Below are 110,865 nucleotides of genomic sequence, written 5' to 3' on the forward strand. Positions count from 1 at the left end.
CCATGGCAAGACGACCCTGACCGCAGCGATCACGACGATTCTGTCGTCGAAGTTCGGCGGCGAGGCGAAGGCCTACGACCAGATCGACGCGGCGCCGGAAGAGAAGGCGCGCGGCATCACGATCAACACCGCGCACGTCGAATACGAAACCGCGACCCGTCACTACGCGCACGTCGACTGCCCGGGTCACGCCGACTACGTCAAGAACATGATCACCGGTGCGGCGCAGATGGACGGCGCGATCCTGGTTGTGTCGGCCGCCGACGGCCCGATGCCGCAGACTCGCGAGCACATCCTGCTGGCGCGTCAGGTCGGTGTTCCGTACATCATCGTCTTCATGAACAAGTGCGACATGGTCGACGACGCCGAGCTGCTCGAGCTCGTCGAGATGGAAGTGCGCGAACTGCTGTCGAAGTACGACTTCCCGGGCGACGACATTCCCATCGTCAAGGGTTCGGCGCTGAAGGCGATCGAAGGCGACAAGGGCGAGCTCGGCGAAGGCGCCATCATGAAGCTGGCCGAAGCGCTCGACAGCTACATCCCGACGCCGGAGCGCGCGATCGACAAGCCCTTCCTGCTGCCGATCGAAGACGTGTTCTCGATCTCCGGCCGCGGTACCGTGGTCACCGGTCGTGTCGAGCGTGGTATCGTCAAGGTCGGTGAGGAAGTCGAAATCGTCGGCATCAAGCCCACGGTCAAGACCATCTGCACCGGCGTCGAAATGTTCCGCAAGCTGCTTGACCAGGGTCAGGCGGGTGACAACGTCGGCGTGCTGCTGCGCGGCACCAAGCGTGAAGATGTGGAGCGGGGTCAGGTCCTGTGCAAGCCGGGCTCGATCAAGCCGCATACCCACTTCACCGGCGAAGTGTACGTGCTGTCGAAGGAAGAGGGTGGTCGTCATACTCCGTTCTTCAACAACTACCGTCCGCAGTTCTACTTCCGTACGACCGACGTGACCGGTTCGATCGCGCTGCCGGAAGGCACCGAGATGGTCATGCCGGGTGACAACGTGTCGATCACGGTCAAGCTGCTGGCCCCGATCGCCATGGAAGAAGGTCTGCGTTTCGCGATCCGCGAAGGTGGCCGTACCGTCGGCGCCGGCGTCGTCGCCAAGATCATCGAGTAATTGCTTCGTTAAATCCCCCCGGGGTAATTGCCCCGGGGTTTTTGCTCTTTTAAGGACTGCAACATGCAAAACCAGAAGATTCGTATCCGGCTGAAGGCCTTCGACTACCGCCTGATCGATCAGTCGGCCCTCGAGATCGTAGACACCGCCAAGCGTACCGGCGCCGTCGTTCGCGGTCCCGTTCCGCTGCCGACCCGGATCGAGCGCTTCGACCTTCTGCGTTCGCCGCACGTCAACAAGACTTCGCGCGACCAGTTTGAGATCCGCACCCATCAGCGTCTGATGGATATCATCGATCCGACTGACAAGACGGTCGATGCGCTGATGAAGCTGGATCTTCCTGCCGGGGTCGACGTCGAGATCAAGCTGCAGTAAGTCGTCCGCGCTTGCGGAGTTTGAAAAAAGGCCGGTATAATCCGGCCTTTGCGTCTTTTGGCGCAATTCATGTGATAGGGCCCGGTCAATCGTAACCGGGGATCAGGAGAAAAAAATGAGTCTAGGCCTTGTAGGACGCAAGGTTGGCATGACTCGCATTTTTGCCGAGGACGGTCGTAGCGTCCCGGTGACGGTGCTTGACGTTGCCAATAATCGCGTTACCCAAGTCAAGACGCCTGAAAGCGACGGCTATGCCGCGGTTCAGGTGGCTTTCGGCAAGCGCCGTGCGAGTCGCGTCAATAAGGCGCTCGCCGGGCATCTCGCCAAGGCCGGCGTTGAAGCCGGTCATACCCTCCGCGAATTCACCGTCGAGCCGGCACAGCTGGCTGGCCTGAAGGCTGGCGACGTGATCAGCGTGGAGCTCTTTGCCGTCGGTCAGAAGGTCGATGTGACCGGGACCTCGATCGGTAAGGGTTTCTCGGGCGTCATCAAGCGTCACAATTTCTCGTCGAACCGTGCGTCGCACGGTAACTCGGTGTCGCATAACGCGCCGGGTTCGATTGGTATGGCGCAGGATCCGGGTCGCGTTTTCCCGGGTAAGCGCATGGCAGGCCAATACGGTAATGTGACCCGCACGACGCAGAGTCTCGAAGTGGTTCGCGTTGATGTCGAGCGTCAGTTGCTCCTGGTTAAGGGGGCTGTGCCTGGTTCGAAGGGCGGCGACGTTATCGTCCGTCCCGCCGTCAAGGCCCGAGGCTGAGCGAGGACGTGATGGAACTTAAAGTATTGAACGATCAGGGCGTGCAAGCGGCGACGCTGCAGGCTTCTGATGCGCTCTTCGGGCGCGACTACAACGAGGCGCTGATTCACCAGGTCGTCGTTGCCTACATGGCAAACGCTCGTTCGGGTAATCGTGCGCAGAAGGGGCGTGCCGACGTTACGAAGTCGACTCGCAAGCCGTGGCGCCAGAAAGGTACGGGTCGTGCTCGTGCCGGTATGGCGTCGAGCCCACTGTGGCGCGGCGGCGGCCGGATCTTCCCGAATTCGCCGGAAGAAAACTTCACGCAGAAGCTGAATCGCAAGATGTATCGTGCGGGCGTCGCCTCGATCCTGTCGCAGCTTGCGCGCGAAGATCGGCTCGCTGTGGTCGAGAATTTCAGCGTGGAAGCGCCGAAGACCAAGCTTCTGTCGCAGAAGCTGAAGGGCATGGGGTTGGACTCCGTGCTGGTGATCACGGATCAGTTCGACGAGAACCTGTTCCTGTCGTCGCGTAACCTGCACAAGGTGCTGGTGCTCGAAGTCAGCGAGACGGACCCGGTGGCTCTTGTGCACTACGATCGCGTGATCGTGACCAAGGGTGCGCTGGCCAAGATGGAGGAGGCCTGGCAATGAGCGGATTTAGCCAAGAGCGTCTGATGCAGGTGCTGCTCGCGCCCCAGATCTCCGAAAAGGCGACCTATATCGCCGACAAGAACGAGCAGGTAGTGTTCAAGGTGGCGTCGTGCGCAACGAAGCCTGAGGTCAAGGCTGCCGTCGAGCTGCTCTTCAAGGTCGAGGTCAAGTCGGTGCAGATCGCGAACGTCAAGGGCAAACTTAAGCGCTTCGGCAAGACGACCGGTCGTCGCAAGGGCTGGAAGAAGGCGTTCGTCTGCCTGAAGCCGGGCCAGGAAATCAACTTCGCGGCCGGGGAGTAATAGTCATGGCACTGGTAAAACTGAAGCCTACGTCTGCCGGCCGTCGTGCGATGGTCAAGGTGGTGAATGCGGATCTCTACAAGGGTCGTCCGCTCGCCTCCCTCGTCGAAAAGCAGTCGAAGAATGCCGGCCGTAACAACAACGGTCACATCACCGTCCGTCACAAAGGCGGCGGTCACAAGCAGCACTATCGCCTGGTTGATTTTCGTCGCAACAAGGACGGGATCGTCGCGCGCGTCGAGCGCATCGAGTACGACCCGAACCGCTCGGCGAACATCGCGCTCATCTGCTACGCGGATGGCGAGCGTGCGTACATCATCGCCCCCAAGGGTCTGGAAGTCGGTGCGCAGGTCATGAGCGGCGCCGAAGCTCCGATCAAGCCGGGCAATGTCCTGCCGATCCGCAACATTCCGGTCGGTTCGACGATCCATTGCGTCGAGATGATGCCTGGCAAGGGCGCGCAGATCGCGCGCGCAGCCGGCACGTCGGTGCAGCTCCTGGCGCGTGAAGGTGCCTATGCCCAGGTTCGTCTGCGCTCCGGCGAAGTGCGCCGCGTGCATGTCGAATGCCGCGCCGCGATTGGCGTCGTGGGCAATGAAGAGCATGGTCTGCGCAAGATCGGCAAGGCCGGTGCTAACCGCTGGCGTGGTATCCGCCCGACCGTTCGCGGTGTGGCGATGAACCCGGTCGATCACCCGCATGGTGGCGGCGAAGGCCGTACCGGCGAAGGTGGTGTGCCGCGCAGCCCGTGGGGTCAGCCGGCCAAGGGTTATCGTACGCGCAGCAACAAGCGCACCGATACCATGATCGTGCAGCGTCGTCACAAGCGTTAAGGGGTAACAGATGGCACGTTCAATCAAAAAAGGCCCGTTTGTCGACGCGCACCTCCTGAAGAAGGTCGACGCCGTCCGGGTGAGCAACGACAAGCGTCCGATCAAGACGTGGTCGCGCCGTTCCACCGTGCTGCCCGACTTCGTCGGCCTCACGATCGCGGTGCATAACGGCCGCCAGCACGTTCCGGTGTTCGTCTCCGAGAACATGGTCGGCCACAAGCTGGGCGAGTTCGCGCTGACCCGTACGTTCAAGGGTCATGCTGCGAGCAAGAAGGCGAAGAGGTAAGGAGTCACCATGGAAACCAAAGCAATCCTCCGCGGAGTTCGCCTGTCGGCCCAGAAGGGTCGGCTGGTTGCGGACCAGGTGCGGGGCAAGCCGGTTGATCAGGCCCTGAACATTCTCGCCTTCTCGCCGAAGAAGGGCGCCCAGATCATCCGCAAGGTCGTCGAGTCGGCGATCGCAAACGCCGAACACAACGATGGCGCAGACATCGACACCCTCAAGGTGAAGACGATCTACGTCGAGGAAGGTACGTCGCTGAAGCGGTTTACGGCGCGCGCTAAGGGGCGCGGTAACCGCATCCTGAAGCCGACCTGCCATGTCTACGTGACCGTCGGGGAGTAAGGGGTAAATATGGGTCAGAAAATTCATCCGACCGGATTCCGTCTGGCGGTCACCCGTGACTGGAGCTCGCGCTGGTTTGCTTCGAGCCGCGACTACTCCAAGATGCTGCACGAAGACATCAAGGTTCGCGACTTCCTGAAGAAGAAACTCGCGCATGCCTCCGTTGGCCGCATCGTCATCGAGCGTCCCGCCAAGAACGCGCGCATCACGCTGTTCAGCGCGCGTCCCGGTGTCGTGATTGGTAAGAAGGGCGAAGACATCGAGCTGCTGAAGCGCGAACTCCAGAAGATCATGGGCGTGCCTGTGCACGTCAATATCGAAGAAGTGCGCAAGCCGGAAATCGATGCGAAGCTGATCGCGGATTCGATCGCCCAGCAGCTCGAGAAGCGCATCATGTTCCGCCGCGCCATGAAGAGGGCGATGCAGAACGCGATGCGTCTGGGTGCTCAGGGCATCAAGATCATGAGCGCGGGCCGTTTGAACGGGGCCGAAATCGCGCGTACCGAGTGGTACCGTGAAGGGCGTGTTCCGCTGCACACGCTGCGTGCCGACATCGATTACGGTGTTTCCGAGGCGAGCACGACCTACGGCATCATCGGTATCAAGGTGTGGGTGTACAAGGGCGAGATGCTCGGCCGCAATGAGCGTCCGGTCGTCGTCGAGAACGAGAATGAGGCTCGCCGTGGCCGTCGCGGTGCGCCGCGCGGTGCCGAAGGTGGCGAGGGTCGTCCTGGTCGCCGTCCCGCTCGCCGGGGTGGCGCCGAGGGCCAGGCCAAGCAGCCGCAAGAAAGCAGGGGTGAATGATGCTGCAGCCGACGAGAAGGAAATATCGTAAGGAGCAGAAGGGCCGCAACACCGGCGTTGCGACGCGCGGTGCCAAGGTGAGCTTCGGCGAATACGGTCTCAAGGCCATCGGTCGCGGTCGGCTCACCGCCCGCCAGATCGAAGCGGCGCGTCGTGCGATGACTCGCCACATCAAGCGTGGCGGTCGCATCTGGATCCGCGTGTTCCCGGACAAGCCGATCTCGAAGAAGCCTGCCGAAGTTCGTATGGGTAACGGTAAAGGCAACCCGGAGTACTGGGTCGCGGAAATCCAGCCTGGCAAGGTTCTTTACGAGATGGATGGTGTCGATGAAGCTCTGGCGCGCGAGGCGTTCCGCCTCGCCGCGGCGAAGCTGCCGGTCGAGACCGTGTTTGTTCACCGTCTGTTGGGGTAATCATGAAAGCGAGTGAACTCCGCGCGAAGAGCGCCGGTGAAGTGAATCAGGAATTGCTCGAGCTGCTGAAGGCGCAGTTCTCGCTGCGCATGCAGCTTGCGACGCAGCAGCTCAGCAACACGAGCCAACTCGGGAAGGTGCGCCGCGACATCGCGCGCGTGCGTACCGTTCTGCGTGAAAAGGCAGGGCAGAAATGAGCGAACAAATCGAAAAGGTGCGTCGCGCCCTGGTCGGCCGTGTCGTAAGCGACAAAATGCAGAACACGGTCACCGTGCTGGTCGAGCGTCGCGTCAAGCATGAGCTGTACGGAAAGGTGATCACGCGCTCGGCGAAGTATCATGCGCACGTCGAGGGTGGCGTCGCTGCCGCCGGTGATTTGGTTGAAATCGAGGAATGCCGTCCGATTTCCAAGACCAAGTCCTGGCGCGTCGCGAAGGTGCTTGAGAAGGCGCGCGTAATCTAAGCAGAGTACGGGCTACTGCTGTGGGCAGCTTGGCAGGCGACTGCCAGGCTGTTATAATTTTATTTCTTTGCTTTTCGCTCTTCGGGGCTCCTTACCCGTACGGGTTCCAAGACTGACCGCTGTAGCGGGGCAAGTTGGAGATAAATTCATGATTCAAATGCAGTCCATTCTGGACGTCGCCGACAATACCGGCGCGCGTTCGGTGATGTGCATCAAGGTTCTTGGTGGTTCCAAGCGTCGCTATGCCGGCATTGGCGACATCATCAAGGTGACCGTGAAGGATGCCGCGCCGAGGGGTCGCGTCAAGAAAGGCGATATCTACAGTGCCGTTGTTGTGCGTACTGCGAAGGGCGTGCGTCGTCCGGACGGTTCGCTGGTGAAGTTTGATGGCAATGCGGCCGTCCTGCTGAATAACAAGCTCGAGCCGATCGGCACGCGTATCTTCGGGCCGGTGACGCGCGAACTGCGTACCGAGCGGTTCATGAAGATCGTCTCGCTGGCGCCTGAAGTGCTCTAAGGAATTATCGAGATGAACAAGATCCGCAAAGGTGATGAGGTTGTTGTCCTGACGGGCAAGGATCGCGGTCGTCGCGGTGTCGTGCTGCGTCGGGTGGGCGAGGAGCATCTGGTGGTCGAGGGTGTGAATCGCGCGAAGAAGCACGTGCGTCCGAATCCGCTCAAAGGGGAAGTGGGTGGCATCGTCGAGAAAGAGATGCCGCTGCACGTTTCGAATGTTGCGCTGTTCAATCCCGCCACCCAGAAGGGTGATCGCGTGGGTATTCGTGTGCTTGAGGATGGTCGCAAAGTGCGCGTCTTCAAGTCGAATGGCGAACTGGTGAACGCGTAAGGAGTGGTGATGGCGCGCTTGCAGCAGTACTACAAGGAAACGATTGCTCCCGATCTGCTGAAGCAGTTCGGGTACAAGTCCGTGATGGAAGTGCCTCGCATTACGAAGATCACGCTGAATATGGGTGTCGGCGAGGCGGTTGGCGACAAGAAGATTCTTGATCATGCCGTCGGCGACATGCAGAAGATTGCGGGTCAGAAGCCGGTGGTGACCAAGGCACGCAAGTCGATCGCGGGTTTCAAGATCCGTGATGGTTATCCGATCGGCTGCATGGTGACCTTGCGTGGCGAGAAGATGTTCGAATTCCTCGATCGTCTGGTGACGATCGCCATGCCGCGTATCCGCGACTTTCGTGGTATCGCCGGCAAGGGTTTTGACGGTCGCGGCAACTACAACCTGGGCGTCAAGGAGCAGATCATTTTCCCCGAGATCGAGTACGACAAGATCGATGCTCTGCGGGGTATGAACATCAGCATCACGACGACGGCCAAGTCCGATCAGGAAGCTCGCGCTCTGCTCGCGGCGTTCAAGTTCCCGTTCAAGAATTGAGGGTGTTATGGCAAAACTGGCTCTGATCAATCGAGAAGAGAAGCGTCGCAAGCTGGTGGCGAAGTTCGCCGCGAAGCGGGCCGCGCTGATCGCTCAGATCAACGATTTCAAGTTGCCTGAAGAAGAGCGCATGGCTGCTCGTCTGAAGCTGCAGCAGCTTCCGCGCAACGCAAGCCCCGTTCGCGAGCGCAATCGCTGCGCCCTGACGGGTCGTCCGCGCGGCGTGTTCCGCAAGTTCGGGCTGTGCCGCAACAAGCTGCGCGATCTCGCGTTCCGTGGCGAAGTGCCGGGCATGACCAAGGCGAGTTGGTAAGGAGATTATCGAATGAGTATGTCCGATCCGATCGCCGATATGCTGACCCGCATCCGTAACGGTCAGCAGGCTCAGAAGCAGAGCGTGTCGATGCCCAGCTCCAAGCTGAAGGTTGCGATCGCCAAGGTCCTGCAGGATGAAGGTTACATCGACGGCTATGCAGTCCGCGATGCCGAAGGTAAAGCCCAGCTCGATGTGGTGCTGAAGTACTACGCTGGCCGTCCGGTCATCGAGCGCATCGAGCGTGTCAGCCGTCCCGGTCTGCGTGTCTACAAGGGCAGTGACGATCTGCCGCGTGTCATGAACGGTCTCGGTGTTGCGATCGTGTCGACGCCGCGTGGCGTCATGACCGACCGTGCGGCACGTGCCGGACGCGTGGGCGGCGAAGTCATCTGTTACGTCGCTTAAGGGGGTCTCATGTCTCGTGTAGCTAAGAATCCCGTGGCAATCCCCCAGGGCGTCGATGTGACTGTCGCGGCTGGTGAGGTTTCCGTGAAGGGTCCGCTGGGTACCGTCAAACAGTACATTGGCAACGCCGTGTCCGTGCAGCGCGAGGGTGATGCGCTGGTGTTTGGTGCCGTTGCCGGTGCTGCGAACGGCCGTGCGATGTCGGGTACCGTGCGCGCGCTCGTGAATAACATGGTCACCGGCGTTACGAAGGGTTTTGAGCGCAAGTTGAACCTCGTCGGCGTCGGTTATCGTGCGCAGGCGCAGGGCGACAAGCTCAATCTGACGCTCGGTTTTTCGCATCCTGTCGTGCATCAGATGCCGGCGGGCGTGAAGGTGGAAACGCCGACACAGACGGAAATCGTGATCAAGGGCATCGACAAGCAGCAAGTCGGTCAGGTCGCGGCCGAAGTGCGTGCATACCGCGCTCCCGAGCCTTACAAGGGCAAGGGCGTCCGCTACGCGGACGAGGTGGTCGTGCTCAAGGAAACCAAGAAGAAGTAAGGGCGGTTCGATATGAACAAGAAAGTGGTTCGTCTGCGTCGTGCTCGTAAAACCCGAGCCAAAATCGCGGAACTGAAGGCGGTTCGTCTGACTGTGTTCCGTTCCAATTCCCATATCTACGCCCAGATCATCGATGGTTCCGGCGCGCGCGTGCTTGCTGCGGCCTCCACGGTCGAGGCGGACGTGCGTTCGCAGCTGTCGCACGGCGGCAACAAGGCCGCAGCCGTGATCGTCGGCAAGCTGATCGCCGAGCGGGCGAAGGCCGCGGGTATCGAGTCCGTCGCGTTCGATCGCGCCGGCTTCCAGTATCACGGTCGCGTCCAGGCGCTGGCCGAGGCCGCCCGCGAAGGCGGTCTCAAGTTCTAAGCGAGGAATCGTATGGCTAAGCAACAAAGCAAGCGTCCGCAGGCTTCCGAGGAGCGTGACGACGGCCTGCGCGAAAAGATGGTCGCCATCAACCGTGTGACGAAGGTCGTGAAGGGCGGTCGTATCCTCGGTTTCGCGGCGCTGACGGTGGTTGGCGATGGCGATGGCGGCATCGGCATGGGCAAGGGCAAGTCGCGCGAAGTGCCGGTGGCCGTGCAGAAGGCCATGGACGAAGCGCGTCGCAAGATGGTCAAGGTCTCGCTCAAGAACGGTACGCTGCAGCATTCCGTGGTCGGCAAGCACGGTGCCTCCGAGGTGCTCATGCAGCCTGCTCCCAGCGGTACCGGCATCATTGCGGGTGGCCCCATGCGCGCGGTGTTCGAGGTGATGGGCGTTACGGACGTGGCCTGCAAGTGCATCGGTTCGTCGAATCCGTACAACGTCGTGCGTGCAACGCTGAACGGTCTCCTGGCGATCAATACGCCGGCGGAGATCGCCGCCAAGCGTGGCAAGAGCGTCGAAGAAATTCTGGGGTAAGCCATGGCCGAGAAAACGATCAAGGTTACGCTGGTCAAGAGCGTGATCGGTACCAAGCAGTCGCACCGTGCGACGGTGCGCGGGCTCGGCTTGCGTCGCCTGAACCATACCGTCGAGCTTCAGGACACGCCTGAAGTGCGCGGCATGGTTAACAAGGTGTCCTACCTGGTGAAGTGTGAGGGTTGAGATGCGTCTTAATACGATTAAACCTGCGACGGGTTCGAAGTTCGCCGGCAAGCGCGTCGGACGCGGCATCGGCTGCGGGCTGGGCAAGACTTGCGGTCGCGGTCACAAGGGTCAGAAGTCGCGCGCGGGCGGGTTCCACAAGGTCGGCTTCGAAGGCGGACAGATGCCGCTGCAGCGCCGCCTGCCGAAGCGCGGCTTCGTCTCGCTGACGGCTTCGCGCAACGCCGAAGTCCGCCTGTCCGAGCTGGACAAGCTGCCGGTGGATGAGGTCGATCTGCTTGTGTTGAAGCAGGCCGGCATCGTTGCTGCGGATACGCTTTCGGCGAAGGTCGTGCTGTCCGGTAGCATCGGTCGCAAGGTGACCCTGCGCGGCGTCGGCGCCACGAAGGGCGCGCTCGCCGCAATCGAGGCGGCCGGCGGTTCGGTCGTCATCGAGTAAGCAGGGATCCAGCTGTGGCCACTCCTGCTGCCACCTTGGGAACGCCCGGTCGGTTCGGCGACCTGAAGCGCCGACTGATGTTCCTGGTCGGTGCCCTGATCGTCTATCGGATCGGTGCGCACATCCCGGTGCCCGGAATCGACCCCAGTCGGCTGGCTGAGCTGTTCCAGTCGCAGTCCGGGGGGATTCTCGGTGTCTTCAATCTGTTCTCGGGCGGTGCGCTGTCGCGCTTCACCATCTTTGCGTTGGGGATCATGCCGTACATCTCGGCATCGATCATCATGCAACTGATGACCGTGGCGGTGCCGTCGCTCGAAGCCCTGAAGAAGGAGGGCGAGGCCGGTCGGCGCAAGATTACGCAATATACGCGCGCCGGTACGCTGGTTCTAGCGCTGGCTCAGTCCCTCGGCATCGCGATTGCACTCGAGGGGCAAGGGGGGCTGGTGCTGGATCCGGGTGTCACGTTCCGATTCGTGACGGTGGCGACGCTGGTGACGGGCACGATGTTCCTGATGTGGCTCGGCGAGCAGATCACCGAACGCGGCCTCGGCAATGGCATCTCGCTCATCATCTTCGCCGGTATTGCCGCGGGGTTGCCGAGTTCGATTGCGGGGCTGTTCGAGCTCGTGCGCACGGGGGCGATGCATCCCTTCACGGCGTTGCTGATCTGCGTGCTGGTTGCGCTTGTCACTGCGTTCGTGGTGTTCGTCGAGCGCGGCCAGCGCAAGATTCTGGTGAATTACGCAAAACGCCAGGTCGGCAACAAGATCTACGGTGGTCAGAGTTCGCATCTGCCGCTGAAGCTGAACATGGCGGGGGTGATTCCGCCGATCTTCGCATCGAGCATAATCCTGTTCCCGGCGACTCTGGGTCAGTGGTTCGGTTCGTCGGAGAGCATGATCTGGTTGCGGGATCTTTCGGCGAAGCTCGCGCCGGGGCAGCCTGTCTATGTGATGCTTTATGCAGTGGCGATCGTCTTCTTCTGCTTCTTCTACACTGCGCTCGTGTTCAATGCACGCGAAACCGCGGATAACCTGAAGAAGAGCGGGGCATTCGTGCCGGGTATTCGGCCGGGCGACCAGACGGCGCGTTACATCGACAAGATCCTGACGCGTCTGACGTTGGTGGGTGCCGTGTATATCACGCTGGTGTGTCTGCTGCCGGAGTTCCTGATCCTGAAGTGGAACGTTCCGTTCTACTTCGGCGGTACGTCGCTGCTGATCATCGTGGTGGTGACGATGGACTTCATGGCGCAGGTTCAGGCTTACGTGATGTCGCATCAGTATGAGAGCCTGCTGAAGAAGGCGAACTTCAAGGGGACGGGGCTTCCAATCCGGTAAGTTATGGCGAAGGAAGACGTCATCGAGATGCAGGGTGAGGTTACCGAGAACCTTCCCAATGCAACGTTCCGCGTCCGGCTCGAAAACGGACATATGGTCCTCGGGTACATTTCCGGGAAGATGCGCATGCACTACATCCGCATTCTTCCCGGCGACAAGGTCACCGTGCAGCTGACGCCCTATGACCTGACCAAGGCCCGAATCGTATTCCGGACCAAGTAATCAAGAAACAGGAGCAAGGAAATGAGAGTTCAGGCTTCGGTTAAGCGGCTCTGCCGCAACTGCAAGATCGTTCGCCGCAAGGGTGTCGTCCGCGTCATCTGCGCGGATCCGCGGCACAAGCAGCGCCAGGGTTGATATTCGGGCGCTCAGGGATTAACATTTAATGTTTAGCTTTTTGGGGTAATCGAATGGCCCGTATTGCTGGGGTAAACATTCCCAATCACAAGCATGCCGAGATTGCGCTGACCGCCATCTATGGAATTGGCCGTTCGCGTGCTCAGAAAATCTGTGATGCCGCCAACGTCGCGCGTTCCGTCAAGGTGAAGGATCTCACCGAGTCGGACATGGAGCGTCTGCGTGATGAGGTTGGCAGGTTTGTCGTCGAGGGCGATCTTCGCCGTGAAGTGACGATGAATATCAAGCGCCTGATGGATTTGGGCTGCTATCGTGGTGTCCGTCATCGTCGCGGCCTTCCGCTGCGCGGTCAGAGGACCCGGACAAACGCCCGCACCCGCAAGGGACCGCGCAAGGCGATCGCCGGCAAGAAGTGATAAGGACTGATAATGGCTAAAACTGCTGCGAAGGTTCGCAAGAAGGTTAAAAAGAACGTTGCCGAAGGTATCGCGCACGTTCACGCGAGCTTCAATAACACGATCATCACGATTACCGATCGTCAGGGCAATGCCCTGTCGTGGGCAACGTCGGGCGGCGCGGGCTTCAAGGGTTCGCGCAAGAGCACGCCGTTTGCCGCCCAGGTTGCCGCCGAAGCTGCCGGCAAGGCCGCGCAGGAATGTGGCGTCAAGAACCTGGAAGTGCGCATCAAGGGGCCCGGTCCGGGCCGCGAATCCGCTGTTCGCGCCCTGAACGCGCTGGGTATGAAGATCTCCAGCATTACCGACATCACGCCGATTCCGCATAACGGCTGCCGTCCGCCGAAAAAGCGTCGTATCTGACAAGGAGTTGAAACGTGGCTCGTAATCTGGATCCCAAGTGCCGTCAGTGCCGTCGCGAAGGCGAGAAGCTGTTCCTGAAGGCCGAGAAGTGCTTCACCGACAAGTGCGCGATCGAGCGCCGCTCGTATGCTCCTGGCCAGCATGGCCAGCGTTCCGGACAGCGTCTGTCCGGCTATGGCGTTCAGCTGCGTGAAAAGCAGAAGATCCGCCGTCTGTATGGCGTCCTCGAGGCGCAGTTCCGCAAGGTGTACGCCGAGGCGGACCGCCGTCGCGGCCAGACCGGCGAGAACCTGCTGCAGCTGCTGGAAGGTCGCCTCGATTCCGTGGTCTATCGCATGGGTTTTGGCGGCTCGCGTGCCGAGGCTCGTCAGCTGGTCCGTCACAACGGCATTCTCGTGAATGGCAAGCGCGTCAACATCCCGTCGTACGTCGTGCGTCCGGGTGAGACGGTCGAGCTCACCGAGGGTGCGCGCGGCCAGCTCCGCGTCAAGGCCGCGCTCGAAGCCGCTGCCGCGCGTGGTTTCCCGGAGTGGCTGGAAGTCGACGCCAAGGCCGGCAAGGGCGTGTTCAAGGCATACCCGCAGCGTTCGGAGCTGCCGCCGACGATCAACGAAGGTCTCGTCGTCGAACTGTACTCCCGCTAACGGGCTCGCCTGAAGACTCAAAGATCCGAGGAACTGCTGATGCAAAGCAATTCACTGCTGAAACCCCGCATCATCGACGTCCAGTCCGTGTCGCCTGTGCAGGCGCGCGTGACGATGGAGCCGTTCGAGCGTGGTTTCGGTCATACCCTGGGGAATGCGCTGCGGCGCATCCTCCTTTCCTCGCTGCCGGGCTATGCGCCGACGGAAGTCTCGATTGAGGGCGTGCTGCACGAGTACTCGACTCTGGACGGCGTGCGCGAGGACATCGTCGACCTGCTGCTGAATCTGAAGGGCGTCGTGCTGAAGCTGCATAACCGCGGTGAGGCAACGCTGCGTTTGTCGAAGTCGGGCGACGGTGTTGTTACCGCGCGCGACATCGAGGGCGGTCACGACGTCGAGATCATCAACCCCGATCATGTGATCGCGCATCTGGCACCGGGCGGCAAGCTCGAGATGCAGATCAAGGTCGAGGAAGGCCGCGGTTACGTGCCGGGTAACGTGCGTCCGGCTGTCGGCGAGAGCAAGAGCATTGGTCACATCGTGCTGGACGCTTCGTTCAGCCCGGTGCGCCGGGTGAGCTACCTGGTCGAGAGCGCTCGTGTCGAGCAGCGTACCGACCTCGATCGCCTGGTGATCGATATCGAGACCAATGGCGCGGTCGACCCGGAAGAGGCTATTCGTTACGCCGCGCGCGTGCTGATGGATCAGCTGTCGGTGTTTGCGGATCTGGAAGGTACGGCGCCGGTCGCGGAAGTGACCGCGGCGCAGGTGATCGATCCGGTGCTGCTGCGCCCGGTCGATGACCTCGAGCTGACCGTGCGGTCGGCCAACTGCCTGAAGGCCGAGAACATCTACTACATCGGCGATCTGATCCAGCGTACGGAAACCGAGCTGCTGAAGACCCCGAACCTCGGCCGCAAGTCGCTGAACGAAATCAAGGAAGTGTTGGCCTCGCGTGGGCTTACGCTCGGCATGAAACTGGAAAACTGGCCGCCGGCCGGGCTCGAGAAGCTCGGTTGAGTCGGCGCAGTTGAGTGAGGAATAGAAATGCGTCACCGCAACGGTCTTCGCAAGCTTAACCGTACCAGCGCGCATCGTCAGGCGATGTTCCGCAATATGGCCAATTCGCTGCTGCGTCACGAAGTCATCAAGACGACCCTGCCCAAGGCCAAGGAACTGCGCCGTGTGGTCGAGCCGCTGATCACCCTGGGCAAGAAGCCCAGCCTGTCGAATCGTCGCCTGGCGTTCAACCGCCTGCGCGACCGTGACATGGTCGTGAAGCTGTTCGACGAGCTGGGTCCGCGCTTCGCTGCCCGTAACGGCGGCTACCTGCGCATCCTGAAGTTCGGTTTCCGCGACGGCGACAACGCGCCGATGGCTCTCGTCGAACTGCTGGATCGTCCGGCCGAGGGTGAAGTGGCTGCTGAAGTGCAGGAAGCAGCGGCTGCGTAAGAAATCGCTTCGCGACCGCTGTGTCATCGAAAATGGGCCGTTCTGCGGCCCATTTTTTTTGTGCAGGCCGCGGCGAGTTCGAGGTTAGCCTGAGATGGAGGTGCTGCATTGAGTACGGTGCTGGTAACGGGTGGCGCGGGGTACATCGGGTCGCATACCTGCGTGGCGCTGATGGAAGCAGGGCACGACGTGGTCGTGGTCGACAATCTGTGCAACAGCAAATCGGCCGCGCTAGAGCGGGTCGAGCGAATTGCGGGCAGGAAGCTGCGCGGGTTCTATCGTGCCGACGTCCGCGATGCGTCGGCGTTGAAGCGTCTGTTCGGCGAGCATCGGGTCGATGCGGTGGTCCACTTCGCGGCCCTGAAGGCCGTGGGGGAGTCGGTGGCGAAACCGCTGCCGTACTACCAGAACAATGTGGGCGGGTTGTTCGCGCTCGTTGAGGCGATGGAGGCGGCTAATGTCCGTCGGCTCGTGTTCAGTTCCTCTGCGACGGTGTATGGGGATCCGGCGACGGTGCCGATTCGCGAGGATTTTCCCACCGGGGCGACGAACCCGTATGGGCGCACGAAGCTGATGTGCGAGGAGGTGTTGCGTGATCTCGTTGCGGCCGATGCGCGCTGGCATGTCGCCTTGCTGCGCTACTTCAATCCGGTCGGGGCGCATGCCAGCGGACTGATTGGCGAGGATCCGAACGGAATCCCGAACAATCTCATGCCGTACGTGAGTCAAGTGGCGGTCGGGAAGCTGAAGGAACTGCAGGTGTTCGGCGGGGATTATCCGACTGCGGACGGAACGGGGGTCCGGGACTATATCCATGTGGTTGATCTCGCCGCCGGGCATGTTGCCGCGGTCGAGCGCATGGACGGCCACCCGGGTGTCAGCTGCCTGAATCTCGGAACCGGACGCGGGTACAGCGTGCTCGAAGTCGCGCGAGCGTTCGAGGTGGCGTCGGCGCGCGAGGTGCCTTACCGTATCGTGGCGCGCCGGCCGGGTGATGTCGCGGCCTGCTGGGCGGACGCGAGTCTGGCTTGCAAGGTGCTCGGGTGGACGCCGCGGTTCGATCTGGACGCGATGTGCCGCGATGCGTGGCGGTGGCAGTCGCAGAATCCGGACGGCTATCCGGACTGACGGTTTCGGGGGCCTTTTCCGCGCGAGTGGCGCCCGCTGCTTACCAGGACTTGCGCAGCCGGTTGCGGTACTGGACGTCGTGGGGAAGCACCTTCTGCATCGGTTCGAGGTGCGCCGCGACGATGTCGCTGGCTTTCGCAAGGGTTTCCGGCGTGAGTTGCGGCAGTTCGCTGGTGCGCGCCGTGAGGCGCACGACCTGATCGATCGCGCGTTTGCGCTGCTGTTCCTCGGCCGCCTGATACACGCCTAGTCCGGCGTCGAGCAGGGTCTTGAGGATCTTTACGCGACGTTCGATGCGGTCGAGGAAGACGGCCTGTACGTCGTTCGGAACTGCGGGCATGAGCTTCTCCTTGATTTTGCGGGGGTCATTGCGGCGACCGCCGTATTGTCCGGAATACCCGTGGTGGGTTTGCTTCAAATTGTAAGCGCGATCGCCGGTGATTTCCGCCTCAAGTGTTCGCGGTGGGTTCGAGCATGCGCTTCAGGTAGCGGCCAGTGTGGCTGTCGGGGTGGGCGGCGATCGCTTCGGGCGGACCGCTGCACAGGATCCGGCCGCCGCGGTCGCCACCCTCGGGGCCGAGATCGACGAGCCAGTCGGCGGTCTTGATGACGTCGAGGTTGTGCTCGATGACGACGATGGTGTTGCCGTGGTCGCGCAGGCGGTGGAGCACGCCGAGGAGCAGTTCGATGTCGCGGAAGTGCAGGCCGGTGGTCGGTTCGTCGAGGATGTAGAGGGTGCGGCCGGTGTCGCGCTTGGAGAGCTCGAGGGCGAGCTTCACGCGCTGCGCTTCGCCGCCGGAGAGGGTCGTCGCACTCTGGCCCAGGCGGATGTAGCCGAGTCCGACGTCCATCAGCGTTTCAAGCTTGCGCGCGACGCCGGGTACGGCGCCGAAGAATCCGAGCGCGTTCTCGACGGTCATGTCGAGGACTTCGTAGATGCTCTTGCCCTTGTAGCGGATCTCGAGGGTTTCGCGGTTGTAGCGCTTGCCGTGGCACACGTCGCAGGGGACGTACATGTCGGGCAGGAAGTGCATTTCAACCTTGATCATGCCGTCGCCCTGGCACGCCTCGCAGCGCCCGCCCTTGACGTTGAAGGAGAAGCGGCCGGGGCCGTAGCCGCGGGCGCGCGCATCGGGGACGCCGGCGAAGAGTTCGCGTACCGGGGTGAGCAGCCCGGTGTAGGTCGCCGGGTTGGAGCGCGGAGTGCGGCCGATGGGGCTCTGGTCGACGTTGATGACCTTGTCGAAATCGTCGAGACCGTGCACTGCCGAGAAGGGGGCGGGTTCAGTCGTCGAGCCGTAGAGATGCCGGGCGGCCAGCGCGTACAGGGTGTCGTTGATGAGGGTCGATTTGCCGGAGCCAGAGACGCCGGTGATGCAGGTGAACAGGCCGACCGGGATGGCGAGTTCGACGTTCTTGAGGTTGTTGCCGGTGCAGCCTTCGAGGCGCAGCTGGCGCTCGGGGTCCGGAACTGCGCGGCGTGCCGGCACGGGGATGGTGTAGCGGCCGGCGAGGTAGGCGCCGGTGAGCGATGCCTCGCTGGCGACGATGTCGGCCGGGGTGCCGCGGGCGACGATTTCACCGCCGTGCACGCCCGCGCCGGGGCCCATGTCCACGACGTAGTCGGCGCAGCGGATCGCGTCCTCGTCGTGTTCGACGACGATCACGGTGTTGCCCAGGTCACGCAGCTGGCGCAGCGTGCCGAGGAGGCGGTCGTTGTCGCGCTGGTGCAGGCCGATCGAGGGTTCGTCGAGGACGTACATGACGCCGGTGAGGCCGGAGCCGATCTGGCTGGCGAGGCGGATGCGCTGTGCCTCGCCGCCCGAAAGGGTGTCGGCGGAGCGGTCGAGCGAGAGGTAGTCGAGGCCGACGTTGATCAGGAAGCTCAGGCGGTCGGAGATTTCCTTGACGATCTTGGCGGCGACGAGGCCGCGGTGGCCGGGGAGGGCGAGGCCGTCGAAGAAGGCTTTGCATTCGCCCAGCGGCATGCGGCTGACTTCGTGCAGCGAGCGGTCGCCGATGAGGACGTTGCGCGCCTCGGTGCGCAGGCGGGTGCCGTGGCAGCTCGGGCAGGCCTGGGTCGCGCGCAGCTTGGTAAGTTCCTCGCGCACGGCGGTGGAGTCGGTCTCGCGGTAGCGGCGCTCGAGGTTGGGGACGATGCCTTCGAAGGGGTGCTCCTTCGCGACCATGCGTCCGTTGTCGGAGAGGTAGCGGAAGGCGATCTTGTGGCGGCCGGAGCCGTGCAGGACGACCTGCCTGACTTCGTCGGGCAATTCGCCGAAGGGGGTATCGATGTCGAAGCCGTAGTGGTCGGCGAGGCTTGCGAGCATCTGGAAGTAGAACTGGTTGCGGCGGTCCCAGCCGCGGATCGCGCCAGCGGCGAGCGAGAGTTCGGGGTGGGCGACGACGCGTGCCGGATCGAAGAATTCGACCTGGCCGAGGCCGTCGCACTTGGGGCAGGCGCCGGCCGGATTGTTGAACGAGAACAGGCGGGGCTCGAGTTCGGCGAGCGCATAGCTGCAGACGGGACAGGCGAAGCGGGCGGAGAAGAGGTGCTCGGTGCCGGTGTCCATCTCGAGCGCGACGGCGCGGCCGTCGGCGTGGGTGAGCGCGGTCTCGAAGGATTCGGCGATACGCCCGCGTTGGTCGGCGCGCACCTTGAGGCGGTCGATGACGACTTCGACGGTGTGGCGGCGGCCCTTTTCGAGTGCGGGCATGGCGTCGAGCTCGGCGATCCGGCCATCGACGCGCACGCGCACGAAGCCCTGCGCGCGCAGGTCGGCGAACAGATCGCTCTGTTCGCCCTTGCGGTGGGCGACGACGGGCGCGAGGATCATCAGGCGCGTGTCTTCCGGCAGCGCGAGGACGTGGTCCACCATCTGCGAGACGGTCTGCGCCTCGAGCGGATGCTCGGGGTGGTCGGGGCAATGCGGCGTGCCGGCGCGCGCGTAGAGCAGGCGCAGGTAGTCGTGGATTTCGGTGATCGTGCCGACCGTCGAACGTGGGTTGTGGCTGGTGGCTTTCTGCTCGATCGAAATCGCGGGCGACAGGCCCTCGATGAGGTCGACGTCGGGCTTTTCCATCAGCTGCAGGAACTGGCGTGCGTAGGCCGACAGCGATTCGACGTAGCGGCGCTGCCCCTCGGCGTAGAGCGTGTCGAAGGCGAGCGAGGACTTGCCCGAGCCGGACAGGCCGGTGATCACGGTGAGCCGGTTGCGCGGTAGCTCGAGGGTGATGTTCTTGAGATTGTGGGTGCGGGCGCCGCGAATGCGGATTTCGTCCATGGGGCGGGCTGACGAAGGGTAACGTGCCACTATACGAGAGAACGCCGACACAAGCCAAACCGGCGGGCGGCGGGTGCTAGAATCGCCGTTTTGTTCCAGCCCCGAGACCGATGGCCCGACCCGAGCATGATCCGATGACCCCCGCAGAACGCCGGGCTGGCGCGAGCCTTGCCGCGATCTTCGCGCTGCGCATGCTTGGCCTGTTCCTGATCCTGCCGGTGTTCGCCGTGCACGCGCACAAGCTCCCGGGGGGGGACAACCTGACCCTGGTGGGGCTGGCGATCGGTGCCTACGGGCTGACCCAGGCCTTCCTGCAGATGGCCTACGGCGCGGCGTCGGATCGCTTCGGGCGCAAGCCGGTGATCGTATTCGGATTGGTGGTGTTCGTGATCGGAAGCGCCGTTGCGGCGCTGGCCAGCGATATGGGGACGGTGATCGTGGGGCGTGCGCTGCAGGGCGCGGGGGCGATCTCGGCGGCGGTGACGGCGCTCGCGGCGGACCTGACGCGCGACCAGCATCGCACCAAGGTGATGGCGATGATCGGTTCGAGCATCGGACTGGTGTTCGCACTGTCGATGGTGGCGGCACCGGTTCTGTATAATGTCATCGGCATGAGCGGGATCTTCTGGCTGACGGCGGTGCTCGCGGCTGCGGCGATCGGAGTGGTGCTGTACGTCGTGCCGGCTGCGCCGCCGGTGCCGCGTGCGCCGACCGGGCTGTTCGGCGAGGTGTTCCGCGACGGTCAGTTGATGCGGTTGAACGTCGGCGTGTTCGTGCTGCACCTGATCCAGACGGCGATGTGGGTGATGGTGCCGGCTGCGCTGGTGAGCGGGGCGAACCTGCCGCTGCCCGAGCACTGGAAGGTCTATCTGCCGGCCGTCCTGCTGTCGTTCGCGGTGATGGTGCCGGCGGTGATCGCGGCAGAGCGGCAAAATCGCATGAAGCTGGTGTTCGGCGCTGCGGTCGCGCTGCTGGTGGTCGTGCAGGCCGGGCTCTTCGCTTTCGGCCAGAGCGTCGTGACGCTGGGGCTGTGGCTGACGCTGTTCTTTGTCGCCTTCAACGTGCTCGAGGCGATCCTGCCGTCGTGGATCTCGAAGGTGGCGCCGGCGCACGCGAAAGGCACGGCGCTCGGGCTGTACAACACGCTGCAGTCGGCCGGGCTGTTCCTCGGCGGCATGCTGGGGGGCTGGCTGGCCGAACACTTCGGCAGCGGCGCCGTGAACCTCGTGTGCGGCGTGCTCGCCGTGATCTGGCTGCTGCTGGCAGTCTCTATGAATCCGCCCGCCCGCCGCGTGACGCCGGCGTCGGCGGCGCACTAACCTGAAACATCCGAGGAGAACCTCATGGCTTCGTTGAACAAAGTCATCCTGATCGGCAATCTGGGCCGCGATCCGGAAACCCGCTATGCGCCGAGCGGCGACGCGATCTGCAACATCACCGTGGCGACCACCGAGACGTGGAAGGACAAGGCGACCGGCGAGCGCAAGGAAGCGACCGAGTGGCACCGCGTGGTGTTCTTCGGCCGTCTGGCCGAGATCGCTGCGCAGTACCTGCGCAAGGGCAGCCAGATCTACGTCGAAGGGCGCCTGCAGACGCGCAAGTGGCAGGACAAGGACGGCCAGGACCGCTACACGACCGAGATCCGCGGCGACGAGATGAAGATGCTGGGGTCGCGTCAGGGCGGCGGCGGTGGCGATGCGCCGATGGGCGGCGGCTACGACGCTCCGGCTGCGGCGCCTGCACGCCAGGCCCCGCAGCAGGCGCCGGCGCAGAAGGCGCCGAGCCAGTCGGGTGGCGGCGGCGGCTTCGGGGACTTCGACGACGACATCCCGTTCTGACGAAGAAATCTTTCCTGTTGTAAACAACGAATGCGAAGCCCCGGTGGCTTCGCATTTTCGTTTGTGCCGTACGCAACGGCACGTGGGGTTCCGTGCTCCGTCCGGTTGCGCGCCCTTATTCTGGTGCCTTCCATGTCGCCCGTGCTGACATGGACGGTTTCCGCCTCTTCCCGTTTGTCCCGTTTTTTCCGGTTCGCATCGTCCGGACGCCCTGAGCGGTGACCGGCGCGTCCGTTCGACTTCCGGACGGTCATCCATTTTCTGGTCGTACGCCCGGCGCAGCGTTTCCTGTTGCGGTGCACGAGGCGCGTGGCGCTTCTCCGCCATTCCCGGGCTCATCGGTCTGGTGCGTTGCAGCGGCCGAAATCTGGCACGTCCGCTGCAACAGGTCCTGCGGGGGCCGGCAGCATCGGCGACTCGACAATCCAGGAGATGATGGAGACAAACATGGAAGTCCAACAGGCAGCATCACAAGTACAGGTGATGGGCATCGACGCCGGCGGCACGATGACCGATACCTTCTTCGTGCGCGCCGACGGTCGTTTCGTCGTCGGCAAGGCTCAGAGCAACCCCGGGGACGAATCGCTGGCGATCTTCAACTCGTCGCAGGACGCGCTGGCCCATTGGGGCCGCGAGGTCGACGACGTGTATCCCGAACTCGTCACTTGCGTGTATTCCGGTACGGCGATGCTGAACCGCATCCTGATGCGCAAGGGCCTGGACGTGGGTCTGATCTGCAACCGCGGCTTCGAGCAGATCCATTCGATGGGGCGCGCGCTGCAGAGCTACCTCGGCTACGCGCTGGAGGACCGCATCCACCTCAACACCCACCGCTACGACGAGCCGCTGGTACCGGTGTCGCGTACCCGCGGGGTGACCGAGCGTACCGACGTGCAGGGCAAGGTCGTGATCCCGCTGCGCGAGGACGAGGTGCGTCAGGCGACGCGCGAACTGGTCGAAGCCGGCTCGCAGGCGATCGTGATCTGCCTGCTGCAGTCGCACAAGAACGAGGTGAGCGAGCAGCGGGCGCGCGACGTCGTCAAGGATGAGCTGAAGAAGCTCAAGGTGGATGTTCCGGTGTTCGCGTCGGTGGACTACTACCCGTCGCGCAAGGAAAGCCATCGCATGAACACGACGATCCTTGAGGCCTACGGCGCCGAGCCGTCGCGCCAGACGCTGAAGAAGGTCAGCGACCGCTTCAAGAAGCACGGCGCGAAGTTCGACCTGCGGGTGATGGCGACGCACGGCGGCACGATCTCGTGGAAGGCGAAGGAACTCGCACGCACCATCGTCTCCGGCCCGATCGGCGGCGTGATCGGGTCGAAACTGCTGGGCGAGTACCTCGGTGACGAGAACATCGCGTGCTCGGACATCGGCGGGACTTCGTTCGACGTGGCGCTGATCACCAAGGGCAGCTTCGCGATCAAGTCCGACCCGGACATGGCGCGCCTGGTGCTGTCGCTGCCGCTGGTGGCGATGGACTCGGTGGGCGCGGGCGCGGGCAGCTTCGTGCGTCTCGACCCGTACAGCAAGTCGATCAAGCTCGGGCCCGACAGCGCCGGCTACCGCGTCGGCACCTGCTGGCCGGAGAGCGGGCTGGACACGGTGTCGGTGTCCGACTGCCACGTCGTACTGGGTTACCTGAACCCGGACAACTTCCTCGGCGGCGCGATCAAGCTCGACGTGCAACGCGCACGCGACCACATCAAGGCGCAGATCGCCGATCCGCTGGGGTTGTCGGTCGAGGACGCGGCGGCCGGCGTGATCGAGCTGCTCGACCTGACGCTGTCCGAGTACCTGCGCGCCAACATCAGCGCCAAGGGCTACAACCCGGCGGAGTTCACGTGCTTCTCGTACGGCGGCGCCGGTCCGGTGCATACCTACGGCTACACCGAAGGCGTCGGCTTCAAGGACGTGGTCGTGCCCGCGTGGGCGGCCGGATTCTCGGCCTTCGGCTGCGCCTGCGCCGACTTCGAGTACCGCTACGACAAGTCGGTGGACCTCGGTGTCGCCCAGTTCGCGGCCGACGCGGACAAGGCGGCGGCCTGCGCGAGCCTGCAGGAAGCGTGGGAAGAGCTGGCGGTGAAGGTCATCGACGAGTTCGTCATCAACGGCTACAAGCCGGAAGACGTGCTGCTGATCCTGGGCTACAAGATGCAGTACATGGGGCAGCTCAACGACCTCGAGATCGTGTCGCCGGTGTCCACCGCGGCCACCGCCGCCGACTGGGACCAGATCATCGATGCCTTCGAGAACACCTACGGCCGCGTCTATGCCAACTCGGCGCGTTCGCCGGAACTGGGCTTCTCGATCACCGGCGCGATCCTGCGCGGCATGGTGGTGACGCAGAAGCCGGTGCTGCCGGAAGACCCCGACTGCGGCCCGACGCCGCCGAAGGAAGCCTATCTCGGCACCCGTCCGTTCTATCGCCACAAGAGGTGGGTCGAGGCCGCGCTGTGGAAGATGGAATCGCTCAAGGCCGGTAACCACATCGTCGGCCCCGCGATCATCGAATCGGACGCCACGACCTTCGTCGTGCCCGACGGCTTCGAGACCACGGTCGACAAGCATCGCCTGTTCCATCTCAAAGAAGTGAAGTGAGGAGAACCGCCATGAACATGATGACAAACAAGGAACTCGGCTTCGCCGACCTGCTGAAGAACGGCCAGACCCTCAAGCAGTTCCGCGACGGCATCATCGAGCGCACCAAGGCCAGCGGCTACTACAACGGTCAGGAAAAGCTCGAATTCCGCGACAGCGACCCGATCGGCTACGAAAAGCTGTTCTCCAAGCTGCGCGGCGGCTTGGTGCATGCGCGCGAAACGGCCAAGAAGATCGCCGCGAGCCCGATCGTCGAGCAGGAAGGCGAACTGTGCTTCACGCTGTACAACGCCGCAGGCGACTGCGTGCTGACCTCGACCGGCATCATCATCCACGTCGGCACGATGGGCGCGGCGATCAAGTACATGATCGAGAACAACTGGGAAGGCAACCCCGGCATCAATCCCGGTGACATGTTCACGACCAACGACTGCGCGATCGGCAACGTGCACCCGTGCGACATCGCGACGATCGTGCCGATCTTCTGGGAAGGGCGGCTGATCGGCTGGGTCGGTGGTGTCACGCACGTGATCGACACCGGCGCGGTGACGCCGGGCTCGATGTCCACCGGCCAGACGCAGCGCTTCGGCGACGGCTACATGATCACCTGCCGCAAGACCGGGGTGAACGATGAGCCGCTGCGCGACTGGCTGCACGAGTCGCAGCGCTCGGTGCGCACGCCGAAGTACTGGATCCTCGACGAGAAGACCCGCATCGCCGGTTGCCACATGATCCGCGAGCTGGTCGAGGAGGTGATCCGCGCCGACGGCATCGAGGCGTACGAGAAGTTCGCCTTCGAGGTCATCGAGGAGGGCCGCCGCGGCCTGATGAGCCGCATCAAGGCGATGACGCTGCCGGGCAAGTACCGCAAGGTGTCCTTCGTCGACGTGCCGTTCAAGCACGAGGACGTGCAGGTCTCCAACGCCTTCGCCAAGCTCGACTCGATCATGCACTCGCCGTGCGAGATGACGATCAAGCCGGACGGCAAGTGGCGGCTGGACTTCGAGGGCGCGAGCCGCTGGGGCTGGCATACCTTCAACGCCCACCAGGTGGCCTTCACCTCGGGCATCTGGGTGATGATGTGCCAGACCCTGGTGCCGACGCAGCGCATCAACGACGGCGCGTACTACGCGACCGAGTTCCGCCTGCCCAAGGGGACGTGGTGCAACCCGGACGACCGCCGCACCGGTCACGCCTACGCCTGGCACTTCCTCGTCTCCGGCTGGGCGGCGCTGTGGCGCGGCCTCTCGCAGTCCTACTTCAGCCGCGGCTATCTGGAAGAGGTGAACGCCGGCAACGCCAACACCTCCAACTGGCTGCAGGGCGGCGGCATCAACCAGGACGGCGAGATCCACGCGGTGAACAGCTTCGAAGCTTCGAGCTGCGGTACCGGTGCGTGCGCGGTCAAGGACGGCCTGAACCACGCCGCGGCCATCTGGAACCCGGAAGGCGACATGGGCGACATCGAGATCTGGGAGATGGCCGAGCCGCTCCTGTATCTGGGCCGCAACGTGAAGGCCAACTCCGGCGGCTACGGCAAGTATCGCGGGGGTTGCGGCTTCGAGACGCTGCGCATGGTGTGGAACGCCCAGGACTGGACGATGTTCTTCATGGGCAATGGCTTCATGAACAGCGACTGGGGAATGATGGGCGGCTACCCGTCGGCGACCGGCTATCGCTTCGAGGCGCACAAGACGGGGCTGGAGCAGCGCATCGCGATCGGCGACTCGCTGCCCCTGGGCGGTGACCTCGACCCCGCGCGTCCCGACTATGAGCGCCATATCGACGCGACTGCGGTGGTCAAGCGCGACAAGCAGTGCATGACCACCGAGGACTGCTACGACAACCACGACCTGTACCTGAACTACCTGCGCGGCGGCCCCGGCTTCGGGGATCCGATCGATCGCGAGCCGAAGGCGATCGAGAACGACCTGAACCAGAAGTTCCTGCTGCCCGAATACGCGCAGAAGGTCTATGGCGCGGTGTTCACGCAGGACGCGAAGGGCGTGTTCGCGGTGGATGTCGCGAAGACCGCCGCCCGCCGTGCCGAGATGCGCAAGGAGCGGCTCGCCCGCGCCCTGCCGACGCGCGAGTGGATGAAGGAGGAGCGCGAACGCATCGTCAACAAGCATGCGGCGGTGCAGGTGCAGCACATGTTCGCGACCAGCTTCGCGCTGTCGGAGAAGTTCACGAAGGAGTTCAAGGCCTTCTGGAACCTGCCGGCCGACTGGCAGCTGCTGGAGTCCGAGCTCGGCGTGCCGTCCTACGGCTCCAAGCACCGCATGGACCTGTCGCTCCTGCCCGACGTCACCACCGTCGTCCAGGTCGAAGAGTAATCACCGAATCGAGGAGTTGGAAAATGTCTGCCTACACCAATGAACAGGTCGCCCACCTCGTCGAAGGCTCGCTCGACTGGGAAACCACCTTCCGCATGCTGTCGATGCCCAAGGACAACAGCCGCTTCGAGCAATACCTGAAGGCGCTGCAGGCCAAGGTCACGTTCCCGGACAAGATCGTGCTGCCGCTGGGACCGCATCTGTACATCGTGCAGTCCGCAAAGACCAAGCAGTGGGTCACGATGTGCGACTGCGGCCACGAGTTCGGCGACTACCGCGAGAACTGGAAGCTCAACGCGGCGATCTACGTGCGCGACACCGAGGAGGCGATGACCGAGGTGTATCCCAAGCTGATGGCGCCGGATACCCAGTGGCAGGTGTACCGCGAGTACTACTGCCCGACTTGCGGCACGATGCACGACGTCGAGGCACCGACCCCGTGGTATCCGGTGATCCACGACTTCGAGCCGGACATCGAAGCCTTCTACAAGGAATGGGTCGGCCTGCCCGTCCCTGAAAAGGCGGCCTGAGCCGTCCTCGCCGGGCGGTAGGCCCGGCGCCTGCGGGCCGGTGCCTCCTTCGCGGGGGGCGCCGGCCGGGGCCCTCCGCGGGCCCGATCGAATTCCCGTATCAACCGACACCCATGCGGGGCGCGAGCCCTGCAGGGCCTCGGCTGCGCAAAAAAACGAAAGTCACGCGCCGTGCCCCGGCGTGGAGGAGAGAGTGATGCTGCGTCGATTGAGGAAATATGGAGGCGGCGCCCGCGGCGTCGTCACGTTGATGACGTCGTCCGCGCCGCTGGTGATCGTCGGCGGGCTGCTGTACGCCGGACTGTTCGTGAAGGCCGAGGCGGTCGTGCAGAAGGTCGAGCCGCCGGCGATCGAGCGGCGCGACAGCTTCTACGCGGTCGCCGCCCCCGACGAGCGCGTGGTGTGGGCGGTGGGCTCCGGCGGCAAGATCGTGCGCAGCGAGGACGGCGGCCAGTCGTGGGTGCGTCAGGCCTCCGGCACCGACGTCAATCTGCAGGGCATCGCGGCGTGGGACGAGCAGGGCGCGATCGCGGTCGGCAACGACGGCGTGGTCGTCGTGACGGCCGATGCGGGGCGCAACTGGACCCGCGCCGAGATCCCCGCGAGCAGCAATCCGAACAAGCTTTTCCGTGTGCGCATCGCCAACGGGGCGGCCTGGGCGGTCGGTGAATTCGGGGCGCTGCTGCGCTCGGACGACCGCGGCGTGACCTGGGCGCGCGCGCTGCCCGAAAAGGATCGGGCGTGGAACGACATCGCCTTCGTCGGCGATGCCGGCTGGCTGGTGGGCGAGTTCGGCGCGCTGATGAAGAGCAGCGATGGTGGCGCGAACTGGGAGCCGGCTGCCACGCCGAACAAGGTCAGCCTGATGGGCGTGGCCTTCCGCGATGCGCAGCATGGCGTTGCCGTGGGCCTGACGGGCGCACTGCTCGTGACGGCGGACGGCGGTGCGTCGTGGCAGCAGGTGCCGGCCTTCACGCGTGAGCACTTCTACAGCGTGATGTGGGACGAGGGGCGCTGGCTGGCGGTGGGCGACAAGGGCGTGATGGCGACCGCGCAGGCCGATGCCGGGCAGTGGCAGCTCGGCCGCGTCGCGGAAGGCGACGTGTCGTGGCGCACCCAGGTCGCACGCGCCGGTTCGCGCTATTTCCTCGCCGGCAGCAACCTCGCCGTGCTCGACGACGGCGCGCTGCGCGTCGCCGGCCACCAGCGCATGTGAGGGGGCGAGGATGAAGAACACGACATTCGGCAAGGTCGACGCGGCCTTCGCCTTTCTCATCCGCTTCCGCGCGCTGGTCGTCGCCGCGGTGGCGCTCGTGACGCTGGTGATGGGCTACCTGGCGAGCCAGATCGAGGTGAAGACCGTCTTCAGCGATCTGCTGCCGCGCAACCATCCCTACGTCGAGGTGAACCAGCGCTTCAAGCAGACCTTCGGCGGCTCGAACATGGTCAGCATCATGCTGGAGACGGAGCAGGGCGACATCTTCAACCCCGTCGTGCTCGGCAAGGTGCAGAAGCTCACCGTCGATCTGCAGCAGGTCGAGGGCGTCGATACCTACCAGATCATTTCGCTCGCGTCGAAGAAGATCAAGGAGGTGCGCGCCTCGACCGAGGGCGTGGAATCGCGGCCGCTGATGTGGCCGGACCTGCCGCAGGGCGAGACGGAACTCGCGGCGCTGAAGGCGGCGGTGCTGAACAACCCGCTGGTCTATGGGCCTTATGTGTCCACCGACCTGAAGGCGACGCTCGTCACGGTCGACTTCAGCGACGGCAACATGGACTACACGCGCGCCTTCAACCAGCTGATGAAGCTGGTGGAGGAGGCGCGCGGTGACGGCGTCGAGGTGCGCATCGTCGGCGAACCGGTGCTGTACGGCTGGGTGAACCACTACCTGCACGAGACGCTGACGATCTTCTTCATCGCGGTCGCCGCGCTGGTCGTGCTGCTGTGCCTGATCACGCGTACCTGGCACGGCACGGTGCTGCCGCTGCTCGCCGGGCTGGTGAGCGCGATCTGGGCACTGGGGGCTGCGCGCCTGATGGGCTTCCATCTCGATCCGCTGGTGGTCGTCGTCGCCTTCCTGATCACCGCGCAGGCGATCTCGAACTCGGTGCAGCTCATCGCGCGCTTCGACGACGAGACGCGCCAGGGCACGCCGAGCGCCGCCGCGGCGGCACGGGCGAGCGCGCGCAACCTGTTCAAGCCGAGCATGCTGGCGATCGTCGCGGATGCGGGCTGCGTGCTGGTCGTCGCGCTGACGCCGATCCCGCTGCTGCAGAAGATCTCCTTCATCGGCACGGTGTGGGTGCTGACGATCGCCATCAGCGCGCTGGTCCTGACGCCGGTGATGCTGTCGTGGTTCGGCGCGCACCAGCGCTACATCCATCCGGTGAACATCAATCCGTTGCTGATGCGCATCCTCGGGCTGTGCTCGGCGATCGTCACGACGCGCTGGCGCTACGCGGTGCTGGCGATGGCCGGTGTGGTGTTCGTCGTGTCGGGGCTGTACGCGTTCAACCTCAAGGTCGGCGACGCCAACCCCGGTTCCCCGATCCTGTGGCCGGATTCGAGCTACAACCGCGACGCGGCCCAGATCAACCGCCAGTTCCAGGGCTCGGACCGGATGTTCGTCGTCGTCGCCGGCAAGGAGCCGGGGGCGCTGCGCGAACCCGAGGTGCTTTCCAGCATGACGCGCTTCCAGAAGTACATGGAAGCGCAGCCGGAGGTCGGCGGCAGCATCTCGCTCGCGGACATCCTGCCGCAGGTGAACCGGGTGCTGCGCGAAGGCAACCCGATGTACCAGGAGCTCGGCAAGAGCGCCGACGAGAACAGCGAGCTGATGTACATGTTCGTGTCCGGCTCGGACCCGGGCGACATGGACCGCTACGCCGACGCCGACGCGAAGAACGGTGCGGTGACGCTGTTCTTCCGCGACCACCAGGGCGAGACGATCCGCACTGCGGTGGCGCGCGTGCGCGACTACGTCGAGCAGCATCCGGTGAAGAACGCAGAGTACCTGCTCGCGGGCGGCCTCGTCGGCGTGCTGGCGGCGGTGAACGAGGTGATCCTCGCCGGGCAGATCGAGGCCATCGCGCTGGCGCTGCTGGTGCTGGTGGTGTGCTGCACGATCACCTACCGCTCCACGGTCGCCGGGGTGTTCTTCATGATCCCGGTGCTGCTGTCGAACACGATCACCTTCAGCTACATGGCGTGGCAGGGCATCGGCATGAACATCAACACCCTGCCGGTGGTCGCGCTCGGGATCGGGCTGGGCGTCGATTACACCTTCTACATCGTCGATGGCATCCGCGAGAACCTGCACCGCTCGCACAACGTCGAGCGCGCGATCGTCAATGCGCTGACGGGCCCCGGCAAGGGCGTGCTGATCACGGCGATGACGCTGATCACCAGCGTCGTTCTGTGGCACTTCTCGTCGCTGCGCCTGCAGGCCGACATGGGCGTGCTGATCGCGCTGTGGCTGTTCATCTCGGCCTTCAGCGCGCTCTTCATCATGCCGGCCCTCGTCTATGTGTTCCGTCCGGAATTCATCGTCGGCAGCAAGCGCCATCCCATCGAGCAGGCCGAACCCGTGCTGGTCGGCTGATCCACCCCCGGCGGACGCGACGGCAAGCTGCCGCGTCCGCCCGTGACCCCTTCAGAGCAGTGACAAAACCAAAAGGAGCGAGGAGATGAGGAGCAAGGGAGTATCGAAGATCAGGGCATCGGTGCTGGCGGTGGCCGCGGCCCTCGGCGGGTTTGCCGGCAGCCCCGCATGGGGCGCCGACGCCGCCGGGAACTACGAGGTCGCGGCCTTGCAGCCGGGCGACGCAGCCGTGAAGTCCTGGGCCGCCGACGACTTCAGCTTCAACCTGTCGGGCTATGCGCGCGGCTGGGTGTCGGTGAACCTCGAGGACCAGCCGGAACTCAAGGCGATCGGCGAGAAGAGCAAGGGCAAGCTGTCGATGGTGCGCGGCTCGCTGCTGCTCGACGCCGACGCGAAGACCGGTGCGGTCAAGTGGAAGGCGATCGGCCGTGTCGATCGCGAATACAAGACCGACTACCTGAAGGACCTCGAGCGCCTGCGCGAAACCAACGGCACCGACCAGGGCGGCCACGCGAACAGCATCCTCGACAACTACAACCGCGGCGAGATCCGCGAGTTCTGGGCCGAGATTCCGCTGGGCGAGCGCGTCACGGTCAAGGCCGGCAAGCAGCAGCTGGTGTGGGGCGAGTCGGACTTCTTCCATGCGATGGACCTGGTGCACGGCTACGACCTGTCGTGGCGCCTGTTCTTCGAGGGCGAGAACGAGGAGTGGCGCAAGCCGCTGACGCTGATCTCGACCAAGATCCGCGTGCCCGAGGCCGACGGCATGCTGGCGGCCTACATCCGCCCCGGCGTCGACCGCTGCCAGGACATCGGCAACACCTACGATATCCAGGGCGGGCGCTGGTTCTTCCAGCCTTACCGCGGCTTCGACCTCACCGCGGTCACCGACAAGGACTGTGACCACCCGTCGGGCGACTACCGCGACGTCACCGGCGGCGTGCGCTGGTCGGGCGAGGCCTTCGGCCTGAACTACTCCTTGGCGTGGCTCACGACCTTCTCGGCCGACCCGGTCGCGAACTCGGCGTTCCGGCCCTACAAGAAGGCGCCCGAGGGCGCGGTGTTCGACCGCATCCACCCGCAGATCGACGTCTACGGCATGACCGTGAGCGGCTACAGCTCGACGCTCGACGCCGTGCTCAGCGCCGAGATGGCCTACACCAAGGACCAGCCCTACAACATCGGCACCGGCGCGTTCCTCGACCCGGTGGTGCCCGGCAACGTCGGTATCGGCCTCGGCGGCGTGAAGCTCAAGGACACGCTGACGACGATGCTGCGCATCGACAAGGACCTCGACCTGCAAGGCATCTTCGGCACCTCGCGGCCCTCGTTCTCGTCCATCCAGCTGTTCGACACGCAGGTGCTGAACTTCAAGGAGTCCGACGACCTCGTGCGCCTCTTTGCGTACGGCACGCCGCTCACCGAGCACAACACCATCCTCACCGCGTTCACGACGCTGAACTATCGCAACGACACGATCAACCCCGGCTTCGCGATCGGCTTCGACCTCAGCCACGGCGGCGGTTTCGCGATCCCCAGCCTGTCGCTGACGCTCAACGACGAATGGCTCGCGCGCATCGAGGCGGACATCTTCTGGAGCGGCAACCGTTCGAACAAGGTGGCCTTCAGCGGCCAGCGCTCGCAGCTCTTCGGCTACTTCGACAACGCCAGCCAGCTCGTTTTCCGCTTGACCCGGCAGTTCTGAAAAAGAGGAGACACACCATGCACCAGCAACTCCGACCCGCCGCCCGTCCCTCGGTGCGGCAACTTGCGACCGGCGGCACCCTCGGCCTGATGCTCCTGCTCGGCGCCCACGGCGCGCACGCCAAGGCACTCGAACCCGGCTTCATCATCACCAAAGACAACCTCGCGAGCGTCAAGAGCGACACCTTCGAGGGCAAGACCATCGCCAGCATGATCCCCGAGAAGCTCGAGTGGATGATCACGAACTACGGCCTGACCATCAAGATCGCGAACTCGAAGAAGATCGAGATGGACCCGAAGTACGTCGAGGCGACGAAGAAGTGGTCGAAGGACGTCAAGTTCAATCCGGCCGATCGCACGATCAGCGGGTGGAAGGCCGGCATGCCGTTCCCGCCCGAGACGATCAAGATGGACGACCCGAACGCGGGCGACAAGGTGATCTGGAACCTGCGCGCGGCGACCTACGGCGCGACGATGGACCTGCGCGACATCGCCTGGGTGTTCCTCGACGCGAAGAAGGGCTACGAGCGCGTGCAGGCCTTCCAGTCGCGCCGCTATTACATGGAAGGGCGGCTCGACGGCGGGCCGATCTCGGTCGGCGACGGCGACATCTCGCAGAAGACCTATTTCGTCGCGCACTACCCGCAGGACATCCGCGGCCTGGGGACCTTCTCGGTGCGCTACAACCAGCCCGACTCGGCCAAGCCGGACGACTCGTACGCCTACCTGAAGTCGGTGCGGCGCACGCGGCGCCTCTCGGGCGGCGCGTGGATGGACCCGATCGGCGGCACCGACCAGCTCTACGACGACTGGGACATCTGGGACGCGTGGCCGACCAAGTACACGCAGAACAAGCTCGTCGAGAAGCGCTGGGTGCTCGCGATCGCGCACAGCCCGGAGGTCAGCGTCGACACCACGCAGCCGTGGAGCGAACCGCAGAAGCGCTTCCCGCGCATCAACATGGCCGAGCCGCCGTTCGCCAATCCGGCGAAGGACGTCGAGTGGGAGCCGCGCGAGGTGTACGTCGTCGAAGGCACGCCGCCGGCCGAGCATCCGTACAGCAAGAAGGTCGCGTACATCGAAGTCGATTTCCCGCGCCCCTACCTGGGCTATGCGCTCGACCGCAAGGGCGAGTTCTGGAAGATGTTCATCTTCCAGAACCGGCCTGACACCGGCGACGACGGCTACAAGGCGGTCATGCCGGTCGTCGGCCACATCATCGACGTCAAGCGCGGCCACGCGACCAACTGGTCGTCGAACATGAAATCGAATCCGAAAGGCGTGAAGGACACCGACGTGTCGCTGAACGTCCTCGAGGAAGTCGCGACCGGGACGGGTCGCTGACCGCGTCGCCGCGAGGCGCGCCGAAACCGCAGTCTCCCCTTTGGTCCGCCCCAATCTCGTTCGGGGCGGACACTTTTCCCGGGGAAGGACGGCGCGCATCGCGGCAGCGACATCGACCAGGGAGGACCCTGCCATGAACACCTATACCGCGACCGGCTGCGACTGGGCCGACACGCAGCTCGCGCGCTTCATCCGCCGCCACGGCGACCGCGACCTCGACGCACTGCGCGAGCGCGCGGCCCGCGAGCCGGCGCGCTTCTGGGACCAGGTGCTCGACGCGATCGACCTGCGCTGGGTGACGCCCTACCGGCAGACGCTCGATCTTTCGGGCGGCGTCATGTGGCCCAAGTGGTTCGTCGGCGGGCGGCTCGACCTCGTCGACAACCTCGTCGGCAGGCACGCCCGTGCGACGCCGACGAAGATCGCGATCCGCTGGGAAGGCGACCGCGGCGAACTGCGCACGATCAGCTACGCGGAACTCGCGGCCGAGGTCGAGCGCGTCGCCGCGGGCCTGCGCGCCCTCGGCGTGGGCGAGGGCGACCGCATCGCGCTCTACCTGCCGATGATCCCCGAGGCGGCCGTGATGATGCTCGCGGCGACCCGCATCGGCGCGATCTTCATCCCGTTCTTCTCCGGTTACGGCGCGGATTCGGTGGCGCAGCGCGTGCAGGATTGCGACGCGCGGCTGCTCGTGTGCGCGAACGGCTACTACCGCCGCGGCAAGCGCGTCGACATGCTGGCGGACGCCCGCGCCGCCGTGCGGGCCTGCCCCTCGCTGCGCCACCTCGTCGTCGTCGACCGCCTCGGCACGGGCCTGTGCGCGGAACCCGGCGCGAGCGGCGAGTGCATCGAGTTCGACTTCCGGCGCTTGCCCGTGTCGGTGTCGACCTGCCCGCTGACGGCCTTTCCCGCCGAGCAGACGCTGATGCTGATCTACACCTCCGGCACGACCGGCAAGCCCAAGGGCGTCGTGCACACGCACGCCGGATTCCCGGTGAAGGCCGCACAGGACCTGCAGATGGCTTTCGACCTGCGCGCGGACGACACGCTGATGTGGGTCACCGACATGGGCTGGCTGATGGGGCCGTGGATGGTCTACGGCGGCCTGATGCTCGGCGCGACCCTCGTGTTCTACGAAGGCACGCCCGACTACCCCGACGCGGGGCGCCTGTGGGAGGTGGTCGAACGCCATGGCGTGACGCACTTCGGCCTGTCGCCGACGCTCGTGCGCCTGCTGATGGCGCATGAAGGCAGCGTCCCGGCGCCCCACTCGATCGCGACGCTGCGGGTATTCGGCTCGACCGGCGAGGCGTGGAACGACGCGCCGTGGCTGTGGCTGTTCGAAGAGGTCGGCCGCTCGCGCCGTCCCATCATCAACTACTCGGGCGGCACCGAGATCGGCGGCGGCATCCTCGCGTGCTTCCCCGGCCTGCCGCAGAAGCCCGGCTCGTTCGCGGGGGCCATCCCCGGCGTCGCCGCCGACGTGCTCGACGCCGAAGGCCGCCCGGTGCGCGGCACCGTCGGCGAGCTCGCGATCAGGCAACCCTGGCCCGGCATGACCAACGGCTTCTGGCACGACCCCGAGCGCTATCGCGACGCGTACTGGTCGGTGTGGCCCGACGTATGGGTGCATGGCGACTGGGCGCGCATCGACGAGGACGGCCACTGGTTCGTGCATGGACGCAGCGACGACACGATCAAGGTCGCCGGCAAGCGCGTCGGACCGGCCGATTTCGAATCGGCGCTGGTGTCGCATCCGCTGGTCGTCGAGGCGGTGGCGGTGGGCGTGCCCGACGCGATCAAGGGCGAGGCCGTCGTGTGCTTCGTCACCGTCGCGGACCGCGAGCGGATGGCCGCGCGTCCGTGGGACGAATTCGAGGCCGAGCTCGTCGAGCACGTCGGGCGCCAGCTCGGCAAGCCGTTGCGGCCCGCCCGCGTGCATCGCGTCGATGCGATCCCGAAGACCCGCAACGGCAAGACGGTGCGACGCGTGATGCGTGGCGCCTACCTCGGCACCGGGCTCGGCGACCTGTCCTCCATCGAGAACCCCGACGCGATCGCAGCCGTCGGCGCACTGGGCCGGGACCGCCCGGTTGCGGCCGATGCGCTGCCAACCTGATTCACACACGAGGAGAACATCATGAGCAAGCTTTACCCCGACGCGCAGGCCGCGCTGGCGGAAGTCGTGCGCGACGGCCAGACCGTCGCCGTCGGCGGCTTCGGCCTGTGCGGCATCCCCGAGATGCTGATCCACGGCCTGCGCGACGCGAAGGTCAGGGACCTGACCGTGATCAGCAACAACGCCGGCGTGGACGGCGTCGGCCTCGGCCTGCTGCTCGCGACGCGGCAGATCCGCAAGATGGTCGCGTCCTATGTCGGCGAGAACGCCGAATTCGAGCGCCAGCTGCTGTCCGGCGAGCTGGAGGTCGAGCTCACGCCGCAGGGCACGCTGGCCGAGAAGCTGCGCGCGGGCGGCGCGGGCATTCCCGCCTTCTACACCCGCACCGGCGTCGGTACGCTGGTGGCCGAAGGCAAGGAGGAGCGCGACATCGACGGCAAGCGCTACCTGCTGGAGCGCTCGCTCACCGCCGACATCGCGCTCGTCAAGGCGTGGAAGGCGGACCGCGCGGGCAACCTCGTCTATCGCAAGACCGCACGCAACTTCAACCCGGTCGTCGCGACCGCCGGCCGCATCACCGTCGCCGAAGTCGAGGAGCTGGTCGAGAACGGCACCCTCGACCCCGACCACATCCACACCCCCGGCGTCTTCGTCCAGCGCATCGTCGTCAATCCGCGCCCGGCGAAGCACATCGAACAACGCACGACGCGGCAGGAGTAGGTCATGGCCTGGACACGCAACGACATGGCGCGCCGCGCCGCGCAGGAACTGCGCAGCGGCTTCTACGTGAACCTCGGCATCGGCATGCCGACCCTGGTCGCGAACCACATCCCGCCCGGCATGGACGTGTGGCTGCAGTCGGAGAATGGCCTGCTCGGCATCGGCCCCTTCCCGACCGAGGCCGAGGTCGACGCCGACCTCATCAACGCCGGCAAGCAGACCGTCACGACGCTCGCCGGCAGCAGCATCTTCAGCAGCGCCGACTCCTTCGCGATGATCCGCGGCGGCCACATCGATCTGGCGATCCTCGGTGCGATGCAGGTGAGCGAGCATGGCGATCTCGCCAACTGGATGATCCCCGGCAAGCTCGTGAAGGGCATGGGCGGCGCGATGGATCTCGTCGCCGGCGTGCGGCGCGTGATCGTGATGATGGAGCACTGCAGCAAGGACGGCGCGCCGAAGATCCTGCGCCGCTGCGATCTGCCGCTCACCGGCGTCGGCGTGGTGAACCGCATCATCACGGATTTGTGCGTGCTCGACGTCACCCCCACCGGCCTGCGCCTCGTCGAAACCGCGCCGGGCGTCGATGTCGGCGACGTCCTCGCCTGCACCGGCGCACCGATCGAGCCCGGCGAGCTCGTGCCCGTCTGATCCGTCCGGCCGACCGTACGATTTTCGAACGCCGTCCGGACGAAAGCGTCCGGAAATCGTACGGTCGGCCTTCGCGGGCGGCTATCGCGGCGAGGAGGACCACGCGAAGGGCATTGGGCCATTTCCCCCGCGAAAGGGTTCCGCGGCGCGGGCGAAAAACAGTTTAAGCAAATCCTGTTTCTGGCATCTCCTTTGCTATGATTTCTAGACGCGAGCACCTCGTTGCACGCGCTTTCGCCGGAGACTTCACGCACCGCAAAACACACACAACGCGCTTTCGCCTGCAGAACTTACAGGACACGGTCCAACTGGCCGCGCACGACGCGGCTCGCGGCGGAGAGCGCTTACCGGAGGAGAGACTTGATGACACGGGTGCCCGAAGGGCAGATGTTTTCCGACCCGGGTAGCGACGCCGCCGTGATGGCGGCGTGGGAACGCTTTCTCGACGGCGAGAGCCGTCCGTCCGATTCCTTGCGCACGCTCGTAGACCGTTCATGGCAGCGTTGCCAGCAGCACAACGTCGATCCCGACAAGCGCAGCGCACCGCCGCCGGTCGACGAGTCGATGCTGGCTTCGATGAAGGAACACCACGGCGAACTGCTGCAGGCCAGCGCCCCGATCATGGCCTGTGCGCGCGACTTTCTCGCCGAAACCGGCACCGTGATGGCGCTGGCGGACACGAGCTGCACGATCCTGACGATGGAGGGCGACAATCCGACGATCGGGACCGCAGAGAGCATCCACCTGCTGCCGGGCGTCTCCTGGAGCGAACGCATCTGCGGCACGAACGCGATCGGCACGGCGCTGGCGGTCGGCGAACCGGTGCAGATCCACTCCGCCGAGCACTACTGCGCGGGCATCAAGCGCTGGACCTGTTCGGCGACGGTGATCCGCCACCCACACGACGGCGAGATCATCGGCGTGGTCGACGTCTCCGGCCTGTCGGAAACCTACAACCGCCAGAGCCTGGCGCTGGTCGTCACGACCGCGAGCCGCATCGAGAACAAGATCGCGATGCGCGAGATGGAGCGGCGCTACCACCTCCTCGAAGCCTCGCTGCAGCGCTGGACCAACGGCACCGACGGCCTCGTGCTGTTCGACCGCCGCGGCTACCCGGTGCGGGCGAACGAGATCGCGCAGGCGGCGATGACTTCGCTCGGTGCCGACCTCGACCTCTCCGCGCCGCGCCGTGTCACGGCGCTGGCGGTGGGCGACAACGGCGAACTCGTGCGCACGCCGGCGCTTCCCGTTTGGTTGCAGCCCGACTGGCTGGAGCCGGTGTACGGCGCACAGGGCCAGCGCCTCGGCACCCTGCTGGTGCTGCCCCTGCCGCGCCTCGGGCGCGCCATCTCAGGGGAAGGCGCACGCCGCCTCGCCCGCGAGTCGGCAGTGGCTGCAAACGACATGCCCTCCGGGTTCACCGGCATCATCACCCGCGACCCCGCGCTGCGCGAAGCCGTGCGCAAGGCCGACCAGCTCGCGCGCTCCAAGGTCCCCGTGCTGCTGCTGGGCGAGACGGGCGTCGGCAAGGAGGAATTCGCCCAGGGTCTGCACAAGGCCAGCCCCTTCCGCGACGGCCCCTACGTCGCGCTGAACTGCGGCGGCCTGTCGCGCGAACTCCTCGCCAGCGAGCTCTTCGGCTATGTCGATGGCGCCTTCACCGGCGCGCGGCGCGGCGGCATGGTCGGCAAGATCGAGGCCGCCAACGGCGGCACGCTGTTCCTCGACGAGATCGGCGAGATGCCGCTCGACCTGCAGCCGCATCTGCTGCGCGTGCTCGAGCAGAGCGAGATCTACCGCCTGGGCGAGAACGTGCCGCGCAAGGTCAGCTTCCGTCTCATCGCTGCGACCCACCGCGACCTGCGCAAGGAAGTCGCCGATGGCCGCTTCCGCATGGACTTCTTCTATCGCGTCGCGGTGACCTCGATCCGCATCCCGCCGCTGCGCGATCGCGTCGGCGACGTGCGCGAGCTCGCCCGCTACTTCGTCGAGCGCTTCTCGAAGCAGCACGAGCTCGGCCCGCGCCAGCTCGACGACGAGCTCCTCGCCCGGCTCGAGAGCTACAGCTGGCCGGGCAACGTGCGCGAACTGAGGAACGTCGTCGAGAGCGTGCTGCTGATGAGCGACGGCGAGTGCGTCGGCATCGACGCGCTGCCGCCGGAGCTGCTCGGCATGGCCGATCCTCCGGTCAGCGCGCCGGTCGCGACCGCCCTCGGCGCACTCGCGACCAAGGTGCCGGTCGGCAGCATCGCGGAAAGCGAGGCGGAACTGATCCGCCGCGCGATCGCGGCCACCCACGGCAACCTCACGCGCGCCGCCCGCGAGCTCGACATCGCGAAGAGCACGCTGTACCAGAAGGTGAAGCTGTACGGCCTGGAGCACGACATCGGGCGGGTGCGCGCCGGCTGAGGGCTCGTATGCGATTCGGCCCCTCTAAATACCGTTCGGGCTGAGCCTGTCGAAGCCCTGTGCATGCCCTTCGACAGGCTCAGGGCGAACGGCCGGACCTAATAGGCCCGCGCCGCGTCGTGGGCGTGCAGGGCGCCCTGCATGCGCCGCAGCGCTTCGCCGAGCAGGGCGCGCGGGCAGCCGAAGTTCAGGCGCACGAAGCCGGGCATGCCGAAGGGGGCACCATCGGACAGGCCGACGCCGGCGTCCTCGAAGAAGCGCATCGGGTCTTCGAGGCCGGCGCCGCGGCAGTCGATCCACGCGAGGTAGGTCGCTTCGGGCCGCGTGGTCGCGAGGCCGGGCATCGACGCGACGGCGTCCAGCACCAGGTCGAGGTTGCCGCGCAGGTAGTCGAGCAGGGCCGTGCGCCACGGGCCGCCGTCGCGGTATGCGGCTTCGGCGGCGACGAGGCCGAGCAGGTTGTTGTGCGGGACGACGCCGCGCATCTCGTGGCGGAAGCGCCGGCGCAGCCCGGGATCGGGAATGATCGCCAGCGCGCAGTAGAGCGCGGGGATGTTCCACGTCTTGGACGGCGCCATCAGCGTGATCGTGCGGCGGGCGGTCGCTGCGTCGAGCACGGCGATCGGGATGTGCGGCGTGGCCGGATCGAGGACCAGGCCGCAGTGGATCTCGTCCGAGCAGATCGTCAGGTCGTGGCGTGCGGCGAGGCCGGCGAGCCATGTGAGTTCATCGCGGTCGAACACGCGGCCGACCGGGTTGTGCGGGTTGCACAGCATCAGCAGGCGCGTGCGCGCGGTGATGGCATCTTCGACTTCCGCGCGGTCCCACCCCCAGCGGCCATTGTCGAGTTTCAGCGCGCGCGTGACCAGGCGCCGGTCGCTGTTGCCGGGCGCGGTGAGGAAGGGCGGATACACGGGAGTCGCGGTGAACACTTCGTCGCCGGCTTCGCCGGTGGCGCGGCAGGCGAGGTTGAAGCCGGTGACGACGCCGGGCAGCCACACGATCCAGTCCGCCTCGATGCGCCAGCCGTGGTCGCGGGCGATACCCTCGATGACGGCCTCCGAGAGACTGGGCCAGGGATCGGTATAGCCGAATACGCGGTGGTCGATGCGCGCGCGGATCGCATCGATGACCGGCGGTGGCGCGGGGAAGTCCATGTCCGCGACCCATAGCGGCAGCACGTCGCGTCCGGCGTAGCGGCCCCATTTTTCGCCGGGCACGGCACGGCGATCGGGAACATGGTCGAAATCGAATGGCGCGGGGGACATGCTTGCGGTTCCTTCGTGGCGCAGTGGGCAGGTTGGGGATTTCCCTTCGGGAATTGTCCGCGGGCGAGGGATACAATTACACAAAACGACCCGCTGGCGTTGGAGGAAGACAATCGTGCAACACCTCACGGCCCACCCCGATGGCATTCTCGCGGTGGACTCCGGCTACTGCCACCCCGGCCTTGCGGCCATTCACCTGATCATTCACGAGGGGCGTGCGGCCGTCGTTGACACCGGCACCAACGCCTCGGCGCCACGCGTGCTGGCGGCGCTGGCCGCGGCCGGGATCGTGCCGGAGCGCGTGCAGTGGGTGATCCTGACGCATATCCATCTCGATCACGCCGGCGGCGCCGGCAGCCTGATGTGCGCGTTCCCGAACGCGAAGCTCGTCGTCCATCCGCGCGGCGTGCGCCACATGATCGATCCGGCGAAGCTGTGGGAAGGTACCTCGGCCGTGTATGGCGCGGAGCGCGCCTTCGCGCTGTACGGCCGGCTGGCGCCGGTCGAGGCCGAGCGCATCGTCGCCACCGAGGAGGACATGGTGCTCGATCTGGGCTCGCGCAGGCTGCGCATCCTGCACACGCCCGGGCACGCGAAGCACCACATCTGCATCTGGGACGAGACCGCGCGCGCCTTCTTCACCGGCGACACCTTCGGGCTGTCGTACCGCGAGTTCGACGTCGATGGCCGGCCGTCGGTGTACCCGACGACGACGCCGACGCAGTTCGATCCGGATGCGCTGCACGAGTCGATCGACCGGCTGGTGAGCTATCGCCCCGATGCGATGTACCTGACCCACTACAGCCGCGTAACCGGCGTGGTCCGGCTCGCCGGGGACCTGCACCGGCTGATCGAAACGCAGATCGCGGTGGCGCGCGCGGCGCGCGGGGAAGGGGTCGCCCGCCATGTCGAGATCCTCGCGGGGCTGGAGCAGATCGTGCGCGAGGAGGCCGAGCGTCATGGCTGGCCGCTGTCGGAAGAGGAAATCTTCCGGGTGTTGCGGACCGACCTCGAGCTCAATGCGCAGGGCCTGGGGATCTGGCTCGACGACTGCGCGCTGCGCGAACTGAGCACCGCCTGATCCGTAGCGGGCCCGACGTCTACGGCGCCGCGTCGGCGGGCCGGGCCTGCAGCGCCTCGTACTTCGCCCGCGCGGCCGCGTCGCCCTGCAGTGCCGCCTGCGCGTACCAGTGTTCGGCCTGGCGGAGGTCGGCGGGCACGCCTTCGCCCGATTCGTACATCGACGCGACGATGTACTGCGCGCCGGCGTGCCCGGCGCGGGCCGCGGCGAGGTACCAGCGCGCGGCCGCCGCGAAATCCCGCGGCATGCCGTGGCCGACGTAGTACATGGTCGCGAGGCTGACCTGGGCTTCGGCGTGTCCCTGCTCGGCCGCGCGGCGGTACCACTCCGCCGCGATGGGGAGCGATTTCGCGACCCCGCTGCCGCGGTCGTACAGCAGCGCGAAGTTGAACTGTGCCTGCGCGAGACCGGCCCCGGCCGAGCGCCTGAGCCAGCGCCATGCGGCGTCGGGTTCCGGCGCGACGGTCTCCTTGCGGAACAGCATCATCGCGAGGTTGAACTGGGCAAGCCGGTTGCCGGCGCGCGCGGCGCGTTCGAAGAGTTGCGCGGCCTCGTCGAAACGGCCGGCCTCGTAGGCGCTGACCGCGTTTTGCGCGAGCGCGGCGGGGGGCGTGGAATCGGCGCGGGCGGGGGCGTGGGCGCTTGCGGCGCCGAGCAGGCCGGCGGCCAGCAGCGTACGGCATGCCAGATGGCGCATCGTGGGTCCTCCAATGGCCCATTGGAGCGGAGGCGCGCAGGCGAGTTCATCGCGGCCGTGCTGCGGTAACATCCGCGCTTCTGCGTGCAACGGTAATTGCCATGTCCGGCCCGAGTCCCGAATCCCCTGTCGAAGTCGATCGCGAACGCCGTTTCGGCGGCATCGCCCGCCTGTACGGCGCCGATGCGCCCGCGCGCCTCGACGCCGCGCATGCGTGCGTGATCGGCGTGGGCGGTGTCGGCTCGTGGATCGCGGAAGCGCTGGCGCGCAGCGGGGTGGGGCACATCACGCTGATCGACCTCGACCATGTCGCCGAGTCCAACATCAATCGCCAGATCCACGCGCTCGATCCGACACTGGGGCAGGCCAAGGTGCTGGCGATGGCCGAGCGCATCCGCGCGATCAATCCGCATGCGCGCGTGGAGGTGGTCGAGGACTTCGTCACGCCGGACAACGCGGCGGACCTGCTGCAGGGCTTCGACGTCGTCGTCGATGCGATCGACAACGTGCGCGCCAAGGTCGCGATCGTGCTGGTGTGCCGGCGGCGGCGCATCCCGCTGATCGTCGCCGGCGGGGCCGGCGGCAAGACCGATCCGGGCCGCATCCGCGTCGACGACCTGTCGCGCACCGAGCAGGACCCGCTGCTCGCCAAGGTGCGCAAGCGCCTGCGCAGCGAGCACGGCTTTCCGCGCAATCCCAAGCGCCCGTTCGGCATCGAGGCGGTGTATTCGTGCGAGCCGCTGCGCCTCGACGACCTCGCGTGCGACCTGCCGCACGGGCCGCAGGGGCTGGCGTGCGCGGGCTACGGGTCGAGCGTCGCGGTGACGGCCTCGGTCGGCATGTTCGCCGCCGCGCGCGCGATCGAACGTCTGCTTGCGCCGCCGGTCGACGCCAGTCCGGAAACTGTCGAGAGCGAATCATGAGCGATGCACATGCGGTGGTGCTGTTCGGGCACGGCGCCCGCGATCCCGAATGGGCGCGGTCGATGCAGCGCACGCGCGATCATCTGCGCACCCAGGCCCCCGCGCTGCGCGTCGAACTCGCCTTCCTCGAATTCATGACGCCGACGCTGGATGAGGCGATCGCCGCGCTGGCGCGCGACGGCATCCCGCATATCACCGTCGTGCCGATGTTCATCGCGCAGGGCGGGCACCTGAAGAGCGACGTGCCCCGGCTCGTCGCCAGCGCGCGCGCGCTTCACGCCGGCTGCGAGATCACGCTCGCACCGGCGGTCGGCGAGGCGGACGGCGTGATCGCGGCGATGGCGAACTACGCGCTGGGGTGCAGCGGGGCGGCTTCCGCCGCGGACTGAGCGACCCGGCAACGCATAGCGGTTGCCCGCATTCCTGTTGACTCGGCTGAATATAAGAATAAACTTATATTCATGACGAGATATTCCATCATCCGGTTCGTGTTGCCCGCATTTGCGCTGGTCATTGCTCCCCTGGCGCAGGCGCAGGTGTCGACGCAGCGCATCGAGGCGCGCGCGGTCGGCCTGACCCATCCTGCCGAGGCCACGCTGGAGGCGGTGCATCAGGCCACGCTCGCGGCGCAGGTCCCCGGTCGCATCGTCGAACTCAAGGTCGATGCCGGCGACCGCGTTGCGAAGGGGCAGGTGCTGCTGCGCATCGACGCGGCCGAGGCGAGCCAGGCCGTCGCCGGCGCCGAAGCCGGCATCGCGCAGGCCCAGGCCAGCCAGATCAACGCGAAAGCGGCGTACGAGCGCACGAAGACCCTCGTCGAGCGCAAGTTCGTCAGCCAGTCGGCGCTCGACCAGGCCAGGGCGTCGTTCGACGCGGCCGAGGCCCAGCTGCGCGCGGCGCGCGCCGGACGCGGCCAGGCGGCGACGGTGCAGGGCTACACGACGATCATCGCGCCGCTCGCGGGGCTGGTCGCGGCGCGCCACGTCGAGCTGGGCGAGATGGCGCAGCCGGGGCGGCAGCTCGTGACCGTGTACGACCCCGCGGCGATGCGTGCCGTGGTCGATGTGCCGCAGCAGCGCCTCGCCGGCCTCGCGCCCGGGCAGATCCGCGCGCGCGTCGAGCTGCCCGATTCCGGCCGCTGGCTCGATGCCGCGAGCGTCACGGTGCTGCCGGCGGCCGATCCGCGCACGCACACGGTGCGTGTGCGTGTCGATCTGCCGGCGAACGCCGAAGGCCTCGTGCCGGGGACCTTCGCGCGCGTGCATTTCGCGACCGGCGAAGGCTCGCGTATCGCCGTCCCGGCCGGTGCGATCCTGCGCCGTGGCGAAGTGACCGGCGTCTACGTCGCCGACGGCACGGGCGGCTTCGCGCTGCGCCAGATCCGTGCGGGCGAGCCGCTGGCGGACGGCAGCGTCGAGGTGCTCGCGGGGCTCGTCGGGGGCGAGGACGTCGCGCTCGATCCGGTGCAGGCCGGCATTGTGATGCGTGCCGCCCGCAACGGCGCCGCGCGCTGAGGGGGCATCGATGAGCCTCGGCATCTCCGGCCGCATCGCCGGCGCCTTCCAGCGCAACGCGCTGACGCCGCTCCTCGCGCTGATCCTGCTGCTGATGGGCGTGTTCGCGACGCTCGTGACGCCCAAGGAGGAAGAGCCGCAGATCGACGTCACGATGGCGAACGTGCTGGTGCCCTTCCCGGGGGCCTCCGCGCGCGACGTCGAGGCGCTGGTTTCGCGCCCCGCCGAACAAGTGCTGTCGCGCATGGCGGGCGTCGAGCACGTGTACTCCGTGTCGCGCCCCGGCATGGCGGTGATCACGGTGCAGTTCGAGGTCGGCGTGCCGAACCAGGACGCGTTGGTGCGCCTCTACGACACGGTGCATTCGAACAAGGACTGGCTGAGCCCGCAACTCGGCGTCGGCGAGCCCATCGTCAAGCCCAAGGGCATCGACGACGTGCCGATCGTGAGCCTGACCTTGTGGACCGCCGACCCGGAGCGCACGGGCTTCGACATGCAGCAGGTGTCGCGCGCGGTGGAGCTCGAGATCAAGCGCATCGAGGGCACGCGCGACGTCACGACCATCGGTGGGCCGGGGCACGTCGTGCGCGTGCTGATGGATACCCAGAGCATGAACGCGCACGGCGTCACTGCGCAGGACGTGCGCGCGGCGCTGCAGCTCGCGAACGCGTCGCAGCCCGCGGGCAGCCTCGTCGCCGGCAACCGCGAGGTGCTGGTGCAGACCGGCACCTATCTCGAATCGGCCGAGGACGTGCGCAGCCTCGTTGTCGGCGCCGCCGGTGGGAAGCCGGTGTTCATGCGCGACGTCGCGCGCATCGAGGACGGCCCGGACCAGCCGACGCAATACGTGTGGTTCGGCACCGGTGCGGCCGCGGACAAGGTCGGCATCGCCGAGCAGGGCGTGTTCCCGGCGGTCACGCTGTCGGTGTCGAAGAAGCCGGGTGCGAACGCCGCGGATGTCGCCGACGACGTGCTCGCGCGCGCCGAGGCGCTGCGCGGCGAGCTGATCCCCGAGGGCGTCAACTTCACCGTCACGCGCAATTACGGCAAGACCGCCAACGACAAGGCCAACACGCTGATCGGCAAGCTCGTGTTCGCGACCTCCGCGGTCGTGCTGCTGGTGTTCTTCGCGCTCGGCCGGCGCGAGGCGCTGATCGTCGGTGTCGCGGTGGGCCTCACGCTCGCGGCGACGCTGTTCGCGTCCTGGGCGTGGGGTTTCACGCTCAACCGGGTGAGCCTGTTCGCGCTGATCTTTTCGATAGGCATCCTCGTCGACGACGCGATCGTCGTGGTGGAGAACATCCACCGCTGGCACACGCTGGAGCCCGACACGCCGCTGTGGCAGCTCATCCCGCGTGCCGTCGACGAGGTCGGCGGGCCAACGATTCTCGCGACTTTCACGGTGATCGCGGCGCTGCTGCCGATGGCCTTCGTCACCGGCCTGATGGGGCCGTACATGAGCCCGATCCCGATCAATGCGTCGATGGGCATGTTCATCTCGCTCGCGGTCGCCTTCGTCGTGACGCCGTGGCTCGCGCAACGCCTGCTCAAGTCCGTCGATGCGCATCACCACGAGGGTGAGGACAAGCTCACCGCGCGCCTCGACCGCGTCTTCCGCCGCACCATGTCGCCGATGCTCGACCCCGTGCGCGGCGGCGGCGCGCGCCTCAAGCTGTGGCTGATCGTCGTCGCGCTGATCGTCGTGTCGGTCGCGCTGCCGGTGTTCAAGCTGGTCGCGCTGAAGATGCTGCCGCTCGACAACAAGAGCGAGTTCCAGGTCGTGCTCGACATGCCGGTCGATACGCCGGTCGAGGAAACCGCGCGCGTGCTGCGCGAGATCGGCGGATACCTCGGCACGGTCGAGGAGGTCAGCGACTGGCAGGCCTACGCCGGCACCGCGAGCCCGATCAACTTCAACGGCCTGGTGCGCCAGTACTACCTGCGCAGCGGCCCCGAGGTTGGCGACATCCAGGTGAACCTCGTCGACAAGAAGCATCGCGATCGCAAGAGCCACGAGATCGCCACCGCGGTGCGCGCCGAGGTCACGCGCATCGCGCGCGCGGCGGGCGGCAACGCGAAGACCGTCGAGGTGCCGCCCGGCCCGCCGGTGCTGTCGCCCATCGTCGCCGAGGTGTACGGGCCGGACTACGCGGGCCAGACCTTGGTCGCGCGCAAGGTCCGCGCAGCGTTCGAGGGCACGGCGGACATCGTGGATGTCGACGACACCGTCGACGAGGCCGCGCCCAAGCTCGTGCTGCGCGTCGACCAGGCCAAGGCCGCGCGCATGGGCGTCGCCCAGGCCGACATCGTCGAGGTCGTGCGCCTCGGGCTGTCCGGCGAGGACGTCACGCCGATCCACGGCGGCGACAACAAGTACGAGATCCCGGTGCGCATCCAGCTGCCGTCCGAGCGCCAGTCCAGCGTCGATGCGCTCCTCGCGCTCAAGGTGCGCGCGCGCGACGGCACGCTGGTGTCGGTGTCGGAGCTCGTCACGGTGCAGGAGACGACGCGCGAACAGGTGATCTACCGCAAGGACCTGCTGCCCGTCGTGTACGTCACCGGCGACATGAGCGGCCATCTGGATTCGCCGCTCTACGGCATGTTCGACATCCGCGCGCAGATCCGCGACATGCCGCTCGCCGGCGCGCCGGGCCTCGCCGGGACGCTGGGCGAATGGTTCATCCGCCAGCCCGCCGAGGCCTACGCGGGCTACAGCGTGAAGTGGGACGGCGAGTGGCAGGTCACCTACGAGACCTTCCGCGACATGGGCGCCGCCTACGCGGTCGGCCTGATCCTGATCTACCTGCTGGTCGTCGCCCAGTTCCGCAGCTACCTCGTGCCGCTCATCATCATGGCGCCGATCCCGCTCACGATCATCGGCGTGATGCCCGGCCACGCACTGCTGGGTGCGCATTACACGGCCACCTCGATGATCGGGATGATCGCGCTCGCCGGCATCATCGTGCGCAACTCGATCCTGCTCGTGGATTTCGTCAATCAGCAGGTGCGCGCGGGCGTCGATCTCGGCGAGGCGGTGATCCGCGCGGCGGCCGTGCGCGCCAAGCCGATCGGCCTGACCGCGCTCGCGGCGATGATCGGCGCGCTCTTCATCCTCGACGACCCCATCTTCAACGGGCTGGCGATCAGCCTGATCTTCGGCATCTTCGTGTCCACCGTGCTGACGCTGGTGGTCATTCCGGTGCTGTATTTCGCCGCGATGCGGACTCGCATCGCGCAACTGCAAGGAGAAACACCATGACGCTGACCGTCAACCAGTTCGTCCGCATCTTCGCCGGCGCCTTCGTGCTGATCTCGCTCGCGCTCGGCGTCGATGGCTCGCCGTTGTTCGTGAGCAAGAACTTCCTGTGGTTCACCGCCTTCGTCGGCGCGAACCTGTTCCAGAGCGGCTTCACGCGCTTCTGCCCGCTGGAGATCTTCCTGCGCAAGGCGGGCGTGCCGGACAGCGCCGGCTGCCGCTGATTTCTTGCGCGCGGGGACGGGCAGCGAAAGGATTCGGTGTGGATGACGGCGGAGGGCTACAATCGGCCTGTCATCGACCCTGCAGCCCGCCCGGCCCATGAACGATCGCGCATCCCACATCGAACGGCGGCTCGACCGCCGCATCCCGCTCGGCTGCCCCGCCGTCATCCGGCTGAAAACCGGTGAAACGGTGCGGGCCGAGTGCGTCGAGATCAGCGTCGGCGGGATGACCTTGCGGGCACCCTACGTGCCGGGGGAGGCCGAAGTCCTCGAAGTGATGGTCTCGGTGCCCGGCAGCAGCGGCGCGATATCGTCGCGCCCGCCGCTCGTGACGCGGCTCGAAGTGAAGCGCTGCCACGCGGTCGGGCAGGGCCTGTACGAGATCGGCGGCACGACCGTGCGCGTCGTCGGCTGACGCGCACCGCTCACGATTTCAGCCGCGCAGCTTTCCGCGCACGATCAGCGTGATCGCCCCGATCGCGATCAGCGTCAGCGTCACCAGCGACCAGTTCGCGATCGAAAGTCCCAGGAAGCTCCAGTCGATCTTGGTGCAATCGCCCGTTCCCTGGAAGATCATCGGCAGCGCATCCCCCAGCGGAAAACTTCCCAGCATGAATTCGAGATCGGGGCCGCACTCGGCGATTTCCGGCGGATAGATCTGGATCCAGGTCTGGCGCGCGGCGACGCCTGCGCCTGCCAAGGCAGCCAAAAGGATCAGCCCCGAGTAGACGCGCGTGCCCGTCCGGCCCGGATTGTGCAGCCCCGCGACGAGCGCGAACAGCGCGACCGCGATGAAGGCATAGCGCTGCATGATGCACATCGGGCAGGGCTCGAGGCCGACGTAGTGCTGCAGATAGAGCCCGAACCCGAGCAGGCCGACGCAGGCGGCGAACAGTCCGAGGAAGAGGATGCGGGAGGACGGTGCGGATGAATTCATCATGGGCATGAACGGGGGAATGAGGCGCGATTGTAGGTCAGTCCGGGCGGTTCGTCCCCTGCCGGCGGGAAAAGTTCAGTCGCGTCGCAAGCCCCAGGGCTGCGTGCGCGACGATCCGGTGCTCGAAACGGTCGTGCAGATCCTGCAACAGTGAAGTGCAGGTATTCGGGTTTTTCCGCAACAATGCTTCCCCTAAAGTGACCCCATCGACAAACCACTTCGATGGAGCACCGAATGAACATCCTGCAAGTCAATTCCAGCGCCCGTAGCGAAGGTTCCGCTTCCACCCGTCTCGCCAACAGCATCGTCGTGCGTCTGCGTGCCGAGAACCCCGGCGCCAGCCTCGTCGTCCGCGACCTCGCCCGCAACCCGCATCCGGTCCTCGACGAAGCGGCCCTCGGCGCGCTCTTCACCCCCGCCGAGCAGCGCACCCCGGCGCAGGCCGAACGCGTCGCGCTCGACGACGCGCTGATCGCCGAGATCAAGGCCGCCGACGCCGTCGTGCTGGGCGTGCCGATGTACAACCTCGGCGTACCGGCGCAGCTGAAGAACTGGATCGACGCGATCGCCCGCGCCAAGGAGACCTTCCAGTACACCGCGAACGGTCCCGAAGGCCTGCTGAAGGGCAAGAAGGTGTATGTCGCGCTGACCCGCGGCGGCAAGTATCGCGGTACGGATTGGGATTCGCAGGTGCCCTACCTGAAGATCGTGCTTGGCTTCCTCGGCATGACCGACATCACCTTCGTCTACGCGGAAGGTCTGGCGATGGGACCGGAGGCGGAACAACAGGCCTTCGCCGAAGCCCAACGCGAAATCGAGGCGGCTTTCGCTTAAGCGACGCGCAGCCTTGCATCACCGGACGCCGGACACATAGATCCGGCGCCGGAAGAAATACAGAGAGCACCCCCGACCCCAACACGGAGGACAAGACCATGTCCGATACGCAACAGCAACGCAGCAGCGCAGACGTCACCCGCTCACGCGGCGTCGAACGGCTCGTGGCCGGGCAGGCCACCTCCGACGGGGCGGGCGTCAAGCTCACGCGCGTGCTCACCCAGCCGCTGCAGCGCCGCCTCGATCCCTTCCTGATGCTCGACGCCTTCGGCAGCAACGATCCGGGCGACTACATCGCGGGCTTCCCCGACCATCCGCACCGCGGCTTCGAGACCGTCACCTACATGATCGCCGGCCGCATGCGCCACCGCGACAGCGCGGGCCACGAGGGCCTGCTCGAGAACGGCGGCGTGCAGTGGATGACGGCCGGCAGCGGCGTGATCCACTCCGAGCTGCCCGAGCAGGAAGAGGGCGTGATGGAAGGCTTCCAGCTGTGGCTGAACCTGCGCGGGCGCGACAAGATGTGCGCACCGTGGTACCGGGACTTCGCCGCGGGCGAGCTGCCGTCCTTCACGACCGTGGCCGGCGCCGAGGTGACCGTGATCGCAGGCGAGAGCCACGGCGTGACCGGTGCGGTGACGCGCGACGCGACTGCGCCGCTCTACCTCGACATCCATCTGCCGGCGGGCGCCCGCTTCGCGCAGTCGCTGCCGGCGGAGCACAACGCGTTCGTGTACGTGTATCGCGGCGCTGCCACGGTCGCCGGCACGCAGGTGGCGGTGCAGCGCATGGCGATCCTCGCCAACGAGGCCGCCGCGGATGGCGTCGTGATCGAAGCGGGCGACGTTCCGACGCGCGTGCTGCTGATCGCCGGTCGCCCGCTCGGCGAACCGATCGCGCAGTACGGCCCCTTCGTAATGAACACGCAGGCCGAGATCCACCAGGCGCTGGCGGACTACCGCGACGGACGGTTCGCGCCGATCCCGGGCTGAGGTCGATTCGCAAGCACCGATCCTGCGCCCGGCAGGAGAGGCTTTAGCCGCGGCGGGAGTTTCCCCTCCCTGAGCTTCCGTCGCGGTTGAGGTCTCTCCTGCCGGGCGCAGGCTTGTATATGGGCCTTCACGTCTCAGTCGCGAGTCGCACGAGCAGCGGATTGGTCGAGGATCGGCTGCGGCACCGCGATCTTGCCGGCCGGCATCGCTTTCGTAGGGCGGGAGGAGCGCAGCGCATCCCGCCAATCCCTCCGCCGAAGGCTGCCCAAGCGCCGTGTGGTGGCGCAGTTGACACATCCGGCCCTCGGCTCCTCCATCCCCGCGAATCTGCCCCGCTCCGGACGGCGCTCAGGCTTCGGTGGCGAGCCGCACGAGCAGCGCCGCCTGGTCGAGCACCGGTTGCGGCACCGGGACCTTGCCGGCCAGCATCGCGCGGATCAGCGCGGCATTCTCCTCGACTGCCGGCGCATCCGGCAGCCCTTCCAGCGGCGGCGCGCCGCCTTCTTCCGCTGGCCAGCCGAGCTCGGCCACCCCATCACGGAATACCTGCATCGCCGGCCGCCGGCGCGGGTTCGCGTAGGCCTCGCCCTCGGTGCCGCGCATCAGCAGTGCGCGCCCGCCGTCGGCGACGAGGAACTCGTGCATGCGCTCGAGATACTCCGGGTGCGTGACGGCGACCACCCGCACGCTGCGTCCGAGGCACGGGTCGACGAGCTTCGCCATCGTGTGCCCGCTGCCGCGCACGCCCAGGCGCAGGCGCAGCGCGAGCAGGCGGTCTAGCCCCGGCAGCAGTTCGTCGAGGCGCAGGCAGGCGATGCGTTTCCCGGCGAGTTCGCGGTGCGCTTCCCCGATCCCGAGCGCCGGATGGATGTCGAGCGCGGCGAGCAGCTCGAACGGACTCACGCGCGACTCGAAGTCGTGCCGCCCCTGGATCAGTACCGGCACCCCTTCGCGCGCCAGCAGCAGCGCGACGAGCGGCATCAGGTTGGCCTGGCGGCGCGCGCCGTTGTAGGTCGGCAGGATCACGCAGCGCGGGCCCGGCGGCACCGCGAGCTGCGGGCAGCGGGCGTCGATCGCGCGCTTGAAGCCCAGCAGCTCGTCGCGCGATTCGCTCTTGATGCGCAGCGACACGATGATCGCGCCGAGTTCGAGGTCCGGCACCTTGCCGTCCAGCATGTCGCCGAACAGCTGCTCCGCCTGGGCGGCGTCGAGGTCGCGCGCGCCCTTGGCGCCACGGCCGATTTCCTTGATGATGGGGGCGTAGGTCATGGCGAAGATTATGCGTCGCCATGCGCGTTCCAGCCACAGGAGAATCGAAATGGAAGTCGGATTCATCGGCCTCGGCCTGATGGGGCGCCCGATGGCGCTGAACCTGATGAAGGCCGGTCACAAGGTGCACGTGTGGAGCCGGCGGCGCGAGTCGATGCAGCCGCTGCTCGACGCCGGCGCGGGTGAGTGCGCGAGCGCCGCGGAGCTCGCATCGCGCGCCGAGGTCGTCATCAGCATGGTCGCGGATGCGCCCGACGTCGAACACGTCGCGCTCGGCCCGCAGGGCGTGGCCGAAGGCGCCCGGCCGGGGCTGATCTTCGTCGACATGAGCACCATCGCCCCGGCCGCCGCACAGGCGATCGCCGCGAAGCTCAAGGCGCGCGGCATCGAGATGCTGGATGCGCCGGTGTCGGGCGGCGAGATCGGCGCGATCAACGCGACCCTGACGATCATGGTCGGCGGCGATGCGGCCGCCTTCGAACGCGTGAAGCCCGCGTTCGAGGCGCTGGGCAAGACGGTGTCGCTGATCGGCGCGAGCGGCGCCGGCCAGGTCGCCAAGGCGTGCAACCAGATCCTCACCGGCGTCGGCGTCGCGGCGGTCGCCGAGGCGATGAACTTCGCGAAAAAGAGCGGTGTGGATGCCGCGAAGGTGCGCGAGGCGCTGCTCGGCGGCTTCGCCTACTCCCGGATCCTGGAGAACCACGGCCAGCGCATGCTGGATCGCAACTTCAAGCCCGGCTTCAAGGCGTGGATGCACCAGAAGGACCTGCGCATCGTGATGGAAGAAGCGCACCGCCTCGGCCTCGCGCTCCCGACCTCAGCCGCGACCGCGCAGATGCTCAACGCGATGGTGGGTAGCGGCCTCGGGGAGAACGACTCGATCGCGATGCTGAAGCTCCTCGAACGCATGAGCGGCGGGGAGGGGCAGGACTGATGGAGGTCGGTTTCGTCGGCCTGGGCGCGATGGGGCGCCCGATGGCGCAGCACCTGCAGCGCGCCGGCCATCGGCTGCACCTGTGGGCGCGCCGCCCCGAAAGCGCCGCGCCCTTCGCCGGCACGGGCGCGGTCGTGCATGCGACGCCCGCCGAACTCGCCGCCGCGACGGACGTCGCGTTCACGATCATCACGACCAGCGAGGACGTCGAGCGCGTCGCGCTGGGCGAGGGCGGATTCGTCGAAGGTGCGCGGCCGGGCTGGGTGCATGTGGACATGAGCACCATCGCGCCGGGTACGACGCGTCGCGTCGCGGCCGCGCTGGCAAAACGCGGGGCGGCGATGCTGGATGCGCCGGTGTCGGGCGGATCGGCGGCGGCCGAGGCGGGGACGGTCGCGATGATGGTCGGCGGCGATGCGGCGGTGCTGGAGCGCGTGCGTCCGCTGCTCGCGTGCTTCGCCCGCGCGGTCGTGCACGTGGGCGACAACGGCGCGGGCGAGGTCGCCAAGGCGTGCAACCAGATGGTGATGGTCGCCGCGATCCAGGCCTGCGCCGAGGCGATGCTGCTCGCGCAGGCGCACGGCGTCGATGCGTCGAAGGTCCGCGAGGCCTTGCTGGGCGGTTCGGCCTCGTCGCGCATGCTCGACGTGATGGGGGACCGGATGATCCGGCGGGATTTCGCCGCCGGCATCGAGGCGCGCCTGCATCACAAGGACTTCGGCATCCTCATGGACGAAGCGGCGCGCCTGGGCACGCCGCTGCCGATCGCCGCGCAGGTGTGGCAACAGCTCAACGCGCTGATGTCACAGGGCGGCGCGCACGACGACACGTCGAGCCTGATCCGTGTGCTCGAGCGTGCGTCGGGACGGGGCGATGAGTGACGACTCGGGTCTGGGCCTCGTCGGCGCTTATGTCGCCGACGTGCTCGGCGACAAGGCTGCGCGCAAGTGGCGCTGGCTCCGCTGGTTGCGGTATGCGAGCGGGGTGCTGCTGTTTCTGGTGATTGCCTTGCTGATGCTGCTGAGCTTCGCGAACCCGTAGGCTGGTCGTAGGGCGGATGAGCCGCGGGCGTTATCCGCCGCCCCGCGGATTTTCAAGCTCCCAACGAAATACCGTTCGGGCTGAGCTTGTCGAAGCCCTGCCAATGCCCTTCGACAAGCTCAGGGCGAACGGAGGTGGCCCGATGCCGTCCTATTTCGCCCGCGGCTTGCCGTACCAGCGGAAGCGCTCGACGACCTCGGCCATCTCGTCGTCTGAGAGCAGCACCGGTTCGCCGATCTGGCGGGTGCGCCAATACTGCTCGCACAGCGTCTCGAACTCGATCGCGAGATCGAGCGCGTTGTCGAGATCGCGCCCGAACACGAGCATGCCGTGGTTCGCCATCAGACAGGCCGAGCGTCCCTCCATCGCGGCGAGGATGTTGTCCGACAGTGCCTGCGTGCCGAAGGTTGCGTAGCGCGCGCAGTGCACGGCGTTGCCGCCGAAGCGCGCGATCATGTAGTGGAAGGGCGGGATCTCGATGCGCTGGCACGCGAGCGCGGTCGCGAAGGGCGCGTGCGCGTGCAGGATCGCGCCCGCTTCCGGGCGTCGCGCGTAGAGGTCGTGGTGGAAGCGCCATTCGCTCGATGGCGCGAGGCGTCCCCTGACGCTTCCGTCGCCGGCCACGATCACCATGTCGTCGGGCGTGCAGGCGCCGGGAGGCATGCCGCTGGGGGTGATCAGCATGCCGCCGTCGATGCGCACGCTGACGTTGCCCGCGGTGCCGGTATTGAGCCCGGCCGTGCTCATCGCGCGGGCGGTCGCGAGGAGTTGCTCGCGCAGCTTGATATCGACCGTGAGGCTCATCGCGCCGCGTCCGGATACAGGTCGCGCAGCCGTCCGGGGGCGCACACGCCGCGCTCGGTGATGATGCCGGTGATGCAACGGGCGGGCGTCACGTCGAAGGCGGGGTTGGCTGCGGCGGTGGACTCGGGGGCGAGGCGCAGGCTCTTCACCGCGCCGTCGCTGTCGAGACCGAGCACCGTGCACACTTCCGCCGGGCCGCGATCCTCGATCGGGATCGCGCCGCCGTCGGCGCAGCCGAAATCGACGGTCGAGAACGGGGCGGCGATGTAGAAGGGCACGCCGTGCTCGCGCGCGGCGAGCGCCTTGAGATAGGTCCCCACCTTGTTCGCGGCGTCGCCGTTGGCCGCGACGCGGTCGGCGCCGGTGATCACGACGTCGACCTCGCCGCGCGCGAGGAGGATACCGGCCGCGTTGTCGGCGATGAGGCGCAGCGGCACGCCCGCTTCGCGCAGTTCCCATGCGGTCAGGAGGCCCTGGTTGCGTGGCCGCGTCTCGCTGACCCACACTTCGATCGCGAGGCCGCGCGCCTGCGCCTCATATACGGGGGCGAGCGCGGTGCCGGCGCCGCAGGTCGCGAGCCAGCCGGCGTTGCAGTGGGTCATCACGCGCAGCGGGCGGTCGAGCCCGGCGGCGAGGCGTTCGAGGATCGCGTAACCGTGTCTGCCGATCGCGGCGCACATCTCGGCGTCGTCGCGGTGGATCGCTTCGGCTTCGCGCCAAGCCGCTGCGGGGCGTTCGGTCGCCGCCAAGGGGAGCAGGCGTTCGCGCATCTGTCCGAGCGCCCAGTGCAGGTTCACCGCGGTCGGCCGGGTTGCCGCGAGCGTCGTCAGTGCATGGTCGAGGCGCGCGTCGCTCGCATCGGTTGCGAGGGCGATGGCGACACCGTAGGCCGCGGTCGCGCCGATGAGCGGGGCGCCGCGTACCTGCATCGAATGGATCGCGGTGGCGACCTCTTCGAGCGTCGTCAGGCGGCGCAGTTCACACGCGTGCGGCAGCAGGGCCTGGTCGAGGATGACGACGGCGTCGCCGTCGCGGCGGATGGTGGGAATGGGCTGGGTAAACATCGGGGTATTTTAGCCGGGCGGGCGGTGCGACTGTTGAGTCCGGGGCTTGCCCGCACGTCGGGAGGTGTCCGCGGTCGCAGAACCGTTCCCGACGTGGGGGCGTGTTTGTCCGCGGGGCAGGCGCTCGCGGCCTTCGGCTTCCCGGTGCATGACGATTTGCGGGGGAGTCGCTGCAAACTCGCCCGCTGCGCGGGCTCAGACATGCACCGCCTTGTTTCCCCCGCAAACCGCCCTGCACCGGCGCTCGCGGACAGCCCCGCGGACAGACGCGCCCCCACGGGTGAGCCGCGTGCCAAACTGCATGTGTGGCTTGATTGGTGAATGTGACGGGCTCTGCCAGAATGCTCCGATCCGCCGAACACGACCTGCACGCCATGCCGCATTTTCCCGCCCCTCTCGAATCCCGCCTGCCGAATGTCGGCACGACGATCTTCACCGTGATGTCGCGCCTGGCGCAGGAATGCGGCGCGATCAATCTCTCTCAGGGATATCCGGATTTCAACGCCGAGGACGTGCTGTTCGAACGTGTCGCGCACTGGATGCGCGCGGGGCACAACCAGTACGCACCGATGGCTGGCGTGGCACCGCTGCGCGAGGCGATCGCCGGCAAGGTTGCCGCCCTCTACGGCACGGAATACCACGCCGAGGCCGAGGTCACGGTGACGGCCGGTGCGACGCAGGCGCTGTTTACCGCGGTTGCGGCGCTGGTCCATCCGGGCGACGAGGTGATCGTGTTCGAACCCGTGTATGACTCGTACGCCCCGGCGATCGAGTTGCAGGGCGGGCGCGTCGTGCGCATGCAGCTGGCGGCGCCGGACTATCGACCGGACTGGGGTGCGGTGGCCGAGGCGATCACGCCGCGCACGCGCATGATCATGATCAACAGCCCGCACAACCCGACGGCGATGGTGTGGACGGCGGGTGACATGGCGCGGCTGGCGGCGCTGACGCACGGAACCGGCATCGTGATCGTCTCGGACGAGGTCTACGAGCACATCGTCTTCGACGGCCGGCGTCATGAGAGCTGCGCCCGCCATCCGGAACTGGCCGCGCGCAGCCTCATCGTGTCGAGCTTCGGCAAGACTTACCACATCACCGGCTGGAAGGTCGGTTACGTCGTCGGGCCGCGCGAGCTGATGGCGGAATTCCGCAAGGTGCATCAGTTCAACGTGTTCACCGTGAACACGCCGGTGCAGCTCGCACTGGCCGACTACATGGCGGATGCCGCACGTCACGAGAGGCTCGCGGCGTTCTACGAGGCCAAGCGCGATTTCTTCCGCGAGGCGCTGGCCGGCTCGCGTTTCGAGCTGCTGCCATCGTCCGGTACCTATTTCCAGCTTGCACGCTTCGGCGCGATCTCGGACGAGCCCGATACCGCCTTCGTGCAGCGGCTCACGCGCGACACGGGTGTCGCGGCGATCCCCGTGTCGGCTTTCTTCGCCGACGGCCGCGACGAGCGTGTGATCCGCTTCTGCTTCGCGAAGAGCGAGGCGACGCTGGCGGCAGCCTGCGAACGCCTGCGGCAGGTCTGACGCTGGCTGCGTGCTAAACTCCTGCGGCTGATATCCCGCTCACATCGTTCATCGTGCGAAACCTGCTCCTCTTCGTCCTCGTTCTGGTCGGCATCTGGTGGGTGCGTCGCGCCTTGAACCGGCCGCGCGACGGGAACGGGTCGGCCGGCGAGCGCCGGAAAGGTGTGCCCGAACGCATGCTCGGCTGTGACCACTGCGGTGTGCACGTGCCGGAAAGCGAAGGCATTCGCGACGGCGATCGCTTCTTCTGTTGCGAGGAGCATCGCCGGCTCGGCGCTCGGCACCGGGAAACCTGAGGATGCGCGCCGCTGCGGACGAACGACGCGACCTCGCGCGCCGAGGCCCCCTGCGCTACCTCAACCTCTTTCGCCTGATCCTCGCCGGGCTCTTCCTCGTCGCGGGCCTCGAGCTCAATCTCGGCGCGGATGCGCCGCAAGTGTTCAACGCCGCGGCCATTGCCTACCTCGCCGCCGTGCTGGCGCTGGGCTTCCCCGATGCGGCGCGGCGCTTTGGTGTCGACCGCGTCATCACCCTGCAGACCGTCATCGACATCGGCGTCCTGGCCGCGATGATGTGGGCCAGCGGCGGTTACCGCAGCGGCATACCGGTGCTGATGATGGTCGTGCTGGCCGGCGTCGGCCTTGTCGCCGAAGGGCGCATGGTGCTCTTCTACGCTGCGCTTGCCACTGTCGCGGTGCTGGCCGAGAACGTCTGGCGATTCGTCGCCGGGGAACGGGCGGCGGACTTCGTGCAGGTAGCCTTCGTCTGCACGGCCTTCTTCGGCATCGCGATCACGGCGCGCTTCCTCGCGTTACGCGCAAAGGCCAACGAATCGCTGGCGGTGCAGCGCGGCGAGGCGCTCGCCAAGCAGCAGGCCGTCAACGAGCGCATCATCCACGACATGCAGGATGGCGTGCTGGTGGTCGCCGCGGACGGTGTCGTCAGTCAGGCCAATCCGCGTGCCGCGGAGCTGCTGGGCTTGACCAGCGTCGATGGCCTGCGCCTGACCGACGTCGACGAGAATTTCGCCGAGGTGCCCACGTGTTGCAGCACGCCCGAAGGCAGCCTGCGCCGCCTCGGACCGGCAGGGAAGCTGCTGCGTTGCCGTGCCGTCGGCGCGCAGGACGACGTCGACGGGCAGCGCGCCGCGGGCGGCGAGACGGTGATCTATCTGACCGATTTCGAGGAGATCCAGACCCATATCCAGCAGCTCAAGCTGGCCGCGCTGGGGCGTCTCACGGCCAGCATGGCGCACGAGATCCGCAATCCGCTGTCTGCCGTCACGCAGGCGGCCGAGCTGTTGACGGAGGAGAAGCGCGGCGACGTTCAGGTACGCCTGGTGCGCATCATCAACGACAATGCCAAGCGCATCGAGCGGATGATCCGCGATGTGCTGGCGCTGGGACGACGCGACGAAACGCTGCCCGAGGCATTGCCGCTGGCGTCCTTCGCGTGCGGCTTGCTCGACGAATTTGCCCTGCGCGGCGGTGCCGAGCGCCAAGTCTTCGCGCTGGACATCCCCGGCGATGTGACCTTCGCCGTCGACCGCGCGCACATGCACCAGATCCTCGACAACCTGATCGGCAACGCCCGCCGCTACTGCTCGGGGGCGCCCGGTTCGGTGCACGTGTACGCCCGCGTCGAGGCCGGCGGACGGGTTGCCGTGCATGTCGTCGACGACGGTCCCGGCATTGCCGCGGCCGATCGTGCGCGCATGTTCGAGCCCTTCTTCACGACGCACCCCAAGGGTACCGGCCTGGGCCTCTATATCTCCCGCGAACTGGCCGAAGCCAATGGCGCCACGCTCGAATTGCGCGACAATGCGCCCGGCGCCCATTTCGTGCTCACCGGACGGAGTCAGCCATGAATACACCCGAACGACGTAACCGCCCCGCCGGAATCGACGTCCTGGTCGTCGACGACGAGGAGGACATCCGCGAAGTTCTGGAACTCTCGCTGCTGCGCATGGGGCTCGCGTGCGATACCGCCGGGACCGTCGAGGAGGCGCGTCGCCTGCTCGGCGAAAAGAACTACCGCCTGTGCCTCACCGACATGCGCCTGCCCGACGGCGACGGGCTGGAACTCGTCGCGCACATCCAGTCGCACTTACCGGGCCTGCCCGTCGCCGTGATCACCGCCTTCGGCAGCATCGAAACGGCGATCCGCGCGCTGAAGTGCGGCGCCTTCGATTTCGTCACCAAACCCGTCGAACTCAAGGCCCTGCGCGAGCTGGTCAGCCACGCCCTGAAACTGCAGGCCGCGGCGGCACCGACGCCCGGCGCCGGCGGCACGACGCGCACGCTCATCGGCAACTCTGCGGCGCTCGAGCACCTGCGCGCGCAGATTGCCAAGCTCGCGCGCAACCAGGCACCGGTGTTCATCCAGGGCGAATCCGGCACCGGCAAGGAAGTGATCGCGCGCCTCATCCACGAGCTCGGCCCGCGTGCATCGGCCCCGTTCGTGCCGGTGAACTGCGGCGCCATTCCGCCCGAACTCATGGAAAGCGAGTTCTTCGGGCACCGCAAGGGCGCCTTCACCGGCGCCGTGTTCGACAAGGACGGCCTCTTTCAGGCTGCGCGCGGCGGCACCCTGTTCCTCGACGAGGTTGCCGACCTGCCGCTGGCGATGCAGGTGAAGCTGCTGCGCGCGATCCAGGAGCGTGCGGTGCGCCCGGTCGGCGCCCACGCCGAAGAATCCGTCGACGTCCGCATCCTGTCCGCCTCGCACCGCGACCTCGCGCAGCTCGTCGCCGACGGCAAGTTCCGCCAGGATCTCTATTTCCGCATCAACGTCATCACGCTGCGCGTGCCTCCGCTGCGCGAACGCCCGGAAGATATCCCGGAGCTTGCCGGGCACATCCTCGCGCGGCTCGCCGACCGCGACGGCGTCCCGCCGCACCGCCTGGCGCCCGATGCCTCCGCCGCGCTGAAGCAGCACCCCTTTCCCGGCAACGTCCGCGAACTCGAAAACCTGCTCGAACGCGCCTGCGCGCTATGTGACGGCGACGAAATCCGTGCCGGCGACATCGACCTGCACCCGACCGAAGGCATCGCCCAGCCTTTCAGGGTTTTCGGGGCGGCGGATTCCTGCGGCGCGGATCTGGACGCCGACAGCAGCGAGGATGGTGAGGACGAACGCGTACGGATTCTGCGGATGCTCGACGAGACGCGCTGGAACCGCTCCGAGGCTGCGCGGCGCTTGGGGATGACGCTCAGGCAGTTGCGCTATCGCTTGCAGAAGTGGGGGATGGAGTAGGCGAACGCGAGGCCGTCCGCAGCTGCCTGTTCCGTGCGCATGACCAGGTTGACGGCTGCGGATGCATTCAGGACGACACGCATCCTCTGGCGCTCCCGGTCGTCGCGGATCACGGCTTCCGGTGCGGGAAGCGTGCTCGCAATCCCTTCTTCCGAAAGAGACTGGGTCCCTTTGTTCTAAAAGCAAAAGGGATCGCCTCGGCGATCCCTTCATTCACGCGGCGGAAGGCGCTTCGCTTTTCCGCCCTACGCTAGCTATTCTTACTTGCACGAGCCCGGTGCATACTTGGCGAGCACGGTACCCGGCGTAGTGCCTGTCATTCCCGACGCGGTCGATGCGGCCTGAGTTACTGATGCGCAGGACCAGTCGAGACTCCCCGTGGTACCGGCAGTCAAAGCAGCGTCCAACGTAACAGCAGTGCCAGCGCCGGCGGCACGCACGAACGGACGGATGACGAGCGTATTCTGACCTGCGATAACGCCGGTAGATGCCGGATTATACGTAATCGTAATTTCGCCAGTTGTGCCACTCATCAACACGGAGTTGACGTACTTACTGTTAGCGCCAGTATTTGCAGCCTGCGCGTTCCAAACTGTCGCAAGCGCCGCAAGGTCAGTCGCAGTAGCCGAACCTTCGGTTGCAATGCGCGCCTTGGCATCACCGGCCAAACCGAAGCCTTCAGTCAAGCGGGCCCTAATCGTGTAATCCTGATACGCCGGCAGCGCCACCGCCGCCAAGATACCGATAATCGCCACAACGATCATCAGTTCGATCAGGGTAAAGCCTTGCTGAACCTTTTTCATGATGCTTCTCCTTGAGGGAAACCACGGAAAATCCGCTTGTCTACCCTGTTGCAATGGCTATGCCAGATTCCCAAGGCGCGCATTCCCCGCACGGAATCCTTCAGAAAACCTCGCCAACCCAAAGACTTAAGGAGTCAACGTCCCGTCAGGGTTTGAGGCCGCATGACATTCCTCTGTGACAATTGTCACAATTTGCGTCAACAGCCGACGTGATGACGTGCGGAAATGTCAGATGTTGACAATGTCTTGGGCGCGGAGCGGTGACGCCGCAGCAGTCGGCACGTTTGAGGCATCAGGCCCCGAGCCTTTAGAACCCCTGAAACAGCAGATTCACGAGCGACGCTGGGGTGAGGGGACCCGGCGCAGCGGACGTTGCTGCCGCGCCCTCAGATCGATTCCGGTTCGAGCCAGCACGAGTCGCGAGTCGCGACGAACGAAATTTCACCTCAAGAACCCCGACGGGACGACGGGCGGTGTCAGTGGGGGGCTGATCGAGGCAGGGCGGTCGCGTCCCGCCCCCGCCGCAACTCCCACTCCTTCACCAGCGCATAAATCGCCGGAATCACGCCCAGCGTCAGTACCGTCGAGGACAGCATGCCGCCGACCATCGGGGCGGCGATGCGGCTCATGACCTCGGAGCCGGTGCCGGTGCCCCACATGATCGGCAAGAGGCCGGCGATGATCGCGACGACGGTCATCATCTTCGGGCGCACGCGCTCGACGGCGCCTTCCATGATGGCGTGGTAGAGGTCGGCGGCGTCGGGCTGGCGGCCGTCGGCGAGGCGTTTGGCGCGGATGGCTTCCCATGCGTGGTCGAGGTAGATCAGCATGACGACGCCGGTTTCGGCGGCGACGCCGGCGAGCGCGATGAAGCCGACGGCCACCGCGACGCTCATGTTGTAGCCGAGCCACCACATCAGCCAGATGCCGCCGACCAGCGCGAAGGGCACCGAGAGCATGACGATGAGGGTCTCGGTGAGGCGGCGGAAGTTGAGGTAGAGGAGCAGGAAGATGATCGCGAGCGTCAGGGGGACGACGACGACGAGTTTTTCCTTGGCGCGCTCCATGAATTCGAACTGGCCGCTCCAGGTGGCGTAGTAGCCGGGCGGGAAGTCGACCTTTTCGGTGACCGCGCGGCGGGCGTCGGCGACGTAGGAGCCGATGTCGCGGTCGCGGATGTCGACGAACACGTAGGCGGCGAGGAGCGCGTTTTCGGTGCGGATCGCCGGGGCGCCTTTCGTGAGCGAGACCTTGGCGAGCTGGCCGAGGGGGAGGTTGCCGCCGACGGGCAGCGGCACGAAGACTTCCGCGGCGATGCGGCGCGGGTCGTCGCGCAGGTCGCGTGGGTAGCGCACGGCGACGGTGTAGCGTTCCAGGCCTTCGACGGTGGTGGTGACGGGTTCGCCGCCCAAGGCGGTGGCGACGACCATCTGGAAGTCGTCGACGGTGATGCCGTAACGCGCGAGCTGGACGCGGTCGGGCGTGATGTCGAGGTAGAAGCCGCCGGTTACGCGCTCGGCGTAGGCGCTGGTGGTGCCGGGCACGTCGCGCACGGCGGCTTCGACTTCACGCGCGAGCCGTTCGATGGTGGCGAGGTCCTTGCCGAAGACCTTCACGCCGATCGGGGTGCGGATGCCGGTCGACAGCATGTCGAGGCGGGCCTTGATCGGCATGGTCCAGGAGTTGGCGACGCCCGGGAACTTGAGCGCGGCGTCCATCTCGGCGATGAGCTTGTCGGTCGTCATGCCGGGACGCCATTCGGACTGCGGCTTGAGGTTGATGACGGTCTCGAACATCTCCAGCGGTGCCGGGTCGGTGGCGCTGTTGGCGCGGCCTGCCTTGCCGTAGACGGACTCGACTTCGGGGAAGGTCTTGATGATGCGGTCGGTGGTCTGCAGCAGTTCGCCGGCCTTGGTGACCGACATGCCGGGCAGCGACGCGGGCATGTAGAACAGCGTGCCTTCGTTGAGCGTCGGCATGAACTCGGCGCCGATGCGCTGGGCGGGGAAGATCGTGATCGCCATCGACGCGACCGCGGCGACGAGCGTGAGCCAGCGGTGGCGCATGACCCACGCGATGATCGGGCGGTACAGCCAGATCAGCACGCGGTTCACCGGGTTCTTCGCCTCCGGCATGATGCGGCCGCGGATGAAGAGCATCATCAGCACCGGCACGAGCGTCACGGACAGGAGTGCCGCGCCGGCCATCGCGAAGGTCTTGGTGAAGGCGAGCGGCGAGAACATGCGGCCTTCCTGGCCTTCGAGCGTGAACACCGGCAGGAAGGAGACGGTGATGATCAGCAGCGAGAAGAACAGCGCGGGGCCGACTTCCTTGCAGGCGCGGATCATCGCCTCGGCGCGTGCCGTGTGCGGGGCGTCGTCGGGGACCTGTTCGAGGCGCTTGTGGGCGTTCTCGATCATCACGATCGCGGCGTCGACCATCGCGCCGATGGCGATGGCGATGCCGCCCAGGCTCATGATGTTGGAGCCGAGGCCGAGGGAGTGCATCGCGATGAAGGCGATGAGGATGCCGATCGGCAGGGTGATGATGGCGACCAGCGCGCTGCGGACGTGCATCAGGAAGATGATGCACACGGCGGCGACGATCAGGCTTTCCTCGATGAGGGTGGTCTTGAGGTTGGCGATGGCGCGTTCGATCAGTGCCGAGCGGTCGTAGACCGGGACGATGGAGGTGCCTTCGGGGAGTCCCGCGGAGATCTCGGTGATCTTGGCCTTGACGTTGGCGATCACTTCCAGCGCATTCTGGCCGAAGCGCGCCATGACGATGCCGGAGGCGACTTCGCCTTCGCCGTTGAGCTCGGCGATGCCGCGCCGCTCGGCCGGCACCATCTCGACGCGCGCGATGTCGCGCACCAGCACCGGCGTGCCGCCCTCGCTCTTGAGCACGAGGTTGCCGATGTCCTCGGCGTTCCTGAGGTAGCCGCGGCCGCGCACCATGTACTCGGTTTCGGCCAGTTCGACGACGCGTCCGCCGACGTCGCGGTTGGAGGCGCGGATGACCTGCGCGACGCGGTCGAGCGGGATGCCGTAAGTGGCGAGGCGGTGCGGGTCGACGGTGACCTGGTATTCCTTGACGAAGCCGCCGAGGCTCGCGACTTCGGCGACGCCGTGGGCCTTGGTGAGCTGGTAGCGCACGTACCAGTCCTGCAGGCTGCGCAGTTCGGCGAGCGAGCGGTCCTTGCCGGTGAGCGCGTATTGATAGACCCAGCCGACGCCGGTCGCGTCCGGCCCGATCTGCGGCGCGACGCCTGCGGGCATGCGGGCGGCAGCCGAGGACAGGTATTCGAGCACGCGCGAACGCGCCCAGTAGATGTCGGTGCCGTCCTCGAAGATCACGTACACGTACGACGCGCCGAACATCGAGAAGCCGCGCACGACCTTGGCCTTGGGCACCGCCAGCAGCGCGGTCGTGAGCGGGTAGGTGACCTGGTCCTCGACGACCTGCGGCGCCTGGCCGGGGAAGTCGGCGTAGACGATGACCTGCACGTCGGAGAGGTCGGGCAGGGCGTCGACAGGCGTCTTCTTCAGCGCATAGAGGCCGGCGGCGCTGACGAACAGCGTCGCGAGCAGGACGAGGACGACGTTGCGCGCGGACCAGTCGATGAGGCGATTGAGCATGCCGGTGACCCCTCAGTGTCCCTTGTGCCCGCTGGCGGCGGCGGGTTCGATGCGGGTGATCGTGAATTCGCCCTGCGCTCGCTGTTCGAATTCGAAGCGGATCGGGGTGCCCGGCGCAACGCCCTTGGCGACATCCGGCGAGGCCAAGTTGAAGTCCATCGTCATCGGCGGCCATTTCAGCGCGGGGATTGCGCCGTGGGTGATGCTGACGGTGCCGGCGGAGGTGTCGATCGCGTCCAGCGTGCCGTCGGCGGAGTAGTTCGGCACGGCAGCGCCTCCGTCCTTGCCGGCGGTGAAGGTCGCGAGCGCGGCGCGCAGGTTGCTTTCGGCATCGATCAGGAAGTTCGCTGACACGACGACGCGGTCGCCGGCGGCGATGCCTTCGATGATCTCGATGTGATCGCTGCCGCGGCGGCCGACCTTGACTGCCTTCGGCAGGAAGCGACCTTCGTCCTGCGCGACGAGCACGACCTGGCGCTCGCCGCTGTCGATCATCGCGGAGGCGGGGACCGTCAGCACGGGGGCGGCCTTGCCGGTGGCGACTTCGGCGTGTGCGAAGAGGCCCGGGCGCAGGAGCCCCTCGGGGTTCGCGAGTTCGAGGCGGATGGACACGGTGCGGGTCGCGGCGTCGAGCGTCGGATACAGGTAGGCCACTTTCGCCGGGAAGCTGCGCCCGGGGAAGGCGTCGAGCGTCACGGTTGCCGGCTGGCCGGGTTTTACGCGCGCGAGGTCGCGCTCATACACGTCGGCGAGCACCCACACGCTCGACAGGTCGGCGATGCGGTAGAGCGCCTCGCCGGGCATGAAACGCATGCCCTCGACGGCCTTTTTCTCCAGCACGATGCCGTTCGCGGGCGATGTGAAGGTGAGCCGTCCGCTGCCGGGAGAGGTGACGGAAGGCCCGTCGGTGCCGGCCTTGGCCCCCTCGGGCAGCTTCATCTGCCAGTTCGAGACGCGTGCGCGGGTCGCCTCCGCGAGGCGGCGGGCCGATTCGGCGGCTGCCGGGTCGGCCGCGGCGTCGCGCTGCAGGCGTTCGGCGATCTGCAGTTCGCTGCCGGCCGACATCAGTTCCGGGCTGTACACGGAGAACAGCGCCTGGCCGCGGCGCACCGGGTCGCCGTTGGCGTTGACGTGCAGACGTTCGATCCAGCCTTCGAAGCGCGGCGCGACGTCGACGATGGTGCGCTCGTTGATCGCGACACGGCCGACGACGCGGACGGGTTCGTCGAGCGCGCGCAGCTCGGCGAGCGCCGTGCGCACGCCCAGCGTCTGCAGGCGCGACGGGCTCACGGTCACGGTGCCGGTGTCGTCGGCGCCTGCGTCCTCGCCTTCATACACAGGGATGTAGTCCATGCCCATGGAGTCCTTCTTGGGTACCGGCGAGGTGTCGGGCAGGCCCATCGGGTTGCGGTAGTACAGGATCTTCTTGCCGCCCGTGTTTTCCGCGGGTGCGGGTGCGGTGGCGTCGGCAGAAGTGGCGGGGGCGGGATGGTCCGCGTTGCGGGTGCCGGCGAAGTAGCCGGCGGCGAGGGCGAGCGCGACCGCGGCGGCGCCGGCGGCGAGTTGTGCGGCGGGCTTCACAGGGATTCTCCGACCAGTTTCTCGATTTCGAACAGGGCCATGCGGGCTTCGACTTCCGACTGCAGCAGGCTCATGCGGGTGTCGACCAGCTGGCGCTCGGCTTCGAGCACCGCGTCGAAGTCGGCGCGCCCGGTCTCGAAGGCCGCGCGCGTCGCGTCGCGTGTCGCCTGTGCTTGCGGCAGCAGCGTGGCGCGGAGGAGGCGCTGGCTTTCCTGGCTGCTCGTGTAGTTCGCCCAGGCGGCGCCGAGCTCGCCCGCGAGGCGTGCGCCGGTCGCCTCGCGCTTCGCGTCGGCGGCCGTGAGCATGTGGGCGGCCTCGCGCTCGCGGGCGCGGCGTGCCGACTGCTGCAGCGGGATCATCACTTCGAACATCAGGTCCCAGGATTGGTCCTCGCCGCGCGGGCGGTTGTTGGTGAGGCCGATCGAGTAGTCGGGGTAGCGGTCGGCCCAGGTGCGTTCGCGTTCCAGGCGGGCAGCCTCGATGCCGCGCTCGTCCGCCGCGAGGGCCGGGTTGGTGCTGCGGGCGCGGTCGGCGAGGGCGGGCAGGTCGAGCACGGCGGGGAGCGCGGGCGGTTCGACGGGGGCGGCGAGCGGGCTATGCGGTGCGCGCGCGAGCAGGCCGTTGAGGGCCGCGACGGCGCCGCGGCGGCGCTGTTCGATGCCGACCTGCGCGAGGCGTTGGCTGGTGATCTCGCGCTGGGCGCGCAGCACCGCCTGCTGCGGGGCGAGACCCTGGCGGTAGCGTGCGAGGGTGGCTTCCTCGAGGCCACCGAGCAGTGCGAGCGATTCCCGCGCGAGGGCGGCTTCGCGGTCGGCCGCGTAGTAGCGAAGCCACGCCTGCTTGATGGTCATGGCGAGATCCAGCCAGGCGGCGTCGAGCCCGGCCGCGGCCTGCTCGGCCTTGGCGGCGGCGGCGCGGCTCTGCAGGTCGCGCTTGCCCCAGCCCGGCAGCGGCTGGATGAAACGGTAGCGGGTCTCGCCTACGCGGCCGGGCACCAGCGTCGTGCCGCCGCCGCGCATCTCGTTGGTGAAGTCCATCAGCTCGACCTGCACGTTCGGGTCGGGCAGGGCGCCGGCGGAGTCGATGCGTTCGCGTGCCGCGGCGGTTTCGGCGCGTTGGGCGGCGAAGGCGGGGTTCGTCGTGCGGGCGTGTTCCAGCAGGCCGGCGATGTCGGCGCCGAGGGGGGGCGCCTGATTCACCGCAGGGGCGGTTGGAATGACCGGGAACGTTCGGGCGATCGATGGGGCTGGTGGCGGGTTTGCGTCCTCGGCGTGGGCCGTCACCGCGACAACCAGCAGGCTTGCGACCAGGAGCGAGGCCGGGGCGTGCGGCCGGTGCGTTCCTGCGTGGGACGAGTTCATCGTCGGGACTCCGCGAAGGCGTTGTTGTTTGCGGCGGCGGGGCAGCTGCCGTGTTGTTCGTGGTGTGACGGCCGCCGGGGGCGGCGCCGGGCGTCCTGCGAGTCGCCGGGCGGGCTCCGTTCGGCGGACCCAATTAGCGAATGCGGCAATCAAATACCTCCGTTCGCCCTGAGCCTGTCGAAGGGCATTGGCAGGGCTTCGACAGGCTCAGCCAGAACGGTCATTCAATGGTTCGCGACTTCCAGCTGCGTAACGGTAAACACACCATCGACGCGTTCGGCGACGAAGCGGATCTTGTCGCCCGTCTTGACCTGGTCGAGCATCGCCGCATTGCCTGCGCGGAAGGCCATCGTCATTGCCGGCATGCCGAGGTTTTCGAGCGGTCCGTGGGCGATCGTGATCTTTCCGGCGGCTTTGTCGACCTTGCGCACGGCACCTTCGGACATCTTCGCGGTGCTGGCGGCGGTTGCAGCGACAGGAACGGCTGCCGGCGCGTGGCTGTGCGCGTCATGGCTCATCTGCGCCAGCGCCGGCGCGGCGGACATCGCGAACAGGGCGAGGGTTGCGACGAGGGCAAGGGGTTTCATGGTGCGTACTCCGTGTATGGCCGGGGATTGGATGCAGTATGAAAACCGGCTCCGGACAGAAAGCTGACCCGAGGGTTACATCTTTGTAATCTTGAGCCGTGTCCGGCGCAGGCGGGCACAATGCGTTCCGTGGTGAGTTGGTGGCAAGGAGCCCGTGGTGAAGATCCTGATCGTCGAAGACGAGTCCAAGACCGGCGATTATCTCAGGCAGGGCCTGGTTGAGGCCGGCTTCGTCGTCGATCTCGCGCGCGACGGCATGGACGGGCTGCATCTGGCGCTGACCGGCGACTACGATCTGGTGATCCTCGACGTGATGCTGCCGGGCCTCGACGGCTGGAGCGTGCTGCAGACGGTGCGGCGCGCGGGGCGCGAGATGCCGGTGCTGTTCCTCACCGCGCGCGACCAGGTCGAGGACCGCGTGCGCGGGCTGGAGCTCGGCGCCGACGACTACCTGGTGAAGCCCTTCGCCTTTTCCGAGCTCCTTGCGCGCGTGCGCACGCTGCTGCGCCGCGGCAAGTCGAAGGAGCCGGACGTGCTGCGCGCCGCCGACCTCGAACTGGACCTGCTGCGCCGGCGCGTGACGCGCGGCGGGCAGCGCATCGACCTCACCGCGAAGGAATTCGGCCTGCTGGAGCTGTTGCTGCGCCGCCAGGGCGAGGTATTGCCGCGCTCGCTGATCGCGTCGCAGGTGTGGGACATGAACTTCGACAGCGATACCAACGTGATCGAGGTCGCGGTGCGCCGCCTGCGCGCGAAGGTGGATGATCCCTTCGAGCCGAAGCTGATCCGCACCGTGCGCGGCATGGGTTACGTGCTCGAGGCGCCGTGATGCCGCGACTGTCGCTGACGCTGCGCCTGACGCTGCTCTTCGGCGGGCTGTTTGCCGCCGTGCTGCTGGGCCTGGGTATCTATATCTCGGCGACGGTCGAGCGCCATTTCGAGGAAGGCGACCTCGTCGAGTTGCACGGCAAGCTCGAACTGGCGCGTTCGGTGCTCGCGCAGGTGGGCGACGAGGCGGATTTCGCGAACGTCGCGCAGCAACTCGACAGCGCGCTGGTGGGGCACCACAGCCTGTCGATCGCGGTGCTGAGGGACGAGGGCCGCGGCGAGATCCTGTTCGCGTCGTCGGGGGCGGATTTCCCGGCGCAGGAGGCGCGGGTCGATCCCGGCGGCGATCCGGCCGCCTATCCGCCGGCGCGCACCTGGGAACAGGGCGGGCACATCTACCGCGGCGTGGTCGCGAGCGCGCGCACGGGCATTGCAGGTGCTCCCGCGGCGCGCGTGGTGGTGTCGATGGACATCGAGCATCACCGCGCCTTCATGCGCGACTTCGAGCGTTCGCTGTGGTTTGCGGTGGCGCTGGCGATCGTCGCAACGGGTCTGCTCGGCGCGGTCGCGGCGCGTGGCGGGCTCGCACCGCTGCGCAAGATGGCGGAGGTCGCGCGCGGCGTCTCGGCGCAGCATCTCGCAGCGCGCATCGACACGCGCAGGCTGCCGGTGGAGCTGGAGGCGCTGGCGGGCGAGCTCAACGCGATGATGGCGCGGCTCGAGGACGGGTTCCGGCGGCTGAGCGAGTTCTCGTCGGACATCGCGCACGAGCTGCGTACGCCGGTGAGCAACCTGATGACGCAGACCGAGGTTGCGCTCGGGCGCGCGCGCAATGCGGACGAATACCGCGAGATCCTGACGTCGAACCTCGAGGAATACGAGCGGCTCGCGCGCATGATCGCCGACATGCTTTTCATCGCGCAGGCGGACAACGGCCTGCTGCCGCGGCCGGCCGAAACGCTGTCGCTCGCCGGGGAGGCGGGCGCACTGGCGGAGTTCTACGAGGCGCTGGTCGAGGAGAAGGGCCTGCGGCTGGAGGTGGGCGGCGATGCGCGCGTGCAGGGCGACCGGCTGATGCTGCGGCGCGCGGTGTCGAACCTGTTGTCGAACGCGCTGCGCCATGCGGCGCCGGGCGGCGTCGTTCGCATCGCGATCGATACGGCCGGGGGCGAGGCGCGGCTGGCGGTCAGCAACCCCGGGGAGACGATCCCGCCCGAACATCTCGCGCGCATCTTCGATCGCTTCCATCGCGTCGACCCCGCGCGCTCCCGCCAGGGCGACGGCGCAGGGCTGGGGCTCGCGATCACGCGCTCCATCGTCGAAGCGCACGGCGGCCGCGTCGGCGTGGAATCCGCCGGTGGCCTCACCACTTTCACGCTGTATCTGCCGCTCGCGTCCGCCGATGCGCGATTCGCGGCAGCCGGTGCCCGCGGGACGGAACCTCCGTCCGCCGGAACGGGCCAAACGTCGGCAATCGTCTGAGTTCGAGGAAGATCATGAAGTCGCATACCCCGTCCCGTCCCGCCCGTTCCCTCGCCCTCGTCGCGACGCTGGCGCTGGCCGCCGCGTTCGCGGCGCCGGTGTTCGCTGCCGGCGAGGAAGTGGTGATGTACAAGGATCCCAACTGCGGCTGCTGCGGCAAGTGGGCCGAGCACATGCGCGCGGCGGGCTTCTCCGTGAAGGAGATCAAGAGCACCGACATGGGCACGATCAAGCGCGGGGCGGGGGTGCCGCAGGCGCAGGCCTCCTGTCATACTGCCAAGGTTGGCGGGTATTTCGTCGAAGGGCATGTGCCCGCGGCCGACGTGAAGCGCCTGCTGGCGGAGAAGCCGAAGGTCGCGGGCATCGCGGCGCCGGGCATGCCGCAGGGCTCGCCCGGTATGGAAGGGCCCTTCCCCGCCGACCGCTACGACGTCGTGAGCGTGACGGCGGACGGCAAGACGCGGGTCTTCGCCAGCCATTGAGCCCTCATTGAGCCGCGTTGCGCGGGGCTCCGGAGAGTCGAACATGTGCAGGAAACTTGCCGCCGCCCTGGGGGCGGCCGTGTTGCTGACGACGAGCGCGGGGGTGTCCGCGCAGCAGGCGGGAACCGTCACCGGCGACCGTGCCGGCGACATGACGGCCGACCTTCTGCTCGTACGACCGCTCGGCGTGGTCGGCACGGTGATCGGCGCCGCGGTGTTCGTCGTTGCGCTGCCCTTCACGCTGCCGACGGGCTCCGCGGGCGATGCCGCGCATGAACTCGTCGGCAAACCGTTCGAGTACACCTTCAACCGCCCGCTCGGCGACTTCCAGCACTGCGGGGCGGACCGCCACCCGTGCGGCGACCGGCGTGACCCGTAAGGCGGGCGGGCGGCTGCATGCCGCGGCGCTCGTCGCGGTCGCGCTTGTGGGCGTGGCAGGCTGTGGCGGCGGGGCCGAGGGCCGCATCGATCCGAAGGATGCGGCGCAGGTCGCGCGCGGAGAACCGCTGTACCGTCGCCACTGCGCGTCCTGTCACGGCGCCACGCTCGAAGGGCAGCCCGACTGGCGTCAGCGCAAGGCCGACGGACGGCTGCCGGCGCCGCCGCACGATGCGTCCGGCCACACCTGGCATCACCCGAACGAGTTGCTCGTGAATATCGTGCGCGACGGCATGGTGCCGCCGTGGGCGCCCGAGGGCTACGCGAGCGACATGCCGGCGTTCGCCCGCGTGCTGTCCGACGACGAGATCCGCGCGACGCTGGCCTTCATCCAGAGCACCTGGCCGGCCGAGGTGTGGGCCGCGCGCGCGCAGATGGCGCAGCAGCGGCGCTGATCGCTCAGGGCAATCGCACCAACTCGCGTAGGACGGGAGGAGCGCAGCGTATCCCGCCAATCCAGGCGTTGGAATCCGTCCAACCGCCGCGTGGCGGGATGCGCCATGCTCCTCCCGCCGTACGTATCCCGCCGATTATCGACAAGATCCACCGGCGACGTCACGCCGACTGCATTCGTGCGGTTGCCCGGCGTTGAATGACCTTCGCCTGCCGATGCGGCGGCAGGACTGGTATCCTAAAGCGCTTTCCCGTTTCGGGTGAGCTTCCCCAATGAATGAATCCTTCAAGCGCGGCGCCCGCGAGGGCCTGACGCTGATGCTGCCGATGTCGGTCGGCCTGCTGCCGTGGGCGATCGTCACGGGCGTGGCGATGCGCTCGACCGGCCTGTCGGCGGTCGAGTCGCTGGGCATGAACCTGATCGTCTATGCGGGCACCGCCCAGCTCGGCACGCTGCCGCTGATCGCTGCCGGCGCGCCGCTGTGGCTGATCTTCGTCACCGCGCTGGTGCTCAACCTGCGCTTCGTGATCTTCAGCGCCGCGCTGGCGCCGGCCTTCCACGGCGCGTCGTGGTCGAAGCGCCTGCTGTCGGGCTATCTGCTCGTCGACGGCCTGTTCGTGCTGTGTGCCGACCGGCTGCTGCGCAGCGACGATCCGCATTGGCGCTGGGGCTTCTACGTGGCCCCGGCGATGCTGTGCTGGAGCATGTGGCAGCTCGGCGGCCTCGTCGGCGTGCTCGGCGCGGGCGTGTTCCCGAAGGATTGGTCGCTGGAGTTCATGACGACGATCGCGCTGATGGTGATGCTGGTGCCGATGGTGAAACAGCGCGCGATGCTCGTCGCCGCGCTGGTCGGCGGCCTGGGGGCCGTGCTGTTGCGCGGCTTGCCGCTCCGGCTCGGCGTCATCGCCGGGATCGCCTTGGGCATCGCGGCCGGTTTCGTTGCCGAGCGCTGGTCGGAGAAGCGGAGGCAGGCATGGTAGATGGGGTATGGCTGTGGCTGACGCTGTTTGCGATCGGCTCGACGACGATCCTCACGCGCGGCAGCTTCGTGCTCGGCGGCGAGGGCGCGCGCCTGCCGCCGGCGCTGCAGCGTGCGCTGCGTTATGCGCCCGCTGCGGCGCTGTCCGCGCTGATCATGCCGGACCTGCTGCTCGATGCGGGCGCGTTCGACCCGGCGAATCCCAAGCTCGCGGCCGGCATCGTCGTCGCGCTCGCCGCGGTGCGCTCGCGCAGTCCGTGGCTGCCCTTCATCGCCGGCATGGGCGTGCTCCTCCTGCTGCGCAAGGGGCTGGGCTGGTAGCGCCGTGATGGTCGGTAGGGCGGGATGCGCTTCGCTCCTTCCGCCCTACGATGCTCCGCCGGGTTGGTAGCGGACGGCGCTCAGGTCAGCAGGTAATTCGCGTCGGGGACGGGGGCGGGCGGTGGGGTTTCGCCGAGCATTTCGCGCAGGCTGGCGTCGATGCCGGCGACCAGCGCATCGAGCGCCAGATCGTTGGGCATCGTGCCGAAGGGATCGTCGATCTCGTCGCTGAGCGCTTCGAGCGCGAAGAAGGTGTAAGAGACGAAACACACGATCAGCGGCGTCATGATCCCGATCGAATCCACCAGGCCGAACGGCAGCAGCATGCAGTAGAAGTAGGCGCTGCGATGCAGGATCACCGAGTAGGTGAAGGGCAGCGGCGTGTTGGCGATGCGCTCGCAGCCGCCGAGCGCGCCGGAGAGCTCGTTGAGCGACTGCTCCATCTGCTGCGCGGCGATGGCGTCGAGCTCGCCGGCATCGCGGCGCGTGCGCAGCCATTCGCCCAGCCACAGCAGGATCAGCGCGGGACCGAAGCGCGCGGTGCGCACGCGCTCGACGAGGTCCATGGGCAGCAGTCCGGCGAGGTCGGTGTCGCGCGGACGTGCGCGCAGTTGGTTGCGCATCGCCGTCGCGAAGCCGACCAGGCCCAGCACGAACTCGCGCTGCGTCGTGCTCGGCGTGGCGAGGTTGAGCGCCTGGCGCGCGAGGTTGCGCGCTTCGACGAGGACCGCGCCCCACAGCTTGCGCGCTTCCCAGTAGCGGTCGTAGCTCGCGTTGATGCGGAAGCCGAGGAAGATCGCGAACGCGACGCCCATCAGCGAGAACGGCGCCGCCGTAAGGGTGACCTTCCAGTGGAAGAGCTGTCCGTGCAGCAGCACGACGGCGCAGGACAGCGCGAAGATGAACAGTTGCTGGGACAGGATGCGCGGGACGAGCGAGCCGCGGCGGACGAAAAGCAGATGGACCCAGTGCGGGCGGGGACGGAGGATCACGGCGGGGGCGGGCATGTCGCGGATGCGACGGAAGGCGCGATTCTCGCAGGTTTGGTGCGCCCCTTGGGTGAAATTTGCTGCAGTGCAGCGTCTGTGCAACGGAGCCGCGGCCTGCGGCTCCGCCGCGTTCCCGTCAGCAGACCTTGCAGGCTTCGACCGGCAGGCCGCTCCTGATCCAGCCCGGGCCGGCGGCGCTGCCGCTCATGCCTTCGCGCACGCTGTACACGTTGGTGAAGCCCTGCGCGGCGAGCAGGCGCTGCGCCTGGCCGCTGCGGTTGCCGCTGCGGCAGATGAAGGCGATCGGGGTGTCGCGTTTGCCGCCGACGCGGGCGACCACTTCCTTGACGAAACCTTCCGCTCCGCCCGGATGGTACAGGTTGATCGGCGTTGCGCCCGGTGCGACGCCGGTTTCGCGCCATTCTTCGGGCGTGCGCACGTCGATCAGCGTGATCTTCCCGGCTTTGGCCTTCGCCTGCGCCTCGGCAGGGGTGATTTCGGGCACGGCGCCCTGTTGCGCGCGCACGGCCGAAATGGGCAGCAGGAGGGCAGTTGCGGCGAGCAGCAGCGCACGACGGGTCAGGAGACGGACGGGAAGGGTCATGACGAACTCCGGGAGGATGAGGCTGACGGTGCGTCTTTCTGAGACCGGCCTCCGGTTGCTGAGTTCGTCATATTAGCATGTGCTTGTATATGGACGGAGTCCGCGTTTCAGCCCGCGAACCACGCCAGCCCGGTCGCGACGGCGAGGCCGCCGCTCGCGAGCAGCGCGAGCCGTCGCGGTGAGCCGTGCAGCCGGCCCCACAGCCAGAAGCCGGACAGGCCGAGAAAGGCGAGGCCGAGCGCGGCGGCGTCCGACAGCAGCACCCAAGCGGGACCCGTGCCGATCGCCATGTGCAGGCGTGCGAGGTAGAGCCACAGGTTGGGCTTGGTGCGCTTGGCTTCGGCCTGGCTGCTGCCCACCCAGTAGTCGATCTGCACCGTTTCCGAAGGCGTGTCCGCGCGCAGGATCCAGCGCTCGGGTTGCCGGATGTCGCCGCCGCCCCAGCCCACCGCCTTTGCGGGTTCGACGCGGGGCTTGAGCGTCGCCGCGTCGAGTCCCAGCGCCGGCGCGAGCGCCGCGGCGAGCGCCGCAGGATCGGCAGGTCTCGCCTCGATGGGCAGCAGCTGGGTGACCTCCTTGCGGTCGAGCGCGGGGATCTTCATCTCGGCGCGGTGGTTGAGCAGGAAGCCGGTGGTCGCGAACAGCAGCAGCATCGCGGCGAGCGCAAGGCCGAACCAGGCGTGGATGCGGCGCAGCCACTTCTGCGAGTTGCCGCGATGGCTGGGCGGGCGGTGGTGGAGGTGGATCACGGCGGGCTCAGAAGCTCAGTTTTGCGGAGAGGCGGAGTGTACGCGGCATGCCGACCGCGAGCAGCGGACTGTTGGAATTGACGCGGCTGTCGCCGGCCGCGGCCCAGTAGCGCTCGTCGGTGACGTTCTCGAGGTTCGCGACGAGGCAGCGTCGAGCCTGGTGCGGTAACGCGCGCCGAGTCGTGGCAGGTGAAAGCGTCGACCCGGGCCTGATCCCGGCCGTCGGCAGGCGGCCGGGAGGACGAGACGATCAGAAGCGATAGGTCGCCGTTGCCTGCAGCGTGCGCGGTGCGCCGGGCTGGTTCAGGCCATTGACGCTGCCGTGGGCGGTCGCCCAGTACTCGCGGTCGAAGACGTTCTTGAGGTTGAACGCGAGGTCGTAGGCCTTGCTGCGGTAGAGCAGCGCCGCGTCGAACACCGCGAAGCCGGGCAGGCGCACGAGGTTGTCGGGCGAGGCGTACTGCGAGGCCTGCGCGTGCACGCCGCCGCCGAGGCTCCAGCCGCGGCCCAGTTCGCGCGTCACCCAGATCGAACCGCTGTGGCGCGGCGTGAGCGCGGCGTTCTTGCCCTCGAAGGGCACGGTGACGCGGCGGGTGCCGAAGTTCGCCCCGCCGGTGGCGGTCGATTTCACGATCTCGGTGTCGAGGTACGCATAGCCGGCGTGGACCTGCCAGCCCGGCGCCGGGCGGCCGGAGATCGACAGCTCCAGGCCGTCGGTGCGCTGCTCGCCGGCATTGATCGTCTGGCGCGTGGCCGGATCGGTGATCTTCATGTCTTCGCGCACGAGCTGGAAGATCGACGCGCCGGCCGACAGCGCGCCGCCGAGGAAGTCCCACTTCGCGCCGATCTCGTGGTTGGTGGTGATCTCGGGGTCGGCGTCGACGTTGGAGGCGGAGAGCTGGAACTGCTCGGCCGAGGGCTGGAAGGAGCGCGACACGGAGGCGTAGTAGGCTTGGCTCGCATCCGGCTGCCACACAAGGCCGGCGCGCGGGCTCCATTCGCGGTCGGTGCGCTCGAAGTCGGGCTTGGTCGCCTCGGTGGTCTTCTGGCGGTACTCGTCATGCCGCACGCCGACCAGCGCCTTCCACTGCTCGCCGAGTGCGATCTGGTCCTGCACGTAGAAGGCGGTGCTGTCCTGCGTGGTGACGTTGTCGATGGTGCGCGAGTTGGGCGCGCGCGTCGTGTAGGGCGGGATCGCGCCGCCGGGGTTGTAGAGCGGCACGCGGTCGATGCCGATCCAGTTGTCGATGTCGAGGCCCTTGTCCTGGGTGCCGACCTCGATGCCGTAGAGCAGCGTGTGCTGCAGGCCGCCGAGCTTCACGCGCTGGGTGAGTTCGAGCTGGTTGAACCAGCCTTCCTCGTCGCGCACGACGTGGCCGTGGGTGCGCTGCATCATGAGCTGGCCGCCGGAGAGCGTGTAGGCGCTGCCCGAGCGGTACAGGGTGTTGTCGCGGTCGAGCTTGAAGTCGTAGTAGCGCAGCACGTTGCGCAGCGACCATGTGTCGTTGAAGCGGTGCGACAGGGTCGCCGTCGCGGTGTTCATCGTCGCGGTGGTCGTGTCGTCGCGATCGGCGTTGCCGGAGCCGTAGTAAGTGTCGTGATCGACGTCGAGCGGGCGGCCGTTGTTGTCGGGGATGCCGAAGTCGGTCGGGCGGCGGTCGCGGTTGTGCGAGAGCTGCAGCAGCAGGCGCGTGTCCTCGCCGAGCTTGAGGTCGACCGAGGGCGCGATGGCCTCGCGCTTGAGGAAGGACTCGTCGCGGAAGCCGGTGGAGTCCTCGAAGGCACCGGTCAGGCGGAAGGCGTGGCCGCCCGTGCCTAGCGCACCGGCGGTGTCGAAGCTGATGCGCTTTTCGCCTTCGCTGTCGAGCTGCACGGTGATCTCGCGGATCGCCTGCGTCGTCGGCAGCTTGCTCACGCGATTGATGATGCCGCCCGAGGAGCCGCGGCCGTAGAGCACTGCGGCGGGACCTTTCAGGACCTCGATGCGTTCGGTGTTGGACAGGTCGCGGAAGTACAGCGCGTCGTCGCGCACGCCATCGACAAAAGTGTCGCCGATCGCGGTGAAGCCGCGGATCGCGAACTGGTCGCGCTGGCCGTCGCCCATGTTGAGCGTCACGCCGGGCACGTTCTGCAGCGCGTCGGCGAGCGAGCGCACGCCCTGGTCGGCGATCAGCTCGGGGCCGACGACGTTCACGGTCTGCGGGATGTCGCGCAGCGGGGCGGTGCCCTTCGTCGCGGAGGACGAGACGAGCGGGTTGTAGGACGGCGCGGCGGCGCCCTGTTCGGCGGTGACGGTGACGGCGGGCAGGGTGGCCTGGGCGGCAGCGAGGGCGGGCAGCGCAGCCGCGATCGCCACGGCGAGGGTGGTGGGACGCATGGGGACTCCGGTCGGGACGTTTCTGGCTGGCGATCCGTCCGGAGGCGGCGGAATGGCTGGCTGGGAGGTGTGTTCTGAGGGCGGATTGTATTGCAGTGTGTAAATGCGAATCAATCGCAAATAAGATTCGTTGTATTTACACCACCACCTGCCGCGCAAGGTACGCAGATGCATCGTGTTGCGAAGGCATGTCATTTGCGATGCGAACACGTTCTCGAGCGTGACGTCCGCAAGCCGGCGGTTTCCGACCGGTCACAGCTGGCGCACACGGGGCCGTACCGTACCGATAGTTCATCGACGGCAAGCGAGGCGACGTCTCTACCCTGTCAACCAGGGCTCATGCAGGAGTAGAAAGATGTCATCCGTCCCCGGCTGAAGCCGGTCGTGTATGCCTTGCTCGCCGCAAGCGCCTGCGGCAATGCTTCGAGCGCCTGTACGACGAGCGCACCGCCGACCGCGGCATTCCCTCGCAGGGCGCCCGCCCTTACTCCGTCAGGCCTTCAGCTGCTCGCCGATCGGCAGCGTGCGGATGCGCTTGCCGGTCGCGGCGAACAGCGCATTCACGAGCGCCGGCGCGAGCGGCGGCACGCCCGGTTCGCCGACTCCGGTCGGTTTCGCAGCCGAGCGCACGATATGCACCTCGACGCGCGGCATCTGGTCGATGCGCAGGATCGGGTAGTCGTGGAAGTTCGACTGCTCGACCACCCCGTCCCTGAGCGTGATCGCGCCGCTGAGCGCGGCGGCAAGCCCGAAGCCGATTCCGCCTTCCATCTGCGCGCGGATCACGTCCGGATTCACGGCGATGCCGCAATCCACCGCACACACGACGCGATCGACGGTGAAACCGCCGTCGGCTGCGACCGTGACCTCGACCACCTGCGCGACGAAGGTGTTGAAGGACTCGTGCACCGCGACGCCGCGACCGCGCCGGCCTGTCTGCGCCGGCGCGAGCGGCTTGCTCCAGCCGGCCTTGTCGGCGGCGAGCTTCAGCACGCCGGCGTGGCGCGGGTGCGCGCCGAGGAGGTCGAGCCGGTACGCGACCGGATCGGCCCCCGCGGCCGTCGCCAGCTCGTCGAGGAAGACCTCGGCCGCGAACGCGGTGTGGGTCGAGCCCACCGAGCGCCACCACAGCACCGGTACCTTCACGTCCTTGCTCGTCGTGTGCAGTTCGACCTGCAGGTTGGGGATCGCATAGGGCAGGTTCGCCGCGCCTTCGACCGAGGTCGCGTCGACGCCGTCCTTGACCATCGCGGCCTCTAACGCCGTGCCGGCGAGGATCGACTGGCCGACGATGCGCTGCGACCACGCGAGCGGCTTGCCCTGCGCATCGAGCGCGGCGCGCAGGCGGTGCAGGTACAGCGGCCGGTAGTAGCCGGCGCGCATGTCGTCCTCGCGCGACCACACCAGCTTCACCGGCGCCTCGCCGCGGATCGCCTTCACGATGTGCGCCGTCTCCAGCACGTAATCGGCGGCCGGGTTCGCGCGCCGGCCGAAACTGCCACCGGCGAACAGCATGTTGAGCTTCACCTGCTCGGGCTTGAGGCCGAAGAAGGCGGCCAGCGTGTATTGGTCGCCGGTCTGGAACTGCTCGCCGTTCCACACCTCGCAGCCTTGTGCATCGACGCGCATCACGCAGTTGAGCGGCTCCATCGGCGCATGCGCGAGGTAGGGGAAGGCGTATTCCGCTTCCAGCGCCTTTGCGCCCTCGATCAAGGCCTTGTCCGTGTCGCCGTCGCGGCGCGCGACCAGCCCCGGCGTCACGGCGAGTTTCCGGTAGTCGGCGAAGATCTGCGCGGAGCTGCCGCGGTAGGCAGCGCTGTCGTCCCAGTCGATCTGCAGCGCGTCGCGCCCCTTCTTTGCGGTCCAGTAGTCGCGCGCCAGCACCGCGACGCCCTGCGGGATGCGCTCCACGCGCACCACGCCGGGCACCGCGCGCGCCGCCCGTTCATCGACTGCGCGCACGGTCGCGCCGAAGCGCGGCGGGTGCGCGACGACCGCGACGAGCATCCCCGGCAGCTTCACGTCCTGCGTGAACTGCGCGCGGCCGGTGGTCTTCTCGACGCTGTCCTTGCGCGGCACGTGGCGCCCGATCAGCGTGAAGTCCTTGGGATCCTTCAGGCGCACTTCCTGCGGCACCGCCTGTTTCGCCGCGGCCTCGGCCAGTTCGCCGAAGCTCGCCTTGCGGCCGCTCTTCGCATGGCTGACGACGCCCGCCCTGATGCGGATCTCGCCGGCCGGCACCTTCCAGCGCGCCGCCGCCGCCTGCACCAGCATTGCCCGCGCGCTCGCGCCCGCCTGGCGCAGTTGCTCGTAGGAGTTGGCGATCGCGGTGCTGCCGCCGGTGCCCTGCGACGGGCCGAAGAGCAGATTGTTGTAGCGCTTGGCGTCGGCCGGGGCGCCTTCGACGACGACCTGCGCCCAGTCGGCGTCCAGTTCCTCGGCGACCAGGGTCGCGAGGCCGGTGTATGTGCCCTGGCCCATCTCCAGATGCTTGGCGATGACCGTCACGCGGTTGTCGCTGCCGATGCGCACGAAGGTATTCGGCGCGAAGGCGGCTTCCTCGCCCTGCGATTCCTTCGCCGCGGCGGCCAGCGCGGAACCTGCGCCCGGCAGCACCAGCCCCAGCGTGAGGCCGGCGCCGGCCTTGAGGAAGTCGCGACGCGACACGTTCTCGATGCGGCTCGTCATGCCGTGCCCCTCCCCGCGAGGTTCTTCGCGGCTTCGTGGATCGCGGCGCGGATGCGCACGTAGGTCGCGCAGCGGCACAGGTTGCCGGCCATCGCCGCGTCGATGTCCGCGTCGCTCGGCCGCGGTGTCTTCGCCAGCAATGCGGTGGCCGCCATGATCTGGCCGGACTGGCAGTAGCCGCACTGCACGACGTCGAGCTTCTGCCACGCCGCCTGCACCGCCGCGCCGACGCGGTTCCTGCCGACCTGTTCGATGGTCGTGACGTGCTTGTCGGCAACCGCCGAGACCGGCGTCGAACAGGACTTCACCGCGATGCCGTCGACATGCACCGTGCACGCGCCGCACAGCCCCATGCCGCAGCCGAACTTGGTGCCGGTGAGTTCCTGGCCGTCGCGCAGCACCCACAGCAACGGGGTGTCCTCGGGCATGGAGGAGTTGACCTTCTGCCCGTTGAGGATGAATCGGGTCATCGCAATCTCCTGTCGGGGCGGCCCCGGTCTCTAGCCGGGATGCCGATGACCAACAGGTTAGATTATTTATGTTGCAAGATCGACCCGGCGCGCATTACCAGACGTAATACATCAGTACCCAGGGCACGACCGCGGCCGCGGTGCCCGCGCCGAACGCCAGCAGGGCGCCGATGCGCCGCAGCGTCGGCGCCGTGGTGCGGCGGACGTGGATGGCCGCCAGACCCAGGCTCGCCAGCGTCGCCGCCACGAGCAGCGTGGCGCGCGCTTCCGGCAGCGCCGTGAGGATCACCCCTTCGGCGGCGAGCAGGGTGACCGTGAGGCCCGAGAGCCCGAGGAACACGCCGGCGCCGCCGAGCGGGATCAGCGCATAGGCGAGCCGCAGGCGCGCGGCCGTGTCGCCGAGCAGGCCGGCGGCGATGCGCAACCACAGCGTGATCCAGCCGCCGAGCACCAGCGCCGTGACGCCGATGTACGCAAGGATCATGATCCCGTCGAGCCACGTGAATACGTCGTTCGTTTCGGGGTAGTGGGTCAGCAGCCACCACGGGATGTCGTCACCGAGCAGCGCGAAGGCGTCGCGCTCGACCAGCCACTCCGCGGCGGCGAGTTTCGCGCGCACGAACCACGGCGAGGCCGACCACTGGAAGGCGCCGATCGCGGTGCCGATGATGCCGAACACCAGCAGGCGCACTTCCCAGCGGTCCGCGTCCTGCGCGTCGAGCTGCGCGACCTCGCTGCCGGGCACGCGCGCGGCGAGGCTCACCGCGTCGCGATGCCCCGCGCAGCGCCCGCACATGTGGCAGTCGGCGGCGCTCTCCATGCGGCGGATGTCCACCAGCGGCGCGCAGTTGATCGGGATCACCTTTTTCGCGCCATACGACTCCCATGCCGCGCGGTCGGTGCGGAAATGCACCGGCGCGAGCCGCGACAGCAGGCCGAACACACCGTTCACCGGGCACAGGTGGCGGCACCACACGCGCTTGCCGCGGCCATAGACCAGGCCCACGGCGATCGCCGCGACGGTCGATCCGCCCAGCACCAGCAATGCCGCCTTGGGGTACTCGTACACGCTCACGAGCTGGCCATATACCGTCGTGCCGAGGAAGGCGACGAAGGGCCAGCCACCCCACTTGATCCAGCGCGGCACCGGGCGGCCGAGGCCGAAGCGCGACACCTGCTCGGAGACGAAACCCTCCGGGCACATCACGCCGCACCACACGCGCCCCATCAGCATCATCGACACCAGCACGAAGGGCCACCAGATGCCCCAGAAGGCGAACTGCGCGAAGAGCGTCAGGTTGTTCCACAGGCGCGCGTCCGAGTCCGGCAGCGGCAGGAAGGCGGGCGTGACGACGAGGAACAGGTAGGCAGCGAGGATCGCCCACTGCACGCCGACGATCCAGCCGCGATGGCGGCGCATCAGCTCGCCCACGCGGGCAAGGCGCGGGCGGGCGGAGGCAGCGGCGGTTGGCATGGCGCAGGTGTTCATGCCGCGGCCCTCTGCTGCAGCCGCCCGAGCAGCGCGATCACGCCCCAGTAGCCCAGCCACGCGATCAGCACCATCAACGAGGGCTGCGCGCGATAGCCGGCGAAGGCTGCGGCGATGCCGCCCGCCGTGCTGCCGTCGGCGAGCAGCGCCGAGCTGTCCCACACCGGCTCGATGAGCGGCGGCAGCCACTCCATGTCGATCAGGCGCTCGACGCCCGATACCAGCAGTGCCGCCGCGAGCAGCAACAGCACGATCTCGCTCGCGCGGAAGAACAGGCGCCCCGGCAACCAGCGCGCGCCCGACAGGATCACCCACGCGGTCGCCAGCGCCAGCGCGAAGCCGATGCCCGCGCCCGCGAACAGGCGAGCGAGCGTTTCGCCGGACTGCTCCATCGCCAGTCCGTACAGGAACAGCACGGTTTCCGCCCCCTCGCGGCCCACCGCGATCGCCGCCAGTATGGCGACCGACGCGCCGCCGGCCGAATCCGCGGCGCGTGAGAGGCCGGCCTCCAGTTCGCGCTTCATGTGGCGTCCGTGCGAGCGCATCCACAGCACCATGTGCGTGATCAGGCCGGCGGCGGCAAACACGATCGCGGTCTGGAACAGGTCCAGCGCGTCGGCCGCGAGCCACCCATGCACGCCCAGCATCGTCAGTGCGAGGAAGCCCGCGAGCGCGAGTCCGCCGCCGATGCCCGCCCACAGGTGATGCACGCCGATCCGGGTGTCTCCGCGTTCGCGGATCCACGCGAGCAGGATGCTGATGATCAGGATCGCCTCGACGCTCTCGCGCCATACGATGAATAGTGCGTTGCCCATGCTGCCGGCCTCCCGAAGTGCTTACTTGGCGACGAAACGGCCCTTCGCCGTGTCGGGGTGGAACTCGCCGAAGAACGGATAGGAGCCCGGCTTCAACGGCGGAAAGATGGTGCTGCGGGTCACGCCCGGGCCCACCACGAGCTCCTTGAACGGCGTGCTCGTCTCGAACTCTTCGGGGCCGACGTTGCGGTTCGTCAGTTGCAGGCGGAAGCGCGTGTTGGCGGGCACTTCGATCGTCTCGGGCGTGAAGCGGCCGTTCTCCGCGACGACCTCGAAGGTCGGCATGTCGGCGCGCGCAAGGGCAGGTGCCGCGAGGACGGCGGCGGCAAGGGCGAGGCTGCGGACGGAGGCGATCAGGCTGGCTGGAATCTTCATGGCTGGCGGGTTCTCACCGTGGAAATGCAAAAGCCCCGCCCGGCGGAAAGCCGGGCAGGGCGAAAGGAGCGTTGGCGCTCAGAACGCATACAGGGCGCGCACCCCGAAGGCGGTCATGTTCTTCGCGTCGCGGTTCGCCGCAGCGCGGCGCACGTACTGCAGGTCGGGCGTCAGCGACAGCTGGTCGTTCAGGTGCCAGCGGTAGTACAGCTCGGCCACCTGTTCGGCTCCGCTCGGCGTGTAGCCGAAGAGGAAGTTGCCGTCGCCGTCCTGCAGGTCGGCGGCTTCGCGGCGGAAGTCCTTGCTTGCGCGCAGCCAACCCCACGCGAGGCCGACGCTGTCGGCACCGCGGCCCCACGCATCGCCCATGAGCTCGGCGCCGACCGTGACGGCGCGATCGAACGCGGCCTTGCCCGAGGTCGCCTGGCCGTAGCGGGCGAACAGCGTCACGTCCTCATGCACGCGCTGGTCGACGCTCGCGCCCCAGCCGGTCGCCGTGTCGCGCGAGCCGTCGAAGCCCTCGTACTGGCCGTTGCGCCACGCGTACAGGCGGTAGGTGCCGTCGAAGCCGTAGTTCTTGCGTCCGTATTCCAGCTGGCCGATGACGAAGGGCTTGTCGAAGCTGCGCCCGAACTGCGCGCCTTCGCCGGCACCGAACGCGGCGAGCGAAACCTGCCACCAGTCCGGCTTGTCCATCTCGTTGCGGTAGGCCAGACGCAGGCCGGGGGTGAAGCCGTAGCTGTCGGCGCCGACCGCCCCGCCCGAATCGAGCATCGGGTTATGCACGAAGACGTTGTTGAGGAATTTCTCCGCCTCGTTGTCGGCGATCGCGTTCTGGTCGAAGAACACGAAGGGGTCCATCTTGCCGACGGTGAACTGCAGCTTGTGTGGCGCGTCCTCGCCCCCCGCGCCGAGTGGCGTCGTCAGCTGATACCACGCCTGCGCGACGATCGCGTAGGTCTCCTCCGAACCGCCGCCCGCCTGGAATGCGAGGCTGTTGAAGGCGCCGGTGAAGGTCGGATTCAGGCGCGTGAAGCTGTCGCCCTGGCCCACGCGCAGCTGGGTGAAGAACTCCCCCTTGCCCTCGCCGATGTCGCCGGCCGGCAGCGTGATGCCGAGGTCGCCGCGCCACGAGAGCTGCGATTCGCGCTCGCCGTTGTCGCGCGCGCGGCTGTTGATCTGCTGCGCCACCGCGGCGACGCTGCCCTCGATCGCGATCCCTTCGAGCGCGCTGGCGAGCTTGGCGGGGGCCGCGATCGCGTTCGTGCGCTCCTCGACGGCCTTCAGGCGGATCGCCAGCTCGGGGTCGCGTTCGCTGATCCGGTCGCTCTCCAGGCTCGCGGTCAGTTCCTGGTTCGCCTGCTCCAGCGCCTGCACGCGCTGCGCGAGGGCGGATGCCGGCGCCGCAGTACCCGCAGCGAGTTTCGCCTCAAGCTCGGTGTTGCGTTTCTCGAGCTTTTCGACGCGCTCGGCCAGGCGTTTCAGCTCCGCGATGAGCTTGTCCTGCGCCGTCGGTGCCGCCTGGCTCGCGCACGACAGACCCGCCACGGCGATGGCGATCGCCGTGCGGGCAATGCGTGCGGCCCTCATCAGTAGCCGCCCTTCTTGCCGATGCCGGCATAGGTGAATTCGTTCTCGACCTCGAAGGCCTTGAACCACGGACGCACGCCGGTGGCGCGGTCGGTGTGGCGCCCGAAGTGGCTGCCGTGGCTCGCGCCCGGCGGCAGGATCGTGTACTTGACCTTGTACTTGCCCGGGCCCGCGAGCTTGATGTTGTCGCCGTAGTGCGGACCGTCGCTCGCGACCATGGGCATGAACTCGCCGGCGAGCTTCCAGTCGCTGCCGACCTTGGCGATCTCGAACTTCACCGTCAGGTAGGGAATCCAGCTGCCTTCCTCGAAGCCGTTGGGGTTGTTCGCCAGCGCACGGATGTCGGCCTCGATATGAACGTCGGTTTCGGCTGCCTTCTTCATCATGCCTTCCGGCTCCATGTCGATCGGCTGCAGGTACACGGCCGCGATCTCCATGCCGTTGCGCTGCTGCGGCGCGCCGATCGGATATTCGAGGGCCTGTGCCGAGAACGACAGGGCTGCGAGAGTGGCCACGGCAAGGGAGCGGAACGGGAGACGGAGCATGAGGCTTTCCTTTTTTCTGGCTGATGCTGGGAATGATCGTGGATACGCAAATCGCTTGAATGCTGATGCAAATAATAACGACAATGAGAATTAGTCGCAATAGAGATCGAGCCCCGATTCGTGTGGCGAGGGGTGCCGGCGGCCTTCGGAGCCTTCGGCTGTGCACCGAACGCGCTGGTCGGTACGCGACTTTCGGGGAGGATCTGTGCCGTCAGCCGGGCGTGGATCCTTCCGTGGCGGACCAGCCGCCGCCGAGCGCCTTGTAGAGATCCACGGTGCCCGTGAGGCGGGCGAGCCGCAGCTGGGCGAGCTGGTCCTGCGCCTGGAACAGCGTGCGCTGCGCGTCGAGCACCGTCAGCAGCTCGTCCGCCCCTTCGCGGTAGCGCATCTCGGCAAGGCGCAGGCTGCGCGCCGCCTCGCGGCTGATCTCCTGCTGGCTGTCCTCGAGGCGGCGGTCGCGGTCGGCGTTGCCGAGGGCGTCCTCGACCTCCTTCAGCGCGACATGCACGGCGGAGCGGTAGTTTTCGACCAGCGCCCGCCGCCGCGAACGTGCCGCTTCGACCTCGTTGCGCAGGCGCCCGCCGTCGAACAGGCTATGCGTGAGCCCGGCCGTCAGGCCCAGCGTGCTGGCGGGATTCGCGAGCGAAAGCAGCGCCGTGCTTGCGAGGCCGGCCGAGCCGGCAAGATCGATGCGCGGCAGCAAGGCCGCGCGCGCCGCCGCGACATCGGCGTCGGCCGCGGCGAGCTGGGCCTCGGCGCTGGCGAGATCAGGTCGGCGCGTGAGCAGTTCGGCGGGCATGCCGGGGGCGACCGGCGGGATCGCGAGGGTCGTGAAGGATTCGGCCGCGAGGCTGAAATCCGGCGGCGCCTGCCCGACGAGGAGCGCCAGCGCGCTATGCGTCTGGCGTTCGAGCGTCTCCAGCGGCAGCAGGGCGGCACGCTGTGCGAGCACGGTGCTGCGCTGGCGGCTCACGTCGAGGGCGGACGCCGCGCCGTTGCGGTAACGCGCTTCGACGATGCCGAACACGCGCTCCGCGATCGCGAGGTTGTCGCGCGCAATGACCAGCCGCTCGCGCGCGGCGAGCAGTTGGAAATAGGTGTTGGCGACGCTGGCGACCAGCGTCAGGCGTGCCGCGTCGTGATCGTGGCGGCTGGCGGTGAAGCTTGCTTCCGCGCCGCGCACGTTGGCAGCGATGCGGCCCCACAGGTCCACTTCGTAGTTGACCGACAGGCTCGCGCCGGATGATTCGCTGTCGACCGAGCGTCCGCCGCCGCCCGGATCGCTGCGCCGCCATGCGGTGTCGCCGCCGATGCCGGCCGAGGGCAGCAGCGACGCACCGGCCACGCGCAGCGCGATCTCGGCCTGGCGGACGCGCTCGACTGCAGCGCGGAAATCCGGATTGTCCGCGACTGCCGCAGTGACCAGGGATTCCAGCCGGGCCGACGCGAAGCCGCGCCACCACAGGCGGTCGGGCTGAAGTGCGCCGTTCGCGGCAGGTTCGGTCCAGCCTGCGGGGACGGCGACGTCGGCGCGCGTCGCCGGTTCGGTGACCGCGCATGCGGACAATGCGAGCAGCAGGCTCGTAGCGAGCGCCGGAGCGAGCCGGCGCGGAGGAATGCGGTTCATCGAGGGATCACTCCGACGCAAGGGCGACGACCGGGTCGAGGCGGGCGGCCTTGCGCGCGGGCAGGTAGCCGAAGATCAGGCCGGTGGCGAAGGCGCAGCCGAAGGCGAGCAGCACGGGGGGCAGCGAATACACGACAGGCTTGTCGAAGGCTTCGATCACTGCCGCGGCGCCCAGGCCGACGGCGACCCCGATCAGTCCGCCCAGCGCCGACACGACCAGCGCTTCGATCAGGAACTGCTGCAGGATGTTCTTCATGCGCGCACCGGTCGCCATGCGGATGCCGATCTCGCGCGTGCGCTCGGTGACCGACACCAGCATGATGTTCATGACGCCGATGCCGCCCACCAGCAGCGAGATCGCCGCGACGGTGCCGAGCAGCACGGTCAGCGTGTTCTGCGTTTCCGACGCGCTCTCGATCACCTGCGCCATGTTGCGGATCTGGAAGTCCTCGATGCCGGAATGGCGCGCCTGCAGCAGCGCGCGCACGGCCTCCTGCGTGTCGTCGATCTGCTCGACATCCTCCACCGCGACGATGGCGCTGCGCAGGTGGCGCTGGCCGGTCAGGCGCAGGCTGCCGGTCGAGAAGGGCACGAAGATCACGTCGTCCTGGTCCGAGCCCCACGGCGTCGCGCCCATCGGTCCCATCACTCCGACCACCTGGAACACGAGGTTATTCACCAGCACGTACTTGCCGATCGGATCCTCGTCGCCGAACAGGGCCTTCGCGACCGTCTGGCCGACCGTGGCGACCGTCGCATAGCGGCGCTCGTCGGCGGCGCTGAAGAAGGTGCCCTGCGCGACCGGCCAGTCGCGCGCGATGGTGTAATCGGCGCCGGTCGCCGTCGCCGAGGTGCGGTGGTCGGCGTTGCCGTAGCGCACCGTCACGCCGGTGCTCTGTTCCGGCACCGCGGCGAGCACGTTGGGCAGCTCGATGATGGCCGCGACGTCCTCGCGCACCAGCGTCGCGGTCGTGTCCCGACCGCGCTGGTTGGGCGCGCCGGGCCGCACCGTGAGGAGGTTCGTGCCCATCGCGCTGATGCGGTCGATGACGTCCTGCTTGGCGCCGTCGCCGATCGCCAGCATCGCGATCACCGCCGCGACGCCGATGACGATGCCCAGCAGCGTGAGCGCCGCACGGAACAGGTTGGCGCGCAGCGCCCGCAGCGCCGTGCGGGTCGCCTCGACGAGGTCCGACAGGTGCGAGGTGCGGTCGATGTGCGGGGCGAAGTCGGGCTCGGGATCCACCGGCGGCCGCGGGCCCGGATCCGAGACGACGCTGCCGTCGCGGATCTCGATGATGCGCTGAGCCTGGTCGGCAACCTCGCGCTCATGCGTGATCAGGATGATCGTGTGCCCCGCCGCCGACAGCTCGCGCAGCAGCTGCATGACCTCCGCGCCGCTCTTGCTGTCGAGTGCGCCGGTCGGCTCGTCGGCAAGGATCACGCGGCCGCCGTTCATAAGCGCACGAGCGATCGACACGCGCTGCTGCTGGCCGCCGGAAAGCTGGCTGGGGCGGTTGGTGGTGCGGTCGCCCAGACCCAGGGTCGTCAGCAATTGGATCGCGCGTGTATGGCGTTCGGCCGGCGGCATGCCCGAGTAGACCGCCGGCACCTCGACGTTTTCGCGCGCGCTGGCGCCGCCGATCAGGTTGTAGCTCTGGAACACGAAGCCGAAAGTCTCGCGTCGCAGGCGCGCCAGCTCGTCGCGCTCGAATCCGGCGACGTCCCGCCCCATGAAGCGATAGGTGCCGGTGCTCGGACGGTCGAGGCAGCCGAGGATGTTCATCAGCGTCGACTTGCCCGAACCCGAGCTGCCGACGATGGCGACGAACTCGCCTGGGTAGATCGTCAGGTCGATGCCGTGCAGCACCTCGACGGCGAGCTCGCCGGTGCGGAAGGTCTTGGTGACGCCCGACAGCTCGATCAGCGGCTCGCCAGACGGCCGGCGCCGGGGCGAATCCGGGTCCAGTCCGGCGATCAGCGGTTCGGCTTTCATATGCGTGGCGTGCGGCGCGGTGCGCTGGCGTTGGCGCCCTTGTCCGCGGGGGCCATGCCCGACACGATCCGTTCCCCTTCCTCGAGGCCGGACAGGACCTGGGCGTGGATGCGGCTGCGCACGCCGATCTCGACCTGGCGGTCCTGCAGCGGTCCTTCCGCCGGCGCGACCTTGATCGTCACCGTGCGCGCCGCGCCGCCTGCACCCTTCTTCGTGTCGGGCCCCTTGGGGGCGTCGGCGCCCGGTGCGCCGGCGGGGCGCGCGTCCCCGCCCGCGGCCGCGGTCTTCATGCGTTCCGCGCGACCGCTGCGGCCGGCGGCCAGCGCCGACATCGGCACGAGCAGCGTGTCCTTCGCCGAGGCGACGACGAAGAACACCTGTGCGGTCATCTGCGTCATCAGCGCCTGGTTCGGGTTGGAGACGTCGAACAGCGCGTTGTAGAGCACGACGTTGTTCTGCACCACCGGTGTCGGCTCGACTTTGCGCAGCTTGCCCTCCCAGCGCCGTCCCTCGCCGCCGAGGATGGTGAAGTAGGCGTCCATGCCGAGGCGCAGGCGGCTCACGTCCGCCTCCGAGACCTGGGTCTGCACCGTCATCGTCGACAGGTCCGCGACGCGCAGGATGACGGGCGCCTGCTGGCTCGCGATCAGCGTCTGGCCCTGGCGCGCGGTGATCGACACGACGGTGCCGGAAATCGGCGCGTAGATGCGCGCGTAGTTCAGGTTGGCCTCGTCCGCGCGCAGGTTGGAGTCGGTCTGGTCGATCTGCGCCTTGATCGCCTCGACCTGCGCCTGCGCCGACAGCAGCGCGGCCTCCGCGTTCTGCAGGGTCTCGCGCGTCGTGGCGTCCTCGGCCATCAGGTTGCGCTGGCGCTTCACCTGCACATCGGCCAGCGTGCGGCTCGCCTCGCGGTCCATCAGCTGGGCGCGCAGGTTGCGCAGCTGCGCGCGGGTCGCATCGACGCGGCTCTGCAATACGACCGGGTCGATCTCGGCGAGCAGATCGCCCGCCTTCACCTCGGAGCCGACTTCGACATGGATCTTCTTCAGCTGGCCCGACACCTGCGCGCCGACATCGACGTAGTCGCGCGGCTGCAGCGTCCCGGTGGCCGTGACGACGTCCTCGATGTCGCCGCGTGTCACGGTCGCGAACTGGTAGCGCGCCAGCTCGTCGGGCGGCGCGAAATACTTGGTCCACGCGAACCAGCCGCCCGCTCCCAGCACGCCCAGTGCGACCAGGGCAATCACGGCGCGGCGCAGTCGGCGCGGCTTGGGCGCGGGGGTGGAGGTCATGTTTTCGTTCGGCAGGTTGTTGGGTTGAGCGTTGAAGTTTCGCCGCAGGGCTGCGGCTTGGCAAATGGATATTCCGCGGCGCAGGCGCAATGCCGCGCGCACAGCGAGATCGCAGCCAAGGATAGCGAATGCCCGTTTCCGGTTTGTATCGTATTGCAGCGCGGGGTTCCCCGGCGCAGGGCGCGCCGGGGCCGGCGGGGGAGCTTGCCGGAGAGGCGGGGAGGGGGTAACGCGCACCGGGGGCCGGGCGGCCCCCGTCGGTCAGTGCTCGGGAACGGTGATGAAGCCCATCTTCTGGATGCCTGCGGCGCGCGCCGCCGACATGATCTCGGCGAGCTTCTGGTAGCGCGTCTCGCGGTCGGCGCGCAGATGCAGCTCCGGCTGCACCGGCTGGGCCGCCGCGGTGGCGAGCCGCGTGGCCAGTTCCTCGTCGCCGATCTTCCGGTCGTTCCAGTACAGCGCGCCGGCCGCGTCGAGCGCCAGCGTCACGGTGTCGGGCTTCTCGTTGTTGGCCTGGCTGGCCGCGGTCGGCAGGTCGATCTTGACCGAGTGCGTGAGCAGCGGTGCCGTGATCATGAACACGATCAGCAGCACCAGCATCACGTCGATGAGGGGGACCATGTTGATCTCGCTCATCGGCGCCGAGCCGCCCTGCTCGTTGAAGCTGCCGAAGGCCATCACGCCGCTCCCGCGAGCTTGGCCGCCGCAGCCGGTGTAACGGCGCGCGGGGCCTGCTCGGCGGGGGCGCTCGCCAGGCGCGTCCCGGTCGTGAACCATGCCAGCAGGTCGTGCGCAAAGGCATCGAGTTCGGAGAGCTCGAGCCGGTTCGCCCGCGTGAAGGTGTTGTACGCGAGCACGGCCGGAATCGCGACGAACAGCCCGAAGGCCGTCATGATCAGCGCCTCGCCCACCGGGCCGGCGACCTTGTCGAGCGTCGCGGCGCCCGAGGTGCTGATGCCGATCAGGGCGTGGTAGATGCCCCACACGGTACCGAACAGGCCGACGAAGGGTGCGGTCGAGCCGATCGAGGCGAGCACCGTGAGTCCCGATTCGAGCTGCGCGGTCGACAGGGCGATCGACTTGCGCAGCGCGCGCGTGACGAATTCGTCGGCGTCGAGCTTGCCGCCCAGTGTGTCCGCGGCGGTATGGCGGCGCAGGTGCTCGGCCGCGGCCGCACCCTGGCGCGCGAGCGCCTCGAAGGGCGAGTCCGGCGCGACCTGCGACACGCGGCGCAGGCCCTCGTCGAGGCTGGCTGCGCTCCAGAAGCCCTCGACCGCGCTGTCGAAGCGGCGGGCGCGCAACTGGCGCGTCGTGCGTACGGCGATCAGATACCAGCTTGCGACAGACATCACCACGAGGGTGAAGGCGACGAGTTTGATGACGATATCCGACTGGGCCCAAAGGTGGGACAGCCCGAAAGTGTCGGTGAGCATGTTCAGTTTCCTTCGAGTTTGAATACGATGGGGACGATGACCGCCGCGGCGACGGGCTGCCCGCCCTGTTTTGCCGGCACGAAGCGCCAGCGCTGCACCGCCTCGCGGGCAGCAGTGTCGAGGCGTGCGAACCCGGAACTTTCCGCCAGATCGACCTGCGCGGGCAAGCCCTCGGCGGTGACCTGCACGCGCAGCATCACCCTGCCCTCCTCGCGCATGCGGCGCGACAGGGGCGGGTAGGCGGGCGCGGGGTTGTTCAGGTAGGCCGCGTCGAAACGGGCGGCAATTACGGCAGGCGGCGCTTCGGGGGCAGGGCGCGCCGGCGGCGCGGGCGGGGCCGGAGGCGTCGGCGCGACGGCCTCGCGTGCGGGTTCCGGCGTCGCCTGCGGCGGGGGCGTTTCGCTGCGGATCGCAGTCGGCGCTTCGGTCACCTGCGGAGCGGGTTTCGGTGCGCGCGTCTGCGGGCGCGGTGTCGGCTTCGGCGGCGGTTCGACGACGGGCCGGGGCGGGGGCGGCGCCACGCTCGGCAGGGGCACGGGCAGTTCGATCAATGCCACCGAAATCGGCGTTTCGGCCACGACGGCGGGTTGCCGGGCAAGCTGCGCCAGGGCGGCGAGGCCGGCGGCGTGGGCGAGCACCACCAGCACGAAAAGCAGCGGCCGCTCGCGGCGACCTTTGCGTGCGGCGCGCGCGGTGACCGGCTCCTGCGGCGCCGCCGGTTCGCGCGGCGGCGCAAAACCGGGCGGCCGACGCCCCGAGGGGTTCGGCAGCGGCGCGAAGGAAGCCGAAGGCAGGGCGTGGGACTGGGCCATGTGTAGCCGGACGTGTCGCAGCGCTCAGCGGATCAGCAGGTCGATGAGCAGCGCCGCGAACGCCACGTACAGGACGAGGCGGTGCGCGGCAAAGGCGGGGCCCTGCCGCAGCGACGGATCCTTGATTTCACCCACGGTTCGGGTATGCATGCTGGCCAGTTCTCCGTTCGATCATTGACGCTGGCTCGTTCTGCGGGAGAACTGGCTTGCGGTATGCGTGTGCGCCGGCACTATCGGGGCCGGCGCGAAGGATGGGCGCGCGTCAGCTCGCGCTGCCCATCTGCGACTGCAGGTAATTCTGCAGCCCGACCTTGTCGATCAGTTCGAGTTGCGTTTCCAGGTAATCGATGTGCTCCTCGGTGTCTTCGAGGATCTCCTCGAAGATCTCCCGCGACACGTAGTCCTTACAGGACTCGCAGTACGCGATCGCCTCGATCAGCTCGGTGCGTCCGCCCTGTTCGAGCTTGAGGTCGCCCTGCAGGCATTCCGGAACGTTCTCTCCGATCAGCAGCTTGTTGAGGTTTTGCAGGTTGGGCAGTCCTTCGAGGAACAGCACGCGCTCGATCAGCTTGTCCGCGTGCTTCATCTCCTCGATCGACTCTTCGTACTCGTGGTGGCCGAGTTTCCCGAGGCCCCAGTTCTTGTACATGCGTGCATGCAGGAAGTACTGGTTGATTGCGGTGAGTTCGATGGTCAGCTGCTTGTTGAGGTATTGAATGACTTTCTTGTCGCCTTTCATACGGCCTCCACTGCCAGGGAATACGAGGGCGCGAACGCGGTCATCGCCGGTTTCGCGGTCGTCGTCTGTTCCGCCATCGCAGTACGCAGGCAGTCGCGCGCGCAGGTCGCGCAACGGCCGCATTCACCTGCGACGCCCAGCCGGGTCCGCAGCTCGCGCAAGGTCGAGACGCCTTCGCTGACTGCCTCGCCGATGTGGCGTTCGGTCACTGCGTTGCAGATGCAGACATACATAGTCTAGCCTCGTTGTTCCGTTTGTCGTGGTGGTGGAAGCCGATTACTTCGTCAGGATCAGTTTTCCTGCACGCGTGGCGCGCAGCACGTAGTGGGTGCCGTCATGGTCGATCGTCACGCAGGTCTGGCCGAGCAGCAGCCGTTCGCTGGGAATCACGGCGCTTGCCGGAAGGCCGGCTTCGCGGGCGTGCGGCGCGGCTTCCGCGGAGCGGGGAAGGGGGCAATGCGGATTGGCCTGTGCCTGCATGATCTGAGCGATAAAGCAAATAGGAACGATTCGCATTACAACATCGAGCGCTTGCCCGGTCAACTCCCCTGTGGTCTGATCGCCACCCGTCACGCCCCGCCACCCAGGGCCTGCTGCGCTCCATCCCTGGGCGGAACGCCGCGGCGAATTCCGGAGAAACGAGATGTCCGAAGCCTATGTGATCGAACCCGCCCCGCGTCCTGCCGTTCCCGTCGCGGGAGGCGGATTGTTCCCCGTGCGCCGCATCTACTGCATCGCGCGCAATTACGCCGCGCATGCGCGCGAAATGGGCGGCGATCCGAGCCGCGAGGCGCCTTTCTTCTTCACCAAGCCGGCCGATGCCGTGCTGCCCGTGCCCGCCGGCAGTTGCGGCGAATTTCCCTATCCGCCGGCGAGCAGCGACGTCCATCACGAGGTCGAACTCGTCGTCGCCCTGGGGGCGGGCGGGCGCGACCTGACGCCCGAGGCGGCGCGTGCCTGCATCTGGGGTTACGCGGTGGGCCTGGACATGACGCGCCGCGACCTGCAGGCCGAAGCGAAGGCCCTCGGCCGGCCGTGGGACAGCGGCAAGGCCTTCGACTGGGCCGCGCCGATTTCGCAGATCGTTCCGGCCGCTGGGCAGGTGCTCGAGGCGGGCGAGATCCGCCTCGACATCAACGGCGAAACGCGCCAGCGCGGCGACCTCTCGGACATGATCTGGACGATCCCCGAGATCATCGCCTTCTTCTCCCGCTACTACCGGCTGGAAGCGGGCGACCTGATTTTTACGGGGACGCCGGAGGGTGTGGGGCCGGTCGTCGTCGGCGACCGCCTGCGCGGCGTCGTCGCCGGTGTCGGCGAACTGGCGCTTCAGGTCGTCGCGTCGCGCTGAGTTCCCGAGGCCGCCGAGTCGGGGGCGGGCGGGTCAATGCGGGAGGGTCAGGGCAGACGCAACAGCACCTTTACGCGCCCGTCCGCCTCGGCGGCGGGCATGTAGCCGATGAGGTTGGGTTGTGCCGCGAGCCACTGCCGCAGCTCGGCCACGCTGTCGGCCTGCTGGGGCGGCAGCGCGCGCCCGGTGAACACCATGCGTGACCAATGGGCGCGGATCTGGTTGGCGTTCTTGCGCGTCAGTTGCTGATAGAACTGGTCGCGCACCGCTCCTGCTGGCAGGTCCGCGAGCGTCACCACGCTGCCGTCAGGAAGCGTGTGCGCGCGGCCGAGGTAGAACTGTTCCGCCTGCTCGGGCGTGAGTTCGGGCAGCAGGCTGCGGGCGCCCGCGACGATGACGATCTGCGCGAGCGCGCAGGGCGCAGCCAGCAGTGAGAGGGCGAGGAAACAGCCGCGAACCAGGCGAATCACCGGCATCCCCTCAGAAGCTCACGTCAAGTGACAGGCTGAAGGTGTTCAGCGTGCGGCCGCCGATGCGTGTCGTCTCCACATCGCCCCGTGGGGCGTACGAGCCCCAGGCGTCGCCGTCGGGTCTGGCCTGAGTGACCTCGGCCTTCACGGCCGCGTAGGCCGCGAGCTCCCAGCGGGCACCCAGGGTGACACTGCGCTGGGCGTTGTTGCGCGACACGAGGAAGACGTCCCACAAGGTCGCAAGCCGCCCGGATGGCAGTGTTGCGGCGGCAAACTGTTCGTCCAGCATCTGGCGCGCCACCACCATGTACGGCATCACCGGGCCGAAGCGCCTGCCCAGGCTCAGGTACCAGCCGTGCGCGCTCGCCGCATAGCGGTTGGTCTTGCGCCGCGCATACTCGCCGATGAGTTGCCAGCTGCCGTCGTCCCATTGCACGCCGACGGAATCGAAGCGCGTGCGGCCGTGCGTGCCCGACAGGTCGGAGATCACCCCGCCCTGACCGGTGCGCTGCAGGATATTCGAGACTGCGACGAACAGTGCGTCGCCGCGCTCCAGCGTGAACGTGCCTTCGCCGTGGCCCAGGTGCAGCGAGAAATCGCCGCGACTCAGTCCGAGGTTCACGCCGAGGGCTTCCTTCAGGCGGGCCTTTCCCTGAGGAAACGGAATGCGGCCGCCTCCGTAATAGGGGTGGACCTCGATGTCGAAGGCGTCGAACCGTGCGTTGTAGATGAAATCGACGCCGTCGAGGTCGTTGAAGGGATTGAGTCCGTAGACTTCCACCGGCGGCCGCACCCACGGATTCGCGTAATTCACGTAGAGCGAATCGGACAGCATGAAGAACGGCACGCGAACGCGGCCGAGGCGCACCGACAGGCCCGGTGCGAGCGTCTGCCGGAAGAATGCGAGCGTGAGCTGCGGATCCTGGCTCGCGCCGCCGTCCTCGCGCACCAAGCCTTGCAGCGTGATGTCGTTGTAGGGCGTGAGACGCAGGCTGCCCTGGATGCCGACGAGACTGTCGGGGCTGAAATCCGGATCTTTCTTGCCCGGGTAGTTGACGCCGTAGCGCGTAAACCAGACGTCCTTGTCGTCCGTGGACACGGCGCCGAGCGTACCGAAACCGGCAAACTCGAAGCGCGGGGGGGATGCCGGTGCGTCCGCTTCGGCGTGTGCGGGGGCCGCGGCGGCCGCAAGGAGCATCATCGCGGCGCAGCGGCGGAGCAGCCTGGTCAAGCTCATGCACTGGCCTCCTGGGCCAACTGTTGGCCGAACAGCAAGTGTTCGACGGCGTCGTCGTCGAGCGGGCGGGCGAACAGGTAACCCTGGCCGTAGTCGCAGCCCATCCCGAGCAGCAGTTCGGCCTGACGCGTCGTTTCGATGCACTCCGCGACCACGCGCATGCCGAGGTCGTGGGCGAGCTCTATGCTCCTGGCGACGATCGTGCGCAGGCGCCCGTCGTGTTCCAGCGAACGCACGAAGGACCCGTCGAGCTTCACGAGGTCGCAGGGGATCGTGTGCAGGTAGCTCAGCGCCGAGTAGCCCGTGCCGAAGTCGTCGATCAGCACCGACATGCCCGCCGTGCGCAGCTTCTGCAGGATCTCCGCGGCAGGCCCTTCCGGCTGGGCGAGCACGCTCTCGGTGACCTCGAAGCGCAGCATCTCGCGCGGCAGGCCGTGGCGGTCCACCTCGGCGATGATCTCGCCGGCGAGATCCGGGCGCCCGAACTGCGTCGCCGACAGGTTGACGCTGACCTTGGGAACGGCGGCATCGCTGCATGCGCGTTCGCGCCACTGGGCGATGCGCTCGCAGGCACGCGTCAGCACCAGCATGTCGAGCTCATGGATGAGCCCGAGCGTTTCGGCCAGCGGCACGAAGAGATTCGGCGGCAGCATGCCGCGGCCGGGGTGGCGCCAGCGCACCAGTGCCTCGAAGCTCGCGATCGAGCCGCTGTCGAGCGCGACGATGGGCTGGAAGTGCACGCTGAGCTCGTTGCGCGTCAGCGCATCGCGCAGGTCGCCCTCGAGCTGCAGGCTTTCCAGCGCCTGCGCATGCATGGAGGCGTGGAAGATCGCCACCGAGTCGCCGCCGCGCTGGCGGGTGCGCTGCAACGCGTTGTCCGCATCGCGCAACATCGTGTCGCCGTTCTCGCTGTCCTGGTAGTCGCTGCTCAACGCCATGCCGATGCGGAACTTCGGATACAGGATTTGGCCCGCGACACTGGTCGGCTTGGACAGGCGCTCGCGCAGCGCCTCGGCGAGGCGCAGGGCCTCGGCGGGATTCTCGATGCGATTGAGCAGCAGCGCGAACTGGTCCCCTCCCACCCGTGCCGCGATGTCGCCGTAGCGCAGCGTTTCCTGGAGCGTGTGCGCGACTTGGCGCAGCAGCGCATCGCCGGCCTCGTGACCGAAACTGTCATTCACGAGCCGGAAGCGTTGCAGGTTGATCGCGAGCACCGCGAAGTCCTGCCCGCCCACGCGGCGCTGCTGCCCCAAGGCGCTGCGCACGTGTTCGAGGAAGAGGGCGCGGTTCGGCAACCCGGTCAGGCCGTCGTGCAGCGCATCGTACTGCAGGCGGACCTGCGCCAGCTTGTGGGCATGCACGTCGCTGATCGATCCGGCCATGCGCACGGCGCGGTCGTGGTCGCCGCGCACGGCGACTCCCCGCGTCATGACCCAGCGATAATTGCCGTCCGGCTGGCGCGCCCGGTATTCGCATTTGAACTGGGAGCTGAAGCCCTTCAGGTGCTCGATCATCTTCGCCCGGTAGCCCGGCGCATCGTCGGGGTGGATACCGGTAAGGACCTCGTCGGGGCTGTAGTAGAGGCGTCCGGCGGTCAGCCCCGCGATCTCGCAGTAGCGCGGCGAGCAGTAGACCTGCCCCTCCGTGATGTTCCAGTCCCACAGGCCGTCGTGTGCGCCCTGGATCGCCAGTTCGTAGCGCTGTTCGCTGGCCTTCAGGCGCTCGGCCGAATCCTGCAGCTCGCCGATGCGGTCCTGCAGGTTCGCCGCCATCACGTTGAAACGCCGCGCCAGGCGGGCCAGTTCGTCGTGGCCGTTTTCGGGCAGGCGGTGATCCAGCTTGCCCGCCGCGATCGCCTCGCTGCCGGCGAGCAGGCGGGTCAGGTTGCGGGTCAGCAGGTAGCCGATGCCCGACAGCAGGCCGAAGGTCATCAGGATTTCCGCCAGCGCGATCGCTGCGCCCTGTTCGGTGATCGCCTTGCGGGCCGCCGCCAGGACCGACACGGACACGCCGAACTGCATGAATCCGACTTCGTTGCGTTCGAGCAGCAGCGGCCGGCGCACATGCACGATTCCGCCGGCGCCGCCGCCGCGGGCGTTGCCGTGGTCGACCTCGGGCAATGCCTGTGTGTCGGGCAAGCCGGCATTGACCAGCACGCGCCGGTCCGGCGCGACGATGCGCACGTAGATCAGGCCTTCGTCGGCCTCGCTCAGGAGTTCGCCGAGCACGTCCTGGAGGGCGTCGAACTCGCCCATGTCGCCGTACGCGACCGCCATCGCATGCAGCATCGTGGCGTTCTGGTTGACGAGCGTGTTGAGGCTCGCGTTCGTTGCCTGGTTCATCAGGCGGACGCTGTTCGCGAGCAGCAGCGTCAACAGCACGACCTGCACCACGGTGCTGGCGAGCAGCAGCCGCATGCGGATCGAACTGAGACGGAGCGAAAGTTTCACGATCGGGGCCGCTCCCTGCGCTTATCGTCGTGCGAGGCGCCTGACGCCCGCGGCGGCGTCGATGCGGCCCGTGTCCACGAAGGACTCAACATTGTCGACGATGCGGTCCGGGTCGTACAGGTAATTGACCATGACGCCCCACGACTGGCCGAGCCCCTTCGCCGAGGTGTCGGCGAGCCAGTTGAGCCGCTCGACGCGGGCGCCGTTGCCGAGATGGAAGCGGGCAACGGGATCGAGCGGCAGCTTGTCGCGCTTGGCTTCGAGGAGGTAGGCGGCGGTCGCCTTGAGCAGCGGATCGCGCAGCGCGCGGGCGAGTGCCGGGTTGCCCGCCCACTCCGGATCGCCCGCAAGCACCCGGGCGAGGAGGGGGGATTCCGGCCCGTCGATGCCGGCTGCCGCGAGGCGCTTCCAGTCCTCCTCGCCGAACGTCGCCACGATGTCTTTAGAATTCTTTGCCGCCCACTTCACGAGTCCCGGGATCGGCGACAGCGTCGCAAAGGTCTTCAGGCGTGGGAAGTCGCGCTGCAGATCGTCGACGACGCGCTTGAGCAGGAAGTTGCCGAAGGAAACCCCGCGCAGCCCGTCCTGCGTGGCACTGATCGAATAGAAGATCGCCGTGTCGGCACGCTCCGCGTCGGCCGCCGGTGCGTTCTCGTCGAGCAGTTTCTGGACGTTGTCGGCGAGGTCGTCGAGCAGCGCGACCTCGACGAAGATCAGCGGCTCCTGCGGCATGCGCGGATGGAAAAAGGCGTAGCAGCGGCGGTCCGAGCCGAGTCGGTTCTTCAGGTCCTTCCACGAGCGGATCTCGTGCACCGCCTCGTACTGGACGATCTTCTCCAGCAGCGCCGCAGGCGAGTTCCATGTCACCCGTGTGAGCTCGAGGAAGCCGACATCGAACCACGCCGTGAGGCGCGCATCGAGTTCGCGGTCGAGCGACTTCAGTTCCTTGTCATCGTCGAGGAAGCGCAGCAGGTCGGCGCGCAGGTCCACGAGGAACTTCACACCCTGCGGAATCGCGTTGAACTGGGTCAGGATGCGGATGCGCGACGAGCGCATCGCCGCGCGCAGCTGCGCCTCCGCGTCCCACTGCTTCGGCGTGCCGACGGCGGCCTGATAGGCCTCGTGTGCCTTGGCGATGCGTTTCGGCTCGGGGCCGAACTCGAGTGCGATGATGCGCAGGAAGGCGTGGCGGCCGGCGTCGTCGAGCTTCAGGTAGGTGTCGGCAAGGCGCGCCGCGCGTATGCGCGTCGAGACCTCGCCGCCGCGGCTTTCCGCGCATTCGTGCAGTTGGCGGCGAATCCGGTCCAGCTGCTTCTCGGTCGGCTCGCCGTTGCGGGCGGCAGCGCCGGCGACGATTTCGCGGACTTTCGAAAGACTGCGCGATACCAATCCGGGTGCCATCTGCACTCTCCTTTGCGTCATCGTGCCAGAAATGAACATGTCATCGTGCGAACTTTTGCACGGAACTGCCCCGCCGGTTATGTCGTCCGGTTATTCAGTCGCGCCCGTCTGTGCGGGCGTCATCGATTCCTCAGCGGGCGCCTGCCCCTGTGCCGCGACCCGCTGCCAGCAGCCACGCCCCGGCGGCGAACATCGGCACGCACAGCCACTGCGCCGTCGACAGTCCCAGCGAGAGAACGCCGAAAATCCCCGGATCCGGGGTGCGGAAGAATTCCGCGGCGAAGCGCAGAATCGCGTACCCGAGCAGGAACGTCGCCGACACCGCCCGCGCAGGGCGCGGCTTTGCCGCATACAGCCACAGCAGCACGAACAGCAGGAGGCCCTCGCCGGCGGCCTGGTACAGCTGCGAAGGGTGGCGCGGGAGGTTGTCGACCCACGGATAGATCATCGCCCAGGGCAGGTCGCCGTCCACCGGCCGGCCCCACAACTCGCCGTTGATGAAGTTGCCGATGCGCCCCGCTGCGAGGCCGGTCGGCACCAGCGGCGCGATGAAGTCCGTGACGGCCCAGAATCCCTTGCCCGTGCGCCTGCCGTACAGCCACATCGCTGCCAGCACGCCGAGGAAGCCGCCGTGAAAGCTCATGCCCCCTTTCCACACGGCGAGGATCTCGGCCGGATGCGCCAGATAGTAGGCCGGCTGGAAGAACAGCACTTCGCCCAGCCGCCCGCCGATCACCACGCCCAGCATTCCGTACATCAGCAGGTCGTCGATCTGCTGCGGCGTCCATCCCGTTTCGGGGCGGCGGCGCGCGTGGGCGCGCCCGAGCAGCATGAACAGCACGAACGCGACGAGATACATCAGGCCGTACCAGCGTACCGACAGCGGGCCGAGCGACAGTGCGACAGGATCGAACTGCGGATGGATCAGCATGGTTGCCACGCGCCCCGCTTCAGTCGAACTGGGCGCGGAAGGTGTCGAAGTCGCTGCGCAGCCGGTCGAGTTCCTCGCGCAGGCGGCGCACCTCGTCTTCCAGTTCGGTCGTGCGTCCCCGCGCGGCACCGCCGGAGGGCGCACCCGCCAGCGATTCGCCCATCGCCTCGAACGCCGCCGTTCCCCCCAGCAGGTGCGCGTAGCGCGTCTCCTTGGTGCCCGGTGCGCGCGGCAGGGCGTCGGCCATGGGCGGGAATTTCTCGGCGAGGTGCTCCAGCACCGCCTCGACCGCCCCGATATCGTCGAAGCGGTACATGCGCTCGGCGCGCTGGCGTATTTCCCCGGCCGTCTGCGCGCCGCGCAGCAGCAGTACTGCGACGACGGCCTGTTCGGCCGGCGGCAGCGAATGGCGCAGGCGCACGAGGTGCTCGTACTTGGCCACGCGTCCGCTCGCCTGATCGCGCCGCGACACCAGTTTGCGCGTCATCAGGCGGTCGACCGCGGCCTGGACTTCCCCGTCCGACAGGCTCATTACCGGCTCGCGTCCGGTCAGCTGATTGCAGCCGGTGACGATGCCGTTCAGCGACAAGGGATAGGCGTCCGGCGTCACGAAGGCCTTCTCGATCAGGACGCCGAGGACGCGGATTTCTATCGGATCGAGGTCGAAGCCATCGGTGGGGGAATCGGGGGCGCTTGGCTCGGTCATGGTTATCGTTGGTGTGGGGCAGGGCCTGGGTGGGCAATGATAGCCGAGCACCGTTTGCCTTCGGTTAGAATTCCAAGACTTGATTCCGTGTGACGCACCGCCGATGCAGCGTGCGCCCGAACCCTGAGTAGAGGACACCATGCCCCAGTACCGTTCCCGTACCTCCACCGCCGGCCGCAACATGGCGGGTGCCCGCGCATTGTGGCGCGCCACCGGCATGAAGGATGGCGACTTCGAAAAGCCGATCATCGCCGTCGTCAACAGCTTCACCCAGTTCGTGCCGGGGCACGTGCACCTGAAGGACCTCGGCCAGCTCGTCGCGCGCGAGATCGAAGCCGCGGGTGGCGTCGCCAAGGAGTTCAATACCATCGCCGTCGATGACGGCATCGCCATGGGCCACGGCGGCATGCTGTATTCGCTGCCCTCGCGCGAGCTGATCGCCGACAGCGTCGAATACATGGTGAACGCGCATACCGCCGACGCCATGGTGTGCATCTCGAACTGCGACAAGATCACCCCGGGGATGCTGATGGCCGCGCTGCGCCTCAACATCCCGGCGATCTTCGTCTCGGGCGGTCCGATGGAAGCGGGCAAGGTCAAGTGGGAAGCCAAGGTGATCTCGCTCGACCTCGTCGACGCGATGGTCAAGGCCGCCGACAGCAGCTGCTCGGACGAGGAGGTCGATGCGATCGAACGCTCCGCCTGTCCGACCTGCGGCTCATGTTCCGGCATGTTCACGGCCAACTCGATGAACTGCCTGACCGAGGCGCTGGGCCTGTCGCTGCCGGGCAACGGCACCGTGCTCGCGACGCATGCCGACCGCGAACAGCTCTTCCGCAGGGCCGGCCGCACCATCGTCGACATGGCGCGCCGCTACTACGAGCACGACGACGCTGCGGTCCTGCCGCGCTCGATCGCGAGCTTCAAGGCCTTCGAGAACGCGATCAGCCTCGACGTCGCGATGGGCGGCTCCACGAACACCGTGCTGCACCTGCTGGCCGCCGCCCGCGAGGCGCAGGTGGATTTCACGATGGCCGACATCGACCGCGTCTCGCGCAAGGTGCCCTGCCTGTGCAAGGTCGCGCCCGCGGTGGCCGACGTGCATATCGAGGACGTGCATCGCGCCGGCGGCATCATGGGCATTCTCGGCGAGCTCAACCGCGCCGGCCTGCTGCACGCCGAAGTGCCGACCGTGCATAGCAAGACCCTCGGCGAAGCGATCGCGCGCTGGGACATCATGCAGGCGCACGACAACGCCGTGTTCGAGTTCTACAAGGCCGCGCCCGGCGGCGTGCCGACCCAGGTCGCGTTCTCGCAGAACCGCCGCTGGAACGAGCTCGACATGGACCGTTCCAAGGGCATCATCCGCGACCGTGCCAACGCCTTCACGCAGGACGGCGGCCTCGCCGTGCTGTACGGCAACATCGCGGAGAAAGGATGCATCGTGAAGACGGCCGGCGTCGACGAGTCGATCTGGAAATTCACCGGCAAGGCGCGCGTGTTCGAGAGCCAGGAAGCGGCGGTCGAAGGCATCCTCGGCGACAAGGTCGGCGCGGGCGACGTCGTGATCATCCGCTACGAAGGGCCTAAGGGCGGCCCCGGCATGCAGGAGATGCTGTACCCGACGAGCTACCTGAAGTCCAAGGGGCTGGGCAAGGCGTGCGCGTTGCTCACCGACGGCCGCTTCTCCGGCGGCACCTCCGGCCTGTCGATCGGCCACGCCTCGCCCGAAGCGGCGTGCGGCGGCGCGATCGCGCTGGTGGAGGAGGACGACACGATCGAGATCGATATTCCGAATCGCAGCATCCGCCTGGCGGTGAGCGACGACGAGCTCGCCCGGCGCCGTGCCGCGATGGAAGCGAAGGGCAGCCGGGCGTGGAAGCCGGCCAATCGCCAGCGCGTCGTTTCGGCCGCGCTGCAGGCCTACGCAGCACTTACGACCAGCGCCGATACCGGCGCCGTGCGCGACGTGACCCAGGTGCAACGCTGACGCGATGAGCGTGCGCGCGGCCTTCGACGGCGGCAGGCCCTGAGATGCTGGGCTGGCTGAAGCGTCTCTTCGGCATCGAGCCCGAGCGGCCGGCATTCTCGCCGGCCATTCCCGTCCAGCCGCGCGAACCGTCGCCGTCCGCAGCGCCGCCGCAGCCGTCGTCCGTTTCTCCGCCTGCGGGGCCGGGGCCGACTGCGGTGCCGGCTGCCGCGAACGTCGTGCCACGCCCGGCCGACGACGAGGTGCGGCCGGCCGATGCGTCGCTTTCGCTGCTGTGTCGCAGCGAAATGCTCGACCGCGACCAGAACCTGACCGGCTACGCCTTCGAACTGCGCGAGGACGTCGCCGGGCGCATCCGTGCGACGGGGCGGCGTGCGCGCGATTTTCTCGACAGCCTGCTCGTCGAGCAGATCGACCGTTACGGCCATGGCGCGGCGCTGAAAGCCCGCCGGGTGTGCCTGCGGGTATGGGAGGGCTTCCTCGCCAATCCCGCACTGGAGCGTCTGCAGGGGCTCGATGCGACCCTGCTCGTGCGTCCCGAGCTGCCCACGCGTGCCGCGTCCGCCGAAACGTTGGCGAGCGCTGCGCGCCTGCGCGCGGCCGGCGTGCAGATCGTGCTCGATCACGGCGAGCCCGGGGTGTGGCTCGACAGCATGCTGCCGCAGGCCGATGCAGCGCTGTTCCGCATGGGGTTCTGCCTGCCCGAGGACCTCGGCCTGTACATCCGTGCGGTGCGGCAGCGGCGCGCCGACTTGCCCGTGTGGGCCTGGGAGGTGGGTACGCCGGACGAGTTCGAACTCGCGGCGAGGCTCGGCTGCAAGGCGTTCTCCGGCGGTTTCGTGACGCGCCGCGAAGACTGGAAGGGCAACTCGCTGTCGCCGCACGGCATGCGCCTCGCATCCCTGCTGCAGCGTCTGCGCAGCGGCGTGGATACCCAGGAAATCGCCGTCATCCTCAAGCACGATCTCGCCCTCGCGTATCGGCTGCTGCGCTACGTGAATGCGGCCGCGTGGGGGCTCAATCACCCCATCAGCTCGGTCGAACAGGCGATCCTCGTGCTCGGGCAGCAGCCGCTGCAGCGCTGGGTGTCGATGATGTTGCTGGGCAGCGCGCGCAGTGCGCCCGGTGCCGCCGTCGTGATGGAGGATGCCCTCGTGCGTGGACGCCTGCTGGAGCTCCTGGGCGGTCTGCGTGGCGAGCGCGACCCCGCCGCCCAGCTCTTCGTGCTGGGCCTGTTCTCGCTGCTCGACGTCGCGCTGAAGGTGCCGCTCGAGGACGCGATCCGCCCGCTGAAGCTGTCCGACACGATGCAGGATGCCCTGTTGCACCAGCGCGGGCCGATGGCGCCGTATCTCGAACTGATGCTCGCATTCGAGCGCGGCGATGCACAACGCGTGACCTCGTTTGCCAACGTGCTGGGCATCGATGTCGGCGAACTGAACCGGTTGCAGTTCGAGGCCCTCGACTGGGTGCATTCGGCCGAGGCCTGAGCGGACTGCCTTGACCGCCTCCCGGGGCGCCTCTACCATCCCGCCGATGGACGCAGAACTGAATAAACTCGAGAACCAAGTCGAACAGATTGTCGGCCTGCTCGAATCGTGCCGCGCGGAAGGGCGCGAGTTGCGCACGCGCGTCGTGCGGCTGGAGGCCGAGAACCGTGTGCTCGCCGACAAGGTCCGGCTTGCAACGGAAAAGCTCGAAGCCCTGCTCGCGCAGTTGCCGGAATCCTGACATGCCCACCGACACCCTCGACATCTCCCTGCTCGGGAAGACCTATTCCGTCGCCTGCCGTCCCGAGGACCGCGAAGGTCTGCTTGCGGCGGTCGCCTTTCTCGAAGAAAAACTCAACAGCCTTGCGGCGCGCACCAACGCGTCGGGCGAGAAACTGGCTGTCATGACCGCGCTGAATATCGCGCACGAATTTTTGCAGTTTCAGCGCTCCGGCGGGTTTGACATGCAGGCCGCGAAGCGTAGAATCGGTCTCGTGAATGCGCGGCTCGATGGAGTGCTGGCGCAGCAGGAAAAGCTTTTCTAACAGGTAGTTAGCGCGGGTTGGTGCGTATGTAAGGTCAATCCCCGCTGTGTCGTCGAAGTCGTAGATTCCTTGGACCAATGTCGAGAGACTTGGTCGCGGACCATGGATGCCGCAGGTGTGCACGCCCCTAGCCGGGTGAGCCTGATGCGGAAGGAAAGCGACCTCCCTGAACCCCAGGTTCAGGATGCCGGCCGAGGCGACACTGCGGGGGCCAAACGAGAGAGGCGCGGATTTCGGTCCGCGCCTCTTTTTTGCTTTTTTATTTTGCCATGTCCGGCGCGGGGGCCGGAACGCCGCGGAGCGGATTCCGCGCAGCTAGGGAAGGGAATTGATGGATTTCGATGTGTGGTGGCTGAGCTACCTCGCGCTGGGGGCCTTCGTCGGATTCTTCGCCGGCCTGCTGGGGGTCGGCGGCGGCGGGATCATGGTGCCGGTGCTGACTTCGCTATTCGTCGCGCAGGGGATGCCGCGCGAGAGCGTCGTGCATCTGGCGCTCGGCACGTCGATGGCGGCGATCGTCATGACCTCCATCGCGAGCCTGCGTGCGCACCACAAGCACGGCGCGGTGCGCTGGGACGTCGTGCGCTTCATTGCGCCGGGGATCCTCGCCGGCACCTTCGCGGCGACCTTTGTTGCCTCGCGGATCGAATCCAAGCCGCTGGCGATCTTCTTCGCCTGCTTCATGGCCTATGTGTCGTTGCAGATGCTCGCGAACATCAAGCCCAAGCCCTCGCGCGAGTTGCCCGGGCCGGTCGGGATGAGCGCGGTGGGTGCCGGCATCGGCGGCATTTCCGCGCTGGTGGCGATCGGTGGCGGTTCGCTGTCGGTGCCGTTCATGACCTGGTGCAACGTGAAGGTGCATCACGCAATCGGCACCTCGGCGGCGATCGGCTTGCCGATTGCGCTGGCGGGCACGCTCGGCTACCTGGTGAACGGCTGGGGCAGCACGGGGATGCCCTCCTACAGCCTCGGGTTCATCTATCTTCCGGCGCTGGTGCTGATCAGCGTCGTGAGCACCTGGACCGCGCCGCTGGGCGCACGGCTGGCGCACCGGCTTCCGGTGGCCGTATTGAGAAAGATCTTCGCCGGCGTGCTGATGCTGCTGTCGGCCAAGATGCTGCACGCACTGTTCTTCTGAACGGCGACATGGACCGTATGGAGCGCATGCGATGAGCTGGAACATGTGGCTGGCGTTTCTTGCCGCGGCGGTGGTGATCGCCGTTTCGCCGGGACCCGGGGCGGTGCTGAGCATGGCGACGGGCTTGCGTCACGGCTATGCGGTGGCGCTGCGTGCGATCCTGGGCCTGCAGACGGCGCTGCTGATCCAGCTCGCGATCGTCGTGCTCGGCCTGGGCGCCGTGCTGGCGGCGTCGGCGACGGCCTTCCTGATCGTCAAGATCGCCGGGGCCGGCTATCTGATCTGGCTCGGCGTGCGCAAATGGCGCGCCCCGGTCGAACTGCTCGACGACGGGACCGCGGCGCGCGACACCCGCGGCGTGTATCTGCAGGGCGTGCTGGTGAACCTCACCAATCCGAAGGCGATCGTCTTCATGGTCGCGCTGGTGCCGCAGTTCATCGACCCGCAGCTGCCGCAGTGGCCGCAGTTCCTCATCATCGCGACGACGATGGTCGGCACCGACATGGTCGTGATGTCCTGCTATGCGCTGCTCGCCGGCCGCTGCCGGCGCTGGCTGCGCAGCCCGCGCATGATGAAGGCGCAGAACCGCGTGTTCGGCGGGATGTTCGTCGCGGCCGGTTCGCTGCTCGCCGCGTCGTCGCGCTGAGGCGGTCAGGGCCGGCAAATACATCCGTTCGCCCTGAGCTTGTCGAAGGGCGGTGGCAGGGCTTCGACAGGCTCAGCCCGAACGGTGCTTGGTCACCGGCTTAATTGCGGCCGCCGGGAGTCATTCCGTCCAGCAGCGTGCGCAGGTTGTGGCGCATCATCGCCACGTAGGTCGGCGCCGGGCCGTCGGCCGCCGATAAGGCATCCGAATACAGCGTGCCGCCGAGGCGTGCGCCGCTCTCCTTGCGGATGCGCTCGATCAGCCGCGGGTCGCTGACGCTCTCGACGAATACTGCGGGCACGTTCTCGCGCCGCAGCTGGCGGATGAGCTGTGCGACGCCGGCCGCCGAGGGCTCCGACTGGTTGCTGATGCCGGCCGGGGCGAGGAAGCGCACGCCGTAGGCGTGGGCGAAGTAGCCGAAGGCATCGTGGGCGCTGACGACCTTGCGCCGCTCGGCCGGGACTGCGGCCAGCGCGGTGCGGATGTCGCTGTCCAGCGCCTTGAGTTCGGCCGCATAGCGCGCGGCATTGTCACGATAGACCTTCGCGTTCGCCGGATCGGCCTGTGCGAGCGCGTCGGCGATGTTCGCGACGTAGCGCTGCGCGCGCGCGACGTCCTGCCACGCGTGGGGATCGACGGCGTCCTGATGGGAGCTCTTGCCATGGCCGTGCGCGTCGTCGTGCTCGTCGGTTGCGGCGATGGGTTCGACGCCCTGGCTGGCGACGAGGATGCGGCCCCGGTAGCCGGCGGTCTGTGCCAGCCGCTCGAGCCAGGGGTCGAAGCCCAGACCGCTGGCGACCACCAGCTGCGCGGCGCCGATGCGGCGGGCGTCGGACGGGCGCGGCTGGAAGTTGTGTGCATCCTGATCGGCCGCCACGAGCATCGTGACCTTGACCCGGTCGCCCCCGACCTGGCGGATGAAATCGCCGAGGATGCTGAAGCTCGTGACCACTTCGAGGGGGGCTGCCTGCGCCGGCTGGGCGGCGAGGCCGAGCAGTACCGCGAGGGGGGCGAGGAGACGATGCAGGATGTGGCGCATGCGGTCTTGCATCCGGTCAGGATTCGAGGTGGGGGCGGCGGTCGAGGCGGGCGCCCAGCATGCCGCCCGGCGCGAGGATCAGCGACAGCACGTACACGATGCCGGTCGCGAGGATGATCGCCGGTCCGGCGGGAACGTCCGCGTGGTAGGAGGCGAGCAGTCCGCCGACACCGCTCGCGAAGGCGATGAGGACGGCGAGTCCGAGCATCGCCGGCAGGCGCTTGACCCACAGGCGTGCGGCGGCCGAAGGCAGGATCATGATGCCGACCGCCATCAGCGTGCCGAGGGCGTGGAAGCCGGCGACGAGGTTCAGCACCACGAGCACGAGAAAGCCGTAGTGGGCGATCGGGCTGGCGGCGCTGACCCCGCGCAGGAAGGCGGCGTCGAAGCATTCGAGCACCAGCGGGCGGTACAGCAGCGCGAGCGCGACGAGCGTCGCGGTCGTGATCGCGCTGATCAGCAGCAGCGAGGCGTCGTCGAGCGCCAGCACGGAGCCGAACAGCACGTGCAGCAGGTCGAGGTTGCGTCCGCGCAGCGACACGATCATCACGCCGGTGGCGATCGACAGCAGGTAGAAGGCGGCGAGGCTGGCATCCTCCTTGAGGATGGACGAGCGCGCGACGAGGCCGGCTGCGAGCGCGACGACGATGCCGGCGATGATGCCGCCGATCGTCATCGCCCCGAGCGACAGGCCGAAGGCGAGATAGCCGAGCGCGGCGCCGGGCAGGATCGCGTGTGCCATCGCGTCGCCCATCAGGCTCATGCGCCGCAGCAGCAGGAACACGCCGACCGGCGTCGCGCCCAGCGCGAGGGCGAGACAGCCCGCGAGCGCACGCCGCATGAATTCGAAATCGGCGAACGGGCCGAACAGGGCTTCCGCGATCATGCGGTCTCCGCTTCGGGGCGGTGGCACACCGGAGCGGTGGCGTCGAACTCGCCGGCGAGCCGGCGGGCGGTGGCGAGG

The 110,865-nt window shown here is 67.5% G+C and carries 117 protein-coding genes (1 of these 117 only partly in view); 74 read left to right on the top strand and 43 right to left on the bottom strand.

The window, feature by feature from the left end; all coding sequences use genetic code 11:
- The 31 genes from tuf to galE form a co-directional block, all read left to right on the top strand.
- The coding region (gene tuf / locus BW991_RS16090; RefSeq protein WP_076603142.1) for an elongation factor Tu at positions 1-1,126 on the top strand (1,126 nt) is incomplete at its 5' end.
- A gap of 63 nt (positions 1,127-1,189) precedes the next feature.
- Complete coding sequence (rpsJ, locus tag BW991_RS16095) at positions 1,190-1,501, top strand: 30S ribosomal protein S10 (protein ID WP_018987821.1); 312 nt, start codon at positions 1,190-1,192, stop codon at positions 1,499-1,501.
- Positions 1,502-1,616: 115 nt separating this feature from the next.
- The gene (gene rplC, locus BW991_RS16100) at positions 1,617-2,261 is read left to right on the top strand and encodes a 50S ribosomal protein L3 (protein WP_018987822.1); all 645 of its coding nucleotides are present in this window, start codon (positions 1,617-1,619) and stop codon (positions 2,259-2,261) included.
- 11 nt (positions 2,262-2,272) lie between these two features.
- Positions 2,273-2,893: a 50S ribosomal protein L4 gene (gene rplD, locus BW991_RS16105; protein ID WP_076603143.1), complete on the top strand. Its 621-nt coding sequence runs from the start codon at positions 2,273-2,275 to the stop codon at positions 2,891-2,893.
- Entirely contained in the window at positions 2,890-3,195 is a 306-nt protein-coding gene (gene rplW / locus BW991_RS16110; RefSeq protein WP_076603144.1) for a 50S ribosomal protein L23, read from the top strand. The genes rplD and rplW overlap by 4 nt, the downstream gene beginning before the upstream one ends.
- 5 nt (positions 3,196-3,200) lie before the next feature.
- Positions 3,201-4,028: a 50S ribosomal protein L2 gene (gene rplB, locus BW991_RS16115; RefSeq protein ID WP_076603145.1), complete on the top strand. Its 828-nt coding sequence runs from the start codon at positions 3,201-3,203 to the stop codon at positions 4,026-4,028.
- Positions 4,029-4,038: 10 nt separating this feature from the next.
- Positions 4,039-4,314, top strand: a complete 276-nt coding sequence (gene rpsS, locus BW991_RS16120) for a 30S ribosomal protein S19 (RefSeq protein ID WP_018987826.1) — start codon at positions 4,039-4,041, stop codon at positions 4,312-4,314.
- 9 nt (positions 4,315-4,323) lie between these two features.
- Positions 4,324-4,653 carry a 50S ribosomal protein L22 gene (gene rplV / locus BW991_RS16125; RefSeq protein ID WP_018987827.1) on the top strand — a complete coding sequence of 110 codons (330 nt, stop codon included), beginning with the start codon at positions 4,324-4,326 and terminating at the stop codon, positions 4,651-4,653.
- A 9-nt stretch (positions 4,654-4,662) separates the two neighbouring features.
- Positions 4,663-5,457: a 30S ribosomal protein S3 gene (gene rpsC / locus BW991_RS16130; RefSeq protein WP_076603146.1), complete on the top strand. Its 795-nt coding sequence runs from the start codon at positions 4,663-4,665 to the stop codon at positions 5,455-5,457.
- Complete coding sequence (gene rplP, locus BW991_RS16135) at positions 5,457-5,870, top strand: 50S ribosomal protein L16 (RefSeq protein WP_076603287.1); 414 nt, start codon at positions 5,457-5,459, stop codon at positions 5,868-5,870. Before rpsC ends, rplP begins: the two co-directional genes overlap by 1 nt.
- 2 nt (positions 5,871-5,872) lie before the next feature.
- Positions 5,873-6,067 carry a 50S ribosomal protein L29 gene (gene rpmC / locus BW991_RS16140; protein ID WP_076603147.1) on the top strand — a complete coding sequence of 65 codons (195 nt, stop codon included), beginning with the start codon at positions 5,873-5,875 and terminating at the stop codon, positions 6,065-6,067.
- Positions 6,064-6,333 (top strand): 30S ribosomal protein S17, encoded by a 270-nt coding sequence (gene rpsQ, locus BW991_RS16145; RefSeq protein WP_076603148.1) that lies wholly within the window; start codon positions 6,064-6,066, stop codon positions 6,331-6,333. Before rpmC ends, rpsQ begins: the two co-directional genes overlap by 4 nt.
- A gap of 148 nt (positions 6,334-6,481) precedes the next feature.
- The gene (gene rplN / locus BW991_RS16150) at positions 6,482-6,850 is read left to right on the top strand and encodes a 50S ribosomal protein L14 (RefSeq protein WP_076603149.1); all 369 of its coding nucleotides are present in this window, start codon (positions 6,482-6,484) and stop codon (positions 6,848-6,850) included.
- A gap of 12 nt (positions 6,851-6,862) precedes the next feature.
- On the top strand, positions 6,863-7,180 hold the full coding sequence (gene rplX / locus BW991_RS16155) for a 50S ribosomal protein L24 (protein WP_076603150.1): 318 nt from the start codon (positions 6,863-6,865) through the stop codon (positions 7,178-7,180).
- Between the two features lie 9 nt (positions 7,181-7,189).
- A complete protein-coding gene (gene rplE, locus BW991_RS16160; RefSeq protein ID WP_076603151.1) occupies positions 7,190-7,729 on the top strand; it encodes a 50S ribosomal protein L5 in 540 nt (179 codons plus the stop codon).
- 7 nt (positions 7,730-7,736) lie between these two features.
- Positions 7,737-8,042 (top strand): 30S ribosomal protein S14, encoded by a 306-nt coding sequence (gene rpsN, locus BW991_RS16165; protein ID WP_050417524.1) that lies wholly within the window; start codon positions 7,737-7,739, stop codon positions 8,040-8,042.
- 12 nt (positions 8,043-8,054) lie between these two features.
- Positions 8,055-8,450, top strand: a complete 396-nt coding sequence (rpsH, locus tag BW991_RS16170; RefSeq protein ID WP_076603152.1) for a 30S ribosomal protein S8 — start codon at positions 8,055-8,057, stop codon at positions 8,448-8,450.
- A gap of 9 nt (positions 8,451-8,459) precedes the next feature.
- Positions 8,460-8,993 (top strand): 50S ribosomal protein L6, encoded by a 534-nt coding sequence (rplF, locus tag BW991_RS16175; RefSeq protein ID WP_076603153.1) that lies wholly within the window; start codon positions 8,460-8,462, stop codon positions 8,991-8,993.
- Between the two features lie 12 nt (positions 8,994-9,005).
- Positions 9,006-9,359, top strand: coding sequence for a 50S ribosomal protein L18 (gene rplR, locus BW991_RS16180; RefSeq protein WP_050417521.1), 354 nt, complete (start codon positions 9,006-9,008; stop codon positions 9,357-9,359).
- Positions 9,360-9,371: 12 nt separating this feature from the next.
- The gene (rpsE, locus tag BW991_RS16185; RefSeq protein WP_076603154.1) at positions 9,372-9,896 is read left to right on the top strand and encodes a 30S ribosomal protein S5; all 525 of its coding nucleotides are present in this window, start codon (positions 9,372-9,374) and stop codon (positions 9,894-9,896) included.
- Positions 9,897-9,899: 3 nt separating this feature from the next.
- Positions 9,900-10,082: a 50S ribosomal protein L30 gene (gene rpmD / locus BW991_RS16190; protein ID WP_015437566.1), complete on the top strand. Its 183-nt coding sequence runs from the start codon at positions 9,900-9,902 to the stop codon at positions 10,080-10,082.
- Position 10,083: 1 nt separating this feature from the next.
- On the top strand, positions 10,084-10,521 hold the full coding sequence (gene rplO / locus BW991_RS16195; protein ID WP_076603155.1) for a 50S ribosomal protein L15: 438 nt from the start codon (positions 10,084-10,086) through the stop codon (positions 10,519-10,521).
- Between the two features lie 14 nt (positions 10,522-10,535).
- Positions 10,536-11,861, top strand: coding sequence for a preprotein translocase subunit SecY (gene secY, locus BW991_RS16200; RefSeq protein ID WP_076603156.1), 1,326 nt, complete (start codon positions 10,536-10,538; stop codon positions 11,859-11,861).
- A gap of 3 nt (positions 11,862-11,864) precedes the next feature.
- Positions 11,865-12,083, top strand: a complete 219-nt coding sequence (gene infA, locus BW991_RS16205; protein WP_015437563.1) for a translation initiation factor IF-1 — start codon at positions 11,865-11,867, stop codon at positions 12,081-12,083.
- Between the two features lie 21 nt (positions 12,084-12,104).
- The gene (gene rpmJ / locus BW991_RS16210) at positions 12,105-12,218 is read left to right on the top strand and encodes a 50S ribosomal protein L36 (RefSeq protein WP_076603157.1); all 114 of its coding nucleotides are present in this window, start codon (positions 12,105-12,107) and stop codon (positions 12,216-12,218) included.
- A gap of 53 nt (positions 12,219-12,271) precedes the next feature.
- The gene (gene rpsM, locus BW991_RS16215) at positions 12,272-12,634 is read left to right on the top strand and encodes a 30S ribosomal protein S13 (protein WP_076603158.1); all 363 of its coding nucleotides are present in this window, start codon (positions 12,272-12,274) and stop codon (positions 12,632-12,634) included.
- Between the two features lie 12 nt (positions 12,635-12,646).
- Entirely contained in the window at positions 12,647-13,036 is a 390-nt protein-coding gene (gene rpsK, locus BW991_RS16220; RefSeq protein WP_011237995.1) for a 30S ribosomal protein S11, read from the top strand.
- 14 nt (positions 13,037-13,050) lie between these two features.
- On the top strand, positions 13,051-13,680 hold the full coding sequence (rpsD, locus tag BW991_RS16225; protein WP_076603159.1) for a 30S ribosomal protein S4: 630 nt from the start codon (positions 13,051-13,053) through the stop codon (positions 13,678-13,680).
- A 39-nt stretch (positions 13,681-13,719) separates the two neighbouring features.
- Positions 13,720-14,700: a DNA-directed RNA polymerase subunit alpha gene (locus BW991_RS16230; RefSeq protein ID WP_076603160.1), complete on the top strand. Its 981-nt coding sequence runs from the start codon at positions 13,720-13,722 to the stop codon at positions 14,698-14,700.
- A 27-nt stretch (positions 14,701-14,727) separates the two neighbouring features.
- Entirely contained in the window at positions 14,728-15,132 is a 405-nt protein-coding gene (gene rplQ / locus BW991_RS16235; protein WP_076603161.1) for a 50S ribosomal protein L17, read from the top strand.
- A 108-nt stretch (positions 15,133-15,240) separates the two neighbouring features.
- Positions 15,241-16,260 carry a UDP-glucose 4-epimerase GalE gene (galE, locus tag BW991_RS16240; RefSeq protein WP_076603162.1) on the top strand — a complete coding sequence of 340 codons (1,020 nt, stop codon included), beginning with the start codon at positions 15,241-15,243 and terminating at the stop codon, positions 16,258-16,260.
- A 40-nt stretch (positions 16,261-16,300) separates the two neighbouring features.
- Here the strand turns inward: galE and BW991_RS16245 are convergent, their stop codons facing one another.
- Both BW991_RS16245 and uvrA read right to left on the bottom strand, forming a co-directional pair.
- Positions 16,301-16,600: a hypothetical protein gene (locus BW991_RS16245; RefSeq protein ID WP_076603163.1), complete on the bottom strand. Its 300-nt coding sequence runs from the start codon at positions 16,598-16,600 to the stop codon at positions 16,301-16,303.
- Positions 16,601-16,709: 109 nt separating this feature from the next.
- Entirely contained in the window at positions 16,710-19,544 is a 2,835-nt protein-coding gene (uvrA, locus tag BW991_RS16250; protein ID WP_076603164.1) for an excinuclease ABC subunit UvrA, read from the bottom strand.
- Positions 19,545-19,678: 134 nt separating this feature from the next.
- On the opposite strand from uvrA, the gene BW991_RS16255 reads away from it, so the two are divergent.
- The 13 genes from BW991_RS16255 to BW991_RS16315 all read left to right on the top strand — a co-directional run bounded on the left by BW991_RS16255 (position 19,679) and on the right by BW991_RS16315 (position 39,398).
- Positions 19,679-20,863, top strand: a complete 1,185-nt coding sequence (locus BW991_RS16255) for an MFS transporter (protein WP_076603165.1) — start codon at positions 19,679-19,681, stop codon at positions 20,861-20,863.
- 24 nt (positions 20,864-20,887) lie between these two features.
- The gene (gene ssb, locus BW991_RS16260) at positions 20,888-21,382 is read left to right on the top strand and encodes a single-stranded DNA-binding protein (protein WP_076603166.1); all 495 of its coding nucleotides are present in this window, start codon (positions 20,888-20,890) and stop codon (positions 21,380-21,382) included.
- A gap of 447 nt (positions 21,383-21,829) precedes the next feature.
- Positions 21,830-23,983 carry a hydantoinase/oxoprolinase family protein gene (locus BW991_RS16265; RefSeq protein ID WP_076603167.1) on the top strand — a complete coding sequence of 718 codons (2,154 nt, stop codon included), beginning with the start codon at positions 21,830-21,832 and terminating at the stop codon, positions 23,981-23,983.
- Positions 23,984-23,994: 11 nt separating this feature from the next.
- Positions 23,995-26,319 (top strand): hydantoinase B/oxoprolinase family protein, encoded by a 2,325-nt coding sequence (locus BW991_RS16270; RefSeq protein ID WP_076603168.1) that lies wholly within the window; start codon positions 23,995-23,997, stop codon positions 26,317-26,319.
- A gap of 23 nt (positions 26,320-26,342) precedes the next feature.
- Positions 26,343-26,849, top strand: coding sequence for an acetone carboxylase subunit gamma (locus tag BW991_RS16275; protein WP_076603169.1), 507 nt, complete (start codon positions 26,343-26,345; stop codon positions 26,847-26,849).
- Positions 26,850-27,045: 196 nt separating this feature from the next.
- Positions 27,046-28,065 carry a WD40/YVTN/BNR-like repeat-containing protein gene (locus tag BW991_RS16280; protein ID WP_076603170.1) on the top strand — a complete coding sequence of 340 codons (1,020 nt, stop codon included), beginning with the start codon at positions 27,046-27,048 and terminating at the stop codon, positions 28,063-28,065.
- Between the two features lie 10 nt (positions 28,066-28,075).
- Positions 28,076-30,451 carry an efflux RND transporter permease subunit gene (locus BW991_RS16285; RefSeq protein WP_076603171.1) on the top strand — a complete coding sequence of 792 codons (2,376 nt, stop codon included), beginning with the start codon at positions 28,076-28,078 and terminating at the stop codon, positions 30,449-30,451.
- 85 nt (positions 30,452-30,536) lie between these two features.
- A complete protein-coding gene (locus BW991_RS16290) occupies positions 30,537-32,156 on the top strand; it encodes a DUF1302 family protein (protein ID WP_088179625.1) in 1,620 nt (539 codons plus the stop codon).
- A 17-nt stretch (positions 32,157-32,173) separates the two neighbouring features.
- Positions 32,174-33,499, top strand: a complete 1,326-nt coding sequence (locus BW991_RS16295; protein ID WP_076603172.1) for a DUF1329 domain-containing protein — start codon at positions 32,174-32,176, stop codon at positions 33,497-33,499.
- Between the two features lie 133 nt (positions 33,500-33,632).
- Complete coding sequence (locus BW991_RS16300) at positions 33,633-35,618, top strand: AMP-binding protein (RefSeq protein ID WP_076603173.1); 1,986 nt, start codon at positions 33,633-33,635, stop codon at positions 35,616-35,618.
- A gap of 21 nt (positions 35,619-35,639) precedes the next feature.
- On the top strand, positions 35,640-36,338 hold the full coding sequence (locus BW991_RS16305; RefSeq protein ID WP_076603174.1) for a CoA transferase subunit A: 699 nt from the start codon (positions 35,640-35,642) through the stop codon (positions 36,336-36,338).
- Between the two features lie 3 nt (positions 36,339-36,341).
- The gene (locus BW991_RS16310; protein WP_076603175.1) at positions 36,342-36,989 is read left to right on the top strand and encodes a CoA transferase subunit B; all 648 of its coding nucleotides are present in this window, start codon (positions 36,342-36,344) and stop codon (positions 36,987-36,989) included.
- Positions 36,990-37,352: 363 nt separating this feature from the next.
- Entirely contained in the window at positions 37,353-39,398 is a 2,046-nt protein-coding gene (locus BW991_RS16315; protein ID WP_076603176.1) for a sigma-54-dependent Fis family transcriptional regulator, read from the top strand.
- A gap of 98 nt (positions 39,399-39,496) precedes the next feature.
- Here the strand turns inward: BW991_RS16315 and BW991_RS16320 are convergent, their stop codons facing one another.
- Complete coding sequence (locus tag BW991_RS16320) at positions 39,497-40,666, bottom strand: MalY/PatB family protein (protein WP_076603177.1); 1,170 nt, start codon at positions 40,664-40,666, stop codon at positions 39,497-39,499.
- A gap of 115 nt (positions 40,667-40,781) precedes the next feature.
- Between BW991_RS16320 and BW991_RS16325 the strand changes: the two genes are divergently transcribed.
- A complete protein-coding gene (locus tag BW991_RS16325) occupies positions 40,782-41,747 on the top strand; it encodes an MBL fold metallo-hydrolase (RefSeq protein ID WP_076603178.1) in 966 nt (321 codons plus the stop codon).
- A 19-nt stretch (positions 41,748-41,766) separates the two neighbouring features.
- On the opposite strand, the gene BW991_RS16330 is transcribed toward BW991_RS16325, so the two are convergent.
- Positions 41,767-42,444, bottom strand: a complete 678-nt coding sequence (locus BW991_RS16330; RefSeq protein WP_076603179.1) for a tetratricopeptide repeat protein — start codon at positions 42,442-42,444, stop codon at positions 41,767-41,769.
- Positions 42,445-42,545: 101 nt separating this feature from the next.
- On the opposite strand from BW991_RS16330, the gene BW991_RS16335 reads away from it, so the two are divergent.
- The 6 genes from BW991_RS16335 to BW991_RS16360 all read left to right on the top strand — a co-directional run bounded on the left by BW991_RS16335 (position 42,546) and on the right by BW991_RS16360 (position 48,776).
- Complete coding sequence (locus tag BW991_RS16335; RefSeq protein WP_076603180.1) at positions 42,546-43,367, top strand: tRNA threonylcarbamoyladenosine dehydratase; 822 nt, start codon at positions 42,546-42,548, stop codon at positions 43,365-43,367.
- Positions 43,364-43,756, top strand: coding sequence for a sirohydrochlorin chelatase (locus BW991_RS16340; RefSeq protein WP_076603181.1), 393 nt, complete (start codon positions 43,364-43,366; stop codon positions 43,754-43,756). Before BW991_RS16335 ends, BW991_RS16340 begins: the two co-directional genes overlap by 4 nt.
- A gap of 72 nt (positions 43,757-43,828) precedes the next feature.
- Positions 43,829-44,881: an efflux RND transporter periplasmic adaptor subunit gene (locus tag BW991_RS16345; protein WP_076603182.1), complete on the top strand. Its 1,053-nt coding sequence runs from the start codon at positions 43,829-43,831 to the stop codon at positions 44,879-44,881.
- A gap of 10 nt (positions 44,882-44,891) precedes the next feature.
- Entirely contained in the window at positions 44,892-48,140 is a 3,249-nt protein-coding gene (locus tag BW991_RS16350; RefSeq protein ID WP_076603289.1) for an efflux RND transporter permease subunit, read from the top strand.
- Positions 48,137-48,361, top strand: coding sequence for a YgaP family membrane protein (locus BW991_RS16355; protein WP_076603183.1), 225 nt, complete (start codon positions 48,137-48,139; stop codon positions 48,359-48,361). Before BW991_RS16350 ends, BW991_RS16355 begins: the two co-directional genes overlap by 4 nt.
- Positions 48,362-48,458: 97 nt before the next feature.
- Positions 48,459-48,776 carry a PilZ domain-containing protein gene (locus BW991_RS16360; RefSeq protein WP_088179626.1) on the top strand — a complete coding sequence of 106 codons (318 nt, stop codon included), beginning with the start codon at positions 48,459-48,461 and terminating at the stop codon, positions 48,774-48,776.
- Between the two features lie 18 nt (positions 48,777-48,794).
- Here the strand turns inward: BW991_RS16360 and BW991_RS16365 are convergent, their stop codons facing one another.
- Positions 48,795-49,301 (bottom strand): disulfide bond formation protein B, encoded by a 507-nt coding sequence (locus BW991_RS16365; protein ID WP_425290213.1) that lies wholly within the window; start codon positions 49,299-49,301, stop codon positions 48,795-48,797.
- A 231-nt stretch (positions 49,302-49,532) separates the two neighbouring features.
- On the opposite strand from BW991_RS16365, the gene BW991_RS16370 reads away from it, so the two are divergent.
- Positions 49,533-50,132: an FMN-dependent NADH-azoreductase gene (locus tag BW991_RS16370; RefSeq protein ID WP_076603186.1), complete on the top strand. Its 600-nt coding sequence runs from the start codon at positions 49,533-49,535 to the stop codon at positions 50,130-50,132.
- A gap of 98 nt (positions 50,133-50,230) precedes the next feature.
- Positions 50,231-51,124, top strand: a complete 894-nt coding sequence (locus BW991_RS16375; RefSeq protein ID WP_076603187.1) for a pirin family protein — start codon at positions 50,231-50,233, stop codon at positions 51,122-51,124.
- A 348-nt stretch (positions 51,125-51,472) separates the two neighbouring features.
- Here BW991_RS16375 and ybiB read toward each other — a convergent pair whose 3' ends face one another.
- Positions 51,473-52,393 carry a DNA-binding protein YbiB gene (gene ybiB / locus BW991_RS16380; protein WP_076603188.1) on the bottom strand — a complete coding sequence of 307 codons (921 nt, stop codon included), beginning with the start codon at positions 52,391-52,393 and terminating at the stop codon, positions 51,473-51,475.
- Positions 52,394-52,442: 49 nt separating this feature from the next.
- Here ybiB and BW991_RS16385 point away from each other — a divergent pair, with 49 nt between their 5' ends.
- The 3 genes from BW991_RS16385 to BW991_RS23905 are packed head-to-tail and all read left to right on the top strand — an operon-like array spanning position 52,443 to position 54,368.
- Positions 52,443-53,327: a 2-hydroxy-3-oxopropionate reductase gene (locus BW991_RS16385; RefSeq protein ID WP_076603189.1), complete on the top strand. Its 885-nt coding sequence runs from the start codon at positions 52,443-52,445 to the stop codon at positions 53,325-53,327.
- Positions 53,327-54,208 carry an NAD(P)-dependent oxidoreductase gene (locus BW991_RS16390; protein WP_076603190.1) on the top strand — a complete coding sequence of 294 codons (882 nt, stop codon included), beginning with the start codon at positions 53,327-53,329 and terminating at the stop codon, positions 54,206-54,208. Before BW991_RS16385 ends, BW991_RS16390 begins: the two co-directional genes overlap by 1 nt.
- Positions 54,201-54,368: a hypothetical protein gene (locus BW991_RS23905; RefSeq protein WP_170879121.1), complete on the top strand. Its 168-nt coding sequence runs from the start codon at positions 54,201-54,203 to the stop codon at positions 54,366-54,368. Before BW991_RS16390 ends, BW991_RS23905 begins: the two co-directional genes overlap by 8 nt.
- A gap of 150 nt (positions 54,369-54,518) precedes the next feature.
- On the opposite strand, the gene BW991_RS16395 is transcribed toward BW991_RS23905, so the two are convergent.
- On the bottom strand, positions 54,519-55,172 hold the full coding sequence (locus BW991_RS16395) for a class II aldolase/adducin family protein (protein ID WP_076603191.1): 654 nt from the start codon (positions 55,170-55,172) through the stop codon (positions 54,519-54,521).
- Positions 55,169-56,236, bottom strand: a complete 1,068-nt coding sequence (gene mtnA, locus BW991_RS16400) for an S-methyl-5-thioribose-1-phosphate isomerase (RefSeq protein WP_076603192.1) — start codon at positions 56,234-56,236, stop codon at positions 55,169-55,171. The genes BW991_RS16395 and mtnA overlap by 4 nt, the downstream gene beginning before the upstream one ends.
- A 374-nt stretch (positions 56,237-56,610) precedes the next feature.
- On the opposite strand from mtnA, the gene BW991_RS16405 reads away from it, so the two are divergent.
- Genes BW991_RS16405 through BW991_RS16420 form a run of 4 tightly spaced genes read left to right on the top strand, consistent with a single transcriptional unit; the run spans position 56,611 to position 61,023 of the window.
- Positions 56,611-57,768 carry a pyridoxal phosphate-dependent aminotransferase gene (locus BW991_RS16405; RefSeq protein WP_076603290.1) on the top strand — a complete coding sequence of 386 codons (1,158 nt, stop codon included), beginning with the start codon at positions 56,611-56,613 and terminating at the stop codon, positions 57,766-57,768.
- 53 nt (positions 57,769-57,821) lie between these two features.
- Positions 57,822-58,064: a PP0621 family protein gene (locus BW991_RS16410; RefSeq protein WP_076603193.1), complete on the top strand. Its 243-nt coding sequence runs from the start codon at positions 57,822-57,824 to the stop codon at positions 58,062-58,064.
- A 2-nt stretch (positions 58,065-58,066) separates the two neighbouring features.
- Entirely contained in the window at positions 58,067-59,635 is a 1,569-nt protein-coding gene (locus BW991_RS16415; protein ID WP_076603194.1) for a sensor histidine kinase, read from the top strand.
- Positions 59,632-61,023, top strand: coding sequence for a sigma-54-dependent transcriptional regulator (locus BW991_RS16420; protein ID WP_076603195.1), 1,392 nt, complete (start codon positions 59,632-59,634; stop codon positions 61,021-61,023). The genes BW991_RS16415 and BW991_RS16420 overlap by 4 nt, the downstream gene beginning before the upstream one ends.
- Before the next feature lie 260 nt (positions 61,024-61,283).
- On the opposite strand, the gene BW991_RS16425 is transcribed toward BW991_RS16420, so the two are convergent.
- The 5 genes from BW991_RS16425 to BW991_RS16445 form a co-directional block, all read right to left on the bottom strand.
- Positions 61,284-61,826 (bottom strand): pilin, encoded by a 543-nt coding sequence (locus tag BW991_RS16425; protein ID WP_076603196.1) that lies wholly within the window; start codon positions 61,824-61,826, stop codon positions 61,284-61,286.
- A gap of 476 nt (positions 61,827-62,302) precedes the next feature.
- The gene (locus BW991_RS16430; protein ID WP_076603197.1) at positions 62,303-65,464 is read right to left on the bottom strand and encodes an efflux RND transporter permease subunit; all 3,162 of its coding nucleotides are present in this window, start codon (positions 65,462-65,464) and stop codon (positions 62,303-62,305) included.
- 12 nt (positions 65,465-65,476) lie between these two features.
- Complete coding sequence (locus BW991_RS16435) at positions 65,477-67,045, bottom strand: efflux RND transporter periplasmic adaptor subunit (RefSeq protein ID WP_076603198.1); 1,569 nt, start codon at positions 67,043-67,045, stop codon at positions 65,477-65,479.
- Complete coding sequence (locus tag BW991_RS16440) at positions 67,042-68,406, bottom strand: TolC family protein (RefSeq protein WP_076603199.1); 1,365 nt, start codon at positions 68,404-68,406, stop codon at positions 67,042-67,044. The genes BW991_RS16435 and BW991_RS16440 overlap by 4 nt, the downstream gene beginning before the upstream one ends.
- Before the next feature lie 224 nt (positions 68,407-68,630).
- The gene (locus BW991_RS16445) at positions 68,631-68,993 is read right to left on the bottom strand and encodes a copper-binding protein (protein WP_076603200.1); all 363 of its coding nucleotides are present in this window, start codon (positions 68,991-68,993) and stop codon (positions 68,631-68,633) included.
- Positions 68,994-69,150: 157 nt separating this feature from the next.
- Here BW991_RS16445 and BW991_RS16450 point away from each other — a divergent pair, with 157 nt between their 5' ends.
- The 7 genes from BW991_RS16450 (at position 69,151) to BW991_RS16480 (ending at position 73,917) form a co-directional block, all read left to right on the top strand.
- Positions 69,151-69,822 (top strand): heavy metal response regulator transcription factor, encoded by a 672-nt coding sequence (locus BW991_RS16450; RefSeq protein WP_076603201.1) that lies wholly within the window; start codon positions 69,151-69,153, stop codon positions 69,820-69,822.
- Positions 69,822-71,303, top strand: a complete 1,482-nt coding sequence (locus BW991_RS16455; protein ID WP_076603202.1) for a heavy metal sensor histidine kinase — start codon at positions 69,822-69,824, stop codon at positions 71,301-71,303. Before BW991_RS16450 ends, BW991_RS16455 begins: the two co-directional genes overlap by 1 nt.
- A 14-nt stretch (positions 71,304-71,317) precedes the next feature.
- A complete protein-coding gene (locus BW991_RS16460; protein ID WP_076603203.1) occupies positions 71,318-71,785 on the top strand; it encodes a DUF411 domain-containing protein in 468 nt (155 codons plus the stop codon).
- Positions 71,786-71,828: 43 nt separating this feature from the next.
- Positions 71,829-72,164, top strand: a complete 336-nt coding sequence (locus BW991_RS16465; protein ID WP_076603204.1) for a hypothetical protein — start codon at positions 71,829-71,831, stop codon at positions 72,162-72,164.
- The gene (locus BW991_RS16470) at positions 72,154-72,618 is read left to right on the top strand and encodes a c-type cytochrome (RefSeq protein WP_076603205.1); all 465 of its coding nucleotides are present in this window, start codon (positions 72,154-72,156) and stop codon (positions 72,616-72,618) included. The genes BW991_RS16465 and BW991_RS16470 overlap by 11 nt, the downstream gene beginning before the upstream one ends.
- Positions 72,619-72,889: 271 nt before the next feature.
- Positions 72,890-73,597, top strand: a complete 708-nt coding sequence (locus BW991_RS16475) for an AzlC family ABC transporter permease (protein WP_076603206.1) — start codon at positions 72,890-72,892, stop codon at positions 73,595-73,597.
- Entirely contained in the window at positions 73,591-73,917 is a 327-nt protein-coding gene (locus BW991_RS16480; RefSeq protein WP_076603207.1) for an AzlD domain-containing protein, read from the top strand. The genes BW991_RS16475 and BW991_RS16480 overlap by 7 nt, the downstream gene beginning before the upstream one ends.
- Before the next feature lie 80 nt (positions 73,918-73,997).
- On the opposite strand, the gene BW991_RS16485 is transcribed toward BW991_RS16480, so the two are convergent.
- The 21 genes from BW991_RS16485 to hemP all read right to left on the bottom strand — a co-directional run bounded on the left by BW991_RS16485 (position 73,998) and on the right by hemP (position 94,897).
- Complete coding sequence (locus tag BW991_RS16485) at positions 73,998-74,924, bottom strand: bestrophin family protein (RefSeq protein WP_244551728.1); 927 nt, start codon at positions 74,922-74,924, stop codon at positions 73,998-74,000.
- A 118-nt stretch (positions 74,925-75,042) separates the two neighbouring features.
- Positions 75,043-75,510 carry a rhodanese-like domain-containing protein gene (locus BW991_RS16490; RefSeq protein ID WP_076603208.1) on the bottom strand — a complete coding sequence of 156 codons (468 nt, stop codon included), beginning with the start codon at positions 75,508-75,510 and terminating at the stop codon, positions 75,043-75,045.
- A 107-nt stretch (positions 75,511-75,617) separates the two neighbouring features.
- Positions 75,618-76,259 carry a PepSY-associated TM helix domain-containing protein gene (locus BW991_RS16495; protein ID WP_076603209.1) on the bottom strand — a complete coding sequence of 214 codons (642 nt, stop codon included), beginning with the start codon at positions 76,257-76,259 and terminating at the stop codon, positions 75,618-75,620.
- Positions 76,260-76,509: 250 nt separating this feature from the next.
- Positions 76,510-78,636, bottom strand: coding sequence for a TonB-dependent receptor (locus BW991_RS16500; protein WP_076603210.1), 2,127 nt, complete (start codon positions 78,634-78,636; stop codon positions 76,510-76,512).
- A gap of 492 nt (positions 78,637-79,128) precedes the next feature.
- A complete protein-coding gene (locus tag BW991_RS16505; RefSeq protein WP_076603211.1) occupies positions 79,129-81,324 on the bottom strand; it encodes a xanthine dehydrogenase family protein molybdopterin-binding subunit in 2,196 nt (731 codons plus the stop codon).
- A complete protein-coding gene (locus BW991_RS16510) occupies positions 81,321-81,794 on the bottom strand; it encodes a (2Fe-2S)-binding protein (protein WP_076603212.1) in 474 nt (157 codons plus the stop codon). Before BW991_RS16510 ends, BW991_RS16505 begins: the two co-directional genes overlap by 4 nt.
- 94 nt (positions 81,795-81,888) lie before the next feature.
- Positions 81,889-83,283, bottom strand: a complete 1,395-nt coding sequence (locus tag BW991_RS16515; RefSeq protein ID WP_076603213.1) for a 4Fe-4S binding protein — start codon at positions 83,281-83,283, stop codon at positions 81,889-81,891.
- On the bottom strand, positions 83,280-84,098 hold the full coding sequence (locus BW991_RS16520; protein ID WP_076603214.1) for an FTR1 family iron permease: 819 nt from the start codon (positions 84,096-84,098) through the stop codon (positions 83,280-83,282). Before BW991_RS16520 ends, BW991_RS16515 begins: the two co-directional genes overlap by 4 nt.
- A gap of 21 nt (positions 84,099-84,119) precedes the next feature.
- Positions 84,120-84,473, bottom strand: coding sequence for a cupredoxin domain-containing protein (locus BW991_RS16525; protein ID WP_076603215.1), 354 nt, complete (start codon positions 84,471-84,473; stop codon positions 84,120-84,122).
- Positions 84,474-84,551: 78 nt separating this feature from the next.
- Positions 84,552-86,063 (bottom strand): carbohydrate porin, encoded by a 1,512-nt coding sequence (locus BW991_RS16530; RefSeq protein WP_076603216.1) that lies wholly within the window; start codon positions 86,061-86,063, stop codon positions 84,552-84,554.
- Positions 86,063-86,608: an iron transporter gene (locus BW991_RS16535; RefSeq protein WP_076603217.1), complete on the bottom strand. Its 546-nt coding sequence runs from the start codon at positions 86,606-86,608 to the stop codon at positions 86,063-86,065. Before BW991_RS16535 ends, BW991_RS16530 begins: the two co-directional genes overlap by 1 nt.
- Before the next feature lie 211 nt (positions 86,609-86,819).
- Positions 86,820-88,235, bottom strand: a complete 1,416-nt coding sequence (locus BW991_RS16540; RefSeq protein WP_076603218.1) for an efflux transporter outer membrane subunit — start codon at positions 88,233-88,235, stop codon at positions 86,820-86,822.
- Between the two features lie 7 nt (positions 88,236-88,242).
- The gene (locus tag BW991_RS16545; protein ID WP_244551729.1) at positions 88,243-90,231 is read right to left on the bottom strand and encodes a MacB family efflux pump subunit; all 1,989 of its coding nucleotides are present in this window, start codon (positions 90,229-90,231) and stop codon (positions 88,243-88,245) included.
- Positions 90,228-91,523 (bottom strand): efflux RND transporter periplasmic adaptor subunit, encoded by a 1,296-nt coding sequence (locus tag BW991_RS16550; RefSeq protein WP_076603219.1) that lies wholly within the window; start codon positions 91,521-91,523, stop codon positions 90,228-90,230. Before BW991_RS16550 ends, BW991_RS16545 begins: the two co-directional genes overlap by 4 nt.
- A gap of 261 nt (positions 91,524-91,784) precedes the next feature.
- The gene (locus BW991_RS16555; RefSeq protein WP_076603220.1) at positions 91,785-92,201 is read right to left on the bottom strand and encodes an ExbD/TolR family protein; all 417 of its coding nucleotides are present in this window, start codon (positions 92,199-92,201) and stop codon (positions 91,785-91,787) included.
- A complete protein-coding gene (locus BW991_RS16560; RefSeq protein ID WP_076603221.1) occupies positions 92,201-92,956 on the bottom strand; it encodes a MotA/TolQ/ExbB proton channel family protein in 756 nt (251 codons plus the stop codon). Before BW991_RS16560 ends, BW991_RS16555 begins: the two co-directional genes overlap by 1 nt.
- Before the next feature lie 2 nt (positions 92,957-92,958).
- Positions 92,959-93,768, bottom strand: coding sequence for an energy transducer TonB (locus BW991_RS24375; protein WP_084205122.1), 810 nt, complete (start codon positions 93,766-93,768; stop codon positions 92,959-92,961).
- 24 nt (positions 93,769-93,792) lie between these two features.
- The gene (locus tag BW991_RS24380) at positions 93,793-93,918 is read right to left on the bottom strand and encodes a hypothetical protein (RefSeq protein ID WP_280174126.1); all 126 of its coding nucleotides are present in this window, start codon (positions 93,916-93,918) and stop codon (positions 93,793-93,795) included.
- A 112-nt stretch (positions 93,919-94,030) separates the two neighbouring features.
- On the bottom strand, positions 94,031-94,507 hold the full coding sequence (bfr, locus tag BW991_RS16570; protein ID WP_076603222.1) for a bacterioferritin: 477 nt from the start codon (positions 94,505-94,507) through the stop codon (positions 94,031-94,033).
- Entirely contained in the window at positions 94,504-94,740 is a 237-nt protein-coding gene (locus BW991_RS16575) for a (2Fe-2S)-binding protein (RefSeq protein ID WP_076603223.1), read from the bottom strand. Before BW991_RS16575 ends, bfr begins: the two co-directional genes overlap by 4 nt.
- A gap of 43 nt (positions 94,741-94,783) precedes the next feature.
- Positions 94,784-94,897 carry a hemin uptake protein HemP gene (hemP, locus tag BW991_RS24225; RefSeq protein WP_244551731.1) on the bottom strand — a complete coding sequence of 38 codons (114 nt, stop codon included), beginning with the start codon at positions 94,895-94,897 and terminating at the stop codon, positions 94,784-94,786.
- Between the two features lie 253 nt (positions 94,898-95,150).
- On the opposite strand from hemP, the gene BW991_RS16585 reads away from it, so the two are divergent.
- Complete coding sequence (locus tag BW991_RS16585; protein WP_076603225.1) at positions 95,151-95,858, top strand: fumarylacetoacetate hydrolase family protein; 708 nt, start codon at positions 95,151-95,153, stop codon at positions 95,856-95,858.
- A gap of 47 nt (positions 95,859-95,905) precedes the next feature.
- Here the strand turns inward: BW991_RS16585 and BW991_RS16590 are convergent, their stop codons facing one another.
- The 6 genes from BW991_RS16590 to BW991_RS16615 all read right to left on the bottom strand — a co-directional run bounded on the left by BW991_RS16590 (position 95,906) and on the right by BW991_RS16615 (position 103,053).
- Positions 95,906-96,334: a hypothetical protein gene (locus tag BW991_RS16590; protein WP_076603226.1), complete on the bottom strand. Its 429-nt coding sequence runs from the start codon at positions 96,332-96,334 to the stop codon at positions 95,906-95,908.
- Positions 96,335-96,338: 4 nt separating this feature from the next.
- The gene (locus BW991_RS16595) at positions 96,339-97,565 is read right to left on the bottom strand and encodes a hypothetical protein (RefSeq protein ID WP_084205123.1); all 1,227 of its coding nucleotides are present in this window, start codon (positions 97,563-97,565) and stop codon (positions 96,339-96,341) included.
- On the bottom strand, positions 97,562-100,015 hold the full coding sequence (locus BW991_RS16600) for an EAL domain-containing protein (protein WP_170879122.1): 2,454 nt from the start codon (positions 100,013-100,015) through the stop codon (positions 97,562-97,564). Before BW991_RS16600 ends, BW991_RS16595 begins: the two co-directional genes overlap by 4 nt.
- Positions 100,016-100,036: 21 nt before the next feature.
- Positions 100,037-101,416 (bottom strand): malonyl-CoA decarboxylase, encoded by a 1,380-nt coding sequence (locus BW991_RS16605; RefSeq protein ID WP_076603228.1) that lies wholly within the window; start codon positions 101,414-101,416, stop codon positions 100,037-100,039.
- 130 nt (positions 101,417-101,546) lie between these two features.
- Complete coding sequence (lgt, locus tag BW991_RS16610; RefSeq protein WP_076603229.1) at positions 101,547-102,347, bottom strand: prolipoprotein diacylglyceryl transferase; 801 nt, start codon at positions 102,345-102,347, stop codon at positions 101,547-101,549.
- Between the two features lie 19 nt (positions 102,348-102,366).
- Positions 102,367-103,053 (bottom strand): YceH family protein, encoded by a 687-nt coding sequence (locus BW991_RS16615; RefSeq protein ID WP_076603230.1) that lies wholly within the window; start codon positions 103,051-103,053, stop codon positions 102,367-102,369.
- 139 nt (positions 103,054-103,192) lie between these two features.
- Between BW991_RS16615 and ilvD the strand changes: the two genes are divergently transcribed.
- The 6 genes from ilvD to rhtB all read left to right on the top strand — a co-directional run bounded on the left by ilvD (position 103,193) and on the right by rhtB (position 108,862).
- Positions 103,193-105,043 (top strand): dihydroxy-acid dehydratase, encoded by a 1,851-nt coding sequence (ilvD, locus tag BW991_RS16620; RefSeq protein WP_076603231.1) that lies wholly within the window; start codon positions 103,193-103,195, stop codon positions 105,041-105,043.
- A 44-nt stretch (positions 105,044-105,087) separates the two neighbouring features.
- A complete protein-coding gene (locus BW991_RS16625; protein WP_076603232.1) occupies positions 105,088-106,533 on the top strand; it encodes an EAL and HDOD domain-containing protein in 1,446 nt (481 codons plus the stop codon).
- Between the two features lie 46 nt (positions 106,534-106,579).
- A complete protein-coding gene (locus BW991_RS16630; protein ID WP_076603233.1) occupies positions 106,580-106,774 on the top strand; it encodes a hypothetical protein in 195 nt (64 codons plus the stop codon).
- Between the two features lies 1 nt (position 106,775).
- Entirely contained in the window at positions 106,776-107,078 is a 303-nt protein-coding gene (locus BW991_RS16635; RefSeq protein ID WP_076603234.1) for a cell division protein ZapA, read from the top strand.
- A gap of 331 nt (positions 107,079-107,409) precedes the next feature.
- On the top strand, positions 107,410-108,216 hold the full coding sequence (locus tag BW991_RS16640) for a sulfite exporter TauE/SafE family protein (RefSeq protein WP_076603235.1): 807 nt from the start codon (positions 107,410-107,412) through the stop codon (positions 108,214-108,216).
- A 31-nt stretch (positions 108,217-108,247) separates the two neighbouring features.
- Complete coding sequence (gene rhtB, locus BW991_RS16645; RefSeq protein ID WP_076603236.1) at positions 108,248-108,862, top strand: homoserine/homoserine lactone efflux protein; 615 nt, start codon at positions 108,248-108,250, stop codon at positions 108,860-108,862.
- Between the two features lie 100 nt (positions 108,863-108,962).
- On the opposite strand, the gene BW991_RS16650 is transcribed toward rhtB, so the two are convergent.
- The 3 genes in view from BW991_RS16650 to aztA are tightly spaced (at most 16 nt apart) and all read right to left on the bottom strand, a layout consistent with a single transcriptional unit that may run on beyond the window.
- The gene (locus tag BW991_RS16650; RefSeq protein ID WP_084205125.1) at positions 108,963-109,901 is read right to left on the bottom strand and encodes a metal ABC transporter substrate-binding protein; all 939 of its coding nucleotides are present in this window, start codon (positions 109,899-109,901) and stop codon (positions 108,963-108,965) included.
- Positions 109,902-109,917: 16 nt separating this feature from the next.
- On the bottom strand, positions 109,918-110,787 hold the full coding sequence (locus BW991_RS16655) for a metal ABC transporter permease (RefSeq protein WP_088179627.1): 870 nt from the start codon (positions 110,785-110,787) through the stop codon (positions 109,918-109,920).
- Positions 110,784-110,865 carry the final stretch of a zinc ABC transporter ATP-binding protein AztA gene (gene aztA, locus BW991_RS16660; protein WP_076603238.1) on the bottom strand. Its footprint extends 677 nt past the window's final position, so the window shows 82 of its 759 coding nt (coding positions 678-759); its start codon lies beyond the right edge, outside the window; the stop codon is at positions 110,784-110,786. The genes BW991_RS16655 and aztA overlap by 4 nt, the downstream gene beginning before the upstream one ends.

The sequence above is a fragment of the Aromatoleum tolulyticum genome, assembly GCF_900156155.1.
Taxonomy (GTDB): Bacteria; Pseudomonadota; Gammaproteobacteria; order Burkholderiales; family Rhodocyclaceae; genus Aromatoleum; species Aromatoleum tolulyticum.

Bases quoted from the DNA above. Each gene is read 5' to 3' on its own strand.
- rpsJ (WP_018987821.1), top strand. From the start codon at position 1,190: ATGCAAAACCAGAAGATTCGTATCCGGCTGAAGGCCTTCGACTACCGC.
- rplC (WP_018987822.1), top strand. From the start codon at position 1,617: ATGAGTCTAGGCCTTGTAGGACGCAAGGTTGGCATGACTCGCATTTTT.
- rplD (WP_076603143.1), top strand. From the start codon at position 2,273: ATGGAACTTAAAGTATTGAACGATCAGGGCGTGCAAGCGGCGACGCTG.
- rplW (WP_076603144.1), top strand. From the start codon at position 2,890: ATGAGCGGATTTAGCCAAGAGCGTCTGATGCAGGTGCTGCTCGCGCCC.
- rplB (WP_076603145.1), top strand. From the start codon at position 3,201: ATGGCACTGGTAAAACTGAAGCCTACGTCTGCCGGCCGTCGTGCGATG.
- rpsS (WP_018987826.1), top strand. From the start codon at position 4,039: ATGGCACGTTCAATCAAAAAAGGCCCGTTTGTCGACGCGCACCTCCTG.
- rplV (WP_018987827.1), top strand. From the start codon at position 4,324: ATGGAAACCAAAGCAATCCTCCGCGGAGTTCGCCTGTCGGCCCAGAAG.
- rpsC (WP_076603146.1), top strand. From the start codon at position 4,663: ATGGGTCAGAAAATTCATCCGACCGGATTCCGTCTGGCGGTCACCCGT.
- rplP (WP_076603287.1), top strand. From the start codon at position 5,457: ATGCTGCAGCCGACGAGAAGGAAATATCGTAAGGAGCAGAAGGGCCGC.
- rpmC (WP_076603147.1), top strand. From the start codon at position 5,873: ATGAAAGCGAGTGAACTCCGCGCGAAGAGCGCCGGTGAAGTGAATCAG.
- rpsQ (WP_076603148.1), top strand. From the start codon at position 6,064: ATGAGCGAACAAATCGAAAAGGTGCGTCGCGCCCTGGTCGGCCGTGTC.
- rplN (WP_076603149.1), top strand. From the start codon at position 6,482: ATGATTCAAATGCAGTCCATTCTGGACGTCGCCGACAATACCGGCGCG.
- rplX (WP_076603150.1), top strand. From the start codon at position 6,863: ATGAACAAGATCCGCAAAGGTGATGAGGTTGTTGTCCTGACGGGCAAG.
- rplE (WP_076603151.1), top strand. From the start codon at position 7,190: ATGGCGCGCTTGCAGCAGTACTACAAGGAAACGATTGCTCCCGATCTG.
- rpsN (WP_050417524.1), top strand. From the start codon at position 7,737: ATGGCAAAACTGGCTCTGATCAATCGAGAAGAGAAGCGTCGCAAGCTG.
- rpsH (WP_076603152.1), top strand. From the start codon at position 8,055: ATGAGTATGTCCGATCCGATCGCCGATATGCTGACCCGCATCCGTAAC.
- rplF (WP_076603153.1), top strand. From the start codon at position 8,460: ATGTCTCGTGTAGCTAAGAATCCCGTGGCAATCCCCCAGGGCGTCGAT.
- rplR (WP_050417521.1), top strand. From the start codon at position 9,006: ATGAACAAGAAAGTGGTTCGTCTGCGTCGTGCTCGTAAAACCCGAGCC.
- rpsE (WP_076603154.1), top strand. From the start codon at position 9,372: ATGGCTAAGCAACAAAGCAAGCGTCCGCAGGCTTCCGAGGAGCGTGAC.
- rpmD (WP_015437566.1), top strand. From the start codon at position 9,900: ATGGCCGAGAAAACGATCAAGGTTACGCTGGTCAAGAGCGTGATCGGT.
- rplO (WP_076603155.1), top strand. From the start codon at position 10,084: ATGCGTCTTAATACGATTAAACCTGCGACGGGTTCGAAGTTCGCCGGC.
- infA (WP_015437563.1), top strand. From the start codon at position 11,865: ATGGCGAAGGAAGACGTCATCGAGATGCAGGGTGAGGTTACCGAGAAC.
- rpmJ (WP_076603157.1), top strand. From the start codon at position 12,105: ATGAGAGTTCAGGCTTCGGTTAAGCGGCTCTGCCGCAACTGCAAGATC.
- rpsM (WP_076603158.1), top strand. From the start codon at position 12,272: ATGGCCCGTATTGCTGGGGTAAACATTCCCAATCACAAGCATGCCGAG.
- rpsK (WP_011237995.1), top strand. From the start codon at position 12,647: ATGGCTAAAACTGCTGCGAAGGTTCGCAAGAAGGTTAAAAAGAACGTT.
- BW991_RS16230 (WP_076603160.1), top strand. From the start codon at position 13,720: ATGCAAAGCAATTCACTGCTGAAACCCCGCATCATCGACGTCCAGTCC.
- rplQ (WP_076603161.1), top strand. From the start codon at position 14,728: ATGCGTCACCGCAACGGTCTTCGCAAGCTTAACCGTACCAGCGCGCAT.
- BW991_RS16245 (WP_076603163.1), bottom strand. From the start codon at position 16,600: ATGCCCGCAGTTCCGAACGACGTACAGGCCGTCTTCCTCGACCGCATC.
- uvrA (WP_076603164.1), bottom strand. From the start codon at position 19,544: ATGGACGAAATCCGCATTCGCGGCGCCCGCACCCACAATCTCAAGAAC.
- BW991_RS16255 (WP_076603165.1), top strand. From the start codon at position 19,679: ATGACCCCCGCAGAACGCCGGGCTGGCGCGAGCCTTGCCGCGATCTTC.
- ssb (WP_076603166.1), top strand. From the start codon at position 20,888: ATGGCTTCGTTGAACAAAGTCATCCTGATCGGCAATCTGGGCCGCGAT.
- BW991_RS16265 (WP_076603167.1), top strand. From the start codon at position 21,830: ATGGAAGTCCAACAGGCAGCATCACAAGTACAGGTGATGGGCATCGAC.
- BW991_RS16270 (WP_076603168.1), top strand. From the start codon at position 23,995: ATGAACATGATGACAAACAAGGAACTCGGCTTCGCCGACCTGCTGAAG.
- BW991_RS16275 (WP_076603169.1), top strand. From the start codon at position 26,343: ATGTCTGCCTACACCAATGAACAGGTCGCCCACCTCGTCGAAGGCTCG.
- BW991_RS16280 (WP_076603170.1), top strand. From the start codon at position 27,046: ATGCTGCGTCGATTGAGGAAATATGGAGGCGGCGCCCGCGGCGTCGTC.
- BW991_RS16285 (WP_076603171.1), top strand. From the start codon at position 28,076: ATGAAGAACACGACATTCGGCAAGGTCGACGCGGCCTTCGCCTTTCTC.
- BW991_RS16290 (WP_088179625.1), top strand. From the start codon at position 30,537: ATGAGGAGCAAGGGAGTATCGAAGATCAGGGCATCGGTGCTGGCGGTG.
- BW991_RS16295 (WP_076603172.1), top strand. From the start codon at position 32,174: ATGCACCAGCAACTCCGACCCGCCGCCCGTCCCTCGGTGCGGCAACTT.
- BW991_RS16300 (WP_076603173.1), top strand. From the start codon at position 33,633: ATGAACACCTATACCGCGACCGGCTGCGACTGGGCCGACACGCAGCTC.
- BW991_RS16305 (WP_076603174.1), top strand. From the start codon at position 35,640: ATGAGCAAGCTTTACCCCGACGCGCAGGCCGCGCTGGCGGAAGTCGTG.
- BW991_RS16310 (WP_076603175.1), top strand. From the start codon at position 36,342: ATGGCCTGGACACGCAACGACATGGCGCGCCGCGCCGCGCAGGAACTG.
- BW991_RS16315 (WP_076603176.1), top strand. From the start codon at position 37,353: ATGACACGGGTGCCCGAAGGGCAGATGTTTTCCGACCCGGGTAGCGAC.
- BW991_RS16320 (WP_076603177.1), bottom strand. From the start codon at position 40,666: ATGTCCCCCGCGCCATTCGATTTCGACCATGTTCCCGATCGCCGTGCC.
- BW991_RS16330 (WP_076603179.1), bottom strand. From the start codon at position 42,444: ATGCGCCATCTGGCATGCCGTACGCTGCTGGCCGCCGGCCTGCTCGGC.
- BW991_RS16335 (WP_076603180.1), top strand. From the start codon at position 42,546: ATGTCCGGCCCGAGTCCCGAATCCCCTGTCGAAGTCGATCGCGAACGC.
- BW991_RS16340 (WP_076603181.1), top strand. From the start codon at position 43,364: ATGAGCGATGCACATGCGGTGGTGCTGTTCGGGCACGGCGCCCGCGAT.
- BW991_RS16345 (WP_076603182.1), top strand. From the start codon at position 43,829: ATGACGAGATATTCCATCATCCGGTTCGTGTTGCCCGCATTTGCGCTG.
- BW991_RS16350 (WP_076603289.1), top strand. From the start codon at position 44,892: ATGAGCCTCGGCATCTCCGGCCGCATCGCCGGCGCCTTCCAGCGCAAC.
- BW991_RS16355 (WP_076603183.1), top strand. From the start codon at position 48,137: ATGACGCTGACCGTCAACCAGTTCGTCCGCATCTTCGCCGGCGCCTTC.
- BW991_RS16360 (WP_088179626.1), top strand. From the start codon at position 48,459: ATGAACGATCGCGCATCCCACATCGAACGGCGGCTCGACCGCCGCATC.
- BW991_RS16365 (WP_425290213.1), bottom strand. From the start codon at position 49,301: ATGATGAATTCATCCGCACCGTCCTCCCGCATCCTCTTCCTCGGACTG.
- BW991_RS16370 (WP_076603186.1), top strand. From the start codon at position 49,533: ATGAACATCCTGCAAGTCAATTCCAGCGCCCGTAGCGAAGGTTCCGCT.
- BW991_RS16375 (WP_076603187.1), top strand. From the start codon at position 50,231: ATGTCCGATACGCAACAGCAACGCAGCAGCGCAGACGTCACCCGCTCA.
- ybiB (WP_076603188.1), bottom strand. From the start codon at position 52,393: ATGACCTACGCCCCCATCATCAAGGAAATCGGCCGTGGCGCCAAGGGC.
- BW991_RS16385 (WP_076603189.1), top strand. From the start codon at position 52,443: ATGGAAGTCGGATTCATCGGCCTCGGCCTGATGGGGCGCCCGATGGCG.
- BW991_RS16390 (WP_076603190.1), top strand. From the start codon at position 53,327: ATGGAGGTCGGTTTCGTCGGCCTGGGCGCGATGGGGCGCCCGATGGCG.
- BW991_RS23905 (WP_170879121.1), top strand. From the start codon at position 54,201: ATGAGTGACGACTCGGGTCTGGGCCTCGTCGGCGCTTATGTCGCCGAC.
- BW991_RS16395 (WP_076603191.1), bottom strand. From the start codon at position 55,172: ATGAGCCTCACGGTCGATATCAAGCTGCGCGAGCAACTCCTCGCGACC.
- mtnA (WP_076603192.1), bottom strand. From the start codon at position 56,236: ATGTTTACCCAGCCCATTCCCACCATCCGCCGCGACGGCGACGCCGTC.
- BW991_RS16405 (WP_076603290.1), top strand. From the start codon at position 56,611: ATGCCGCATTTTCCCGCCCCTCTCGAATCCCGCCTGCCGAATGTCGGC.
- BW991_RS16415 (WP_076603194.1), top strand. From the start codon at position 58,067: ATGCGCGCCGCTGCGGACGAACGACGCGACCTCGCGCGCCGAGGCCCC.
- BW991_RS16420 (WP_076603195.1), top strand. From the start codon at position 59,632: ATGAATACACCCGAACGACGTAACCGCCCCGCCGGAATCGACGTCCTG.
- BW991_RS16425 (WP_076603196.1), bottom strand. From the start codon at position 61,826: ATGAAAAAGGTTCAGCAAGGCTTTACCCTGATCGAACTGATGATCGTT.
- BW991_RS16430 (WP_076603197.1), bottom strand. From the start codon at position 65,464: ATGCTCAATCGCCTCATCGACTGGTCCGCGCGCAACGTCGTCCTCGTC.
- BW991_RS16440 (WP_076603199.1), bottom strand. From the start codon at position 68,406: ATGAACTCGTCCCACGCAGGAACGCACCGGCCGCACGCCCCGGCCTCG.
- BW991_RS16445 (WP_076603200.1), bottom strand. From the start codon at position 68,993: ATGAAACCCCTTGCCCTCGTCGCAACCCTCGCCCTGTTCGCGATGTCC.
- BW991_RS16455 (WP_076603202.1), top strand. From the start codon at position 69,822: ATGCCGCGACTGTCGCTGACGCTGCGCCTGACGCTGCTCTTCGGCGGG.
- BW991_RS16460 (WP_076603203.1), top strand. From the start codon at position 71,318: ATGAAGTCGCATACCCCGTCCCGTCCCGCCCGTTCCCTCGCCCTCGTC.
- BW991_RS16465 (WP_076603204.1), top strand. From the start codon at position 71,829: ATGTGCAGGAAACTTGCCGCCGCCCTGGGGGCGGCCGTGTTGCTGACG.
- BW991_RS16475 (WP_076603206.1), top strand. From the start codon at position 72,890: ATGAATGAATCCTTCAAGCGCGGCGCCCGCGAGGGCCTGACGCTGATG.
- BW991_RS16480 (WP_076603207.1), top strand. From the start codon at position 73,591: ATGGTAGATGGGGTATGGCTGTGGCTGACGCTGTTTGCGATCGGCTCG.
- BW991_RS16485 (WP_244551728.1), bottom strand. From the start codon at position 74,924: ATGCCCGCCCCCGCCGTGATCCTCCGTCCCCGCCCGCACTGGGTCCAT.
- BW991_RS16490 (WP_076603208.1), bottom strand. From the start codon at position 75,510: ATGACCCTTCCCGTCCGTCTCCTGACCCGTCGTGCGCTGCTGCTCGCC.
- BW991_RS16500 (WP_076603210.1), bottom strand. From the start codon at position 78,636: ATGCGTCCCACCACCCTCGCCGTGGCGATCGCGGCTGCGCTGCCCGCC.
- BW991_RS16505 (WP_076603211.1), bottom strand. From the start codon at position 81,324: ATGACGAGCCGCATCGAGAACGTGTCGCGTCGCGACTTCCTCAAGGCC.
- BW991_RS16510 (WP_076603212.1), bottom strand. From the start codon at position 81,794: ATGACCCGATTCATCCTCAACGGGCAGAAGGTCAACTCCTCCATGCCC.
- BW991_RS16515 (WP_076603213.1), bottom strand. From the start codon at position 83,283: ATGAACACCTGCGCCATGCCAACCGCCGCTGCCTCCGCCCGCCCGCGC.
- BW991_RS16520 (WP_076603214.1), bottom strand. From the start codon at position 84,098: ATGGGCAACGCACTATTCATCGTATGGCGCGAGAGCGTCGAGGCGATC.
- BW991_RS16525 (WP_076603215.1), bottom strand. From the start codon at position 84,473: ATGAAGATTCCAGCCAGCCTGATCGCCTCCGTCCGCAGCCTCGCCCTT.
- BW991_RS16530 (WP_076603216.1), bottom strand. From the start codon at position 86,063: ATGAGGGCCGCACGCATTGCCCGCACGGCGATCGCCATCGCCGTGGCG.
- BW991_RS16535 (WP_076603217.1), bottom strand. From the start codon at position 86,608: ATGCTCCGTCTCCCGTTCCGCTCCCTTGCCGTGGCCACTCTCGCAGCC.
- BW991_RS16540 (WP_076603218.1), bottom strand. From the start codon at position 88,235: ATGAACCGCATTCCTCCGCGCCGGCTCGCTCCGGCGCTCGCTACGAGC.
- BW991_RS16545 (WP_244551729.1), bottom strand. From the start codon at position 90,231: ATGAAAGCCGAACCGCTGATCGCCGGACTGGACCCGGATTCGCCCCGG.
- BW991_RS16550 (WP_076603219.1), bottom strand. From the start codon at position 91,523: ATGACCTCCACCCCCGCGCCCAAGCCGCGCCGACTGCGCCGCGCCGTG.
- BW991_RS16555 (WP_076603220.1), bottom strand. From the start codon at position 92,201: ATGGCCTTCGGCAGCTTCAACGAGCAGGGCGGCTCGGCGCCGATGAGC.
- BW991_RS16560 (WP_076603221.1), bottom strand. From the start codon at position 92,956: ATGCTCACCGACACTTTCGGGCTGTCCCACCTTTGGGCCCAGTCGGAT.
- BW991_RS24375 (WP_084205122.1), bottom strand. From the start codon at position 93,768: ATGGCCCAGTCCCACGCCCTGCCTTCGGCTTCCTTCGCGCCGCTGCCG.
- BW991_RS24380 (WP_280174126.1), bottom strand. From the start codon at position 93,918: ATGCATACCCGAACCGTGGGTGAAATCAAGGATCCGTCGCTGCGGCAG.
- bfr (WP_076603222.1), bottom strand. From the start codon at position 94,507: ATGAAAGGCGACAAGAAAGTCATTCAATACCTCAACAAGCAGCTGACC.
- BW991_RS16575 (WP_076603223.1), bottom strand. From the start codon at position 94,740: ATGTATGTCTGCATCTGCAACGCAGTGACCGAACGCCACATCGGCGAG.
- BW991_RS16585 (WP_076603225.1), top strand. From the start codon at position 95,151: ATGTCCGAAGCCTATGTGATCGAACCCGCCCCGCGTCCTGCCGTTCCC.
- BW991_RS16590 (WP_076603226.1), bottom strand. From the start codon at position 96,334: ATGCCGGTGATTCGCCTGGTTCGCGGCTGTTTCCTCGCCCTCTCACTG.
- BW991_RS16595 (WP_084205123.1), bottom strand. From the start codon at position 97,565: ATGAGCTTGACCAGGCTGCTCCGCCGCTGCGCCGCGATGATGCTCCTT.
- BW991_RS16605 (WP_076603228.1), bottom strand. From the start codon at position 101,416: ATGGCACCCGGATTGGTATCGCGCAGTCTTTCGAAAGTCCGCGAAATC.
- lgt (WP_076603229.1), bottom strand. From the start codon at position 102,347: ATGCTGATCCATCCGCAGTTCGATCCTGTCGCACTGTCGCTCGGCCCG.
- BW991_RS16615 (WP_076603230.1), bottom strand. From the start codon at position 103,053: ATGACCGAGCCAAGCGCCCCCGATTCCCCCACCGATGGCTTCGACCTC.
- ilvD (WP_076603231.1), top strand. From the start codon at position 103,193: ATGCCCCAGTACCGTTCCCGTACCTCCACCGCCGGCCGCAACATGGCG.
- BW991_RS16625 (WP_076603232.1), top strand. From the start codon at position 105,088: ATGCTGGGCTGGCTGAAGCGTCTCTTCGGCATCGAGCCCGAGCGGCCG.
- BW991_RS16630 (WP_076603233.1), top strand. From the start codon at position 106,580: ATGGACGCAGAACTGAATAAACTCGAGAACCAAGTCGAACAGATTGTC.
- BW991_RS16635 (WP_076603234.1), top strand. From the start codon at position 106,776: ATGCCCACCGACACCCTCGACATCTCCCTGCTCGGGAAGACCTATTCC.
- BW991_RS16640 (WP_076603235.1), top strand. From the start codon at position 107,410: ATGGATTTCGATGTGTGGTGGCTGAGCTACCTCGCGCTGGGGGCCTTC.
- rhtB (WP_076603236.1), top strand. From the start codon at position 108,248: ATGAGCTGGAACATGTGGCTGGCGTTTCTTGCCGCGGCGGTGGTGATC.
- BW991_RS16650 (WP_084205125.1), bottom strand. From the start codon at position 109,901: ATGCGCCACATCCTGCATCGTCTCCTCGCCCCCCTCGCGGTACTGCTC.
- BW991_RS16655 (WP_088179627.1), bottom strand. From the start codon at position 110,787: ATGATCGCGGAAGCCCTGTTCGGCCCGTTCGCCGATTTCGAATTCATG.